Genomic DNA, 113640 nt, shown 5'->3' on the forward strand with positions numbered 1-113640 from the left:
GATCGACAAGACCGTGCCCGCCGGGCTGGACGTGCATCTGGTCTGCGACAACTACGGCACGCACAAGACCGCGGCGATCAAGGCCTGGCTGGCGAAGCATCCGCGGTTCCACATGCACTTCACCCCGACCGGATCCTCGTGGATCAACCAGGTCGAACGCTGGTTCGGGTTCCTGGCCGAGCAGAAGATCAAACGCGGCGCCCACAAGAGCGTGCAAGCACTCGAGAAGGACGTCCGGGCCTGGATCGCCGACTGGAACACCCATCCCCGGCCGTTCCTCTGGACCAAGACCGCCGAAGAGATCCTCGAGTCACTCGCACGCTTTTGCAGGCGAATTTCCGGCGCACGACACTAGTGGCGCGACCCGGAACGTCGGCGAGGTAATCCACGCTCAGCAGGGCACCTCGCGGCGTCTGAACGCGAATTCCCCCGGCAACCTTCCGGGCCACACCACTAGAACGGTTGGGCGTTCGGCTGGAAGACCTGACCGTTCGCGGGGGCGGTGAGGTCGACGAGGTACCTCGTCACCGCCGCGTCGGCGCCGGCCGAGTCACCGAGGATGCAGTGACCGAACGCGTCGACGCTGATCAGGCGCGCGTTGCCGAGTTGCTTGGCCATGCGCTCCGAGAACAGGTACTGCGTCGCCGGGTCGTAGTAGTTGCCCACCACGACGATCGGGTTCCTGGTGTGGCGGTTCCACGGGCCGATCCAGCGGTCCGGGTTGCGGTCCGGCCACGTCGGGCAGGTCAGCAGGTCGGACGCGGCCTGGTAGCGGCCGAACGTCCTCGACTCCTGCTCCCACCTGTCCGCGGTCCGGGCCCAGTGGCGGTTCGAGCGGGAGAACGGCTTGTCGATGCAGTTGACGGCGTAGTAAGAGTCGTCGCTCGTGTACGGCGTCTCCGGCAGCACCCGGACGTCGGCCCTGCCGCCCAGGTTGTTCAGCATCGGAACGTCCACAATGGACTGAACACCCAAGGCGGACGGATTCTGGGCGGCGTGGATCGACTGCAGCCACGCCGTCAGCGCCTTGAACGTGGTCGGGCTGTACAGGTTGCTCGCCGTGCGCCCGACCAAGCCGGTCAGCGTCACCTGGGTGCCGTTGGGCAACGTCGTGGGGCCCTTGCGCAACGACTCGCGGATGTCATCGAACTTCTTGCGCGCGTCACCGGCGAACGCACACCGCTCGACACCGACGGAGTCGCAACGCTTCAGCATCGCGTCCAACGCGATCTCGAAGCCGCGGGCGCGCTCACGGTCGTACTGCGCGCCGTTGGTCAGCCGCAGCTGCGGGTCGACGTTGCCGTCCAGCACCAGGGCACGTGACCGGTGCGGGAAGATGTTCGCGTAGGTCGCGCCGAGCAGCGTGCCGTACGAGAAGCCGACGTACGTGAGCTGCCTGTCCCCCACGGCTTCGCGCATCATGTCGAGGTCGCGTGCGACCGCTTCCGTCGACATGTGGTTGAGCAGCGGACCGGCGTTGATCTTGCAGTAGTCCGTGTAGACCTTGGACTGCCGGAGGGAACTGGCGATCTCGTCCTTGGTGATCGGCAGCGCGTACCAGCCGACGTTGACCGCATCGGCCTCTTCCTGGGTGCGGAAGCAGCGCAGCGGCGCGCTGCGGCCGACACCGCGCGGGTCGAAGCCGATGAGGTCGAACTTCTCGAGGATCTCCGGCGTGAAGAAGCTTCCGCCGTACGCGCTGTAGATCAGCCCGGCGCCACCGGGACCGCCGGGGTTGATGAACAGCGAACCGATCTTCTTCGCCGGGTCGCCGGCGGGGCGCTTCATCATGACGACGCCGGTCGAGTCACCGCGCGGACGCGAGTGGTCGACCGGCACCGTCTGGACCGCACAGCTGACCTTCGTGCGTTCGGCGGCGGGGATCTCGGCGAGCACGTCCGCCGCGCACGGCCCCCACGCGGCGGGTCTGACGGCGGAGGTGGCTTCGGGCTGGGCTGACGCGCTGCCCAGACCGGTGATGACGGTGCCGAGCGCGAGGACACTGACAAGCGCCACGCGCACGGCACGCGTTGATGCAGGAGTCATCGAGCCAGCCCACCACTCACGGTGAGCCGCCAGTACCCGCCTATCGTCGGGTTGTGACCTGGGCTACACCGCTTGGGCTAGCGAGACCGCGAACCGTCCCTCGGCGTCGGTCCACCAGCGGTGCAGCGAGAATCCGGCGTCCTCCAGCTCCTGCCGCACGCCCTCCCTGCGGAACTTGGCCGACACCTCGGTGCGCAGTTCCTCGCCCTCGCGGAACTCGACGACCAGGCCGAGCTCGGCGAGCGTCACGCTCATCGCCCGCTTGGCGCGCAGGCGCATCTCGATCCACTCCTGCTCGGCGTTCCACAACGCCACGTGCTCGAACGCCTCGACGTCGAAGTCTCCGCCCACCTCGCGGTTCAGCACGTTCAGCACGTTGCGGTTGAACTCCGCCGTCACGCCCTGCGCGTCGTCGTACGCGCGCACCAGCGTGGCCGGATCCTTGACGAGGTCCGTGCCGAGCAGCAGCCACTCCCCCGGATCCAGCACGTCGCGGACCGTGCGGAGGAACTTCTCCCGTTCCTCCGGGATGAGGTTGCCGATCGTGCCGCCCAGGAACGCGACCACGCGCGGCGACTCACCGGGCAGCAACGACAGGTGCTGCGTGAAGTCGCCGACCACGCCGTGCACCCGCAGGCCCGGGTAGTCCGCGATGATCGCGTGCGCGGCCTCGGTGAGCGCCGACACCGACACGTCCTGCGGCACGAACTCCTTGAGCGTCCCGTGCTCGCGCAACGCGCTGAGCAGCAGCCGCGTCTTCTCCGACGAGCCGGAACCCAGCTCCACCAGCGAATGCGCGCCCGTCGTCGCCGCGATCTCGCCCGCGCGCTCCGCGAGCACCTCCCGTTCGGCACGGGTCGGGTAGTACTCGGGCAACCTCGTGATGTCCTCGAACAGCGCACTGCCCACGGCGTCGTAGAACCACTTCGGCGAGACCCACTTGGGGTCCGCGGTCAGTCCGGCCCGAACGTCGGCACGTAGCGCGTGTGCGGCGTCCTCCGGCTTGAGATGAACGTCCAGCACCGGCTCGGTCATTAGATGCCCTCCGAGGAGACCCCGTCCGTCCGGGCGGGGAGAGATCGGACCCCTGCGGAGCAGGACCTGGACAGGCCCACCGCCTGGAGCCACACAGCGATTCAGTAGGTTGCGAGCTGTGAATCGGCAAGTGAAGCGGGCGTTCCGGTACCGCTTCTATCCGACCGAGACACAGGCAGAAGAGCTGTCGCGCACGTTCGGGTGTGTCCGCAAGGTCTACAACTTGGCACTGCAGGTCCGAACGGAAGCGTGGACGCAACGCGGAGAACGGGTCGGCTACATGGCCACGTCGGCGCTGCTGACCGCCTGGAAACGCACTGAGGAACTCGCGTTCCTGGGCGACGTATCCGCAGTGCCGCTGCAGCAGGCGTTGCGGCATCTGCAGACCGGGTTCACGAACTTCTTCGCCAAGCGTGCCCGGTATCCGCGGTTCAAGTCGCGGAAGAAGTCGCGTGCCGGCGCTGAGTACACGCGTTCGGCGTTCCGGTGGCGTGACGGCGAGCTGATGCTGGCGAAGATGGCCGAGCCGCTGGACATCCGCTGGTCCCGGCCACTGCCCGAGGGCGTGGCGCCCTCGACGGTGACTGTGTCTCGGGACGCGGCCGGGCGGTGGTTCGTGTCCCTGCTGTGTGAGGATCCCGGCGTGCGGCCGTTGCCCACCACGGATGCGGTGGTGGGGATCGATGTCGGTCTCGATCAGCTGCTGGTCCTGTCGACCGGGGAGAAGATCGGCAACCCCCGGCACGAGCGCCGGGACCGAACCGCGCTCGCGAAGGCACAGCGCGCCTTGTGCCGCAAGCAGAAGGGCAGCAGCAACAGAGACAAGGCCCGCGTCAAGGTCGCCCGTGTCCACGCCCGGATCACTGATCGGCGCGCGGACTTCCTGCACAAGGTCACAACTCGGCTCGTGCGTGATACCCAAACGTTCGTGATCGAGGATTTGGCCGTGTCGAACATGGTCGGCAACCGGCGCCTGGCCCGTGCGATCAGTGATGCGGGATGGCGGCAGTTCCGGCAACTGCTGGAGTACAAAGCGAGCTGGTACGGGCGGGACGTGATCACCGTGGATCGCTGGTTCCCATCGTCCAAGCTGTGTTCGGTCTGTGGCGCACTCGCGGCAGCGATGCCGCTGCACCTGCGCACCTGGACCTGTGGTTGCGGCGCGACCCATGACCGGGACGTGAACGCGGCACGCAACATTCTGGCCGCCGGGCTGGCGGTGACAGTCTGTGGAGCCGGTGTAAGACCTCAACGGAACACTCCGGGCGGGCAGTCGGCGACGAAACAGAAAACCCTGCGGCGCAAGCTGTAGGAATCCCACTCGTTCACGAGGGGGAGGAAGTCAAATCGGTCGAACCTCCACAGTGGATGGTACGGCGGTGACCACGTGCCGGTCGGGGATCTCCCGCCAGCCAGGGTCGTCGTCGAGCGGCTCGGACGCGAGTGTCACGCCCTCACCTTTCTGCAGCACCCACAGGGCGTGTGTCCACGTCGTCCCCACGAGCACTTCTCCGTTGGTCAGCAGGAAGTTAAGGCGCGACTTCGGCGCCGCGTCCACAACCTCCCGCACGAGTTCAACAAGCGTTTGTGCCGGGTTCTTCCCGGTCTCCAGCCGACGTCTGAGGACCGTCCACAACAGCGCGGAGTCGGTCGGCGCGTCCATCGTGAGCAGGTCGGTCACGTCGAGCGTCTTCGCCAGGCCCGCCACGGTGTGCGGCCAGCCGTCGACGCGTCCGTTGTGGCTGAACAACCACGTGCCGTCGGTGAACGGCGCGCAGGCCGCGTCCGCCACGGGCATCCCCGTGGTCGCGGACCGGACCGCCGCCAGGAAGGCCGTCGATTCGGTGCCCGCCAGCTGACGCAGGTTCGGGTCGCTCCACAACGTGCCGGCCCGCCGGTAGCGCACCGGGCCGGGGAACCAGCCGACGCCGTACCCGTCGACGTTGACGGTTCCTCCCGCCCGCATGTCGCCGGGCGCGTAGGACTGGCGCTCCAGCGAGTGCGGTGCCTCGTAGAGCGGACCGCCGATGGGCACGGCGGTGCCCAGGTAAGCCAGGTGGCGGCACATCTGTCTAGGCGTCCCTGGCGCAGCGGAAGCCGGCGAAGATCTGCCGTCTGATCGGGTAGTCCCAGTTGCGGAACGTCGCGCGGATCGCCGACTTGTCGGTGCCGAACGAACCTCCGCGCAGCACCTTGTAGTCCGGGCCGAAGAAGACCTCGGAGTACTCGCGGTACGGGAACACCTCGAAGCCCGGATACGGGCCGAAGTCGCTCGACGTCCACTCCCACACGTCGCCGATCAGCTGGTGCACACCGGCCGGGGACGCCCCCTCCGGATACGCGCCGACCGGGGCCGGGCGCAGGTGGCGCTGGTTGAGGTTCGCGTGCTGCTCGGCCGGTTCCTCGTCGCCCCACGGGTAACGGCGGGTCTTGCCGGCGGCGGTGTCGAACCGGGCCGCCTTCTCCCACTCGGCCTCGGTCGGCAGACGCTTGTGAGCCCACGTCGCGTACGCCTGCGCCTCGTGGAAGCACACGTGCACCACGGGTTCGTCCGGCACGATCGGCTCCGTCACGCCGAACGCCGTGCGCACGAACGAGTTCTCCTCGCGCTGCCAGAACCTCGGCGCCACGAGCTTGGCGCTCGTCCGGTGCTGCCAGCCCTCGTCCGTCCACAGACGACGGTCGTCGTACCCGCCTGCCAGGACGAACTCGGCGTACTCGCCGTTCGTCACCGGTGTCGTGTCGATGAAGAACGAGTCGACGTGCACGGCGTGCGCCGGACGTTCGTTGTCCAGCGCCCACGGTTCGTCCGACGTGCCCATTTCGAACGGTCCGCCCGGAATGAACGCTTCCGTTGCGGGAACCAGGTTTCCACCAGGTGGCAACGGTGCGTGCAGCACCGGTTCACCCGTACGTAACTGGTGCGTCGCCAGCATCGTCTCGTCGTGCTGCTGCTCGTGCTGCACGATCATCCCGAACGCGAAGCCGTTCTCGACGAGCCGGCGCCCCTGCAGCGGCACCTTCTCCAGCACGTCGAACACCTTGCCGCGCACGTCCCCGACGTACTGGCGGGCTTCACGAGGGTTGAGCAACGGCAACTCCGGCCGCACGCTGCGGGAGAACTTGAACGCGTCGTAGTACTCGTCGATGTCGCTGCGCACCGGTTCACGTCCGCCGACGTCGCGAACGAGCCACAGCTCTTCCTGGTTGCCGATGTGCGCCAGGTCCCAGACCAGCGGCGACATCAGCTTCGAATGCTGCCGCACGAGGTCGTGCTCGTCGACGGCGTCGGTCAGGGCGGTGGAACGCGCGCGCGAGCGCAACAGTTCCCCCGCCACCTGCTCGCGGAGGTCGTCTCCATTGATTTGGCGGGTCACAGCTTCCCCTCAAGCTCCCGGCCGATGGCGCCGATCTGGTCGTGGGAGAGTCCGGTGCGGGGCAACGCCTCGATGCCCAGCGCCACAACGTCTTTCGCGGCACGCGCGATGCGTTCGTCCGCCAGTCCGTGCCGCGCGGCGACGAGCCACCGCCCGGCCGCCCGTTCGGTCGCCGCCAGCACACCGTCCACAACGGACGGATCGCTGAACAGCGCGACGAGCAGCGCACTCGGCGCGATCCACCCGCCCGGAGCGGGTGTGTCCAGGTATCTGATCTCCATGTACCCCCGCGGCCGCACCGGCGGGAACATCAACGACAGGTGGTAGTCGAGGTCGTCGCTCGTGGGCGCGCGATCGTGCGCCCCGTCCAGCCACTCGGCGAACGTGAACCTGCGCGCCGGAATCCAGTTGGGACCCGGCCCGCGCACGACGATGACGGGTGTGTCGACGACTCTTCGTGCGTAGGCCTGAGCCGGATCGGCGCACACAGCACTGGGTCTGGTGCGCACGGGATCACAGCCGTAGAGCGTGCGCATGCGCGCGGACGCCCAGTCCTGGTGCATGCCACCGATGCTCGGCGAGTTCGCGAACAGCGCAATCATCACCGGCCCGAGCTGGTGCACGGCGGCCCATCTGTCCTGCAGGTACTTCTGCTCGCCGAAGTCGAGGCACACCTGCAGACCGGCGGTGTTGCACATCATCGAGATGCCGTCGGCGCCGAGCCCGCCGAACGCGTGCTCCATCGCGGCGTACCGCGGCACCTGCAGCAGGCGGGTGGGACGTCGATGCAGGTCAGCGCCCTTGTCGCCAAGCACGAGACCGTGGTCGGCCAGCATGGCGGTGAGGTAGGAGATGTCCTGGGCGACGGTGGAGAAGAGGTCCGGGAGGCTGGTGCAGGGAGGAGTGGAGATCTCGACCTGCCCTCCCGGTTCGACGGTCAGCGGGGTGCCGCTGGGAAGCGGCCTCTGCGGGCTGTCCGGAACGAGAGTGGGTGGTGCGTGTTCGCCGAGAGCGACGGCGAGCCGGTGTTTGTCGAGGACCTGAACAGGGTCTTCGGCGTGGTGGACGGTCCATTCCAGCTCCACGCCGAAAAGCCTCGGAGGCCCGTGTTTGAAACAGACCGAGGCCACATAAGCCTCGGCCTCGGCGCGATCGGCGAACCTCGCCGGCGCCGGTTGATTACGCAACGCAGTCACGCTGCCACACTCCCCGTGATCGTCTGGCCGATTCGACGCTACACGCGGGGTCTGACACTCGCAGCCCTCAAATCCTTACGAAACAAGTGAAATGCCCGTGTGCACGCGTGCATGCAGGGGTTTTTGACACAGTTCCTTGGAGGACCTCCAACTCGTAAGGTAATCAAGCAAACACAGAGGATCACCACGGGGGCCCTGATGACAGACCCGCTCGCACCGGTCAGCGGGCAGTTCGCGCTGGCAGGCTCCACCGGCACGATCGACGCAGGCGCGATGCCCTCACCGGACGGCGTCAGACCCTGGGGACTGCGCCGCGCACACCCGGCTCGCCCGGTACCGGTCTCCGGCGAGCCGACAGCGCTGACGACGTCGAGCGTCGACGGTGAGGACCCGCCCAGCGCCGAAGACTGGATCAACGACTGATGACGGTTCTCGTGCTCGCCGCGGACCGGGATCCCACAGCCGATCGAGTCATCCGCACCCTGCACGAGCGGGATGTGCCGCATGTCCGGTTCGACACAGCGCGATTCCCACTGGAAGCAGCCATCGACGCGGAGTTGCGGCAAGGCCGGTGGACCGGACGGTTGCGGACGAACGGGAAGATCGTCGCGTTGGAGGAGCTGCGATCGATCTGGTACCGCAGCCCCGCCGCGTTCGAGTTCCCCGGCACGCTGTCCGCGACCGAACGCCAGTGGGCGACGACCGAGTCCAAGCTGGGCCTCGGAGGAGTCCTGGCAGCTCTGCCCGTGTGTTGGGTGAACCATCCGGCACGCAACGCGGACGCGGCGTACAAGCCCGTACAGCTGGTCACCGCCGCTCGATGTGGCCTCCAGGTGGCGGACACACTCGTCACGAACGAAGCCGAGGCCGTTCGCCGGTTCGCCTGCGGCGGCGAGGTGGTGACCAAAGCGTTCGGCTCACCTTCCATCCGGGAGGAGGGAGTCCGGAAGGTCACCTTCACCGCGCTCGTGACCGAGAGCGATCTCGCTGACCTGCGTGGAATCGAGGTCAGCGCTCACCAGTTCCAGCGCTGGGTCCCCAAGCTGTGCGACGCGCGGGTGATCGTGGTCGGCGATCGGCTGTTCGCCGCCGCCATCCACGCTCGGACCGAGGAGACCCGCGTCGACTGGCGCAACGACTACAGCGCCCTGCGGTACGAACGGATCGAGCCGCCGGGCCAGGTCACGAACGGTGTGCGCGGATACTGCGCCGCACTCGGCCTCGTTTACGGAGCGTTCGACTTCGTCATCAGACCGGACGGCGCGTGGGTGTTTCTCGAGTGCAACGCGGGCGGCCAGTACGGATGGATCGAGGACGAGATCGAGGCACCGATCAGCGAGGCGATCGCCGACGTTCTGGAGGCCGGATGACGGCCTGGCAGCAGCTGGCCCGCAGGCTCGCGGACGAGGTCGAGGCGGACGGCGCCACCGCCTGGCGGGATGCGCTGGAATCGGTGCCACGGCACGTTTTCGTGCCCAGGTTCTACGTCCAGCAAGCCGATGGGGCGTGGACTGAGACGACGTCGCGGGACGACGGCTGGATGACCGCCGTCTACCGGGACCGGCCGCTGGTCACCGAACTCGCCACGACGCCGGAAGGCCACCGCGTCACCGTCTCGTCGTCGACCAAACCGGGACTCATGGTCCGCATGCTCGAAGCCCTCGACCTGCACGCAGGTCATCGAGTGCTGGAAATCGGCACCGGTACGGGCTACAACGCCGCGCTGCTCGCGCACCGGCTCGGGTCCGAGCACGTGTTCTCAGTCGACATAGGTGCCTTGCTCGTCAACGCCGCCCGTGCACGGCTGACCGGACTGGGACTTGCCCCTACTCTCGCGGCCACGCACGGCGCTGATGGCTGGCCGCAGCATGCTCCGTTCGACCGAATCATCGCGACGTGCTCGCTACCTCAGGTGCCAAGGGCATGGGCAGAACAAGTCAGCGAAGGAGGCCGTGTCCTCGTGGACCTCAAACCGAGCGTCCACGCCGGCAACCTCGTGTCGCTCACACGTCACGCCGATCGCCTCGAAGGAAGGTTCCTGCCTCGATGGGCGGGATTCATGGCGATCCGCGATGAGGACAGCGCACCGGAAACCCTCGTTCCAGCAGTCGACCTCGATGAGGAAACGCGTTCGGCCACACGGCTGGATCCTCTTCCATGGTCGTCCCTCGTGCCGTGGTTCCTCGCTCAGGCAGCTTTGCCGGGCAAGGTGACGTTCGGCTACCGCGGAGACAAGGCGGTCTTCAGCACCAACGACGGCTCGTGGGCCTCGGTCGGATTGAAGCCGGACGACACGGGGGAACGTGAAGTGCGCCAAGGCGGTCCAGTCCGGATCTGGGACGCGTTCGAAGCCGCACAACGAACGTGGGACGAACTCGGCCGGCCGAACTGGGACCGCCTTGGACTGACGGTCACACCCGATGGCCGCCATCGCGTCTGGCTCGACGCTCCGGCGAGCGGCATCGGGTGGGACCTCAGGTGAAGCTATGTCCTGGCATTCGAACGGCCGCGCAGCACCGTGGCCGCGACCGACGCGTTCTTGATCGCCGTCTCGATCTGCGCCATCGACGAACCGGAGGTGATCCCCGGAACCGTCGCGGTGTTCAACGCGTACAACGTGAACGTGTACGGGTTGGTCGAGCCGCCAGGGCAGGGCCCGAAGTACTTCAGGGAGTTGGCACCGGATCCCATCGCCTTCTGCTTCGCCGCGCCCTGGCCCGGCACGGCGAACCCGGACCCCAGGTTCTCCGGCAGCGAACGGGAACCACCCGGAATGTCCCAGATCGCCCAATGGAGCTTGTTGCCGTTGTTCACGCGGTCCGCGAACACGATGGCGTAGGCCTTCGCCCCGGCGGACTCACCCCACGCGAACGACGGCGACGGGTCCTGGCCCGCGACACCGTCACCGGCGCACGTGTGCTTGGCCGGGATCATCGCGTCGTCCGCGAACGCCGGGGACGTCAGCTTGAAAGCACTGCCGCCGCCTTCGTAGACGATGTCGATGTGCAGGACCCGGTCGTTGCCGGCCGAGCCGTCCTTGTCGGTCGTCGTGGTCAGCCAGATGTCGCCCTCCCGGTCCACCTCGACCGTGCGCAGGCGGTTGTAGGTGCCCTGGAAGTAGATCTGCTGGTCGACGAGGTTGCCGTTGGCGTCGATGCGCATGCGGTAGATGCGCTGGCCGACGGTGGTGGCGACGAAGACGTAGTCGTTGATGATCGTCAGGCCGGAGGGTGAGGCCTGCGAGGTCGACCAGGTCTTCTTCGGCGGGACGGTGCCGGCGCAGTCGCCGATCGTGCCCTCGCAGGGCCGCCAGCCGTAGTTGCCGCCCTTGGTGATCAGGTTGACCTCGTCCTGCCGCGAGTTGCCGAACTCCGTGGCCCACAGGCGTCCCCGCGAGTCGAAGTCGAGGCCCTGCACGTTGCGGTGGCCATAGCTCCAGATCGCCTTGCCGGGGAACGGGTTGTCGGACGGGATGGAGCCGTCCGGGTTGACCCGCAGGATCTTGCCCGCGTTGGTGTTCAGGTTCTGCGCGTTGTTCTCGTTCTGCGCGTCACCGGTCGAGATGAACAGGTACCGGCCGTCCGGGCTGAACCTCAGGCGCCCGCCGTTGTGGTAGCGGTTCTTCGGCACGCCGTCGAGCAACGTCGTCCAGCCGGTCAGCCGCGTGCCGTCGAACTGGGCCCTGACCAGGCGGTTTCCGCCGCTGTAGGTGTGGTAGACGTACACGAACCGGTCGGCGGCGAAGTTCGGCGACACCTCGATGCCGAGCGCGCCGCCCTCACCGTTCGTGCCCATGGCGCCGGGCACCTTGCCGACGACGGTCTTGGCGCCGGCCTCGGTCACGCGCAGGACGTTGAACGTCTCGCGCTCGGTCACCAGCGCCGAGCCGTCGGGCAGGAACGCGAGACCCCACGCCACGTCGACGCCGCCGGCGATCTGCTTGACCGTGCCGGGGTTCGGCACACCGGTGCCGCCGCCGGCCGTCGGCTTGACGGAGATCTCGTTCGAGAACGGCGAGAGGTTGCCCGCCGCGTCCTTGGCGCGCACCTTCACCGCGTACGTCTGGCCGGTCACCAGGCCGGCGACGGTCGCCGACGTGGCCGAACCGTCCGCGGTCTGCTTCAGGGCACCGTCGAAGTGGATCTCGTAGCCGGTGACGGCCACGTTGTCGCTCGAAGCGCCCCAGGCGATGGCGACGCTGGTGGAGGTGGCGCCGGTGGAACGCAGGGTGCCCGGAGTGGTGGGCGCCTGGTTGTCCACGGGCGCGGGCTTGGTGCGGCCCGGCACGTTGTTCGACGCCTGCGAGACGTTGCCGGCGCGGTCCTTCGCGAACACGGTCCAGTCGTACTCGACATCGGGACGCAGGCCGGTCGCGGTCGCCTCCAGCACGTTGCCGACGCTCGTGACGAGCTGGCCGTGCTGGTAGATGTCATAGCCGGTGACGCCCACGTTGTCGGTGGCCGCCTCCCACTTCAGCGACACGGAGTTGTGGGTCGAGCTGACGAACTGCAGGTTGCGCGGCGGCGTCGGTGCCTCGTTGTCCGGCGGGCCGACCAGCACGGCGGTCAGTTTGTCCGCGTTCGGGCCGCCGTTCGCGGTCGTCGCGGTCGCCTTGATCCTGTTCGCGCCGGCGTGCAGCGTGACCTTCGCGGTCCGCGTCCGCCACGTCGTCCACGCGCCCGTGCCGGGGAACGAGACGGTCTGCGCGTGGGCGCCGTCCACGGTCACCGAGACCGGGCGGTCGGCCGTCGTCCCGTTGGCGTAGCGGAACGTCAGGTCGTGCTCGCCACCGGACTCGGCGTTGATCGTGTACTCGACCGACGAGCCGATGACGTTGTTGTAGTTGACGAACCCGCGGCCGGAGAAGCCCGCCCAGTTGGACTCGACCACGCCCTGGCTGATCGTCGCGTCCTCCGCCTCCTGCTCCAGCGCGGGAATGGACGCGAGCTCCTCGACCTCCAGGTAGTCGAGGTTGGGGCCACCGGTGGCACCGGTGGACGTGAGCTTGATCTTGTTCGAGCCCGCGTTCAGGTTCACGGTGTTCTCGGCGGACATCCACGTCGTCCACGCGCCGGTACCGGCGAACGCGCGCTCGTCGACGGCGAGGCTGCCGTTGACGCTCACGTCGACCGGCCGGTTGGCCGTGGTTCCGTTGGCGTAGCGGAAGACCAGCTTGGCCTGGCCCGCCTTCGACGCGGTGACGGTGAACTCGACCGAGCTCCCCGCGACGTTGTCGGCGTTCACGAACCCGGCCCCGGAGAACCCGGCGTGGTTCGACTCCACCACGCCCTGCGAGATCGTCGCGTTCTCCGCTTCGTACCGCACCGGTGCCGCGAGGGCCTCCGGTACCGACATCACTGCGACGGCTGTTGTGCAGGCAACACCCATCGCGCCGAACGCGCGAAACGTCCGGCTTCTACTCGGTGCCACTGTTGTGCCTCCCACGAGACGGGTAGGGGGTTCACGACGGAGCGGCGGCGGATTCAGTTTTAGACAGGAAAGTTTCTTGACTGTCGCGCAGATCACACCACCGCGCGAGAGCTGAGTCAACCCCGTCCCGATTGGGCCGGAAAGCGCTTACCTGTCCCGGTTCTCCGCGAGGGCGGCGATGAGATCCGAGACGGACCGGCTGAGCAGCAGGTCGATCATGTGGACACCTGTGGACTCACGCCGCTGCCATCCCAGGCGCTCGGCGAGCGTCGACAGCTTGATGATCTCCTGGGTGTCCATGGCGGCAGAGGATATGGGCAGCGCCTCGCCCGTTCGCGCAGGCCCGGCCGATGATCCACACGAAAGGGATCATGGCGAAAGATCACACCGATGGACCTGTCCAATCCGTACGTACGGATTGGATTTCCCACCCTGTCCCTGCGACCATCTACCGGTGCCCAGGGTCAGCCAGGACCACCTCGACGCCCGCCGCCGTCAGATCCTCGACGGTGCGCGTGCCTGTTTCGCGCGACACGGCTACGAGGGTGCCACGGTACGCCGTCTGGAAGAAGCCACGAGCCTCTCTCGCGGCGCGATCTTCCACCACTTCCGTGACAAGGAGTCGCTCTTCCTCGCACTCGCCGAGGACGACGCGCTCCGGATGGCGGACGTCGTCGCCGAGCAGGGCCTCGTCCAGGTCATGCGCGACCTGCTCGACGAGCCGGAGAAGCGGACCGGGGAGCACGCCGCCGACTGGCTCGGCACGCGCCTCGAGGTCTCCCGCCGGCTCCGCACCGACCCGGATTTCCGGGCGCGGTGGGCCGAACGCAGCGAGCAGCTCACCGCCGCCACCCGCCAGCGCCTCATCCGGCAGCGCGAAGCCGGCAACCTGCGCGACGACGTCGACGTCACGGTGCTGACCAGCTTCCTGGAACTCGTGCTGGAAGGCCTCGTCTCGCACCTCGCGATGGGGCTCCCGGCCGACGACATGGAACCCGTTCTCGATCTCGTGGAAGAAACCGTGCGGCGACACCGCCGCAACTCTTGAGAGTTCTTCACGTAGACCGCACTGTGGACACATGTCCCAGCTGAAGACCACCGCCCAGTTCTTCGCGCTGCGCACGCTCGTCCGCGGCTACGCGCTGATCGGTGACCCGTACGCGGGTGTCATGGCCTCGCCGCCGGACCGCGACCCGTACGCGATGTACGAGAAGGTGCGCGCCAAGGGCGACATGGTGCGCAGCCGCATGGGCGCCTACGTCACGCCGAGCCGCGAGATCTGCGACTCGGTGCTGCGGGACAACAGGTTCGTCACCGCGACCTTCGACGAGGCGTCGATGGTGCCGATCACGTTGGTCAGGAACGGCGAGAAGATCGTCAACCCGGTGCAGGACTCGTTCCTGATGAAGAACCCGCCGGACCACACCCGCCTGCGCAGGCTCGTGCAGCCGTTCTTCACGCCAAGGGCTCTCAAGGACCGCACGGCGTCCATCCAGAAGATCGTGACCGACCACCTCGACCGGCTGGGCGACCGCTTCGACGTCGTCACCGAGTTCGCGTCGCAGGTGCCGATCCAGGTGATCGCCGATCTGCTGGGTGTTCCTGACGACCACAAGGACGTCTTCGCCCGCTGGGGCAGCGCCCTGGCGGAGACGCTCGACGGCGTGTGGTCACACCGGCAACTGAAGGACCTGCACGCCACGATCATCGAGTACAACGACTTCATCGACGTCCTGATCGACGAACGCCGCCGCAACCCCCAGGACGACATCGTCAGCCACCTCGTGACGCAGCACGAGGACCTCAGCCGCGAGGACCTCGTCGCCACCACCGGGTTGCTGCTCTTCGCGGGCTTCGAGACGACGGTCAACCTGATCAGCAACGGCGTGCTGAAGGCGTTCGAGAACCCCCACACCGTGGCGCCGCTGGCCCAGAGCCCCGAGTACGCCGAGGGGTTCGTCGAGGAGGTGCTGCGGCTCGACCCGCCCGTGCAGTACACGATCCGCTGGCCAGGGGAACGCCTCGAGCTGGCCGGGGTGTCGCTGCCGAAGGGCATGCCGGTGATGCTGCTGCTGGCGGCGGCGAACCGCGATCCGAGGGTGTTCGAGGACCCGCTGAAGTTCGACCCGACGCGGTCCAACGCGCGCGAGCACCTCGCGTTCAGCGCGGGCATCCACTACTGCATCGGCGCGGGCCTGAGCCGCATCGAGGGCTCGCTGGCGTTGCACGAACTCTTCAAGCGCTTCCCGAAACTCGCGGCGGACGGCCCGATGACGCGCAGGCGCTCGAAACTCATCCGCGGCGCGTTGCGACTTCCGGTACGGGCCAACGAAAGCAGCCGATCACTGACGGTGAAGTAATGCTGACCTGGGGCTAATTTCGTTGCGGCGAGTGCTCGACTTCACCCGGCTGGAGCAATGTTCGTGCCCCAATGACACATCTGCGTAGTGCATTCTTAGAAGTGAGAGGGAGACCCGCCGCACCGCCGCCGCGACGGGCCTCCCTCTCACCTTGTCGAAAGCCCTATTCGACGCCCGACATCAGCTTCTTGATAGTCGGTGCCGCCACGGCCAGGCCGCCACCGAGAACGACGGCGGCGCCGCCCAGCGTGAGGAAGTAAGCCGACGGGCTCGTCGTGTAGAACTTCACGAGCTGCGCGGCCACACCGGTACCGGCCGAGCTCGCCAGGAACCACAGACCCATCGTCTGCGACGCGAACGCCTTGGGCGCCAGCTTCGTCGTGACCGAGAGACCGACCGGCGAGAGCATGAGCTCACCGGCGGTCATGAACAGGAACATCACCACGAGCCAGAGCGGCGTCACCTTGCCGTCGGCGGCCGAGTTGCTCGCGAAGTACATGAGCACGAACGACAGGCCGACGAGCACCAGCGCACCCGCGAACTTGCGCGGCGTGGACGGCGCGCGGTTCGCGAGCCTCACCCACAGCAGCGCGAACACCGGCGCCAGCACGATGATCATGATCGGGTTGATCGACTGGAACCAGGCGACCGGGAACTGCCAGCCGAACACGTGGTTGTCGACGTTCGAGTCGGCGAACTCCGCGATGACCGACGCGCTCTGCTCGAAGATCAGCCAGAACATCGCCGCCGCGATGAACAGCGGGATGTAGGCGACGACCCGGGGACGCTCGTGCGGCAGCGTCTTCTTGCTGCGCAGCATGACGGTGAAGTAGCCGATCGGCAGCACGATGGACATGATGCTGATCATCAGGATGACACCCTCGACACCGCCGAGGAAGAACGCCAGCACACCCAGCCCGACGATCGCCGCGGCGATGAGGCCGATCAGGCCGTAGATGCGGCCCTTCTCCTGCGCGGGCAACGGGTTCGGCGCCACGGCGGCCGAGCCGCGCAGGTTCCTGCGGCCGTGGTGGTACTGGACCAGGCCGAGCGCCATGCCGACCGCGGCCACGCTGAAGCCCCAGTGGAAGCCGAGGCCGTCCGCGAGCGCGCCGGTGATCAGCGGCGAGATGAAGCCACCGATGTTGATGGCCATGTAGAAGATCGTGAAGCCGGCGTCACGGCGGTTGTCGTGCTGCTCGTAGAGCCCGCCGACGACGGTCGAGATGTTCGGCTTGAGCAGGCCCGTGCCGAGCACGATGAGGACCAGGCCCGTGTAGACGCCCGCGAGGCCGATCGGCAGGGCCAGCGCGATGTGGCCGAACATGATCAGCACGCCGCCGTAGAACACCGACCGCTGCCCGCCCCAGACGCGGTCGGCCAGCCAGCCGCCCGCGACACCGGACATGTAGACCGCTGTGCCGTAGATGGCCACGACGGACAGGGCGAGCGCCTTGTCGACGCCAAGACCTCCCTCGGACACGGCTGTCCACAGGTAGAGGCCGAGGATGGCCTTCATCCCGTAGAACGAGAACCGTTCCCAGAGTTCGGTGAAGAACAGCGTGGACAGGCCTCGGGGGTGCCCGAAGAATCCCTTGTCCTGCGCGGAGATGCTGGCGCTTGGAGCGCTCACGTCATCGTCCTCTCGTGTCAACGATGTCACGGCGGATCTGGTCGAGATTACGCCGAACGCGCGTACGGTTTGAAATCAGGGTTGCGCCCAAGTGGCTTAACTCTCACGCCGGGGTGCGCACTTGGGCGAGATTTGATGCACTGCTGGGATGGACTTGATCCAGGCGCACGGTGTGGCGATGACGGAGTTCGACCGGCGGGTCCGGCAGATCGCCCCGGACCAGTGGTCGCTCGGTACCCCCTGCCGGGAGTGGTCGGTCAGAGACCTCGTCGGCCATCTCGTGTACGAGCAGCTCTGGGCGCCGGAACTGCTGGCCGGCTGCACGGCGGAACAGGTCGGCGACCGGTTCGACCACGACAACCTGGGCGACGACCCGCTCGTGTCCTGGGTCGTGGCGGCCGCGGCGGCGCGCGAGGCGTGGCTCGGGCCGTTCGCGCTGGCGAAACCCGTGACCGTGTCGTCGGGAAAGCTGGCCGCCGACGAGTACTGCTGGCAGATGACCACGGATCTCGCGGTCCACGCCTGGGACCTGGCGCGCTCGATCGGCGCCGACGAACGCATCGATCCCGATCTCGCGTCGACCGTCCTGAAGTACGTCGAGCGGAGCATCGGTGAGTGGAGTGGTTCGCCGATGTTCGACTCGCCCGTTCCGGTGCCGCCGGACGCGGACGACCAGACGCGCCTGATCGGACTTCTGGGACGGAAGCCCTAGATGCTTTCCGAAGCGTCCCGCACCGCATCCCCCTGTGCCTCCTGCGGTGCGGGACGCTCCTCCCCCGGCAGCGATCACCGATCCCCCTCAGACCGCCGATCGCACCGCATTTCTACAGGTAGAACGTTGTCCGGTGTCGGCGCCGGAAAAGCGGACAACGACCTCCGGACAACGGTTTGGTCTCCCTCAGCACATCAGACGACCTTCTGCTCCAGCGTGACGCACCTGATGCCGACGGCGTCGAGGTGCTCGCTGACCCGGACGAACCCGGCGCTCTCGTAGAACCCGATGTTCCCGTCGCTCTCGGCGCCGGTGAACAACCAGACGACCCGCACCTGCGCGGGCGCCCGCTCGCTGATCGCCTCGAGGAGCCTCCGCCCGACCCCGCCGCCCTGCACGTCCGGTGCGACGGCCAGCCGGGCGACCTCCATCCGCTCGCCGTCGACGCGGCTGCGCACCGACCCGACGAGCCGCGCCCCGTCGAACGCGCCGAACGCCGGCGTGCCGTCGCCGAGGTGGCGCCGGATCTCGTCCAGCGTCTCGACGAGCGGCGGCAGGTCCCACGCCCCGTACCGCCGGGCCTCGTCGAGGTACGCGGCGCGCTGGACCGTCATGACCTCACCGGCGTGCCCCCGTGTCAACGGTCCGATGTGGACGTTCACGGCCCGGTGACCCCCGGCGTCCAGCTCTCCGGCAAGCCGCTCTCGGTGAGGATGATCTGGTGGTCGTGGAACCCCTCCGGCGCGTCCGGCTGCCACGGCCACTGCCCCTGCGGTGTCGGCACGATGATCTGCAGCGCCGCGAAGTCCGACCCGTCGTAGAGCAGGTACGCGCTCCCGAAGAACTCGGGGTAGAACCCCTTGTAGACCCGCTCGAACGCGACGGGCACCCCGTCGAAGAAGTCGTCGTAGAGCTTGCCGGGCTGGAACCGCTCGCCACCACTTGCCCGCTGGACGTACATGTTGATCAGGTTCTCGCCCATGCCCTGCGGCAGCCCGATCACCACCGCCTCGGCCACGCCGAACCGGCGCCAGGCGCCCACCGAGAACACGTATCCCGCGCCCTCGGCGTCCGGGTTCACAACGATGTTGGTGTGGCCGAACCGGTCGGCCGCGGAGAGCAGGCGGGCGCGCAGCTCGATGTCTTCGTCGGAAAGCACGGCACCCAGCCTACGGCACCTTCCCGGCGCCTTATGCCTGCTTGGAGCTGTTCCAAGACTCCCACCTTCAGGCATATTTGACCGGAAACGATAGAGCTTTCGCGGCGCTGCCCCTACCGTCCGTCCATGCCCAAGAGATCGTCCAGCGTGGTGGGCCGCGAGTTCGGCAACGGCGTCCGAGCCGCCATCGAGAGCACCGGCCTGACCCAGCGCCAGCTCGCCGAGGCGCTCGGCTGGCAGGAGGCCAAGTTGTCCGACATGCTCGCCGGCAAGGGCGGCGTCAGCGAGTCCGAGGTCCGCGAGCTTCTCGCTTACTGCCGCACGCCGCTAGAGGAACGCGAACGGCTGATCGAGCTGTTCCGCGAGCAGGGGAACGTCTTCCTGCAGGTACCCGACGAAGGCGTGCCGGACCAGGTCCGCACGCTGATCAACCAGGAGAAGGAGGCCATCGAGATCATCGACTGGTCGATGATCCTCGTGCCGGGCCTGCTCCAGATCTACGAGTACATCGAGGCGGTCACAGCCAAAGCCCAGACCGTCTCGGAGGAGAACATCCCGAGGACCGTTGCGGCACGAGCCGCCCGAGCGGAGATTCTCGAATACACCCGGACATTCACGTTCTTCGTGCACGAGCAGGCGTTGTGGCTGCAGGTCGGCGGCGAAGAGGTGTGGCGTGAGCAGCTCGCCCACTTGCTGCGGTTGTCGGTGCGGAAGTACATCAGCATCCGGATCGTCCCGAGATCGGTCGGCATGCACGCAGGTACGTGCGGCGACTTCCGGTTGATGAAGTTCCCCAAGTATCCGCCGGTCGTCTACATCGAGAGCGTCCGCTGCTGCTTGTTCTTCGATGACAAGGAGACCGTCGACACCTACGAGAACATCCTGACGGACCTCGCTGCCGTCGCCCTGGATCAGGAACAATCCAGGGAGGTGATCAACAGCATCTTGGAGGGCCTCCAATGACCAACTGGCTCAAGAGCAGCTACAGCGGCGACGGCAACAACTGCGTCGAGGTCGGCCACGGCGTCGGCATCCGCGACAGCAAGGCGCCCTCGACCCACCTCTCGGTCTCTTCGGACGCCTGGGCGGCGTTTCTGAAGGTCGTTCAGGCGCAGTGACGCGAAAACGCCGGCCACGCTGCTGCGTGACCGGCGTTCGTACCGCTGGTGGTCAGCCGACCTCGGCCATGACCTCGTCCGACACGTCGAAGTTGGCGAAGACGTTCTGCACGTCGTCGCAGTCCTCCAGCGCGTCGATCAGCTTGAAGATCTTCTTGGCGCCCTCGGCCTCCAGCTGCACCGACACCGACGGCATGAAGCTCGACTCGGCCGACTCGTAGTCGATGCCCGCTTCCTGCAGCGCCTTGCGGACCGGGATCAGGTCGCCTGCCTCGGACACGACCTCGAAGGCCTCGCCCAGGTCGTTGACCTCCTCGGCGCCGGCCTCCAGCACCGCCAGCATGACGTCGTCCTCGTTCGTGCCCGCCTTCGGCACGATCACGACGCCCTTGCGGCTGAACATGTACGACACCGAGCCGGGGTCGGCCATCGAACCGCCGTTGCGGGTCATGGCCGTGCGGACCTCGGTGGCGGCGCGGTTGCGGTTGTCCGTGAGGCACTCGATGAGCACCGCGACCCCGTTCGGGCCGTAGCCCTCGTACATGATCGTCTGCCAGTCGGCGCCGCCGGCTTCCTCGCCGCCGCCGCGCTTGCGGGCGCGCTCGATGTTGTCCAGCGGCACCGAGTTCTTGCGGGCCTTCTGGATCGCGTCGAACAGCGTCGGGTTGCCATCGGGATCGCCGCCGCCCGTGCGGGCCGCCACCTCGATGTTCTTGATCAGCCGCGCGAAGAGCTTGCCGCGCTTGGCGTCAATAGCGGCCTTCTTGTGCTTGGTGGTCGCCCACTTGGAGTGGCCGCTCATTTCTCCTCCGTCGAACCGCGAACCATGTCAACGAACAGTCGGTGAACACGCTCGTCACCCGTGAGCTCCGGGTGGAACGCCGTCGCCAGCACGTTGCCCTGCCTGACCGCGACGATCCTACCGGCGGCGTCTCCCGCCTCAGCCGTAACGGGAACCGTAGCGAGAACCTCGACCTCGCCGCTCACCGCCTCCACCCAAGGTGCCCGGATGAACACGGCGTGCACAGTCTCCCCGGCCAGGTCGAGGTCGGTCTCGAACGAGTCGACCTGCCTGCCGAACGCGTTGCGCCGGACCGTGACGGCCAGGCCGCCGAGCTGCTCCTGGTCCTCCCGGCCGTCCAGCACCTTGTCGGCCAGCAGGATCATGCCCGCGCAGGACCCGTAGGCGGGGAACCCGGCCTTGATCTTGGCGCGCAGCGGCTCCAGCAGCTCGAAGTTCACCAGGAGCTTGCTCATGGTCGTCGACTCGCCGCCGGGGATGACGATGCCGTCGAGTTCGTCCAACTCCTCGGCGCGGCGGACGGGGCGCGCGGTGACATCGCACTTCGCGAGCGACACGAGGTGTTCCTGGACGTCGCCCTGGAGGGCTAGCACGCCGATGACGGGTGGGGCAGCAACCATGCTCACCAGCATATTCGAGGTCCACGACCCCGCTGCGCAGCCCTCCGGGCGACGCCAGGTCAGTCGACGGTGACGAGTTCCTTCTCCTGTGCCTCGCGCGACTTCACGAAGCGCCACCCGAGGAACAACACCAGTGCCAGCACCGGAATCGACCAGAACGCGATCTTCTCGGCCGTCCCGGCGAACGCCATCTGCCCGATCACCAACGCGAGGAACGCCAGCGTTCCGTACGAGGTGTAGGGCGCTCCGGGCATCCGATAGGAGGGCCGCTGGATCTCTCCTGCCAAGGCCTTCTTGCGCAACCTCAACTGGCAGATGATCAACGTGGCCCAGGTCGACACGACACCCAGCGACGCGACGGCGATCGCGATGTCGAACGCCTCCTTCGGCACGATGTAGTTGAGCACCACGCCGAAGAGGTAGGCGACACCGGTGAAGAGGATGCCGCCGTAAGGCACGTGCCGGGAGTTCATGCGACCGGTGACCGCGGGCGCCTCGCCCTTCTGCGCCAGCGACCTCAGGATGCGGCCGGTCGAGTAGAGACCCGAGTTGCAGGAGGACAGTGCGGCCGTCAGCACGACGGCGTTCATGATGTCGCCGACCACCGGGATGCCCAGCGCCGAGAACACGGTCACGAACGGCGACTCGGTGCCGGTGAAGTGGTCCCACGGCAACAACATCGTCAGCAGCAGCACCGAACCGACGTAGAAGATCGCGATGCGGTACACCACGCCGTTGATGGCGCGCGGCATGACCTTTTCGGGGTCCTTGGTCTCACCGGCGGCGATACCCACGAGTTCGATGGCCGCGTAGGCGAAGACGACGGCCTGCAACGTCATTAGTGCGATGCCGACGCCTGCCGGGAACAAGCCGCCGTGGCCGAGGGTGTTCGAGACCGAGGCCGTCGTACCGCCGATGTCGGCGTTGCCGATGACCAGGCCGGCACCCACGACCAGGAAGACGACGATCGCGGTCACCTTGATGACGCTGAACCAGAACTCCAGCTCACCGAACAGCTTGACCGACAGCATGTTGATGGCGACGAGCACGACCAGTGCGACCAGCGCGGTGATCCACTGCGGCAGGTCGGGGAACCACTTGTGCATGTAGATCGCGATGGCGGTGATCTCGGCGATGCCTGTCATCGCCCAGTTCAGCCAGTAGAGCCAGCCAGAGGTGAAGCCGGCCCACGGGCCGATGAACTCGCGGGCGTATTCGACGAAGCTGCCGGACACGGGCCTGTGCAGCACAAGCTCGCCCAGCGCGCGCATGACGAAGAACGCCGCGAGGCCGCACACCGCATAAGACAGGATCAGCGACGGCCCCGCTGTGGCGAGGCGTCCGCCCGCACCCAGGAAAAGGCCGACGCCGATCGCGCCACCGATTGCGATCATCTGCACCTGGCGCTTGCTCAGCGCCTTGGTGTAGCCGTCCGCATCAGTTTCCACAGAACTCACGAGGAGGTTCCTTCCGAAACGGAAAAATGCTCGCGTCGGAACCTCCCGCGCCCCGACGCGCTGATTCGGGGAACCCTAGCGAGTGGCGGTCATCACCAAGAAATCACCTGGGGAAGACTTAACGTAAGCGACGTCACAGAGCGCTGCGTTCAGGTCATCCCAAATGTCCTCGACGTGCTCGAGTCCCACTGAAATGCGCAGCAAATTGTCCGGAACGCCAGAAGCACGCAGTTCTTCTCCGGGAACCAGGCGGTGGGTCAAAGCCGAGGGGTGCTCGATAAGTGTGTCGACCGAACCCAATGAGACGGCCGGCGTGATGAGCTTCAGCTTCCGCACCACCTCGACGGGATCGCCGTGCACTCCGAACGCGATCATCGCGCCTGTTCCGCGCATCTGCCGTGACCGGGACGGGTAGCGCACGAACTCCACGGCGTCGTGCTCGGCCAGCCGCGTAGCCAGCACCGCCGCCGAACGGGACGCCGCCTCGACGCGCAACGGCAGGGTGGCCAGCCCGCGGTGCAGCAGGTAGCCGCCCAGGGGGTGCAGGACGGCGCCCGTGATGATCCTGACCTGCCGCAACGCCGCCGCGAGCGACTCGGAGCAGGCCACGACGCCGCCGAGCACGTCACCGTGCCCGCCGAGGTACTTGGTGCCGGAGTGCAGCACGTAGGAGGCGCCGTGCAGCACCGGGTTCTGCAGGATCGGCGTCGCGAAGGTGTTGTCGACCATCACCGGCACGGAGCCGGCCTGGCGCACGACGTGCTCGATGTCGACGAGGTCCAGGTTGGGGTTGGCCGGGGTCTCGACGACCACGAGCCCGGTGTCCGGCCGGATCGCGGAGGACACCAGGCCCGCTTCGACGTACGTCGTCGTGACGCCCAGGAGACCGGACGACAGCAGGTGGTCGGTGCCGCCGTACAACGGCCGCACGGCTACGACGTGCGGTTTCCCCGCCATCACGCAGGCGGCCTGGATCACGGCGGTCACCGCTGCCATGCCGCTGCCGAACGCCACGGACGTCTCGGTGTGCTCGAGAGCCGCGAGCGCCTGCTCGAACCGGGCCACCGTCGGGTTGTGCAGCCGCGCGTAGACGGGCGAGCCGGCCCGCGCGGCGCCGGTGGCCCACTCACCCAGCGCTTCCCCGCCGAGCGCCTGGTCAGGCACGGGGTAGGTGGTGGACAGGTCGATGGGGGGAGCGTGCACGCCGAGCTCCGCGAGGTCGTCGCGGCCGCCGTGCACTGCGATGGTCTCGATGCGCGTCATGGCCCGAATGGTGGAGACTTCCTCGGCACAGTGGGTGCAAGACCGCAGTTGATTCGGTGGAACGGAGAAGAGCCGTGCTGGATTCGATCGACGAGGCCATCGTGCGGGAGCTGCGGAAGGACGCGCGGCTGCAGAACAAGGACCTGGCCGAACGCGTCAACGTGGCGCAGTCCACGGCGGTGGTCCGGCACCGGGCGCTGCGGGAGCGGGGCGTGATCACCGGCTACCACGCCGAGATCGATCCCGGCGCGGTCGGGCAGCACGTCCAGGCGATGCTCGCGGTGAAGATCCGCCCGCACACCAAGGAAATCGTCGACCCGTTCATGGCGTACGTGCTGTCGCTCCCCGAAACGCTCGCGCTCTCACACGTGACGGGTCCAGAAGATTTCCTGGTGCACGTCGCGGTATCGGACGTCGGTCATCTCCAACGACTCGTGCTCGACAAGTTCACGAGCCGCAGAGAGGTGACGGAGGTTCACACGAATCTGCTTTTCTCGCACGTGAGAAAGCACTAGGCCACACCGGCGAACCTCAATCCCGCGGTGGTGACCGCGGCCAACACGATCACCGCGACAAAAGGCAGTTTCCGCCATGCCGCAAGCCCGCCGACGGCGACTCCGGCGGCGAGCGCCCAGCCGCCGAACTGCTTGCCGTTCGTCAATGCCGAGACCGCCACCAGCGCGAGCAGCAGCACCGTCGCGGATGCCGACATCAGTTCGCGCACCCGGTCCGGCAGGGTCACGCGGTCGCGCAACAACGGTCCGGCGAACCGGATGGCGAAGGTGCCGGCGGCCAGGATCAGGACTGCGGTGACAGACACGGCTCCTCCTTCTTCTTAGTAGTGCGAAACGCGAACAGTCCGGCCAACGCGAGCAACACCGGCACACCCGCGGGCAGGAACGGCGTCGTAGCGAGCGCTATCGCCGCACCCACGAGTGCCGCGTTGCGCGTAGCCGCGTCCTTGAGCGCCGGCAGCGTGAGCGCCAGAAGGGCCGCCGGGAACGCCGCGTCCAGCCCGAACGTCATCGGGTCGCCGATCGCCTGCCCCACGAGCGCACCGATGAGCACACCCGTGTTCCAGCTGAAGAACAGCGACACGCCGCACGCCCAGTAGGCCGCACGCGCTCTCGCGGGGTCCTTCTGCGCCATCGCGAACGCCGTGGACTCGTCGATCAGCAGGTGGCTGCCGACGATCCGGGCGAGCGGGCTCCTGCCCAGCACGTCCCCGATCGCCAGCCCGAACGGCAGGTGCCGCGCGTTGAGCACGAGCCCCGCCAGCACCGCCGCGGCAGGGCTGCCACCAGCGGCGACAATGCCCACAGCCATGAACTGCGAGCCGCCCGCGAAGATCACCAGCGACATCAGCACCGGCATCCACCACGGCAGGCCGGAGCCCACCGAGATCGCGCCGAACGAGGCACCCGTCACCGCGGCACCAAGTGCGACCGCGGCCACGTCACGCAGAAGCACACCATCAAGAGTTCGCCAGATCGAACGCACCACCCATTAAGATGAACACCTGGGACTGGTGTTCGTCAAGACGAACGGATGGACTTCTGTGTCGAACGCACCACTCGACCTCATCGCGGCCAACCTCCGCCGGGAGCGCGATCGCACCGGCATGTCGCTCTCCGAGGTCGCCAAGAAGGCCGGCGTGGCGAAGTCGACCCTCTCGCAACTGGAGTCCGGCGCCGGAAACCCCAGCGTGGAGACCCTGTGGGCACTGGGCGTAGCGCTGGGTGTCCCGTTCAGCCAGCTCGTCGAACCCGCCATACCGCGCGTGCAGGTGATCCGCGCGGGCGAGGGCCCGGTCATCCACTCCGAACGCGCGCACTACTCGGCGACACTGCTGGCCGCGTGCCGTCCGGGCACCAAGCACGACATCTACTGGCTGGCCCTCGAACCCGGCGGAGCCCGCGAGTCACTGCCCCACGTGCCGGGCAGCATCGAGCACATGATCGTGGCGACCGGTCGCTGCCTCGCGGGCCTGGCCGACGACCCGGTCGAACTCGGGCCCGGTGACTACATCGTCTATCCCGGCGACGTGCCGCACATCTGCAAGGCGCTGGAGCCGGGCACGACCGCGATGATGGTCATGGAGCACACGGTCTAGTTCAGCTGGCTTCGGAGCGTGCGCAGCCATGGCTCCGTGAGCGCGGGCTCGCCGTCCATGGCGCGCGCGATCATGCGCCGGACCTCCTTGGTGCGGCCGAGTTCGACCAGCCGCACCGCCTCGGCCAGCGCCATCCGCGTGTGTTCGTCCCGTTTGGCCTCGCGCAGGTACTCACGCCACCGGTGCAGCTGATAGGGCCAGGTCAGCTTGATCTGGTCGTTGCCGAGGTAGTCCCAGACCTGCGGGTCGAGCGACACGTTCAGCACGGACGCGGCGGGCAGGCGGCGCGTCCAGTCGGCGTCCTGCTGCCAGCGCCGGACGTTCGGGCTGGTCGCCGTCCGGCTCGTCACGCCGACGAACCTCAGCTTGCGCCGGATCGCGGGCCAGGTCTCGCGTTCCTCGGCGATCCAGTCGTCCAGCAGGCCGAACAACTTGCCGAAGGTCCCGCCCGCCCACACGACGTCGACGAAGGTCACCGGCCGATCGCGCCGGGCCAGCGCCGCGGGTGTGATGCCGATCTCCGCAGCCAGTTCGCGGGCGCGCGGGACGTCGGCGTGGGCGATCTCGCGTGAGCGGTCGAACGACACCGGCAGCCGGTGCAGGACCCGGCTGGTGCCCTCCAGCGCGCCGCCGAGCAGGTCGAACATCGAGTCGAGCGAGCGTCCGACGAACACCAGGTCACCGTTGCCGCTGCGGGCCAGGACCCTGCCCGCGCACTCCGCCAGCTCGGCCAGGTACCACGTGTCGGGTTCGACGACGTCGTCCAGCAACGACCCGAGCTGGTCGGGCGTCACGAGGTCCCAGCGGAACGGCAGGTTCACCCGGCCATGATGACGAGCGGGGATCTGCTACGCCAACGAGTTGCCTCGCGGGTGCGATTCTTCCCACCTAACCGTATAGCAGACAGGGGGCCTTGCCACAAGGCCCCGTGCATCGTTCACACTCATCGCCTCAGCCAGAACACAGGCGCACTGGGGAGCACGTGGGTTACGAAGAAGAACTGCAGTCCGAGCGTGAGTACGTGGCAGATCTCTACGCACGGCTCGATGGGGAACGCGCGCGCGTGAAGGCCGCGTATCTGTCGGCGCTGGGTGGCACCGGCGAGACCGCGATGGACCGTGACAACGAGGTGCGCGCCCGGCACCGCGAGATGAAGCGCCTGAACGTGGCCGACTACGGCCTGTGCTTCGGCCGGTTGGACAGCGTCGACGGCGAGCGTTCCTACATCGGCCGCATCGGGCTGTTCGACGAGGAGAACGAGTTCGAACCGGCGTTGCTCGACTGGCGGGCGCCGGCGGCGCGGCCGTTCTACACCGCCACCGGGGCCACGCCTGAGGGCATGCGCCGGCGCCGTCAGTTCCTCACCCGCCGCCGTGCCGTGACCGGTTTCACCGACGAGGTGTTCGGCAAGCTCGGCGAGGAGCAGGGCGACGTTGCCCTGCTGGAGGCGTTGAACGCGCCGCGCGGCGAGGGCATGCGCGACATCGTCGCGACCATCCAGTCCGAACAGGACGCGATCATCCGGCTCGACCACCCCGGCGTGCTGGTGATCGAGGGTGGCCCCGGCACCGGCAAGACGGTCGTGGCGCTGCACCGCGTCGCGTACCTGATGTACACCCAACGAGAGCGCATGGAACGGCACGGCGTGCTCGTCGTCGGCCCGAACCCCGCGTTCCTCAACCACATCGGCCGTGTGCTGCCGTCGCTGGGCGAGTCGGATGTCGTGTTCTCGACCGCGGGCAGCCTGCTGCCGGGTCTGGTCGCGACCGCCGAGGACACTCCGGACGTCGCGCGGATCAAGGGTTCGCGCGCGATGGTCGACGTGCTGAAGGCGGCCGTCGGGGCCCGGCAGCGCGTTCCCGCCGAGCCGATTCCGATCGGCATGAAGGACGTCGTCGTGCAGGTCGGCGCGGACGTCGCCGAGTGGGCCCGGCAGGAGGCGCGCGACAGCGGCCTGCCGCACAACGAGGCCCGCGCGGTGTTCCGCGAGATCGTCACGTACGTCCTCACCGAGCGGGCAATCGGCCGGATCGGGAAGGGCTGGATGTCCCGGTCGGACAAGCAGGCCTGGGAGGACATGCGGTCCGGCCTCGTCAAGGACCTCGCCGACGACGAGAGCTTCGTCGCGGCGCTGGACTTCCTGTGGCCGATCATGACGCCGTTCGAGCTGCTGGGCGAGCTGTACTCGTCGGCGGAGGCACTCGCGGCGGCGGGCGCGGACCCGTCGCTGCTGCGCGCCGAGGGCGAGCCGTGGACGATCTCGGACGTGCCGTTGCTCGACGAACTGCACGACCTGCTGGGCAAGGACGGCACCGAGCAGGCCGACGACCAGGCCGCGGCGGCGGAACGCCGGGCCGAGGCCCGATACGCGGCCGAGGTGCTCGACAGCATGGTCGGCCGCTTCGACCACATGGACGACGAGGACCACCTCTTCGCCTCGGACATGTTGTTCGCCGAGGACCTGGCCGAGCGCTTCGAGGACCACGACCAGCGCACGCTCGCGGAACGCGCGCTGGCGGACCGCGCCTGGACCTACCGGCACGTGGTGGTGGACGAGGCGCAGGAACTGTCCGAAATGGACTGGCGCGTGCTGATGCGCCGCTGCCCCGGCCGTTCCTTCACGGTGGTGGGCGACCTGGCGCAGCGGCGCGCGGCGGCGGGTGCCACGTCGTGGGGCCAGATGCTCGACCCGTACGTGCCGGGACGCTGGGAGTACCGGTCGCTGACGGTCAACTACCGCACGCCGGCGGAGATCATGGCCGTCGCGGCACAGGTGCTGGCCGAGTTCGCGCCCGACGTGAAGGCGCCCGATTCGGTGCGCGCCAACGGCGTTCAGCCGTGGGCGCGACGGGTGACCGAGGACGAGCTGGCCGGCGCCATCGAGGAGTTCACCAAGCAGGAGGCGGAGTTCGAGGGAACGAGCGTGGTGATCGGGCCGCCCGGCGTGCCCGGCACGGTGCCCGCCGCCGAGACCAAGGGCCTGGAGTACGACTCGGTGCTCGTCGTCGCGCCGGAACGGATCCTGGCCGGCGGGCCGCGCGGTGCCGCGGAGCTGTACGTGGCGCTGACCCGTGCCACGCAACGGCTCGGCGTGCTGCACCACGAGGCGTTGCCGGCCGCTCTGTCCGGTCTGACTGAGACCGTCCGCACGACGAGCTGAAACGACGAAGGCGCACCGCTTCGTGCGGTGCGCCTTCGGAACTCAGGAACTACCAGCCGCGCTCGGAGAGGCGGTGCGGCTCCGGGATCTCGTCGACGTTGATGCCGACCATGGCCTCACCCAGGCCGCGCGAGACCTTGGCGATGACGTCGGGGTCGTCGTGGAAGGTGGTGGCCTTCACGATGGCCTCGGCGCGCTGGACCGGGTTGCCGGACTTGAAGATGCCGGAACCGACGAACACGCCCTCGGCACCGAGCTGCATCATCATCGCGGCGTCGGCCGGGGTCGCGATGCCGCCCGCGGTGAACAGCACGACGGGGAGCTTGCCGTTCTGCGCGATCTCCTTGACCAGCTCGTACGGCGCCTGGAGCTCCTTGGCGGCGACGTAGAGCTCGTCCTCGGGGAGGTTCTGCAGGCGGCGGATCTCCTGGCGGATCCTGCGCATGTGCGTGGTGGCGTTCGAGACGTCACCGGTGCCGGCCTCGCCCTTGGAACGGATCATCGCCGCGCCCTCGGTGATGCGGCGCAGGGCCTCACCCAGGTTCGTCGCGCCACAGACGAAGGGAACGGTGAACGCCCACTTGTCGATGTGGTTGGCGTAGTCGGCCGGGGTCAGCACCTCGGACTCGTCGATGTAGTCGACGCCGAGCGACGCGAGGACCTGGGCCTCGACGAAGTGGCCGATGCGGGCCTTCGCCATGACCGGGATCGAGACGGCGTTGATGATCCCGTCGATCAGGTCGGGGTCGCTCATGCGCGCGACGCCGCCCTGGGAGCGGATGTCGGCGGGCACGCGCTCGAGTGCCATGACGGCTACGGCGCCCGCGTCCTCCGCGATCTTCGCCTGGGTGGCGTCGACCACGTCCATGATGACGCCGCCCTTGAGCATCTCGGCCATGCCGCGCTTGACGCGGGCGGTGCCCGTGACCTGATCAGTGCTCACCGGGGTGACCTTTCACGAGAGGAAGTCTTGGTGAACTCACCGTACGTCCGCTGTGGCCCTCTCGCCCAAGCCACTGGAGCCGCGATCCAGAAGGCCACTTTCCGATCAACCGCAGGTCGTGAGCCCCGTCACTGGGGCACGTCCGTGAAACATGTTCGCGAGCCGGCGGGCATCCGATCGGGCCAGCGGGGTTGTCCCGGGAGGTGAACGGGTGTGAGATCGAACACTACGACTTGACGGAGGTCGCCATGGGAAGCAAGCACTCCGACAACGGCACATCGGCAGGCGCGGTCGCTGTGGACGACCCGGCCAAGGTCCGCAACGTCGTGCTCGTGGGGCCCTCCGGGGCGGGCAAGACGACGCTCACCGAAGCCCTGCTCGCCGCCACCGGTGTCCTGACCCGCGCGGGATCGGTCACCGAGGGCACCACGGTCTGCGACCACGACCCGGCGGCCGTGCGACAACAGCGATCCGTAGGCCTCGCCGTGGCTCCGATCCACCACGGGGACATCAAGATCAATCTGATCGACACCCCCGGATACGTCGACTTCGTGGGTGAGCTCAGGGCAGGACTTCGGGCCGCGGACGCGGCCCTTTTTGTTGTCAACGCTTTCGAAGGCGTCGACGCGGCCACCATCTCGTTGTGGGAGGAGTGCGCTCTCGTCGGCATGCCTCGCGCCGTCGTCATCACACGCACCGACCATCACCGTGCGAACTTCGGTAACGAGGTCATCGAGTGCCAGGCGGCGTTCGGCCCGGGCGTCGTGCCGTTGTACATGCAGGAGGGCGACTCACTCGTCGGGCTGCTGACGTCCGGTGAGAACTACCCGGACGAGCGCGCGGCGTTGATCGAGGGAATCATCGCCGAGAGCGAGGACGAGACCCTCATGGACCGCTACCTGGCGGGCGAGGAGATCGACCAGGACACGCTGATCGCCGATCTGGAGACCGCCGTCACGCGCGGCTCGTTCCACCCCGTGATGCCCGTGTGCGCCGCGACCGGCATGGGCCTGGTGGAGCTGATGGACGGCATCGCGCGCGCCTTCCCGTCACCGCTGGAGCACGAGCTTCCGGCCGTGACGTCGGTGGACGGCATCCCGCAGCCCCGCCTGGCCGCCGACCCGGACGGGCCACTCGTCGCCGAGGTGGTCCGCACCGCGGTGGACTCCTACGTCGGCCGCGTGTCGCTGGTCCGCGTCTTCTCCGGCACCCTGCGCCCCGAACGCCCCGTGCACGTCTCCGGCCACGGCATGGCCGACCGCGGCCACGAGGACCACGACGCCGACGAACGCGTGGCCCACATCTACTCGCCGCTGGGCTCGTCGCTGCGCGAGGTCCCCTACTGCGTCGCCGGCGACCTGTGCGCGTTGACGAAGCTGACCACCGCGGAGACCGGTGACACCGTGTCCGCACCCGAACAGCCGCTGCTCATGGCGCCGTGGAACATGCCGGAACCGTTGCTGCCCATCGCTGTCGTGCCACGCACCCGCAGCGACGAGGACAACCTGGCCCGCAACCTGAACCGCCTCGTCGCGAGCGACCCGACGCTGCGCCTGGACCGCAACGCCGAGACGCACCAGATGGTCCTGTGGTGCATGGGCGAGGCGCACGCCGACGTCGTGCTGGCCCGGCTGCGGGCCGGCGGCGCCGAGATCGACACCGAACCGGTGCGCGTCGCGTTCCGGGAAACCTTTGCCGGGCCTGCGAAAGGCCACGGCCGGCACGTCAAGCAATCTGGAGGTCATGGCCAGTACGCGGTGTGCGACATCGTGGTCGAACCGCTCCCCCGCGGCGCCGGCTTCGAGTTCGTGGACAAGATCGTCGGTGGCTCGGTCCCCCACCAGTTCATCCCCTCCGTCGAGAAGGGTGTGCGCGCACAGCTGGAGCGAGGCCTGCACGACGGCACCCCTGTCGTCGACGTCCGGGTGACTCTCGTCGACGGCAAGGCACACTCCGTCGACTCGTCGGACGCGGCCTTCCAGACCGCCGGTGCGCTGGCGTTGAAGGAGGCCGCGTCCGCTGCCCGGACCCAGTTGCTGGAGCCCATGGACGAGGTCATGATCCGGCTGCCCGACGAACACCTGGGCACCGTGCTGGGCGATCTGTCCGGACGGCGCGGGCGGGTGCTCGGGACCGAGGCGGACGAGGGCGGGCGCACGGTGATCCGCGCCGAGGTGCCGTCGTCCGAACTGCTGCGGTACGCGGTCGAACTGCGGTCGCTGACGTCGGGGACCGGCACGTTCACCCGCCACTTCTCCCGGTACGACCCGCTGCCGGAGGCGTTGGTGGCGCGCGCGGCGAGGTAGCGCAGGGGCGGGCCGCGGCGTGCGGCCCGCCCTGCTCCGCTAGGTGTTCTGCGGGAACCCGAGGTTCACGCCACCGTGCGACGGGTCGAGCCACCGCGACGTGACGACCTTCGAGCGGGTGAAGAAGTGCACGCCGTGCGGCCCGTACGCGTGTGCGTCGCCGAACAGCGATTCCTTCCAGCCACCGAACGAGTAGTAGGCCACCGGCACGGGGATCGGCACGTTCACGCCGACCATGCCGACCTCGATCTCGTTCTGGAACCGCCGGGCCGCGCCACCGTCGTTGGTGAAGATCGCGGTGCCGTTGCCGTACCGGTTGCGGTTCACCATCTCGACGGCGTCCTCGTAGGTGTCGCAGCGGACGACCGAGAGGACCGGGCCGAAGATCTCGTCGGTGTAGATCGTCATGTCCGTGCCGACGTGGTCGAAGAGCGTCGGGCCGAGCCAGAACCCGCCCTCGTCGCCGTCGATCGGGTGGTCGCGGCCGTCGACCGCGAGGACGGCGCCCTGGGAGACGCCGGCGTCCAGATAGGACGTGACCTTGTCCCGGTGCACGCCGGTGACCAGCGGTCCCATCTCGCACGACGCCCCGGAACCGACCTTCACGTCGGCGATCCGGGACTTGATCCTGTCGACCAGCGAGTCACCCACCTCACCCACGGCCACCACGACCGAGATCGCCATGCACCGCTCGCCGGCCGAGCCGAAGCCCGCGGACACCGCGGCGTCCGCGGCCAGGTCGAGGTCGGCGTCGGGCAGGACGACCATGTGGTTCTTGGCACCGCCGAGTGCCTGCACGCGCTTGCCGTGCGCGGTACCGGTCTCGTAGACGTAGCGGGCGATCGGCGTAGAGCCGACGAACGAGATCGCCTTCACCGTCGGGTGTTCGAGCAGTCGGTCGACGGCCACCTTGTCGCCGTGCACGACGTTCAGGACGCCGTCCGGGAGCCCGGCTTCGGCGAACATCTCGGCGATGAAGATCGCCGCCGACGGGTCCTTTTCGGACGGTTTCAGCACCACGGTGTTGCCGCAAGCGATTGCCGTCGGCACGAACCACAGCGGGACCATCGCCGGGAAGTTGAACGGCGAGATCACGCCGACCACGCCGACCGGTTGCTGGATCGAGTAGACGTCGACGCGGGTCGACGCGTTCTCGCTGAACCCGCCCTTGAGCAGGGTCGGGATGCCGCACGCGTACTCGACCGACTCCAGCGCCCGCTGGATCTCGCCGCCCGCGTCGGACACGACCTTGCCGTGCTCCGCCGAGACGATCTTCGCGAGGTCGCCCTTGCGGTCGTTCAGCAGCTCGCGGAACTTGAACATCACCGTCGAGCGCTGTGCCAGGGACACGTTGCGCCACGACGCAAACGCTTCCGCGGCGGCGTTGACGGCAGCGTCCACTTCGGACACTGACGCGTAGGCGACCTGCTGGGCCACCTTGCCGGTCGTCGGGTCGTAGACGTCGCCGAGCCGTTCCGGAACGTCGTCCCAGGGCTTGCCGTTGATGTGGTGTTTGATCACGCCTGTTCCACCGCCTGAGTGAGAATCCCGAGAGCCTCTTCCAACTCGTCCTCGGTCAGGGTCATCGGCGGTGCCAGGCGGATCACGTTGCCGTACAGGCCGCCCTTGCCGACGAGCAACCCGCGCGCCTTCGCCTCGGCCAGCACGGTCGCGGCGGCACCGGCGTTCGGTTCGCCCTCGGGTCCGACGAACTCGACGCCGACCATCAGGCCCTTGCCGCGCACGTCACCGATCACCGGATGCTTCTCGGCCAGTTCGCGCAGGCCGCCGAGCAGCCGTGAGCCGAGCTTGGCCGCGTTGGCCTGCAGGTCGTGGCTCAGCAGGTAGTCGACGGTGGCGAGCGCGCCGGCCGTGGAGATCGGGTTGCCGCCGAACGTCGAGATCGAGTTGGCGTTGATCGTGTCCATCAGGTCGCCGCGCGCGACGACACCGCCGATCGCGAGACCGTTGCCGAGGCCCTTGGCGAACGTCATCGCGTCCGGCACGACGTCGTGCGCCTGGATGCCCCAGAAGTGCTCGCCGGTGCGGCCCCAGCCCGTCTGCACCTCGTCGGAGACGAACAGGATCCCGTACTCGTCCAGCACGTCCTTGAACGCGCGGAACAGGCCGTCGGGCGGGGACGTGAAGCCGCCGACGCCCTGGATCGGCTCGGCGATCATGCACGCGACGTCGCCGGACGTGGTGGTCTCGATGATCTCGCGCAGGTCCTCGACACAGGCCCTGATGTAGTCCTTGTCGTCCATCGCCCTGAACGGCGAGCGGTAGCGGTAACCGCCGTGCACCCAGCTGACCTTGATCGGCGACAGCGCGGACGCCGACCAGCCGCGGTTGCCCGTGATGGCGATCGTGGCGAACGCACGGCCGTGGTAGCTGTTGCGCAGTGCCAGGACCTGCTCGCTGCGGCGCGCCTGGGTGGCGAGCATCAGCGCGGTCTCGTTGGCCTCGGTGCCGGAGTTGGTGAAGAACACCTTCGCGTCCGGGATGCCGCTCAGTTCCGCGATCTTCTCGGCCAGCTCGACCTGCGACCTGATCAGGTAGAGCGTCGAGCTGTGCAGGACGCCGGTGTCGAGCTGCGACCGGATCGCGTCGCTGATCTCCGCGACGTCGTAGCCGATGGCGTTGGTCAGGATGCCGGCGAAGAAGTCCAGGTAGGTCGTGCCCTCGCGGTCGGTCACCCGGCGCCCGGAGGCGCTCGCGATCTCGATGGGCTCGTCGTAGTAGAGGGCCAGCCACTTCGGCATGACCGCGCGGTGTCGTGCCAGCAGCTCCTTGTGGGCCATCTCGTCCTCCAGGGGTCTGACGCCTGCCTCGGAGTCTGCTGGCGCGCCGGGTGCGCCGCCATGCACAACCTGTACCCGGATCGGCTGGTTGGCATTACGTTGTGTCCATGTACCCGACGGTCGCCGAAGTCGTCGCTCTGCCGGTGATCCGGCAGGGAAAGCCGCGTCTGGTGGCCGGAGCGGCCGGCCTCGGCCGTCGCGTGCGGTGGGTGCATGTGGCGGAGATCGCAGACATCGCGCCGTTGCTGCGCGGCGGTGAGCTGGTGCTCACGACCGGCGTGATGCTGCCCGAGTCCGGCCTCGCCCAGTACGTCGAGGAACTGGCCGCCGTCGGGTGCGCGGGCCTCGTCGTCGAGCTGGGGCGGCGGTGGCGCGACGACGTGCCGGGCGCCCTCGTCACCGCAGCCGAACGGCACGGGCTGCCGCTGGTCACGCTCACCGAGGAGACCAAGTACGTGGCCGTGACCGAGGCCGTCGTGGGGCTGATCGTGGACGCCCAGCTGGCCGAGCTGCGCGCCGCGGAGCAGGTGCACGAGACGTTCACGGCGCTGACGGTCGCGGGCGCCGAACCCTCCGAGGTGCTGCGCGAGGTGGCGCGGACGTCCGGGCTGGCGGTCGTGCTGGAGACGCTCGGCCACGACGTGCTCGCCTACGACGCCGCCGGGCACGATCCCGTGATGCTGCTGGACGACTGGGCGGCGCGCTCGCGGGCCGTCACGGTGACCGAGCGGACCGCCTACGACACCGAGTCGGGCTGGCTGATCACGATCGTCGGGGCGCGCGGCGCGGACTGGGGCCGGCTCGTGATGGTCTCGCCCGAGCCGCCACCGCACCGGCACGTCGTGGTCGCCGAACGCGCCGCGTCCGCGTTGGCGGTGCATCGGCTCGTGGCGCGCGACCGGGAGTCGCTGGAACGGCAGACGCACCGCACGTTGCTGGCCCAGCTGCTCGGCCAGGCACCGCAGTCACCGGACCTGGGCGCGCGGACGGCCGCGCTGGGGGTGCCGCTGGAACGGCGGCAGCTGATCGGCGTCGCGGTCCGGCCGGTGTCCGTGCTGCAGGGGCAGACGCTGGCCACCCAGGAGGTCCTGCGTGATCTCGCGGAGGCGACGGCGCTGGCGGCCCGGCGGGTCACGGTCGCGGCGCTGGTCGGCGTCGTGGACGACACCTCGGTGCGCGCGCTGCTGTCGGTGCCGATGACCATTGGCGTGGAAGGGGTGCTGCGCAAGGTCGCCCGCGAGATCCACCGGACGGCGGCGTCCTCCGTGGTCATCGCCGTCGGCACGACCGTGACGTCCACAACGGACGTTCGCCGCTCGCTCGGCGAGGCCGCGCACGTGGCCGGGGCGGCGTTGCGAGCACCGGGATCCCAGCTCTACCACCGGCTCGACGACGTGCGGCTGCGCGGGCTCCTGCACCTGCTGCGCGAGGACGAACGCGTGCGGGCGTTCGCGGACCGCGAGCTCGGACCGTTGCTGGCCCGCGACTCGGCCCAGGGCTCCCGGCTCGTGGAGCTGCTGCGGTGCCTGTGCGAGAACGGCGGCAACAAGTCGGCGGCCGCGGCGGCGGCCCACCTGTCCCGGACGGCGTACTACCAGCAGCTGGGACGGATCGAGCAGGTTCTCGGCGTCTCGCTGGAGGACCCGGAGTCCGTGCTGTCGTTGTACGTCGCCCTGCTGGTACACGAAATGGGCCCGTGAGCGCGCACGGGCCCATTTTCGACGTGTGAACTCAGCCGTTGATCGTCGGGAAGGTACCCGAGAGAACGGTCGTGTTCGGCACGACGTTGTTGGTCGGCAGGTCGGACAGCGACGGCGACGGCAGGTTGCCGAAGCTCGCGGTGCCCGGCAGGTCGCGCGGGTCCGGCAGCCCGGCGACCTCGCCGACCTCGGCCGCGATGGGGTTCGGAACCGAGCGCTCCTGCGCGACGGCGGGGAGAGCGGGAACCGGCAGGTCGGAGGCCACGGGCGCGCCGACGTGCGGCAGCTGGACCGCGCTGGCGGCGTCGAGCGGGTTGGCGAGCTGGGTGGCGCCGGTGACCAGCTTGTCCGCGCCGACCTCGGGAACGCCGGTGTTCAGCTGCGGCAACTCGGTGGCGCTGGCCGAACCCGCGAGCAGCGGAGCGGCGCTGGCGGCGAGCAGAGCGGCGGCACGGAACAGTCCGGAACGAGACACAGTTTTCCTCAATCTGGTTTGGGGACCGATCTTCGTATTCATCGGCGCGTTTGGTTCGCGAATTGACCCGCTCGATCGTGTGTTCAGGGCTTGCACCTCACGCCACGGGAGGGCCCACGGTCTCGATGTGACCCGTTGGAGCACCGGTGACCTGGCCAAAGCGACCGTCCGCACGCTGCACCGCCGCAACGAGATCGGACTGGTCGTCGCCTCCGAGCGCACGCCCTCCGCTCACCTTCGGTACACACCGGACGACGTCCGCCACTTCTATCAGGTGAGATCGCTGCGTCAGCGGCCGCAGGAAGTCCGAACGGGACAGTTCTGATCGGATTTCAGTCCCGGCTGAGGTAGAAGTGGGTCATGCTTTCCGATGACCGACGTCTGCAGGCCGCCAACCCGACCGGCTGGTTCGAGGACCTCTACGCCGAGGCCGAAACCGGCACGGCCTCCGTGCCGTGGGACATCCCGAACCCGCAACCGCACCTCGTCGAGTGGGCTTCCGGAGTCGACGGCACCGGTCAGCGCGCTCTGGTCGTGGGCTGTGGCTACGGCCGCGACTCGGAGTTCCTGGCCTCACTGGGCTTCGAGGTGACCGCGTTCGACATCTCCCCCACCGCCGTGGCCGCGGTCCAGAAGCGCTACCCGTCGAGCCCTGTCTCCTACGTGGTCGCGGACCTGCTGGACCCGCCCGCCGAGTGGCACCGCGCGTTCGACCTCGTCGTGGAGAACATGACGGTCCAGGCACTGCCCGTCGCCCTGCACGCCGAGGCGACCGGGCGGGTCTCGTCGCTGACCGGCTCGACGCTGCTGGTACTGGCGGTGGCGCGGGACGAGGGCCCCGAACCGGACGGTCCGCCGTGGCCGCTCACGCCCGCGGAGATCGAGGCGTTCGCGGGCGACGGTCTGACGCCGCGTTCCGTCAGGCGCGACAACGGCAGGTGGGTGGCGGAGTTCGGGCGGCAACTGGCCATGAACTGACCACCTATGCCGGACGTCCGGCCTTTAGCGTGAATCATGCTCGTTCGTCGGCTGATCGCCCGTCTGCTCGACTGGCTCCTGGTGCTGGTCGTGACCTGGCCGTTGGTCCACGAACCCGTGCTGGTGGTGCTCTGCGCGGCGGTGTACGACGCTCTGCTGCTCCGGCTGAACACCCTCGGCAAAGCCCTCACGGGGCTGCGGGTCGTGGGCCCCGCGTCCGGCCTGGGCCTCAGACGGGTGCTGGCACGCACGCTCGTCACGACCGCGCTACCCGGCGCGGGCGTGGTGCTCGTGCTGACCGGTCTGGGCTGGCGGGAGCCGGCGCTGATGGCGGGCCTCGGCTGGCAGCAGCCGTGGGTCGTCATCGGCGAGCACGCCGGCCCGGGGTCGGCGGGCTGGCTCTCGTCGTTGCTGCTGGTGGGCGGGTTCGTGCTGCTGGTGCTGTCCGTCGTGGAGGCGCTCGACCTCCGCGGCACGCGGACGTGGCACGACCGCAAGGCGGGCACGGCCGTGGTGCGGCTCAAAGTCGCTGCCCGATGAACTTCAACGCGTCCGGCAGCACGCGGCGCCAGTAGCCGATGTCGTGCCCACCGTGCTCGAACCCCCGAGCGGCACCCATCCACGCACCCCACGGCATGGGCTGAACGGGTACAGGTTCGACGGACGGCACCACGCCGGCGGGGCCCGTCCAGCCGAGTAGGACGGCTCGCCGAGATCCCCATGGCCGCCAGTGGAACACAATGTGCGCCGATCATGACAAGCGTGGACACTCTGACACTGCCAGACCTGCGGCGGCGGACCCAGGATTCCGGGATGGAATCCGACCGGGTTGACGTTGTTTCAGCAGCGTAACAGGGGGTTGTCCGTTGGCAGTCGAGTCCTCACCGCCCCAGGTCACACGTGATGGCCGCGTCGAACTGAGCGACGCAGGTCCCATCAAGGACAGCAGGTTCTACAACCCCGAGCTCGCGCCCGTGCCCGTCGAGCAGCGGACATGGACGACGTACAACTTCTTCGCGCTGTGGATGGGCATGGCGCACAACATCCCCAGTTACACGCTCGCGGCGTCGCTGATCGCGATCGGCATGGACTGGGTGCAGGCCTTCGTCACGATCACCCTGGGCAACCTGATCGTGCTGGTCCCCATGCTGCTCAACAGCCACGCGGGCACGAAGTACGGCATCCCGTTCCCCGTGTTCGCCCGCGCCTTCTACGGCATCCGCGGCGCCAACCTGGTGGCGTTGCTGCGCGCGTTCATCGCCTGCGCCTGGTTCGGCATCCAGACCTGGGTGGGCGGCAAGGCGCTGCACGTGATCATCGGCCGGCTGACCGGCGACGGCTGGACCAAGGCGTCGCAGATCGGCGGGCAGCCGTGGACGTTGTGGTTGTGCTTCTTCGGTTTCTGGGTCGTGCAGATGCTGGTGATCTGGCGCGGCATGGAGGCGATCCGGCGGTTCGAGAACTGGACGGCGCCGCTGGTCAGCATCGGGTTCCTGATCCTGCTGGGCTACGTGCTGGTGAAGGCGGGCGGCTTCGGCCCGATCCTCGAGGCGCCCAGCAAGCTCGGCTGGGGACCGGACTTCTGGAAGGTCTTCTTCCCCGCGCTGATGGGCATGATCGCGTTCTGGTCGACGCTGTCGCTGAACATGCCGGACTTCACGCGGTTCGGTGGCAGCCAGAAGAAACAGGCGATCGGGCAGCTCCTCGGCCTGCCGACCACCATGTCGTTCATCGCCATCGTCGCGATCCTGACGACGTCGGGCGCGCAGGCTCTGTACGGCGAGGCGATCTGGGACCCGGCGGACCTCGCATCCCGCTTCGACAACACGTTCCTGGTGGTCATCGCGCTGGTGTCGCTGGTGCTGGCCACGATCTCGGCGAACCTCGCGGCGAACGTCGTCAGCCCGTCGTACGACTTCTCGAACGCCTTCCCGCGCAGAATCACGTTCGCGATCGGCGGCCTGATCACCGGTGTCATCGGCATCGTGATCCAGCCGTGGCGGCTGATCTCCGACCCGAACATCTACATCTTCGCGTGGCTCGGGTTCTACGGCGGGCTGCTGGCGTCGGTGGCCGGTGTGTTCGTCGCCGGGTACTGGGTGATCAAGAAGACGCACCTGGAACTGGCGGACCTCTACCTCGACGGCAGGGGCGCGTACTGGTTCAACGGCGGCTGGAACTGGCGGGCCGTGCTGGCGACGCTCGTGGGCTCGGTGCTCGCGGTCGGCGGCGCCCATGGCGGGCCGTTCCCGGTGGACGGGCTGATCCCGTTCCTCAAGCCGCTCTACGACTACAACTGGGTCGTCGGCTTCGCGGCCGGCTTCCTGGTCTTCCTCGCTCTGAAGGACAACACGGCAAAGGAGACGACCAGGTGAGCAACATCATCCGGGCGGCGCTCGTCCAGCAGAAGTGGACGGGCGACAAGGAGTCGATGATCGCGAACGCGGTCGAGCACATCCGCGCCGCCGCCTCCCAGGGCGCGCAGGTGCTGTGCCTGCAGGAGCTCTTCTACGGGCCGTACTTCTGCCAGGTCCAGGACGCGGACTTCTACTCCTACACCGAGTCGATCCCGGACGGCCCGACGACGGCGCTGATGCAGGAGGTCGCCGCCCAGAACAACATCGTGCTGATCGTGCCGATGTACGAGGTGGAACAGCCGGGCGTCTACTACAACACCGCGGCCGTGATCGACGCGGACGGCACGTACCTCGGCAAGTACCGCAAGAACCACATCCCGCAGGTGAAGGGGTTCTGGGAGAAGTTCTACTTCAAGCCCGGCAACCTCGGCTATCCGGTGTTCGACACGGCGGTCGGCCGGATCGGCGTCTACATCTGCTACGAACGCCACTTCCCCGAGGGCTGGCGTGCTCTCGGTCTCGCGGGCGCGAAGATCGTGTTCAACCCGTCGGCCACCAGCAGGTCGCTCAGCGAGTACCTGTGGAAGCTGGAGCAGCCCGCCGCGGCCGTCGCGAACGAGTACTTCGTCGGCGCGATCAACCGCGTGGGCGTGGAACCATTGGGTGACAACGAGTTCTACGGCCAGACGTACTTCGTCTCGCCGCGCGGCCAGCTCGTCGGCGACGCCGCGTCCGACACCGAGGAAGAGCTCGTGGTACGCGACCTCGACCTGGACCTGCTGACCGAGGTCAGGGACACGTGGGCGTTCTACCGCGACCGCCGTCCCGACACCTATGAGGGCCTGGTGACCCCGTGAGCACTCTGATCCGTAACGGCCTGGTCATCAACGCGACCGGCTCGCACGCCGCCGACGTGCTGATCGACGGCGAGCACATCGCCGCGCTCGTCACGCCCGGTTTCGCTGTTCAAGCCGATGAAGTCATCGACGCGGCAGGGAAGTACGTCATCCCCGGCGGCATCGACGCGCACACGCACATGGAGATGCCGTTCGGCGGCACCCAGTCCGCGGACACCTTCGAGACCGGCACGACCGCGGCGGCCTGGGGCGGCACCACCACGATCGTCGACTTCGCCGTGCAGCCCAAGGGAAGCAGCCTGCTGTCCACTCTGGACAAGTGGCACAGCAAGGCGGACGGCAACTGCGCGGTCGACTACGGCTTCCACATGATCATCTCCGACGTGACCGACGAGTCGCTCAAGGAGATGGACTCGTGCATCGCGGCGGGCGTGAACAGCTTCAAGATGTTCATGGCCTACCCCGGCGTCTTCTACGCGACGGACGGCGAGATCCTGCGCGCCATGCAGAAGGCGCGCGAGACCGGCGCCACGATCATGATGCACGCGGAGAACGGCATCGCGATCGACCAGCTCGTCGCGCAGGCGCTGGCCTCGGGACTGGGCGACCCGGTGCAGCACGGCCTGACCCGGCCGCCGGAGCTGGAGGGCGAGGCCACCTCACGCGCGATCCAGCTCGCGAAGGTGACCGGCTCCCCGCTGTACATCGTGCACCTGTCGGCCTCGCAGGCACTCGACGCCGTGACGGCGGCGCGGGACACGGGCCAGAACGTGTTCGCCGAGACGTGCCCGCAGTATCTGTACCTCTCGCTGGAGGACCTGGCCCGGCCGGGCTTCGAGGGCGCGAAGTACGTGGCGTCGCCCCCGTTGCGGCCCAAGGAGCACCAGTCGTCGCTGTGGCGCGGGCTGCGCACGAACGACCTCTCGGTGGTGAGCACCGACCACTGCCCGTTCTGCTTCAAGGACCAGAAGCAGCTCGGCGTCGGCGACTTCTCCAAGATTCCCAACGGCATGCCCGGCGTCGAACACCGCGTCGACCTGCTGCACCAGGGCGTCGTGAAGGGCGAGATCACCCGCGAACGCTGGGTCGAGATCGTCTCCACGACTCCCGCGCGGATGTTCGGCATGTACCCGCGCAAGGGCGTGATCGCACCGGGAGCCGACGCGGACGTGGTGATCTACGACCCCCAGGCGTCCCAGACGATCTCCGCCGAGACCCACCACATGGCCGTGGACTACTCGGCCTACGAGGGCTTCGAGGTCACCGGCAAGGTCGACACCGTGTTCTCGCGCGGCCGCAAGGTGATCGCGGACGGCGCGTACCACGGTTCGACGGGCCACGGCCGCTTCGTCTCCCGCGACCTCAACCAGTACCTCGTCTGAGAAAGGCGGTCACCCGTGGACTTCGGTGTAGTGCTGCAGACCGACCCGCCGGCGCGGGACGTGGTGGAAGGCCTCCGCGCGGCCGAGGACTGCGGCTTCCGCTACGGCTGGACGTTCGACTCCTGCGTGCTGTGGCAGGAACCGTTCGTCATCTACTCGCAGGTGCTGGCGGCCACCCGCGACCTCGTCATCGGCCCGATGGTCACCAACCCGTCGACCCGCGACTGGTCGGTGACCGCCTCGCTGTTCGCGACACTCAACGACATGTTCGGCAACCGCACGGTCTGCGGCATCGGCCGCGGCGACTCGGCCCGCCGCGTGATCGGCCAGAAGCCCGCGACACTCGCGACACTGGGCGACGCGATGCACGTGATCAAGGAACTGGCGGAGGGCCGCGAGGTCGAGCACCACGGCACGCCGGTGCAGATCCCGTGGGTGCGCAACGGAAAGCTCGAGATGTGGATGGCCGCGTACGGTCCGCGCGCGTTGAAGATGGTCGGCGAGCAGGCCGACGGCTTCATCCTGCAGACCGCCGACCCGGACATCGCCCGCTGGACGATCGGCTCGGTCCGCGAGGCCGCGGCGGCCGCCGGGCGTGACCCGTCGGCGATCACCATGTGCGTGGCGGCACCGGCCTACGTGGGCACGGACCTCCCCCACCAGCGCGACCAGCTGCGGTGGTTCGGCGGCATGGTGGGCAACCACGTCGCGGACCTCGTCGCGCGGTACGGGGACTCGGGCGCCGTGCCCAAGGCCCTGACCGACTACATCAAGGACCGCGAGGGCTACGACTACTCCCACCACGGCAAGGCGGGCAACCGTTCCACCGACTTCGTGCCGGACGCGATCGTGGACCGCTTCTGCCTCGTCGGGCCGGAGTCGGCGCATATCGAGCGGTTGCAGGAACTGAAGGAGATCGGTGTCGACAACTTCGCGCTGTACCTGATGCACGACGAGAAGGACAAGACGCGCGACGCGTACGGATCGGCGGTCATCCCGGCGGTGTAGCTGGATAATGGTCTTGATGCCTGACGACGCCGACCTGCCCACCCAGTCCGTGGAGAACACCGTGCACGGAGACGTGCACGGGATGGTTCTGCAGGTCGGCGCCGTCACCGGCGACTTCCACCACCACCAGCACCCCGGTCCGGCTCGGGCCACCCTGCCGCTGCGGTGCGGCCTGGTGCCTCCGCGCGCGGCCGCGTTCCAGGAACGGTCCGCCGACCTCGACGCTCCGGTGACGGTGCTGTCCGGGCTGCCGGGGGTGGGCAAGAGCCAGTTGGCCGCCTGCCACGCCGAACGGCAGTGGGCCGCCGGTGAGGTCGACCTGCTGGTGTGGATCACGGCGACCTCGCGCGAGGCGATCGTCTGCGGCTACGCCGAGGTGGCCGCGAAACTCCTCGGCGTCGATGATCCGGAGCGGGGCGCGCGCACGTTCCTGGAGTGGCTGGCGGGCACGCACGAACCGTGGCTCGTGGTGCTGGACGACCTGCGGACGCCCGCCGACCTCGACGGGCTGTGGCCGCCGGACGGTGGCCAGGTGGTCGTGACCACGCTGCGCCGGGACGCCGTGCTGCGCGGGCACCAGCGGCGGCTGGTCTCCGTCGAGGCGTTCACCGAGGCCGAGGGAATCGCCTACCTGCGGACGGCGCTGGCCGACCAGCCCGCGTTGCTCGACGACGACGGGCTGGTGCGCGAGCTCGGCGGGCTGCCGGTGGCGCTGGGCCAGGCGGCGGCGAACATGCTGGACAACCACCTGTCGTGCGCGGAGTACCGCGCTCTGCTGCCGGAGCGGCTCGACCCCACTGCGGCGACCTGGTCGCTGGCGGTCGAGCAGGCCGACCGGCTCGCGCGCACCGGGGTGGTGCGGCCGCTGCTCGACGTCGCGAGCGTGCTGGAGCCCAACGGGATTCCGGTGGCGGTCTTCACGACGCGGACGATGCTCGACTTCCTCGGCGTGGACGAGGCCGATGCGCGGGACGGGCTCGGGTGCCTGCACCGGTTGAGTCTGGTCACCTTCAGCGAGGGGTCACGCGAGGTGCGGGTGCATTCGCTCGTGCAGCGCGCCACCCGCGCGGCGTGGTCCGACGAACGGGCCGCCGTGGTGGTCAAAGCCGCCGCGGACGCGCTGGAGCAGGTGTGGCCGGCCGTCGTGACGGATCCGTTGCTGGGCCAGGTGTTGCGGGCCAACGCCCAGGCGCTCGCCGACGCCGGTGGCGTTCACCTGTGGCGTCCCGAAGGTCATTTCCTGCTGTTCCGCGCCGGCAGGAGTCTCGGCGAGGCCGGCTACCACGCGGAGGCCGTCCGCTACTTCGACGACCTGCAGGTCACCGCGACCAGGCAGCTGGGTCCTGATCACCTCGACACCCTGCTCTGCCGCTCCAACGCCGCCGGCTGGCGTGGCAGCGGAGGCGACGCGGCCGCGGCGGCCGAAGGGTACCGGGCCCTGCTCGTCGACGTGACGCGGCTGTTCGGGCCGGACCACGTCGAGACGCTGAGAGTCCGCAACAACCACGCCCACTGGCTCGGTGTCTCGGGCGACAGGGCCGGAGCGGTCACAGCCCTCAGGGACCTGTTCTTCGACCAGATGCGGGTGCTCGGCCCGGATCATCCGAGCACGTTGACCACCCGCCACAACCTCGCGTTCGCGCAGGCGAAAACAGGGAGCCACGACCGCGCGGTGGCGTCGTTCGAGGCGTTGGTGCGGGACCTGGAGCGCATCGTGGGCCCGGATGATCCGAGTGCGCTGGAGGCACGCTCCGGTCTCGCCGCCGTCCTGGCCGACGCAGGCGAAGCAGACGACGCGGCCGACGAGCTGGAAGACCTGCTGGAGGACCAGATCCGGGTGCTGGGCGCGGACCACCCGCGCACGCTGTGGACCCGGTGGAGCCTCGCCCAGTGGCGGGCGCTGACCGGTGATCCGGCCGGCGCGATGGAGGAGTTCGCGGTGCTGCTCGCGGACCAGACCAGGGTGCTCGGCGAGCACCACCCCGACGTCCGCGCGACCCGCGAGACGCTGGAGCACTGGCGCGGCGTCAGCGAACCGGACGAGCCCGGCCGTCCCAGTCCTTCGTGAGCTCGGGCAGCAGTTCGGCCAGCTGCACCGGATACACGGTGTCCTCTGTGGACTCCAGCTCCCCGGCGCTCCACCAGCGGTAGCCGGAGATGCTGGTCTCCTCGACGTCGTTGAAGCCCGAGGTGTCGACGGTCAGGTCGCCCTCGACGGAGGCGTGGAAGAACCACTCCTCGGCGTCGAACGTCTCGCCGTCGAAGCTGAACACCGCACGACGGCGCCAGATCGGGCCGATCAGCTGCTCCGGCGCGAGCTTGAGACCCGTCTCCTCGAACGCCTCGCGCACGGCCGCGTCCCGCAGTTCCTCGCCCTCCTCGACGCCACCGCCGACCGTGAACCAGAAAAGTTCCTGAGGGCGGGCGGGATCGAAGCCCTGGAAGAGCAGCACGCGGCCTTGGGCGTCCGTGAGGACCACGCGCGCGGACGGCCGGGGTGTGAGCAGCACGGCGTCCGACGGGGCGGCCGGCTCGGCGATCTCGAAGTACGACGGTTGCGGCGCCGTGCCGGCCAGGCGCAGCCAGCGGACGACGCGGCGGCGGCGTAGCAACAACGCGTCGCGCACGGCGTCGTTGTGCACGCGGCGGGCGAGCATGACGCGTTCCTCGGCGTCGGACAGTTCGGCGGCCACCGCCGCGGGAAGAGCGGACCGGTCCAGGGCGCCCAGCAGCGCGGAGAGTTCGTTCTCGAAGAGTTCGCGGTCGGCGCGCGAGGCGGCCTCGGCCTTCGACGCGGCGGCGGAGAGTTCAGGGTCCAGCAGCGCGCGGACCACGACGGCGCGGCGGGCCAGGGCGGCGTCGACGGCGGCCCAGGCGGCGTCGGTGCGGACGTGCAGGCGGTCCAGGCGGTTCGCGATCGAGAGGACCCAGGCGGCGAGCAGCAAAGCCAGGACGACGACGACCAGTGCGGTGGTCATGCCTCGCTCACCCGGCGCGGATCGGCGGCGATGGCCGTCTCGTACACGCGCAGCACCTGCGAGGCCACGACGGACCAGTCAAAGGCCTGCACCCGTTGGGAGGCAACGGCGACGTACTCGGCGCGCAGTGCCGAGTCCCGCAGCACCGGGCGCAGCGCGTCGGCCAGCGCCCGCGCGTCGCCCACCGGGAACAGCACGCCCGCCTTGCCGTCCTCCAGCACGCGCCGGAACGCGTCGAGGTCCGAGGCCACGACCGCGGTACCGGCGGACATGGCCTCGGTCAGGATGATGCCGAACGACTCGCCGCCCGTGTTCGGCGCGACGTAGACGTCCACGGAACGCAGCATCCGAGCCTTGTCCTCGTCGCTGACCTGGCCCAGCAGGTCGACCCGGTCGGCGAAGGGGCCGTCGAACGGGTCCTCGCCGCGGCCCACGACGAGCAGGCGCAGGTCCGGGAACTCGTCGGCGATCAGGCCGAACGCCTCCCACAGCACCGGCATGCCCTTGCGCGGTTCGTCGTAGCGGCCGACGAAGCCGAGCGTGCCACCGGGGCGCGGATAACCGTCCAAAGTGGACGCGGAGGCGAAGAAGTCGACGTCGACGCCGTTCGGGATCTCCACCGCGTCACCGCCGAGGTGCTCGACCTGGACGCGGCGGGCCAGCGCCGAGACGGCGATGCGGGCGGTGACCTTCTCCAGGAACGGCTGCAGCACGCCCTGGAACGCCGACAGCATCTTGGAGCGCGGCGTCGAGGTGTGGAAGGTGGCGACGATCGGGCCGTCCGCGACCACCAGCGCCAGGAACGACAGCGACGGCGCGGTGGGCTCGTGCAGGTGCAGGACGTCGAACTGGTGCTCGTCGATCCAGCGGCGGACCCGTGCGTACGAGACGGGACCGAAGCTGAGACGTGCCACGGAACCGTTGTACGGGATGGCGACCGCACGGCCCGCGGACGTGACGAACGACGGCAGCGCCTGCTCGTCGTCGGCGGGCGCGAGGACGTTCACCTCGTGCCCAAGTCCGATCAGGGCGCGCGCGAGGTCGACGACGTGGGCCTGCACTCCCCCGGGCACGTCCAAGGAGTACGGGCAGACGATGCCGACCTTCACCGCGAAAGCCTCCGGGAAAGGGCGGCGCGACGCTTCTCGGGCAGGTCGGCGAGCCAGAGCTGCTGCAGCATGTGCCAGTCGGCCGGGTGCGCGGCGATGTCGGCGGCGAACACGTCCGCGACGGCCTGCGTGGCGGTCTGGACGTTGCTCACCTTGATCGGCGGGTGGATGCGGAAGTGCCAGCCGTCCTCGGTGAACCAGCAGCCGACCGGCAGCAGCGCGGCGCCCGTCGTCGAGGCCAGGTGCGCCGGGCCCGCGGGCATCAGGGTCTGCTCGCCGAAGAACGTCACGGGCACGCCGGACGACGTCAGGTCGCGGTCCGCCAGCAGGCAGACGACCTTGTTGGCGCGCAGGCGTTCGGCCAGCACCGTCGCGGGTGGACGGTCGCCGCCGTTGAGGGGCAGCACCTCGAAGCCCAGCGTCTCGCGGAACTCCACGAACTTGCGGTACAACGATTCGGGCTTGAGCCGCTCGGCCACCGTCGTGAACGTGCCGGAGTGGCCGACGAGCCAGACGCCCGCCATGTCCCAGTTGCCGCTGTGCGGCAGGGCGACGACCGCGCCGGTGCCGTTCGCCAGGGCGGCGTCGAGGTTCTCCACGCCGGACACCTGCGAGTCGCACTTCTCGTAGGCCGCGCGCAGGTCGATCGACGGCAGCCGGAACGCCTCGCACCAGTACCGCGCGTACGACCGCAGCGAGTCGCGCACCAGTTCGTCGAGCTCGTCCTCGCCCGCCCGCGGCACGACCCGGCTCAGGTTGCGGCGCAACTGGTCGATGCTCGGGCCGCCGCGCTTCACCGCGTAGTCGGCACCCGCGCGGAACAACCCGCGCGCCCACGACTCCGGCAACAGGCGGATCAGCCGCCACCCGGCGCTGTACCCGAGGGTCGCGAGGTTCACGCGGCCTCCCGCGCCGACTTCGCGACCGCGAAGATCCGCTGCAGCACCGTCGCGACCGTCATCGCCGCGAGCAGCCACAGCGAGATGGCCATCAGGTGCGGCACCCCCAGCCCCTGCACCCCGGCGCCGATCAGCGCGATGATGAACCGCTCGGCCCGCTCGGCCAGCCCGCCGTCGGCATTCAGCCCGGTCGCGTCGGCACGCGCCTTGACGTACGAGATGACCTGCGAGGCCACCAGGCAGATGAACCCGGCCGCGGCCGTCCACCGGTCGCCCGTGTCGAACGCGTACCAGGTGAGCGCCGCGAACAACGCCCCGTCCGCGATGCGGTCACAGGTGGCGTCGAGCACGGCACCGAACTTCGTGGGCCCCTGCGCGCGGGCCATGGCGCCGTCGATCAGGTCGAGCAGCACGAAGAACGTCACCAGCGCGCAGCCCAGGAACAGCTGCCCGCGGGGAATGAACCACAGAGCACTCGCGACGGCACCGATCGTGCCGGCCACGGTCACGGCGTTGGGCGTGAGGCCACGCGCCAGCAGCCACGCCCCGACCGGATCGGTGACGCGCGAGACGGACGCGCGAGCGAAGATGTTCAGCATGGCAGGTCGCAGCCTAGCTGGACTGCCGAAACACACCCTTCGCGGCCCTTGCCTGGTCGCACGCGGGGGAGCTTTCGTGCGGATCGGGAGGACGAAGGTCCCCGCGTGCGATCAGCGGGCGGGGAGCCTTCGTGCGGTCGGGAGTACGAAAGCTCCGCGCGGGCGAACAGCGGGCGGGAAGCCTTCCTGCGGTCGAGAGTACGAAAGGTCCCCGCATGCGATCGGCGGGCGGGGAGCCTTCGTGCGGTCGAGAGCACGAAAGCTCCGCGCGGGCGAACAGCGGGCGGGGAGCCTTCGTGCCGTCGGGAGTACGAAAGCTCCGCGCGTGCGGCCTACCCGAGCCGCCGGTGGTCCTCGGCGATGCGCTTGAGCAACCCCTGCAACTCCTCCCCTCGCACCGCCAGCCGCTCCAGCCGCCCGAACAACGCGAGGTACTCGCGCACGTCCAGCGGGTCGGTGATGGTGGCGTTGCCGGTCAGCACGCTGACCGTCACGACACGCTCGTCGTAGATGTGGAAACCGTGCAAAGCGACCACGTTCGCGTCCGCCGACCACGGCACGACGGCGAGCCGGACGTTCGGGCGGCGCTGGATCGCGGCCAGGTGTTCCACCTGTTCCGCCATCAGCTCCGCCGAGCCCATCCGCCAGCGCAGCGCGCTTTCGGAGAGCACGAACACGAACTGCTTCGCCAGGTCGTCCATCCGGGATCGGCGGGTGCGCAGGGCGGCCACCGCGGCCTCCTGCTCCGCATGCGGCATCGTCCCCAGCACGATTCGCAGGTAGGGCTCGGACTGCAACAGCGCGGGCACCAGGTTGACCTGGAAGAACCTCGATGTCGCCGCCCGCGCCTCCACGCGGCTGATCGTCTGCTGGTGGCGGTGCGCTCCTCGGTGCAGCACGACGCGGCGGGTTTCCGCCTCCGCGTGCAGCGACCTGGCGAGTTCGACCAGTTCGATGCGCGTCTCTCTCGCGGCGGCCAGTTCCGCCACGAGACGCTCCACATCCGTCACGGACGGGAGCAGCATGCCGTTCTCGATCTTCGACAGCTTGGACTGGCTCATCCCGGTGGCACGGGCGGTGGCCGTGCCGGTCATCTTCGCCTCGGTGCGCAACCGGCGTAGTTCACGCGAAAGCCGCTCTCTCGCTAATCGCGAACGCTCAGGTGCGGTCATGTTCGCACCGTAACCATTCGCACACGGTGAGACGATCGGCCATAGGCGGGGACTTGACTCGCAGTTGACACCTCCAGGTGGGTGATCTCACCTACCTGGAATCGCTTTGTGCTGCTGTTACGTCTCGATCGACTGGAGAAAAACACCCGAAAGGTGCAACCGAAACTCATTCCGTCCCACGTGGAAACACCCTTGATTGTCCAGTGCAGACAACTTGGGTGGTTTTTGTCACTCTTTTGTCCAACAATTAGTACGGCTTTCAATCACGGGCACGCTGACTAAACGCCTCGTTTAGCCCGCAATACCGCGCGAACACCAAGGCCGATGGCACCGAAAATCAGCACGAACCCGATGAGCCCGAGACCCGGAGCGTCGTCGTACTGGGCGTACATGATCGCGCCGACGCCGAGCGCGACGAGCAGGACGCAGCCCATCAGGGGCAGCAACAGTCGAGGCATGGATCGACTATCGCTCGCGATCTATCGAAAGTCAACAGATAGACACTGCGAAACGATCAGTCGACTGCCTTCCAGCCGTCGGCCAGCAGCTGCCGGGTCTCCCCCAGCAGCTGCGGCAGCACCTTGGTGTGCCCGATGACCGGCATGAAGTTCGCGTCCCCACCCCACCGCGGCACCACGTGCTGGTGCAGGTGGGCGGCGATCCCCGCCCCGGCGACGACGCCCTGGTTCATGCCGATGTTGAACCCGTGCGGCGCCGCCACGTGCCGCGCGACCTTCATGGCCCGCTGCGTGAACGCGGCGAGCTCCGCGGTCTCCGTGACCGTCAGCTCCGGGTAGTCCGCCACGTGCCGGTACGGCAGCACCATCAGGTGACCGGGGTTGTACGGGTACAGGTTCAGCAACGCGAAGACCTCGGCCCCGCGCGCGATGATCAGACCGTCGGCGTCGGACAGGTCGACCACGCGGCAGAACGGGCAGCCGGCGGGCTCGTCGCCGTCGGCCTTGCCCGCGCCCTGCACGTACGACAGGCGGTGCGGGGTCCACAGGCGCTGCAACGCGTCGTGGACCCCCACACCGGCCTGCTCGGAGAACTCAGGCGTCACGAGAGCAGTTCCGCCGTGGGCGAGGCGTTCTCGCGACGGCCGACCCACTCGACGATCTGCTCGACCGCCCGCTCCACCGGCACGCCGTTGATCTGCGTGCCGTCGCGGAACCGGAACGACACCGCGTTCGCCTCCACGTCCTTGGCGCCGGCCAGGAGCATGAACGGCACCTTCTGCATGGTGTGGTTGCGGATCTTCTTCTGCATGCGGTCGTCGGACGCGTCCACGTCGACCCGGATGCCGGCCTTCTTCAACACGTCGCGCACCGCGAACAGGTGGTCGGCGTTCTCGGACGTCACCGGGATGCCCATGACCTGCACCGGCGCGAGCCACGCCGGGAACGCGCCCGCGTAGTGCTCGGTCAGCACGCCGAAGAAGCGCTCGACCGAGCCGAACAGCGCGCGGTGGATCATGACCGGGCGCTGGCGGGAGCCGTCCGGGCCGGTGTACTCCAGTTCGAACTTCTCGGGCAGCATGAAGTCGAGCTGGATGGTCGACATCTGCCAGGTGCGGCCGAGCGCGTCCCGCGCCTGCACGGAGATCTTCGGGCCGTAGAACGCGGCGCCACCGGGGTCGGGCACGAGCTCGAGACCGGACTCCTCGGCGACCGAGGCGAGCGTCGTGGTCGCCTCCTCCCAGATGTCGTCCGGGCCGACGAACTTCTCCGGGTTCTTGGTGGAGAGCTCCAGGTAGAAGTCGTTCAGGCCGTAGTCGCGCAGCAGGTCCAGCACGAACGTCAGCAGCGACTTCAGCTCGTCGCGGACCTGGTCGCGCGAGCAGAAGATGTGCGCGTCGTCCTGCGTCATGCCGCGCACCCTGGTCAGGCCGTGCACCACGCCGGACTTCTCGTACCGGTAGACGCCGCCGAACTCGAACATGCGCAGCGGCAGCTCGCGGTAGGACCGGCCACGCGCCTTGAAGATGAGGTCGTGGAACGGGCAGTTCATCGGCTTGAGGTAGTAGTCCTGGCCGGGCTTGCGGACCGTGCCGTCCTCGTTGAACTCGGCGTCGAGGTGCATCGCCGGGTACATGCCGTCCTTGTACCAGTCCAGGTGACCGGAGACCTCGAACAGCTTGCCCTTGGTGATGTGCGGCGAGTAGACGAACTCGTAGCCCTCTTCGGTGTGCCGCTGGCGGGAGTAGTCCTCCATGGCCTTGCGGATGATGCCGCCCTTGGGGTGGAACACCACCAGGCCGGAGCCGATCTCGTCCGGGAACGAGAACAGGTCGAGCTCGACACCGAGCTTGCGGTGGTCGCGGCGCTCGGCCTCGGCCAGGCGCTCCAGGTAGAGGTCCTGGGCCTCCTGCGACTCCCACGCGGTGCCGTAGATGCGCTGCAGCTGCGGGTTGTTCTCGTTGCCGCGCCAGTACGCGGCGGCCACGCGGGTCAGCTTGAACGCCGGGATGTGCTTGGTGGTCGGCACGTGCGGGCCGCGGCACAGGTCGCCCCAGACCTGCTCACCGGAGCGCGGGTCGAGGTTGTCGTAGATCGTCAGCTCGCCGCCGCCGACCTCCATGATCTCGCTGGTGTCGACGTCGCTCTTGATGTCGACGAGTTCCAGCTTGAACGGCTCCTTGGCCAGTTCGGCCTTCGCGGAGTCGATCGACTCGACGACGCGGCGCGAGAACCGCTGCGAGGACTTGATGATCTGCTTCATGCGCTTCTCGAGCGCCTGCAGGTCCTCGGGCGTGAAGGGCTTCTCGACCTGGAAGTCGTAGTAGAAGCCGTCCTTCACGGGCGGGCCGATGCCGAGCTTGGCCTCGGGGAACTGCTGCTGCACGGCCTGTGCCAGCACGTGCGCGGCCGAGTGGCGGACGACGCTGCGGCCGTCCTCGGTGTCCGCGGCCACGGCCTCGACCTCGACGTCGACCTGCGGGGTCCACGACAGGTCGCGCAGGTGGCCCTCGGCGTCGCGCACGACGACGATCGCGTCGGAGCCCTTGCCGGGGAGACCGGCTTCGCGCACGGCCGTGCCCGCCGTCGTCCCAGCCGGAACCACCACGCGCGGCGGGTTCTGGGCGACTGCTGGGCGCGACTCGGACACGGTGACTCCTACGTTCGAGATGGTGGGGTGTTCGGATCAGATGTTATCGGTGCTCAATACGGACATGACGATCGCGTCGTGGAAGACGCCGTCCCAGAGCAGGGCGTCCCTCAGCCGGCCCTCCTCGCGGAAGCCGAGCTTCCGGTAGACGTGGATGGCCCGGTCGTTGAAGTCGTACACCTCCAGATCGACCCGGTGGAGCCCTCGCTCGTGAAACGCGTGGTCGAGAACGTGCTTCAGCGCGAGCGAGCCGTAGCCCTTGCCGAAGCCGTCCCACAACGCGATCCGCACACCCGCCGACCGGTTGTGCGGATTGATCGTGAGAACGACCTCGCCGAGGAACTTCCCGTCCTCGGTAATCGCACGGGTGTAGCGGTTCGGATCGTTCAGCGTCCGCTCGATGTAGGCCTCGTAATCCTCCAGCGTGAACGTCGCGTGAGTACCGGTCAGCCGGTTGACCTCGTCGTCGTTCGGCCGGGACGCGGCCATCTCGGCGGCGAACTCCTTGCGCAGAGGTACGAGTTCCATGCACCGATTGAAGCCGGTGCGCGCAAGCGGATTCCGGCCGCGATACCTACGTACACGCTTCTGAGTGGTTTTTCGGATGCGGTCGAGCGCCCAGGGCGAGCACTCTGTTGTCTCCCGGCCCGCCGAATGGAGCATCGATCATGTCCGACCTGGTCGTCGAATGCCCGGTACGCCTCACCGAGTCCAACCGGGACGAACTGCGCCTGCTCTACGCCGATCTCCGCGACCACTACGCACGCCGCGACGCCCGCAACGGCACGCGCACGACGTTGCACTTCCTGTGGACCGGAGTCCTGGACGACGAGCTCTTCGGCGCGACCTATGCCGACCAGCGGCACGTTTTCGCTGGCTCCAGGCCCGTCATGAACTCAAGGCGCGACTCCGAAGGACTTCAGGAAACGAACAGGTGGCTGTCAGCCCCAGCTCAGCCGAACGGCGCATCGTTGAGGACATGAGCGAGCAGGGACAGACGCCTCCACCGCAGGAGCCGTCCAGCGACGAACCGCAGGCCGCCCAGCCTGCACCGGACCAGGCAACGACCCCGCTGCCGGCCGACGCGCCGGCCACGCCTGGTCAGCAGCCCACCACACCGGCGGCCACAGCAGCGGAAGCACCGACCCCACCTCCAGCGGCCGCCGTGCCCGCGGGTCCAGGCCGGGGACGGCGTTTCGTGCGGCACCGCGCCACGCAGCTGGTCGCCGTGGGCCTGCTGGGGCTCGTCCTCGGCGGCGGCATCGTGGGAGCGGTCGCCGCCAACCGCTTCGACGACCGCGGCGGCCCGGGCCACATGCGGATGTACGAGCGCGGCGAACGTGGGCCCGACCGCGGCAACGACCGGTTCGAGCAGCGCGGCCCGTTCAACGACCGAGGCGACCGCTTCGAGCGGTGACCGACCGAGCGCACGCCCAGCGAACATCCGATCCCCGACGGCGCTGGGCGTGCGCTCCCCAAAACCAGGAACGCGCGTCACGGACGGATTAGTCCCCCTCGTTCAGCCGTGACGTGCGTTCCGCCCACTGCCTAGTGGGCCTGCGGCCCGAGCCGGATCGCCAGCAGCTGACGCCGCAGCACCTTCCCGGTCGCGTTGCGCGGCAACTGCGGCACCACGACGACCTCGCGCGGGACCTTGTGCCGAGCGAGCCGGGTGCGCACGAACTCGCGCAGCTCCCGCACGTCGATGCGCGCCCCGGCGACCGGCACCACGAACGCGCGCAGCCGTTGCCCGTACTCGGGATCCGGCACGCCGAGCACCGCCGCGTCGCGCACCCGGTAGTGCGTCATGAGCAGGTTCTCGACCTCGACCGGGTACACGTTCTCGCCGCCGGAGACGATCATGTCGTCCTCGCGGCCGTCGAAGTAGAGACGGCCGCTGGGGTCGAAGTGCCCGAGGTCGCCGGTCGCGACGAGCCCGTCGATGGACTCCTTCTGCGTGCCGTCCGTGTAGAGGTCGACGGTGAGCGATCCGCGCACGTAGATCTTGCCCGTCACGAACGACCGCGTGATGCGGTTGCCCTCGGCGTCGTAGATGCGCACGACGCAGTTGTGCGGTGGCAGGCCGACGCTGGACGGCGCGGCCGCGAGGTCCTCCGGGGTGGCGATCGTGGCGACCGCGACTTCCGTTGAGCCGTAGAGGTTGTAGAGCACCGGTCCCAGCACGGCCTGGGTGCGTTCGACGAGGTCCGTCGTGATCGGCGCGCCCGAGGAGAACACGACGTTCAGGTGCGAGAGGTCGAACGAGTCGATCACGTGCCGGTCGAGTTCCATGATCCGCTGCAGCATCGTCGGCACCAGGACGAGCGTCGTACAGCGCTGGCCCTGCACCGACCACAGCGTCTTGCGCGGGTCGAAACGGCGGTGCAGCACCGCGCGCGAACCCAGCGACATCGCGAGCGTCAGGTGCGAGTAGCCGACGGAGTGGAAGATCGGCGCGGCGATGAACGTCGACTCGCCCGAGCTCATCGGGATGCGGTCGAGGAAGTCCGACGCGGTCAGCACCGACTTGATCTCGCGGGCCGTGCCCTTGGGCGTGCCGGTCGTGCCGGACGTCAGCTGGATCACGACACCCGGTTCGCGCGGCGGTTCGAGTTCGCCGCGCGGCGCCTTGGCCACGAGCTGGTCCAGTGTCGGCGTGCGACGGTCCAGTCCGTCGCGCGACCACGAGAGCCAGCGCGGAATCGACGGCGGCAGCTGGTGGAACAGCGGCGTGAACTCCTCGTCGTGAATGACGAGCGACGCGCGTTCACGTTCCAGGAGGTCCAGGACGACCGGGGCGGCGAACCCGGTGTTCACCAGCAGCACGCGGACGCCGAGTTTCGCGCACGCCAGCAGCGACTCGACCATGCCGCGGTGGTTGCGGCACATCAGCGCGACGATGTGCGTGTGCTGGATGCCCAGCGAGCGCAGGCCCTGCGCGATCGCGGTCGAACGCCGGTCGAGCTGGCGGTAGGTGACGGATCCCCGTTCGTCGACGACGGCGATGCCGTCCGGGTTCAGCCGGACGGAACGGCGCAGCGCCGTGACGTTCGGCCCCCAGACCTTGACCTCTTTCAACGCCTGCACGGACATCTTGAAGTTCGTGAGACTCACCATGCCCGCGGCGGACAAGACACGGAGTGAGTGCACCCGGCCCATGGCGTCGCGAAACACCTTGCGCAACCCTGGCATCAACAGCTCCTCGCGCTGCAAGTCCCCGAGGTATTCGGACGGTAACTGTCCGCAAGGCTCTCGCCAAGGGTTGTTCGATGCGGAATCTGCATGACAACACGACATTCTACCCTGCAAACGTTTACACGGACAGGAAGCCGCGCAACAACGAAGCCGTGCCGTCGAGGTGTTCGGCCATCGCCTGCCGGGCCGCGCCGGGGTCTCCGTCCAAAATGGAGGCGATGACGCGTTCGTGCTGGGCGTTGGAGTGCGCGAGGTTCGGTTCGAGCAGCGGGATGTGGTCCAGCAGCTCGTTCGCGCGCATCCGCGACTCGGCGACGGCGGCGGTCAGCGCGGCGGACCCGGTGACCTCGGCGATCGCCAGGTGCAGCCGCGAGTCCTTGCGCCGGTATTCCGCGAGCGTCGAGGTGGAAGCCTCTTCCAGCCGGGCGCGCAGCCCCCGTCGTTCGGCGGGGCCCAGGGACCGTCCCGCCGCGGTCTCGGCGGCACCGGTCTCCAGCACCCTGCGCAACGTCAGCACGTCGTGGAGGTCGCCGAAGTCCTTGGCGGGCGCGGACTTCGGCAGCACCTCGTTGACGAACGTGCCGCCGTACCGCCCCCTTCGGGACTCGACGTAATGGTTCTCCTGCAACGACCTGATGGCCTCGCGCACGGTCACCCGGCTCACGCCGAGCCGGGTGGCCAGGTCCCGTTCGGACGGCAGCCGCTCACCCGGCGCGACGACGCCGAGCCGGATGGACTGCATGAGCCGTTCGACGGTCTCCTCGAAGGCGTTGCCCGCCCGCACCGGGCGGAACAACGCCTCCTGCGCGTGTTCGGCCACGGCTAGAGCGGTGTCACGTACGCGCCGGCGATGCCGCCGTCCACGAGGAAGTTCGACGCCGTCATGAAAGACGAGTCGTCGGACGCCAGAAACGCGACGGCGGCGGCGATTTCCTCGGGTTCGGCGAACCGGCCGAGCGGTACGTGCACGAGACGCCGTGCGGCCCGCTCCGGGTCCTTCGCGAACAGCTCCCGCAAGAGTGGGGTGTTGACAGGTCCGGGGGAAAGCGCATTCACCCGGATGCCCTCGCGCGCGAACTGCACGCCGAGCTCACGTGACATCGCGAGCACGCCGCCCTTCGACGCCGTGTACGAGATCTGCGACGTCGCCGCACCCATCGTCGCCACGAACGACGCGGTGTTGATGATCGACCCCTTGCCGCCTGCCTGCATGTGCGGGATGGCGTACTTGCAACACAAATAAACCGACGTGAGGTTCACCTTCTGGACGCGCTCCCACGCCTCGATGCCCGTGGTGAGGATCGAGTCGTCGTCAGGCGGCGAGATACCGGCGTTGTTGAACGCGATGTCCAGCTTGCCGTAAGTGTCCACAGTGGTCTGGAACAGAGCTTTGACCTGTTCCTCGTCGGTCACGTCGACCTGGACGAACAGCCCGCCCGCCTCGTCCGCGGCCGCCTTGCCGCTCGCGGGGTCCAGATCGGCGACGACGACCTTCGCGCCCTCGCTCGCGAACCTGCGCACGGTCGCGAGTCCGATGCCACTGGCGCCACCTGTCACGACGGCCACGCGGCCTTCGAGTCGCTGCACCATCTTTGTGTCTCCTTGGATCAGGTTGCGATGAAGACGTTCTTGACTTCGGTGAAGGCGTCGAGCGCGTCCGGTCCCAGCTCGCGACCGAGCCCGGACTGCTTCACGCCACCGAACGGCGTCCAGTAGCGGACGGACGAATGCGAGTTCACCGACAGGTTTCCGGCCTCGACGGCCCGCGAGACGCGGATCGCGCGACCGACGTCGCTGGTCCAGATCGACCCGGACAGCCCGTACTCGGAGTCGTTCGCGATCCGGATCGCGTCGGCCTCGTCGGTGAACGGCAGCACGACGACGACCGGTCCGAAGATCTCCTCGGTGACCGTCGCGTGGTCCGCGGGTGGCGTCAGGACCGTGGGCGGGAACCAGAATCCGGGCCCGTCCGGCGCCGTACCGCGGAACGCGACGTGGGTGTCGTCCGGGACGTAGGACGCGACCTTGCCGAGGTGCGCCGCGGTGATGAGCGGCCCCATCTCGGTCGCCTCGTCGCCGGGCTCGCCGACCCGCACGCCCTGGACCGCGGGCTCCAGCAGTTCCATGAACCTGTCGTAGACGCTGGCCTGCACCAGGATCCGCGAACGGGCACAGCAGTCCTGCCCCGCGTTGTCGAACACCCCGGACGGCGCCGTGGCAGCGGCCTTCTCCAGGTCGGAGTCCGCGAAGACGATGTTCGCCGACTTGCCGCCCAGCTCCAGCGTCACCCGCTTCACCTGGTTCGCGCAGCCGGCCATGATCTGCTTGCCGACCTCGGTCGAGCCGGTGAAGACGACCTTGCGCACCAACGGATGCGTGACGAACCGGTTGCCGACGACGCTGCCCTTGCCCGGCAGCACCTGGAACACGCCCTCCGGCAGGCCCGCCTCCAGCGCGAGCTCACCGAGCCGGATCGCGGTCAGGGGCGTGACCTCGGCGGGCTTGAGCACGACCGTGTTGCCGGCGGCCAGCGCGGGCGCGAACCCCCAGCCCGCGATGGGCATCGGGAAGTTCCAGGGAACGATCACGCCGACGACGCCGAGCGGTTCGTGGAACGTGACGTCGAGCCCGCCCGCCACCGGGATCTGCTTGCCGAACAACCGTTCCGGCGCGGCCGAGTAGTACTGCAGCACGTCGCGGACGTTGCCGGCCTCCCACCGCGCGTTGCCGATGGTGTGGCCGGAGTTCTCGACCTCCAGCCGTGCCAGTTCCTCGACGTGCGCGTCGACGACCTCCGCGAACTTCCGCAGCAGCCTCGCGCGATCACCGGGGGCAACGTTGCGCCAGCTCTCGAACGCGTTCTGCGCCCGGCCGATCGCCGCGTCCGTGTCACCGAGGGTGGTGTGCGGTACGGACCGCACGATCTTCTCGGTGGCGGGGTTGATGACGTCAAAGGTCACGACGATTTGCTCCTTGCCGCTTCCACGAGGGCTTCGAAAAGCCTCAGGTCCTCGATGTCCTGCTCCGGGTGCGACTGCACCCCGACGACGAACCGCGCGCCTTCCAGCTCAACGGCTTCCACGGTCCCGTCGGGCGCCTTCGCGGTGACGCGCAGCCCGTCCGCCACGCGGTCGAGCGACTGGTGGTGATGGCACTGCACGGTCGTCTCCGGGCCGATGATCGTGTAGAGGTGCGTGTCCCGCAGGACCTCGATCTCGGTGCTCCCGAACACCCCCGGCGCCTCGTTGTGGCCCTCGACGTGCTGGTGCAGCGTGCCGCCCAGCGCCACGTTGAGCACCTGCATGCCCCGGCACACGCCGAGCACCGGCAGGTCGAGCTTCAGCGCGGCGTCGACGAGCGCGAACTCGGCGTCGTCGCGGGCGCGGCTCGGTTCGCCGGTCTTCTCGTGCCTCTCGGCACCGTAGGCGGCGGGGTCGATGTCGGCACCGCCAGCGATCACCAGGCCGTCCAGGAACCCGATCGTCTCGGCGTTCCAGGTGCCGACCGGCGGCAGCATGACGGGGTTGCCCCCGGCCTCGACCACGCAGTCGAGATAACCGCGGTAGAGCACCGCGGCCTCCACGTCCCACAGCCCGAAGCGTGTGCGCTCCAGGTACGTGCTGATGCCGATGAGCGGCTTAGAGGCGCTCAAACCCGCGCACCTTCTCCCAGTCCGTGACCGCCGCCTCGAACGCGGTCAGCTCGACCTTGGCCGCGTTCAGGTAGTGGTCGACGACGTCCTTGCCGAACGCCTCGCGCGCGATCGTGCTGTCCGCCAACAGGTCCGCCGCCTCGCGCAGCGTCGTCGGCACCGTCGGCCGGTCGGACGCGTAGGCGTTGCCGACGAACTCGTCCTCCAGCTCCAGCTCCTGCTCGACGCCGTGCAGCCCGGCCGCGATCAGTGCCGCCACCGCGAGGTACGGGTTCACGTCACCGCCGGGGACCCGGTTCTCGAACCGCAGCCCGTGGCCGTGGCCGACGACCCGCAGCGCGCACGTGCGGTTGTCCCGTCCCCACGCGACGGCGGTCGGCGCGAACGAGCCCTTCACGAAACGCTTGTAGGAGTTGATGTTCGGGGCGAGGAAGTAGGTGAGCTCCCGCAGCCCGGCCAGCTGGCCCGCGAGGAAGTGCTTCATCAGCTGCGACATGCCGTGGCCCTCGGCGAAGACCGGCTCACCGTCCCTGGAGCGCAGGGAGAGGTGGATGTGGCAGGAGTTGCCCTCGCGTTCGTTGTACTTCGCCATGAACGTGAGCGCTTTGCCCTGCTGGGCCGCGATCTCCTTGGAACCGTTCTTGTAGATCGCGTGCTGGTCGCACGTGCGCAGCGCCGTCGTGTACTTGAACGCGATCTCGTGCTGGCCGGGATTGCACTCGCCCTTGGCGGACTCGACGACCATGCCGGCACCTGTCATGCCGTTGCGAATGGCGCGCAGCAACGGTTCCACGCGCGCGGTGCCGAGCAACGAGTAGTCGACGTTGTACTGGTTGGACGGCGTGAGGTCGCGGTAGCCGGCGTTCCAGGCCTGCTCGTAGGAGTCGTCGAAGAGGATGAACTCCAGCTCGGTGCCGACGTAGCAGTCCAGGCCGAGCGCGGCGAGCCGGTCGAGCTGCCTGCGCAGGATCTGCCGCGGCGAGGCGACGACGGGGTCGCCGTTCTCCCAGACGACGTCGCACATGACGAGGGCGGTGCCCTCCTGCCACGGCACGCGGCGGAGCGTCTCGATATCCGGTTTCATCACGAAGTCGCCGTACCCGCGCTCCCAGCTCGACATCTCGAAGCCGCTGACCGGGTTCATCTCGACGTCGACGGCGAGCAGGTAGTTGCAGCCCTCGGCGGAGTGCCCGAGAACCTCGTCGAGGAAGTACCGCGCGGCGCACCGCTTGCCCTGCAGGCGGCCCTGCATGTCGACGATCGCGACCAGGACGGTGTCGATCTCACCGGTGTCCACGGCTTCGCGCAACTCCTCGACGGTCAGCATCCCGCGTTCCTCCAAAGGTATGTCTGCGAGCCATTGGCTGCACCATCTTGACACCACCGGGTGACGAGCGCCACCCTCAACCACTGCTTAAAGGACTATTAGGAGTCCATATGGCCAAGCACGTCGAGTACGAGAAGGTAGGCAGCGACTACCTGGAGCACCGTCAGCTCAAGCGTGGCGCAGCGGGCTGGGTCCTGCTGGCCGGGCTGGGTGTCTCGTACGTGATCTCCGGTGACTTCGCCGGGTGGAACTTCGGCCTCGCCCAGGGTGGCTGGGGCGGGATGCTGGTCGCCACGATCCTGATGGCGACGATGTACACCTGCATGGTGTTCGGTCTCGCCGAACTGGCTTCAGCCCTCCCTGTGGCGGGCGCGGGCTACGGTTTCGCGAGGCGCGCGCTCGGCCCGTTGGGCGGGTACGCCACAGGTATCGCCATTCTCATCGAGTACGCCATCGCTCCCGCGGCGATCTCGGTGTTCATCGGCGACTACGTCAAAGCTCTCGGTCTGCTGGACGCCACCTGGCCCGTGTACCTGGTGTGCTACATCGTGTTCGTCGGCATCCACCTCTACGGCGTCGGCGAGGCGCTGCGGGTGATGTTCGTGATCACCGGTGTCGCGGTCGTGGCCCTGGTCGCGTTCGTGGCGGGCATGATCCCGAAGTTCGACTCCGCGAAGCTGTTCGACATCGGCGACGGCTCGTTCCTGCCGATGGGCGTGACAGGGGCGTGGGGCGCGATCGTGTTCGCGATCTGGTTCTTCCTCGCGGTGGAGGGCGTGCCGCTGGCCGCCGAGGAAGCGCGCGATCCCAAGCGGGACATGCCTCGCGGCATCATCGGCGCGATGGTCGTGCTGCTGGTGTTCGCGGCGGCCATCCTACTGGTCGCACCCGGCGGTGCGGGTTCAGAGGCGCTGAAGGCGTCGGGCAATCCGCTGCCTGAGGCGGTCCGCGCTGCCTATGGTGGCGACACGTTCCTGGCGCAGCTGGTCAACTACGTCGGCCTCGCGGGTCTGGTCGCGTCGTTCTTCTCGATCATCTACGCGTACTCCCGTCAGCTCTTCGCCCTGTCCCGCGCGGGTTACCTGCCGCGCTGGCTGTCGAAGACGGGCAAGCGCAAGACGCCTTATCTGGCCTTGATCGTGCCCGGCACCATCGGGTTCGCACTGGCCACGATCATGAAGTCGGTCGACCCGGTGACGGGTGGCGCGCGGCTCATCAACATCGCGGTGTTCGGTGCGGCCCTGTCCTACGTGCTGATGATGGTGTCGCACATCGTTCTGCGTAAGACGGCTCCGGACCTGCCTCGCCCGTACCGGACCCCTGGCGGTGTGGTGACCACGAGCGTGGCGCTGGTTCTGGCCGTGGCCGCGGTCATCGCGACGTTCTTCGTGGACGAGATCGCTGCCGCTGTGACGGCGGGCATCGTGTTGGTCGCCGTTGCGTACTACTGGTTCTACAGTCGCCATCACCTGGTCGCGAACGCTCCGGAGGAGGAGTTCGCGGCGATCGCGAAGGCGGAGGCCGAACTCGACTGAGCGAGCGGCGGCACGGCTTCGTCGGCCGTGCCGCCGCTCGGCGTCCGCGGTGCCCCTAACGAGGTTCGACATTCCCCTAACGGGTGACCTTCGGCCCCTAAGGAGTTCAGCCGCCCGAAGTACGGGGATCACACCCGATGTCAGGGGGATGTCGATCTCTCTACGGTTCCTGGGACATCCCCCGACCCGCCGTAGGAGCTCCACTCCCATGATGCAGCAGGACATTCAGCCGGCCACCCCGCAGCAGCCCGTTCAGCCCGCCGCGCCCGCGCCCGCCGCGCCGCAGGCGACCGCCCCGGCCACCCCGGTGGCCGTGCCGCAGGAGGCCGAGCCGGCGACGCTGCAGGAGTTCGCCCTGAACCTCCTGAACGACCCGGCGGCCATGTCGGCGTTCGACCTCGACCCCGAGGGCGTCCTCAGCTCCTGCGGTCTGAGCGACATCACCCCCGGTGACGTCCAGGAGATCCTCCCGCTGGTGCTCGACGCCGCCTCGATCGCGGACGTCGACGGCCTCTCGTCCTACAGCGCCCTCACGGGCCTCGCGAACCTCGACGCCGCCAACGGCTTCGCCGGCGACATGTCCGGCCACTGCGACGTGTCGAGCACCCTCGACGGCGTCACCGGCCTGGGCAACGTCACGGACCTCGGCAACGTCACCGACCTGTCCGGTGTCACGGGCCTCGCCGACACCGGCGACGTGCTCGGCGGCGTGACCGGTGTGGCGGACGTCAACGGCGCCCTCGGCACCGTCACCGGCGTGACCGACATCGTCTCCGTCGACGGCGTGCCCGGCGTGCTCGGCGCCGTCACCACCGACGTCACGACCGTCACCGACGTGGTCCACGAGGTCGTCCCGGACGTCGCGCCGGTCAGCGGCGTGCACGACACCGTCCACGGCGTCGTCGACGGCACGGTCGGAAACGCGCTCGGTGCCGACCTCGACCTGCTCGACGGCGTCGGCGGCCTGACCGAAGGCCTCGACCTCGGTCTCTGACCTCGTTTCGAGCAGGTCGTGGCAGGATCGGTCACGTGAGTGACATTCAACGTGTAGGAGTCGTCGGTTCCGGCCTCATGGGCTCCGGAATCGCCGAGGTGAGTGCTCGCGCGGGCCTCGACGTCATCGTCGTCGAGGTCAACGCGAGCGCGGCCGAGGCAGCGCAGGGGCGGATCGCCACCTCGCTCGCCAGGGGCGTCAAGTCCGGCAAGCTCAGCGAGGAGGACCGGGACGGCGCTCTGCGGCGCATCCGGTTCACCACCGACATCGGTGACTTCGCCGACCGGCAGTTCGTGGTCGAGGCGGTCGCCGAGAACGAGCAGATCAAGACCGACGTCTTCACCGCGCTCGACAAGGTCGTGAAGGACGACGACGCGATCTTCGCGTCCAACACGTCGTCCATCCCGATCATGAAGCTCGGCATGGCCACCGGTCGCCCGGAGCAGGTCATCGGCGTGCACTTCTTCAACCCGGTGCCGGTCCTGAAGCTCGTGGAGATCGTGCCGTCGCTGCTGACCGGCGCCACCACGCAGGACCGCGCGGAGCAGTTCGTGCGCGAGACCCTGCACAAGGAGGTCATCCGCTCGCAGGACCGCGCCGGCTTCGTGGTCAACGCGCTGCTGATCCCCTACCTGCTCTCGTCGATCCGCATGCTCGAGTCCGGCTTCGCCTCGGCCGACGACATCGACAACGGCATGGTGCTCGGCTGCGCCCACCCGATGGGCCCGCTGCGCCTCACCGACCTGATCGGCCTCGACACCACGAAGGCCATCGCCGAGTCGATGTACGACGAGTTCAAGGAGCCGCTGTACTCGCCGCCGCCGCTGCTGCTGCGCATGGTGGACGCGGGCCTGCTGGGCAAGAAGTCGGGCCGCGGTTTCCACAACTACGCGAAATGACGCGACGGCCCGCTCCTCGGAGCGGGCCTTCTCACTAGACGGCGGCCAGCCGGTTCATCGAGTGCTGGATCAGCTCGACCAGCACCGACTTCGACGACTCCCGGTCCCGCGCGTCGCACAGCACCACCGGGATCGCCTCGTCCAGGTCGAGCGCGTGCCGCACCTCGTCCACCGTGTAGAGCTGCGACCCGTCGAAGCAGTTCACGGCGACGACGAACGGGATCGCGCGGTGCTCGAAGAAGTCGATCGAGGGGAACGAGGAGTCGAGCCGGCGCGTGTCCACCAGGACCACGGCGCCGATCGCGCCGGTCGCCAGTTCGTCCCACATGAACCAGAACCGGTTCTGGCCGGGCGTGCCGAACAGGTACAGCACCACCTTGGTGTTGATGGTGATGCGACCGAAGTCGAGGGCGACGGTGGTCGTGTCCTTGCCTTCGATGCCGGCGAGGTCGTCGACGTGCACACCGGCCTCGGTGAGCAGTTCCTCGGTCCGGAGCGGCGGGATCTCGGACACCGACGCGACCATCGTGGTCTTGCCGGTGCCGAACCCGCCCGCGATGACGATCTTGACCGCGGTCGGCACGGTCAGCTGGCCATCAGATCCCACGAACACCATCCAGTACGGCCTGCAGGAGATTCCGGTCGGGAATCTTGGGGGACGAGTTCTGCACGAGCACGTCACCACGCTCGATGAGGTCCGACAGCAGGACCTTCACCACGATGAGCGGCACGTCGAGGTAGGCGGCGACCTCGGCGATCGAGAGCGGGCGTGCGCACAGGGCCATGATCTCGCGATGTTCGACCGTCAGCGACGTCTGGTCGGACGTAAACGCGGAAGCTCGGACCTGCGTGACGAGGTGTAGGTCAGGCGCGTTCGGCCGGGTGCGGCCGCGCACCATCGCGTAGGGCCGCACCAGCGGCCCCGCGGCCTCGTCGTACCACCAGTCCTCGCGCGAGGTCATCAGCGCGACTCACGCGCCGAGGGCACTGTCGCGGTCTCCGCGCGCGGAGCCGACGAGAGGTACGTGCCGACGCGCTTCACCAGCATGTTCATCTCGTACGCGATCATGCCCATGTCGGCATCTTCCTCGCCCAGCACGGCCAGGCAAGCCCCGTGACCCGCGGCGGTCACGAAGAGGTACGCGTGTTCCATCTCCACGATGGTCTGCCGGACGGCGCCACCGCCGAAGTGCCGTCCGGTGCCGCGGGCGAGCGACTGGAACGCCGACGCCATCGCGGACAGGTGCTCCGAGTCGTCGCGGGACAGCCCGGCCGAACGGCCGAGCAGGAGTCCGTCCGCCGACAGCACGACCGCGTGGCGGGCGCCGACCACTCGCTGGATCAGGTCCTCCAGCAACCAGTTCAGTTCGCCGTGCTGGCTTGCGTTGTGCTTCATGACGAGGGGGCTCCTTCTGATCTCCAGTCGTCGGTCAGCCGGGCGTCACGGGTACCGCGCTGGAACGCGGCGAAACCGTCACGGGTCCGCTCGGCCGACCTTTCGCCGGTCACCGGCTCGGCGTGCGGCGGCTCCTCCGAGGGCTGCATGAGCTGCGGCGCGAGGTTCTGCCGCTTCTTCCTGCGGGGAAGGGGTGCCTTCCCGTCCTTCCCCGGAGGTGCCGCGGAGGTTGCTTCTTCCACCGATGCTTCTGCGGCGGACACGGCCGCTGGGGCAACTGTGCTCATATCAGGTTCTACGAGCGCCCTCAGCCCCGCGTTCAGTGCCGCGTGCACTTCGGGATTCACCTTCACGGGGAAGCTCGGGTGTTCCTCGACGTGCCCGTGGTACGTGTCGTGGAACGACCGCACCGGCATCTGCGTGGTCTCGGTGATGTCGCCCGCGGCGCTGTGCGGGGCGACGATGTTCGGCGGCAGCACGCACAACGCGACCGTGCCGCCGTTGGGCGAGTCACGCAGCTCCACCTTGATGCCCCGCCGTGCGGCCAGCCGGGCGACGACGAACAGTCCCAGCCTGGACTCGCCGCGGAACGCCATCGTCTCGAAGTCGGGCGGGTTGGAGAGCTTCGCGTTGGCCTGGAGGCGCTCCTCCTGCGTCATGCCGAGGCCGTGGTCCTCGATCTCCACCACGAGGCCGTGCGGCGCGGCGCTGGAGTGGATGACGACCTCGGAGCGCGGTGACGAGAACGCCGTCGCGTTGTCGACGAGCTCGGCGAGCAGGTGGATGGTGTCGGCGACGGCCACGCCCGCCAGCGCGCGGTCGGGCACCGGGTTGACCCTGACGCGGACGTACTGCTCGGTCTCGGCGACGGCGGAGCGGATGACGTCGCTCAGCCGCACGGGCTTGCGCCACTGCCTGCCGGGCTGCTCGCCGGCGAGGATGATCAGGTTCTCCGCGTTGCGGCGGGCTCGGGTCGCCAGGTGGTCGAGCTGGAACAGCTGGTCGAGCTGTTCGGGGTGCTCCTCCTCGCGTTCCAGCCTGTCGAGGATCTTGAGCTGCCGGTGCACGAGCCCCTGGTTGCGGTGCGCGATGTCGAGGAAGACCCGGTTCACGCCCTCGCGCGCCTGCGTCTCCTTCACCGCCGCCGCGACCGCCGTGTACTGGGCGGCGTTGAACGCGTCCGCGACCTGGCCGATCTCGTCGTTGCCGTAGTCCAGCGGCGGCATGTCGCGGTGCACGTCCACCTGCTCGCCGCCGCGCAGCCGGGCCACGATGTGCGGCAGCCGTTCCTGCGCGAGCCGCAGCGTGTCCTCCCGCAGTGACGCCAGCCGCATGACCAGGGCCTTCGACACGAGCCGGTTCGAGATGCGCAACGCCAGCACGATGCCGACGACGACGGCGAGCAACGCGATCAGGCTGCCGATCAGCACCGCGGCGACCCGGCTGTCGGCCTTGTCGAGGCCGAGGTCGGCGGCGTTGCGGGCCTGCGTGACCGCGAGGCCGACGAGGTTGTCGTGCACGGGGCTGGCCACGCCGCGCCACTGCACGTCGGTGACGGTCGCGTCGCCGTTGATGATCCGGCCCTCGAGGTCGAGCAGCGTCCGGTACTCGGTGCTGCCGCGCAACGAGTCGTACTGCGTGCGTGGCTGCTCCAGCGCGAACGGGATCGTGGAGTCGAGGCCCGAGTGGTAGGCGCCGGTCAACCGGGCGAACTCGACCCGTTCGGGCGCGGTGAACGTGCCGTTGAGCAGCCCGCGCGACCCGATCGTGGCACCACGCGAGAGCCAGTCGGCGGCCTGGAAGATCGTGACGGCCTGGACGCCCGCCTGGCTCGCCTCCGAGTCGGGCACGAGCCGCGCCTGCCGGGACAGCAGCGCGACGCCCGAGTCGAGGAGGCCGTTGTAGTAGTCGTAGAGCGCCTGCGGGTTCGCCGACCCCGCGTCGACGCGCGAACGCTGCTGCGGCAGTTCGTCCAGCACGGAGTTGAGCGCGTTGATCCGGTCCACGGTGTCCTGCGGCGCGCTCTCGGAGAGTTCCGCGAACGCGTCCCGCATCTTGCGCACCGCTTCGTCGGTGACGCCGCGCTGGCGCCCCAGCCCACCCCGGTCGACGCCCTCGGCGTTGCTGAGGACCTCCAGGGTCAGCTGGCGTTCCTTCTGCAGGCCGGCGAGCGCCTCGACGGACGGGATCGCCGCGCCCTTCACCCCGGCCGCGACCGACCGCAGGTAAAAACCGTCAAAAAGGGTGTAAGAGGAGAAAACGGCCCACATGACCAGCAGCACCACGCTGGGAACGACCACGACACCGGCCAGCCGCGACCGAATGGTCCGGTAGTCGGTCGGTGTGTAACCGCTCTTCTCGTTCACAGCGCTCTCACGGTCTCCTGTGTCCTGCGCCGCGGGCTACCTGAGTAACTCCTTCGGCTGTAATCAGGTTACGGCGAGAGATCATCGTTACCCAATGACAGCGATCACACGTAGTACGCGGTTGGCAGGCTACCCAGTCGAGTGAGTGAAGCAACACCCGGTACGGGGGTTCTCACGAGGCAAGAACCCCCGTACGGGCTAGTTCTGACGCTCGTTCTGCTACGGCCGCTCGACCGCGACGACGGTGTAGGTCGTCTCGGGCGTCGGAGGCGTGCTGAACCGGGCATTCGGCAGGTAGAGGCGCTTGCCGAACGCGGCGACCGTCGTGGGAACGTCGAACCGCGCGTCCGTGCGTTCCGCCGCCAGCGTCGCGCCATCACGGCTGAGCGTGTAGCGCGCGACTTTGTTCAGCCGGTTTTGCACCACGTACAACTGACGTCCCTCACGCAACAGACCGTCGCCATTGGTAAGTGTTTGACCGTTCAAATTGATCTCGGTCGATTTCCCGCTCCGGGGATCGATCCTGAACAGCTTTCCGGTGTTGCTCTGCACGACGATCAGGCCGCCGCCGAGCCCGGTGACGATGCCGTTGAGGTTGACCGCGCCGGGGGTGACGACGAGGTCGCCGGTCAGCGCGAGCGTGCGGTGCGGTTTCAGGTTCAGCGGCACCTCGTAGAGCACCGCCTTGCGCGAGTCGGTGAACCACGCCGACTTCTCGGTGAGCACGACGTCGTTGACGAACGTGTCCGCGGTCGCGAACTGGAACGTCGCCAGCAACTTGCCGGAGCGCGTGTCGTACACCCGTGCGTCACCACCGACGCCACCGGCGACCCACAGCCGTTTGCGGTCATCGACCTTCATACCGAGCGACGGCGTGCCCGGCCCCTTGGCGAGCACCTTGCCCTTGCCGGTGCGCAGGTCCGCCGCGTAGATCGACCCGTCGGCCCGCGACCCGAAGTAGGCCGTCGTGCCGCTGATCGCGATGCCTTCCGGTTGCCACCCGTTGGGCAGGGAGAACTCCGTGGGAAAGTGCCTGGAACCGTCTGCGGTGGCCGGCGCCGCGGCGATGAGCGTGACACCCAGGACCGCCGCGAGCAGGACACCGAATCTGCGGTACATGCCGCCTCCTTGCCAGAGGGGATATCTCGGATTGAGGTGCTCCCTGATCCTTCCCCCGCTGGGCGGCGAACAGGAGTTTTCTCAGGAACCCGACATCTCTACAGGTCAGCGGCCGTCACTACGCACCCACGATCGCGGGCCAGGACTGCCACTCGACACCAGTCGGCAGAGCACCCCCGGTCTGCATGAACTCGGCACACGCCTGCAGCACCACGTCGACGGGGTAGTGCGCGCTGGCCGGGAACTCACGGTCACTGTTCATGTAGTAGTACAGCACCACTTCAGCCTGATCAGGCACCTGGTTCGGATTCCTGCTGTACACACCGTCAGGATGTTCGCCCCCTGCGTACCGCAGCACGCCGAGGCCGTCGTGCAGTCCCACGTTGAAGATCACCCGGTACGGTGAAGCGGCGTCGAGAACCTCCAACAAGATCGGGTAGTCGGCTGCCCGCGCCTTTTCCAGGAGTGCCTCGAACTCAGCGGAAGTGCGCACCAAAGTCGCTTCTTCGGTGCCCTCTTCGCCCCAGACCTCTAGCTCCACGGCGCCGCTGCCCCTCCTGTGTAGGTCTTCTGCATGATCCGGCCGTCTGGAGTGACTCCGTGAACGGTCAGGCTGCTGCCTTCCGGAAGCACTGCCGGAACCAGCGTGTCACATCCGAATCGCCCCTTGCAGGGCGTGTTGTTCAAGACGACCGTCGCGTGCCGAATGCCATTGCGCGCCATGTGCACCGCAATCTTGATCTCGACATCCACGGCGGTCACAGGCGTGCCAGGCATCCCCATGTCGCGGAGGTGCTGTTTGGCAGCCAGCCCCAACTCGTCATGACCACTGGCCAACTCCCTCGCAGACGTGCCAGGTTCATCAAGGCCCGTGAACCAGCGCCCATGGGTCTTCTGCCCCGATCGGGGCTGCACCGGCGGCGGGAGAGCCCGACGCAACCGGTCAACACGTTCGCGAACACCTGGTTGAGGCAACGGGACTGACGTCGATGGTGAGGGTGGCGCCGCAGGACGAGATGCTTTGGCGCTCCTGCCGAGCTCGAGGCCATGCAGGATCTTCTGAGTTCCGTCGACTGCGGCACCGAGCTGCTGATGAAGATGGGCTATGCCCTCGACAGCCTCGGCGAACTGAGCGTTCGACACCTCGACATCCGCTTGCAGGCTGCCCCCGCCGGCCGACTCCAGGAGGTCCCGCGCATCTCCAGCCAACTCCGCTGCGGTTCGGAGGGCGGCGCCGGCCTCCGCCGCCTTGTCGAGCACCCTGTTGAGACTCTCGCCGATCTCTCTCAGCGAAACCACACCGCAGCACCACCTCCATGCCGTCCCGACATCTCTACAGGTCAGCGGCGGCCTCGGCGATGAGCTCCAGCGACTCCCCGGTGCCCAGCGCGATCTTCTGCAGCCCCGCGAACCGCTGCGCGCACTCCTCGGTCAGCCCCGGCTCCTCGACGTACTCGCCCTTGATGAACGTCTCCAGGTACACCACGTCGTTGTGCTGCCGGTGCGGGAACCCGAGCAACGTGAACGGCGACCCCATCGCCGGATACGCGCCCGCGTCGCGCGGCACGACCTGCACGCTCACCGTCTCGTGCTCGCTGACCTCCATCAGGTGCAGCAGTTGTGCCTTCATCACCCGCGGCCCGCCGATCACGTGCCGCAGCACCGCTTCCGGGAACACGGCCTGCACCGTCAGCGGGTCCCTGTCGTTCAGGCGCGCCGACCACGCCTCCCGCACCAGCGCGAGCCGTGCCGTCCGCACCGGGTCGTCGGACTGCAGGACGGCGTTCGTGTAACCGGGGAGCTGGAACACCGGCGGAACCAGATCCGTCGTGAACGCGCGCAGCGACGTCGCCTCGAAAACCAGGTTCACGAAATCCGCCGCCGGGTCGAAAAGCGGCCCGCTGTACACCGAACGCGTGCGCACCTGTTCCGCGTACTGCGCGCGCAACACCACGGCCTGCCATTCCGGGGTGGGCACCTTGTAGACGTAACCGAGCGCCATGACGTCCACGGGCGCCGACGGCTGCACCGCGTTCTCCATCATGGACAGCTTGGCGCTGCTGAAGCCCACGCGCTGGCCCGCCTCGGTGAGGCTCAGCTCGCGCTCGTCGCGCCACCCGGCCAGCTGCCGCCCGATGGCGCGTTCGAGAGTCGTGGCCCGGAAATCCTTCGGCATGACGCGAAGGATATGACTGATTCGGATTCCCGAAAGGAACGGGTCGGTGTGGATAACCGTTCAGCGCCAACAAAGTTCGTTCAACGGAGCGCATTGCGTTAAACGCCCGTGGACCCTATTTACTATTGATAGCGCTTTGCGCGCGCATGGGCACGCACGAGGTCATGAAACCGAAACCCGTCGTCCCCCACCTCGGTCAGCAACGACTTCTCCACCAGGTCGTCCAGCGCGTCCTCGACGTCGCACTCGGACTCCCCCGCGATCGCCGCAGCCACCGGTACGCCGAACGTGTCCGGCTCCCACGCGCAGAGCCGGTAGAGCCGCGCCTGCCGTTCGGGAAGCTCCACATAGGACCGGTCGAGCAACGGCCCGAGCCGGCCGTCGTCGGTGAGCGACCCGACGGCGATCTCGTGCGCCTGCGGCAGGTTCAGCCTGACCCGGCTGGTCACGAGCACCGTGCCCGACGGGGGCAGCAGCGGCGTCACCTGCTCGGCCGAGTCCGCGTTGTCCAGCAACAGGGTGAACTGCCGGCGCAGCACGAGGCTGCGGAACACGGCACGTTCGTCCTCGGGCTCGGCGCTCAGCCCGAACGCCCGCAGCACACGCCCCAGGTCGTGCGCGGCCAGATCGAGGTACAGCTGATCGCCGGATCCCCTCTCCCGCAACCACTTCAGCGCCAGCGCGGTCTTGCCCGCCCCGCCCGCGCCGTACAACACCGTCACCCCGGCCCTGATGCTCGCGAGCTCCGCGTCCCTGCCGACGAAGTGCCGCGGCGGCGCGGGTGGCCGGAATCGCGGCGGTACGTCGTTCCTGCCCCTGATCACTCCTGTGGCTCTGACAGCCAGCACGTCACTCATCAACCCGTACCTCCCCGACACGTTGAAGCTACGGGCTTTCCCCGTCTTACATCAGACGGCCATCGAGTGATCGCACGTGAGTGCCGCGCCCGTGCTCGACGTCGACGACCGCACCTGCCGGCCGTTGATGATGATCTTGCAGGTGAGCTCGCCGTGCACTCCCTCGAGCCGCACGACGACCCGTCCCTTGCGGTTGCCCATGCGCTCGAACGGCAGATCGGGGTTGCGCAGCGTGCGTTCCTCCTCGCCGGGGAACGTGTACGTGAGCCGATCGGTCGTGCCCGTTCCCTCGACCACCACACGGATGCTGGGCGCTGCCGCACAGCCGGTGATCCCGGCCAGCAGCAGGCCCACGAGTAAGGCGGCGGTCTTCATGCCCCGAACAGTAGGAAGCGGGGGCGTCTCCGAGCATCAGCCTGAAGGCTCAAGCGGTATCAGCCATCAGACTGACAGGCCGAGATCCCTCAGTCGGTCCTCGACCCGAACCAAACTACCCCGCCTGCAACGCCAGGAAGAGGTCCACGCGCGCCTCGAACTCCGCGAGGTCGACGCCGAGCAGTTCCTCCACCCGCCCCATCCGATACCGCAACGTGTTCACGTGGACGTGCAGCTTGCCGGCCGCCGCCGTCCACGAACCGGAGCAGTCCAGGAACACCTTCAACGTGCCCACGAGATCCGACCCGTGCTCGGCGTCGTAGTCCAGAACGGGCCCGAGGAGCCGACGGCGCAACGAGGTGCGCAACTCCTCCGGCACGCCCGCGAGCAGCAGTTGATGCAGCGCGATCTCCTCGCCCGCCACCACACACGTGCGGCCGCCACGGCGCTCTCCCAGCCGGCGCGCGTGCGTGGCTTCCTCCGCCGCGCCGCGCAGGCCCCGGGACGTGACGGGTGAGCTGATGCCGACGAGCACGCGGGACGAGCCGAGGCCCGGTTCCATCACGCGCATCGCCTCGCGGAGGTCGTCGGGCTGGGCGTCACCCGCCACGGCCACCGCGTAGACGGCGTCGCCGACGGGGGTCACGAGCGCCTGGGGCAGCGCCTCCTCCAGCACGGCCGCCGCGAGGTCGGCGCGCTGGTCGGACGTCACCGCGCTGATCACCCGCAGCTGGGCGCGTTCCAGGCCGGCGGCCGCCAGCCGTGACTCCAGGTCGGCCGAGCCGCTCAGCACCGCGGACACGAGGGGTGCGGCGGTGCGGTTCTCGATCTGCCTGCCCTGCGCCTCGCGCAGTCTCTCCAGCGCGACCAGTGACGCGAGCTCGGCGGCGGCCTCCGGTTGCACGGACCCGCCCACGACGAGGATCCAGCTGGTGAGCCGGTTGCCGCCGCGTTCGGAGACCGGCACGAGGGTGACGCCCTTGACCGTCTTCGGAAGGCGGTCGGCCTGCAGGAACTCCTTGACCAGCGTGAGCCGGTCCGGCAGTTCGCCGCCCGCGACGACCCGGCCCGCCGTGGACAGCACCCAGCACGAGGCGCCGAGTTCGTGGCCGCCGGCGATCAGCAGCGCGGGGAGGCCAGAGCCTTCCGCGACGACGTTCAGCAGGCGGCGGTGGCGGGAGAGCCCCACCAGTTCCATCGAGACGCGTTCGGTGATGGTCGCGAACGAGAGGTCGATGGGAACTTCGAGCAGCGGCACGTGGTGGCGGACGCAGGCGTCGACCAGGTCGGCGGGCAGCGCGCGGTTCTCGGTCTCGGACGCGGCGAGACCGGCGACGCGGGCCGCGGCGAGTGAGTGGACGAACGTCTCGGAGTCCTGCGGGCCGTGGTGCCAGAGCAGGCCGGACAGCACGAGCTCCCCTCCGGACAGGTACCGGCTGGGGTCGGGCAGCTCCGTTCCGTACACGCGCGTGACGGTGCGGTCGAGCTGGTCTTCACCGGTGTGCAGGCTCAGGCGCAGTTCCGGCATCTGCAGCAACGTCCGCAGCAGCAACATGACAGGTCACTTTCGTCCATTCGTAGCCAGAATGGGTGACGTTTGTAGGAAAGCACAAATTCACGGTGTGTAGGAGCCTGGCGATTCATGTAACGCGGCCGTAGCTCAAGGACACAGTGGGTCTGTGTACTGGCTCACAACCAGATGGGAGGGCGAGTGACGATCTCCACGCACGTGCTGGACGCGGCGCGCGGCAGGCCGTTCGCCGGCATCGCCGTGTCGCTGCAGCGCCGCGACGGGACAGAGGTAGCGAACGCCGAGACGAACACCGACGGCCGGATCACCGGATGGGGTGAAGGCCTGGAGGCCGGGGTGTACCGGCTGGTGTTCGACACGGCGGAGGCGGCGCCGTTCTTCCCCGAGGTCGTGCTCACCTTCGACTACTCCGATCCGGCGCAGCACTACCACGTGCCGTTGCTGCTGTCGCCGTTCGCCTACTCCACCTACCGAGGTAGCTGACGATGGACTTCCTTCGACCGGAAACGCTCGCGGAGGCGTTGGAGCTGAAGGCCTCCCGGCCGGACGCCGTGCCGATCGCCGGCGGCACGGACGTCATGGTGGAGCTGAACTACGACCACCGCCGTCCCTCCGCCCTGCTCGACCTGACCCGGATTCCCGAGCTCCAGCAGTGGTCCGACGGACTGCGGGTCGGCGCCGGTGTGCCGTACGCGCGGATCATCGACGAGCTCGGCACCGAACTGCCGGGGCTCGCCATGGCCTCCCGGACGGTCGGGTCGCCGCAGATCCGCAACCGCGGCACGGTCGGCGGCAACCTCGGCGCGGCCTCCCCCGCCGGGGACACGCACCCGGTGCTGCTGGCGTCCGGCGCGGTCATCGAGGTGGCCTCCGTGCGCGGCACACGGATGATCCCCGCCGCCGAGTTCTACCTGGGGGTGAAGCGGAACGCGCTGGAGCCCGACGAGCTGATCGTCGCGGTTCACCTGACGCCTGCCAAGGGGCCACAGCAGTTCTCCAAGGTCGGCACGCGCAACGCCATGGTGATCGCGGTGTGCTCGTTCGGCATTTCGCTGTTCCCCGAAGAGAACCGGGTGGGCGCGGCGGTCGGTTCGGCCGCTCCCACACCGCGCCGGGCGCACGAGGCCGAGCAGTTCCTGGCTTCGACGCTGGACTTCAAGAACCCGAGGCCGTTGCTCGACTCGGTGAAGCGCGAGTTCGGTGAGCTGGTCTCGCGGGCGGCGTCACCGATCGACGACGTGCGCGGGTCGGCGGCGTATCGCAAGCACGCCCTCGCGGTGATGGCACGCAGGACGCTCGGCTGGGCGTGGCAGGAACTTCTTGCCAAGACGAATGGAAGCGAGGAGCGGCCATGCGCGTGAACGTGACGGTCAACGGCGAGCAGCGTCAGGCCGACGACGTGTGGGAAGGCGAGTCGCTGCTGTTCGTGCTGCGGGAGCGGCTCGGGCTGCCCGGCTCGAAGAACGCCTGCGAGCAGGGCGAGTGCGGCTCCTGCACGGTGTACCTGGACAGCGTGCCGGTGTGCGCGTGCCTGGTCGCGGCCGGGCAGGTGCAGGACCGGGACGTGCGGACGGTCGAGGGGCTGGCCGACGGGGACACCCTGGACCCGGTGCAGGAGGCGTTCGTCGAGGCGGGCGCGGTGCAGTGCGGGTTCTGCACGCCCGGTCTCGTCGTGGCGGCGCACGACCTGCTCGACCGCGTGCCGAAGCCGTCGGATCCGGAGATCCGCGAGGCGCTGGCCGGGAACCTGTGCCGCTGCACGGGGTACGAGAAGATCCTGGACGCCGTGCGACTGGCGGCGTCACGCCGATGATCGTCCTCGACCGCTGTGCGGTGTCCACTGTGGACGAGTCGGGGACCGAGCACCCGTCCGGGCACGTCGTGATCGACGGCGGGCGGATCCAGTCCGTCGGCTCCGGCCCGGCACCCCGGCCCTCCGAGTCGCACACGTACGTCGACGCGTCGTCGTGCCTGGTGACGCCGGGGCTGATCAACACCCACCACCACCTCTACCAGTGGGCGACGCGCGGTCTCGCGACCGACGCCACGCTGTTCGAGTGGCTGACCGCGCTGTACCCGGTGTGGCGCGGCCTGGACGACACCGTGACGCACGCGGCGGCGTCGGCCGGGCTCGCGCGGCTGGCGTTGACGGGCTGCACGCTGGCCGCCGACCACCACTACGTCTTCCCGTCCGGTGGCGGCGACGTCTTCGACGCGCTGGTGTCGGCGGGACGCAGGATCGGCATCCGCCTCGAAGCGATCCGCGGGTCGATGGACCGCGGTCAGTCGCACGGCGGGCTGCCGCCGGACAACCTGGTCGAGGAAACCGAGGCCGCGCTGATCGCGACCGAGCAGGCGATCGGCGACTACCACTCGACCGCCGACGACGCGCTGGTCCGGGTGGCGGTGGGGCCCTGCTCGCCGTTCTCGGTGTCGCGCGAACTCATGACCGGGGCCGCGTCCCTGGCTCGCCGCCACGGCGTCCGGCTGCACACGCACCTCGCCGAGACGATGGACGAGGAAGAGCAGTGCCTGGCGGAGAACGGGTGCACGCCGACCGAGTACGCCGAGCAACTCGGCTGGCTCGGGCCGGACGTGTGGCTCGCGCACACCGTGCACCTGAACGCCGCCGCGGTGAAGCGGCTCGGGGCGACCTCGACCGGATCCGCGCACTGCCCGACGTCGAACGGGCGGCTGGGCACCGGGATCGCACCGGTACGCGACCTGCTCGACGCCGGCGCGCCGGTCGGCCTCGGGGTCGACGGCGCCGCGTCCAATGAGGACGGTGGCCTCGTCGTCGAGCTGCGGTCGGCCCTGTACCAGGCACGGCAGCGCGGCGGACCGGGTGCGATGGACGCCCGCAGGGCGTTGTGGATGGGCACGATGGGCGGCGCGCAGGTGCTGGGCCGCGCGGACTCGCTGGGTTCGATCGAGCCGGGCAAGGTCGCGGACCTCGCCGTGTGGGATCTGTCCGGAATGGACTACGCGGGGATCGCGGACCCGGTGGCGGCACTGGTGCTGGGCACTCCCCCGCCGTTGAAACTGTTGGTCGTGGGCGGTGAGGTCGTGGTGCGGGACGGGGTTCTGCTCACGGCGTCGACCGACGAGCTGGCGCGGGACCTCTCCGCGGCCAGCCTGAAGCTCCAGGAGGCAGCGCGATGACCCTCACTCCCGCCGAACTCACCTCCGCGGTGTCGGGTGGCATCGGGACGTCGCCGCAGCGCCCGGACGGCAACCTGAAGGTGCGCGGCGAGTTCGCCTACTCGTCCGACCTGTGGCACGAGGACATGATCTGGGGCGCGACACTGCGTTCGCCGCACCCGTACGCGCGCATCACGTCGGTCGACCTGACGGAGGCGTTGAAGGTGCCGGGTGTGTACGCGGTGCTGACGCACTCGGACGTACCCGGCCGCAACCTGTACGGGCTGGAGCACAAGGACCAGCCGGTGCTGGCCGTGGACGTCGTGCGCTACCAGGGCGAACCGGTCGCGCTGGTCGGCGCCGACCACCCGGAGACCGCGCTGCGGGCGATGAAGAAGATCGTCGTGACCTACGACGTGCTCGAACCCGTCGTGGACATGGAGACCGCCGCGGGCGACACCCCGTTGCACCCCGGCGGCAACCTGGTGCGGCACGTGCCGATCCGGCGCGGCTCGCAGGACGTCGAGGCCGACGTCGTGGTGACCGGGCGGTACGAGGTCGGCATGCAGGACCAGGCGTTCCTCGGGCCGGAGTCCGGGCTCGCGGTGCCGGCCACCGACGGCTCGGTGGACCTCTACGTCGCGACGCAGTGGCTGCACGTCGACCGCGACCAGATCGCGGCCGCGCTGGGCCTGCCGCAGGAGCAGGTGCGGCTGACGCTGTCCGGTGTCGGCGGCGCGTTCGGTGGCCGCGAAGACCTGTCGATGCAGGTGCACGCGTGCCTGCTGGCCCTGTACACCGGCAAGCCCGTGAAGATGGTCTACAACCGCGAAGAGTCGTTCTACGGGCACGTGCACCGGCACCCCGCCGTGCTGTACTACGAGCACGGCGCCGACCACACCGGCAAGCTCGTCTACGTCCGTTCTCACATGTATCTCGACGGTGGCGCTTACGCCTCGTCGACGCCCGCTGTCGTGGCCAACGCGGCGACGCTGGGCGTTGGCCCGTACGAGGTCGACAACGTCACGATCGACGCTTACGGCCTCTACACGAACAACCCGCCGTGCGGCGCCATGCGTGGATTCGGTGCTGTGCAGGCAGGTTTCGCCTACGAGTCCCAGATGGACAAGCTGGCGGAGGCGCTCGGCATGTCGCCGGTCGACGTCCGCATCCGGAACGCGATGACCGAGGGTTCGGTGATGCCGACCGGCCAGGTCGTCGACTCGGCCGCGCCCGTCGCGCAACTGCTGAAGCTGGTGCAGGACAAGCCGTTGCCCGCAGGGAGTTTGACGGACATCCGTGAGCTGCCCGGTGGCGTCTCGAACACCACGCACGGCGAGGGCGTCGTCCGTGGCGTCGGCTACGCGGTCGGCATCAAGAACATCTGCTTCTCCGAGGGCTACGACGACTACTCGACCGCACGCGTCCGGGTCTCGATGGTCAACGGCTCGCTGGCCGCGGCGGTGCACACGGCCGCCTGCGAGGTCGGCCAGGGCCTGGTGACGATCATGCAGCAGATCGTGCGGACCGAGCTCGGCATCGAACGCGTGACCGTGCTGCCGATGGACACCACGATCGGCAACGGCGGCTCGACCTCCGCCTCGCGCCAGACGTACGTCACCGGCGGTGCGGTGAAGGCCGCCTGCGCTCTGGTCCGCGATCGGCTGGCCGGCCGCACCGACATCGGCGACGAGGTGATCGACGAGACCACCGAGTGGCGTCACCGCGCGACCGAGGCTCTTGATCCCGTTACCGGGCAAGGCAATGCGCACGTCCAGTACGGCTTCGCCGCCCACCGCGCCGTCGTCGACGTGGACGTCGACCTCGGCCTGGTGCGCGTGGTGTCGCTGGACTGCGCGCAGGACGTGGGCAAGGCGCTCAACCCGCAGGCCGTGCTGGGCCAGATCCAGGGCGGTTCCGCCCAGGGTCTCGGCCTCGCGGTGATGGAGGAGATCCAGACCTCCGGCGGCAAGGTGCGCAACCCGTCGTTCACCGACTACCTCATCCCCACCGTGCTCGACATGCCGCCGATGAGCATCGACGTGCTCGAGCTCGCCGATCCCCATGCCCCGTACGGCATCCGGGGCGTCGGCGAACCGCCCACCATCTCGTCGACCCCGGCGATCGTGGCGGCGATCCGCGCGGCGACCGGCCTGGCGCTCACCCGCGTCCCGGTCCGCCCGGAACACCTCACCGGTACCTGACCTGTGCTTGATCTCCCTGGAGTTGTTTGCCGTGAACGCACATCTGCTCGCCACCATCGACCTGGCCACCCGCAACGTGGCCTCCGGGGGCGGCCCGTTCGGCGCGATGATCGTCCGCGACGGCGAGGTGATCGCCACCGGCGTGAACCAGGTGACGCCGAACCTCGACCCCACCGCCCACGCCGAGGTCGTCGCGATCCGCGCGGCCTGCCAGGCGCTCGGGGACTTCCGCCTGACCGGCTGCACCTTGATTTCCTCGTGCGAGCCGTGCCCGCTGTGCCTGTCCGCCGCGCTGTGGGCGCGGGTGGACAAGGTGATCTACGCCGCCGACCGCCACGACGCGGCGGCGGCCGGTTTCGACGACCGGGAGTTCTACGAGCTGTTCAGCAAGTCCCGCTCTGAATGGGACTTGCCCGTGCACCAGATCTCCACTGGCGAGGACAACGCCCCGTTTACCGCGTGGACATCCCTCGCAACTCGGATCGATTACTAGGGCCACAAGCCTGCCTAGCTGACCGGAGCTTGCATCGCACAAACGCGTTCCAGCGTTGGAACGCGCCCACCGGCATGGGAAAGGCCGTCCATCAATGACCCAGTTACGGAGCCGGGCGTCGACATCGCCGCTCGACCAGTTCTTCCGCATCACCGAACGCGGCAGCTCGTTGGGCCGTGAGGTGCGCGGTGGCATCACGACGTTCGTCGCGATGTCGTACATCGTGCTGCTGAACCCGTTGATCCTCGGTGCGTCCGCGGACATCACCGGCGCCAAGCTCACCATCGCCGAGATCACCACGGCGACGGCGCTCGCCGCCGGCGTGATGACCGTCCTCATGGGACTCGTCGGCAACGCTCCCCTCGCCATCGCCGCCGGTCTCGGCGTCAACGGCGTGGTGGCCTTCCAGATGGCGCCGACCATGACGTGGGCGCAGGCCTTCGGTCTCGTGGTGCTGGAAGGCGTCTGCATCGTGATCATGGCCGCCTCGGGTGTCCGCGAGCGGATCATCAACGCGATCCCGGAGCCGTTGAAGATCGCGATCACCGTGGGCATCGGGCTCTACATCGCGTTGGTGGGACTGGTCTCCGCCGGTTTCGTGACCCGCACGCCGGACGCGGCGCAGTCGACGGTGCCGGTGCGGATGGGCCTCGACGGCCACCTGAGCGGCTGGCCGATCGCGATCTTCTGCCTGGGCCTGCTGCTGATGATCGTGCTGCTGGCGCGCGGCGTGCCCGGTGCCGTGCTGATCAGCATCGTGGTGGCCACCGTCGTCGCCATCGGCGTGAACGCCGCGTTCGACGTCCAGGGCTGGGGTCTCGTGACCCCGTCGCTGCCGTCCTCCGTGGTCAGCTCACCGGACTTCGGCCTGTTCGGCCGGGTGGACCTGTTCGGCGGCTTCGTGTCCGCCGGCGTGATCGCGGCGACGATCTTCCTGTTCACGCTGGTGCTGTCCGGCTTCTTCGACGCCATGGGCACGATCACCTCGGTCTCCGACGAGGCGGGTCTGACCAAGGACGGCAAGGTCGAGGGCATGGGCAAGATCCTCATGGTCGACGGTGCCGGCGCGATCGCCGGTGGCGTCACGGGGTCCGCCCCGAACACCGTGTTCCTGGAGTCGGCCGCGGGCGTTGGCGAAGGCGCCCGGACCGGCCTGGCCTCGGTGGTGACCGGCGGCCTGTTCCTGGTGGCACTGCTCTTCACGCCGCTGGCGACCGTCGTGCCCGCGCAGGCGGCGGCCCCGGCGCTGGTGGTGATCGGCGGCCTGATGATGACCCAGATCCGCCGGATCCCCTGGCAGGACACGGACTTCACGATCCCCGTGTTCCTGACCGTGTCCATCATCCCGTTCACCTACTCGATCACCAACGGCATCGGCGCGGGCCTCGTGTCCTACGTCGTGCTGCGCATCTGCAAGGGCCGCTGGCCGGGCTGGCTGATGACCGGCCTCGCCCTGATGTTCGCCGTGTACTTCGGCGTGGATCTGATCAGCGGCAAGTGACGCGGCGTCCCGGCCGGGCGGCCACCCGGCCGGGACCCTGAAAGGAGTGTGCGATGCGTGACCTGGCGTCGACCCTGCTGTCGTGGGACCGGTTCGCGGTCGCGTCGGTGGTGGCCGTGCGGGGCAGTGCGCCGCGCCCGGTCGGCGCCGCGATGGCCGTCGGGCCATCCGGCGAGGTGATCGGCAGCGTGTCCGGCGGCTGCGTGGAGGCCGAGGTCTACGACCTGGCGTGCCAGGTCCTGGGTTCAGGTGTGCCCGCACTCGCGTCGTTCGGCTACTCCGACGACACGGCGTTCGCGGTCGGCCTCACCTGCGGCGGCTCACTGGACGTGCTGGTGCAGCGCGACTCCCCCGCGTTGCGCGCGGCGCTCTCGGCTTCCGTTGCCGGGCATCCGCTTTCCGTGCGCTTCGAGGCGGAGGGCAGAGTGTTCACCGAGTCGTGGCTGCCGCCGCCCCGCCTGCTGGTGTTCGGCGCCATCGACCACGCCGCCGCCGTGGCCGAGATCGGACGCTTCCTCGGCTATCACGTGACCGTGTGCGACGCACGGCCCGTGTTCGCCACTCCTTCCCGTTTCCCCGCAGCGCACTCGGTGGTCGTCGACTGGCCACACCGCTACCTCGCCTCCACCCATACCGACTCGTCCACCGCCGTCGTGGTGCTGACGCACGACCCGAAGTTCGACATCCCCGTGCTCGTGGAGGCCCTGTCCCGGCCGCTGGCGTTCGTCGGCGCCCTGGGCTCCCGCCGCACCCACGCCGAACGGCTCGCGCGCCTGCGCTCGGAGGGTGTTCCGGAGGCGTCGCTGGCGCGCCTGCGTTCTCCCGTCGGCCTCGACCTGGGCGGCCGCAGCCCGGCGGAGACCGCGGTGTCGATCGCGGCCGAACTCGTCGCACTCAAGCACGGCGGCACCGGCCTTCCACTGACCGCGCTGTCCACCCCCATCCACCGAACCCTGGAGAGTCATGGCACTGATCTTCCTCAACGGCGGCGGCATGCGGGGCGGTCCGCTGCACGCACAGCTCCAGGGCACGCCGATGGTGTGCCGGGCGCGCAGTGCGCCCAAGTACCGGTACTTCTCGGTGCGGGGGAAGTTCCCCGCGATGCACGAGTCGGGCTCGGCCTCGGTGGCCGGTGAGCTCTACGACCTGCCGCTGAAGGTCCTGCGCGACCACCTGGTGCCCGCCGAACCGGCGGAGCTGGAGATCGGCGTCATCGAACTGGAGGACGGCAGCGCCGCGCTGGCGACCGTGCTGCGCGACGCGATGGTCGACCCGTTGCTCCGATCGGGTGACATCCGGGACATCTCGTATCTCGGGGACTGGCGGGAGTTCCTTCATCGCGAGGGGTGAGGGAGTGGCATCGGGGGGTGCCACTGGCAAGGGGGAGTTGCCGCAGGCGGCGGGACCAACCGAAGTGGTCCCGCCGCATGGTCCTCGCCTTGCTCGGCGAACGGCGATCGGTGGATGCCGGCGGTTCAGCTGATGGGCTTGTCCAGCCCGTACACCACCTGGTCGAGCAACGTCCGGATGACGGCCTCGTTGTGCTCGGTGCGACCCGGCGTGATCATCCGCGACGTCGCCTCGACCATCGCGTGCACGAGCATCGCCCGCAACGGCGCGCGTTCCACCCCGGCCGTCCGGAAGACGCCGACCAGCGGCGCCAGCAGCCGTTCGTGCTCGGCCCGGATCTGCTCGCGCGACGAGTCCGGCAACGTGTGCGCGGACAACGCCACCACCGCCCCGTGGCTGCCGTCGGTGATGATCGCGAGCTCGGTGCGCAGGTACGCCTCGATCTTCGCCGGCACGGAGGACGCGCTGTTGACCGCGTCCTCCAGCTTGTCCGCCCACTCCGGCAGCGCGTCGGACACGATCGCGGCGACCAGCTCCTCCCGCGACCGGAAGTACTCGTAGAGGCTCGGCCGCGACAGCCCGACACGTCTGGCGAGCGACGCGAGCGTCAGCGCCTCCGCCCCCTCGGTCGCCACGATGTCCCGCCCGGCGTCCAGCAGGGCACGCAACCGGTTCGCGCGGTGTTCCGCCACGGTGTCTGCGCTGATCCTCGGCACATCGGGATCGTATCGCGCTTGATTTCCCGACGGGGAGTTGGAATAGTTCCCGACAGAGCGTCGGGATCAGGAGGCCAGCATGTTCATCGCGACCAACCGGATGTTCGTGAACGCGGACATGTCCGAGGAGTTCGAGCGGTACTTCCGCGGCAACATGCGCACCCACCTGCCCGGAGTCCCCGGCCTGCTGCGCAGCACGCTGCTCAAGCCGACCCAGGACGACCAGCCGTACGTCTCGGTGAACGAGTTCGAGTCCGAGGAGGCCTTCCGCGCCTGGGTCGCCTCCGACGCGTTCCGCGAGGCGCACAAGGGCCACCGCACGATCGCACGCCTGGTCACGGGCAACGAGCCGGAGCGGTTCACGCACGCCGAGGACATGGTGCTGCCTCGGCAGCGCACCGAATAGGCGATACTTCCCCGCGTGGGGGACGTCCGCTTCCTTGTACTCGGCCCGCTCGCGGTCGAGGTGAGCGGGCAGCCGATCGTGCTGCCCGCAGGCCGCGGCCGGGACCTGCTGGCGCTCCTCGTGGCCCGCGCGAACGAGGTCGTTCCCCTCCACGAACTCGGCGACACCCAGGCTCTGCGCACCGCGATCAGCAGACTCCGGCGAGCGCTGGGCGGCACGGACTTCATCCGCACCTACGAGACCGGCTACCTCGCGCACGTCACCGACTCGGATCTGCTCGACTTCCGCGCGCTGCGCGACCAGGGCAGGCACGCCGAGGCGCTCACGTTGTGGCGCGGCGACCCGTTCGAGGGCATCAACGCGGTCCGCGAATTCGCCGGGGAACTGACCCGCGAACGCAAGGCCGTCGAGGCGCTCGTGCCGGTGCCGCGCCAGGTCCCCGCGCCGCTCGCCCAGTTCGCCGGCCGTGATCGCGAACTCGCCGCGCTGGCCCGCTCCGGCCCGGTCACCCTGCTCAGCGGCGTGGGCGGCGCCGGCAAGACCACCCTCGCGCTGCAGTGGGCGAACCAGGCACACTTCCCCGCCGGGCAGCTGCACGTGAACCTGCGCGGCTTCGACCCGACCGCGCCGGTACGTCCCGAGGAGATCATCCGCAGCTTCCTCGGCGCACTCGGCGTGCCGCCGGACAGCATGCCGCCGAGCACCGACGAGCAGGCACGGCTCTACCGGACGTTGTTGCGCGGCAAGCACATGCTGCTCCTGCTCGACAACGCCCGCGACGCCGGCCAGGTCCGCCCGCTGCTGCCGGACGACCCCGCCTGCCGCGTGGTGATCACCAGCCGCGACCGGATGGACGACCTCGACGGCATCACGAGAGTGCGGATCGACGTGCTGAGCCAGGCCGAGGCGCGACAGGTGCTGACCCAGCGGCTCGGCGCCCGTGCCACCGCCGAGCCCCGGGCCCTGTCGAGGCTCGCCGCACGGTGCGGCGGGCTGCCGCTCGCACTCGCGATCGTGGCCGCCCGCGCCGACCCGCAGCACTCGCTGACCGCGCTCGCCGACGACTTCGCGGACGACGACGTGCTCGACTTCCTCGACACCGGCGAGGAGACGACCAGCGTCCGTTCGGTGTTCGACTGGTCCTACCAACGACTTTCCGGTTCCGCGCAACGGCTCTTCCGGTTGCTGGGTGTCCATCCCGGACCGGACGTGTCCGCGGCGGCCGCCAGGAGCCTCGCGGGCACCACGCCCGCGCTGCCGGAACTCGTCGCCGCCAACCTCGTCACCGAGACCGGCGACGGTCGCTTCGTGCTGCACGACCTGGTCCGCGCGCACGCCCGCGACCTGGTCGACGACCTCGAAGGCCGCGACGCCCTGCGGCGCCTGCTCGACCACTACCTGCACAGCGCCGCCGTGGCGGCCGTCGAGCTGCACCGGTTCATCACCGAGGTCGACATCGGCCTGCCCGCCAAGGGAGTCGTACCCGAGCTCGTGCACGGCCACCACGAGGCGCGACGGTGGTTCGAGACCGAGATCGACGTGGCGGCGACGCTGAGCGAAGTCGCCATGGCTACAGGGTTCGACCGGCACGCCTGGCAGCTCGTCTGGAGCATTCGCAACTTCATGGACATCGCCGGCCACTGGCACCACTCGGTCGCGTTGATGTACGACGCGCTGAAGGCAACGCACCGGCTGGGCGACGAGCGGGCCGCCGCACTGCTGCACCAGTTGCTCGCACACACCGAACACCGGCTCGGTGACATGGCGGCCGCCGAGTCGCATCTCGCCGAAGCGTTGCGGTTGAACGAACGCACCGGGAACCTCGACGGCCAGATCCGCGTGCACCGCAACTACGCGTTCTACCTGGAGGCAGAAGGCGACCTGGTCAGCGCACTGCACTACGCGCGGCGTGCCGTCGAGCTGAGCGAACGGGCGGGCGACGTCTCCGGTCTCGCCGGCTCGATGAACCAGGTCGGCTGGTACGTCGGCCTGCTCGGTGACCGCGCGAAGGCCCTCGAACACTGCCGCGCCGCGCTCACCCTGCTGCGCGAGTGCGGCGACCGGCTCGGCGAGGCGAGCACACTCGACAGCATCGCCTACAACCTGCACCACATCGGCGACTTCCCCGGCGCGATCGAGCACTACCGGGAGTCACTGGCGGTCTTCACCACGATCGGCGAGCAGTTCGAGATCGCCACCACCCTGGTGAACCTCGGCGACACCCACGCCGCCACCGGCCAGGAGACCGAGGCGCGGCACGCGTGGGAGCAGGCGCTCGAGATCTACGAGCGCCTGGGCCACGCCGACGCCGCCAAGGCCCGCGGCCGTCTCACAGCTCTGTCAGCAGCTTCTTCATCCGGTTGATCTCGTCGTCCTGCGTGGCCACGACGTCGTCGGCCATCTCCTCGACCTGGATGTTGGTGCCGGCGCCGCGCACGTCCGTAGCCATCTTGATCGCACCCTCGTGGTGCTTGATCATCAGCTCCAGGAACATCCGGTCGAAGTCCTTGCCGCGCGCCGCGCCGAGGGCGTTCAGCTGGTCCTGCGTGGCCATGCCCGGCATCGACGAGTGGTCCCCGTGCGTGCCGATCGCGTTGAACGTGCGCTGCCACTGCTTCATGGCGCCGATCTCCGGTTCCTGGCTGAACCGGATGCGGTCGGCGAGGCCCTTCACCGTCTCGTTCTGCGCGCGGTCGGGAGCGAACCTCGTCATGGCGAGCGCCTGCTCGTGGTGGACGATCATCATCGCCACGTACTCGCGGTCGGCGTCGTTCGGCGGCGGCGGGATCACGCTGCTCACGTCCGAAGGCGCGACAGTCGGCGCCGACCCGCCAGGCGTGTCGGGCGCGATGACCGGAGCTGCATCCGGCTCCGATGTACAGCCTGCCAGCAGGGCGAATGCCGCCACGATGACCAGAACCCCAGAGCGCATGCGTCGCACAATACCGTTCACTGAGCGTGAGCCGTCGCCTCGCGGCGCGGCGTTGACCAGGTAGGTCTTCCCGTGGCAGTACCCGCTGCACCGCAGGGCGGTGACTCACATGGGTTTCCAGCGGGCTCGTTTAACGTCACGGTGCAACTCACCGAAGACGAGCTCTCAACAAGAGCAGCCAGGTTGCGCGCGGCGTTGAGATCCCGGTCAACGATCAACCCGCACGCCTGACAGTGGTAGGTCCGCTCGGCGAGACGCAGTTTGGCTTTCACCACGCCACAGCCCGAACACATCTTGGAACTGGGAAACCATCGATCTGCGACATGGAGACGCGTCCCGGCCCAGGCGGTCTTGTACTCGAGCTGACGCCGCAGTTCAGCCAGACCGATCCCGGCGACGTGGCGCGCGAGCCTGCGGTTGCGCAGCATTCCTGCCACGTTGAGGTCCTCGATCACCACAGTGCCGTGTGCACGAACCAAGTGGGTCGTGAGTTTGTGCAGACCGTCGCGACGTGCGTTCGCAACTCGTGCGTGCAGCCGCGCGATCCGGGCCTGCGCCTTGCTCCACCGTACAGACGGACTCCGGCCGATCCGTCTGTCCGGCCCCGTTCGGCGCGAAGCTCGCCGTTGCAATCGACGTAGCGTTCGCTGGGCGGCCTCGAGCCGCCTCGGGTTGGGCACCATCTCACCCGTGGACAGCACCGCGAGCATGTTGATTCCCAGGTCGACGCCCACGACCGAGTCCGCCGACGTGGCCTGGGCGCGCTGGATCTCGACGGAGAACGACACGAACCACCGACCCGCGCGCAACGAGACGGTGGCAGACCGGATGCGGGCACTGCCTCGCTCGACGTGCCGAGCCAGTTTCCGGGTCGACTCGTGGGTGCGCACCGTGCCGATCCGCGGCACCTTCACGTGTCGGCGGTCGTAGTCAACGAGTCCGAACGCACCGGTGGTGAACCTGCACGACGACGAAGTGTGCTTACCCTTGAATCGCGGAAACCCGAGTTGGCGGCCCTTGCGCCGACCGTCGCGCGAAGCAGTCCAGTTACGCAGCGCCGTGGCGAGGTTGGCCAGTCCCGAGGAATAGGCCTCCTTGGAGTTCTCACTCCACCAAGGCGCCACTTCCTCCTTGGCCAGGTTCCAGTCCTTCCTCAGCCCGTAGGCAGACCAGTTCACCGGAGGTGTGAGTTCGGGGCCCTCCAGATCATAGGAGCGTTCGGCAGCACGTTGATCGAGATTCGCCTTCACTCGCGCCAGCCCCCAGTTGAAGGCGAACCTCTGCGCGCCACAGTGCGAGCGCAACATCGCGACCTGTGCAGACGTGGGTTCGAGGGCGTACCGATACGCCTGCAGGACCACACTCATCAGACGATGCTATCGAACAGGTGATCGACGAGGTTTGTCCGGCTCTTCGACTGTGGACAAGTGTGCAGAACCCTCCGAAAGACGCTGGCCCTTAGCAAGGCGAAGGGGTCATACTCCCCCACACCAACCCGTACTGAGGGGGTAAAGCTGTGACTTCACGCGCAACGGCCCGGCGGCGCAGAGCGCCGTTGGCGGTGCTGGGGGCGCTCGCGCTGACGCTGTCGACGTTGACCGCGCCCGCGTACGCCGAGCCCGACCTGCCGGCGGACGGCAAGGGACTGAGCGAGGCTCAGCTCGAGTCGCAGGCGGAGGGCGTCAACGGCATTCCGGGCGTCGACGAGATCAGCCGCAGCCGCAACATGGTCCCGGTCGCCCACCTGGACAAGCAGGCTCCGCTCAACTCGACGCAGACCGACATCGCGTTCCAGGACAACTACGCGTTCGTCGGCAACTACGACGGCTTCGTCATCTACGACATCCGCAACCCGAAGAAGCCGACGATCAAGAGCCAGGTCCTGTGTCCCGGCTCGCAGAACGACATCTCGGTGTACGGGAACCTGCTGTTCCTGTCGACCGACTCGTCGCGCAGTGACAACTCCTGCAGCAGCGTGTCCCAGTCCGCGACGATCAAGGAGTCGTGGGAGGGCATCAAGGTCTTCGACATCAGCGACAAGAGCGCGCCGCGCTACGTCGCCGCCGTCGAGACCGCCTGTGGTTCGCACACCCACACGATGGTGCCGAGCAAGAACAAGAAGGACGTGTACCTCTACGTCTCTTCCTACTCGCCCAACGCCGCGTTCCCGGACTGCCAGCCGCCGCACGACAAGATCTCCATCGTCAAGGTGCCGGTGCGCAACCCGGCCGCGGCCTCGCTGCTGAAGGCCCCGGTCCTCTTCCCGGACGGCGGCAACAAGGGCAGGCCCGGCAACATCGAGACCGGCTACACCTCGGCCACCTCGGGTTGCCACGACATCACCGTCTACCCGCAGATGGACCTCGCGGCCGGCGCCTGCATGGGTGACGGCGTCCTCTGGGACATCTCCGACCGCGAGAACCTGGTCGAGATCAACCGGGTGCAGGACGACAAGAACTTCGCGTTCTGGCACTCCGCGACCTTCAACAACAGGGGCACCAAGGTCGTCTTCACCGACGAGCTCGGTGGCGGCGGCGCGGCGACCTGCAACGAGAAGATCGGCCCGACGCGGGGTGCCAACGGCATCTACGACATCGTGGGCAAGGGCAAGGACCGCAAGCTGGTCTTCAAGTCCTACTACAAGATCCCGCGCATGCAGGGCGACACGGAGAACTGCGTCGCGCACAACGGTTCGCTGATCCCGGTGCCCGGCAAGGACATCATGGTGCAGTCCTGGTACCAGGGCGGCATCTCGGTGTGGGACTTCACGAACTCGGCCAAGCCGCGTGAGATCGGCTTCTTCGAGCGCGGCCCGATGCCGAACGGCTTGGGCGGCGGCACGTGGTCGACCTACTGGTACAACGGCTACATCTACTCCTCGGAGATGGGCCGCGGCTTCGACGTCATCGACATGCGCGACCCGCGCACGTTCGTGGCGAAGCTGTTCCGCACGGACGAGCTGAACGTGCAGACCCAGGGGAACTTCTACCGCGGGTAGTAGCTCCCTCTCAGATCAGCGCGGCTGCCGGCGTTCGGCAGCCGCGCTGACTGCTGTCAGGACCAAGGTCACCGCGACGCCGCCGAAGACCGCCCAGATCGGGGAGCCGACGTCCATCGCCCACGCGGCGACGACGGCCGTGAGCCCGTAGCCCGCGCCCGTCACGGCGTACATCATCGAGAACCCGGCCGCGTGCGCGCCGACGGGAAGCCGTTCGCGCAACGCCAGGCTGCGCGTCACCAGCACGCCGGACTGGAACAGCCCGGCGGCGAGCAACGCGCCCGCGATGCCCGGCAGGTTCGGGAACAACGCCAGCGCGCCGACGCACGTCGCCGTGACGACGAGCAGCACCAAACCCTGTGCGCGCAACGATCCCGGCCACGGCCGCAGCCCGTACAGCACCGCGCCCAGCGCGCTGCACGCCGCGAAACCCATGAGCAGCGGCCCGATCCAGCCGATCCCGATCCCCCGGTACTCCAGCAACGCCGGCAGCACCAGCTCCGCGACCGCCAGCTGCGCCAGCGCCGCCGCGCTCACGAGGTAGATCGGCCAGGCCGACGCCACCACGCGAGGTTTCGCCGTGCCGGACCGCGACGTCACGTGCCCGCGCGGCAGGATGAACACCAGCCACGCCGCCACGACGACCAGCGACACGGACACGACGACGGGCGCCCGGTGGTCGACGCTCAGCGCCAGCACCGTCACCAGCGCGGGCGCCACCGCCCACACCACCTGCGTGATCATGGCGTCGAAGCCCATCGCCTTGGGCACCAACGCGTCCGGCACCAGCCCGAGGAGCATCGCGCGCAACCCGCCGGGCGTGGTCGACGGCCCGGCACCCGCGACGAACGCCGCGATCGCCAGCACCGTCACGTTCAGCGTCAGCGCCAGCGTCGTGAACGCCCCGGCGCCGACGAGCAGCCCGACCGACAGCTGCCCGCGCATCCGCGAGGGGTCGAGGAACAGCCCGAGCAACGCGGCGCCGAGGATCTCGCCCAGCACGTAGACGGCGACCAGCGACGCGGCCAGCACGTACCCGCCGGGCAGTCCCCTGGTCAGGAACACCATCATCAGCGGCGTCATCGACATCGGCAGCTTCGCGGCGACCGTCACCACGGCACACGCCAGCACGTCCCGGTTCGCGAGGTCGCGGTACCCGGCAGCGGAGATCGTCATCTACTCGCCCAGCTCCTGGAACAACGTCAGCTGCAGCCCGGCCGGCGCCGCCAGGCGGGCGTTCAGCGAGTTCCACGGCGTGCGAGTCGGTTCCGCGATCACCTCGGCCCCGGCGGCCTGCAGCGCACGGGTGGTCACGGCGGAGTCCTCCACCTCGAAGGCCACCCGCACGTGCCCCGCGACGCGCCGGCCGACCTCGACCTCGTCGATGAACGCCGCGTGCGGCGGGTCGGTGATCTCCAGCGTCGCCCGCCCGGCTTCGAGGATCGTGACCCTGCCGCCGTCGGACGTGAACGCCGCCCGTTGCTCAAGCCCCAGCACGTCTCGGTAGAAACGCAGGGCCTCGTCGTAGTCGTCAGCGGTGACGACCAAGCGGAGTTCACGGACACCGGTCATGGCGACGATCATCGCACCACCGGTGTCAGAACGAGGCGAACCCGCCGAACTCCCCGCCCTGACAGACCCTAGACCTCGACGCGCTGAGCCTGCCCGAGCGCGAGCCGCGTCAGGACCGCCAGGACCAGCGAGATCCCGGCGGTCACGTGGATCGGCGCCGGTCCGAACGTCGCCGCCAGCACCGCCACCGACCCGATCGGCAGCAGGTACTTGCGCACCCCCGCCTGCCCCGGACAATCCTGCACGTACCAGACGCACAGGAAGAACACGGCCAGCGGCACCGTCGTGAACGCGGCGACCGTCGTGCCCGGCGCGTGCGAGACGTGCAGGTCGTAGTCGACCGAAGCCGCGAGTCCGGCGCCGAGTGCCGCGATCGAGCCGAGGACGAACAGGTGCGCGTACCCCCACAGGAACGCCTTCTTCAGGTTGTGCAGGTGGGCCGGCGCCTCGAAGTAGATCCACCACACCGAGAACACGATGACGAGCGAGGCGGCGGCGAGCGAGATGAGGTTGACGCCGCTGTCGAAGCCCTTCTGGAACGCGAGCGTGGCCGCCAGGATCGACTCGCCGAGCACGATCAGCGTGAACAGGCCGTGCCGTTCCGCGATGTGGTGCGGGTGCCACGTCGTCGCGCCCGACTTCTCGGCCCAGGCCGGCACCAGCAACTCGGCGAGCATGCCGAGCACCCACAGCCCGAGCGCGAGGCTCGGCGGTACGAAGAGCCACAGCACCCACAGCACCTGCATGACCGCGATGCCGCCCGCGTACCGGTGCGCGCACGCCTTGTGCGACGGGTTGTCGCGCGCGGCACGCAGCCAGTGCGTGACCATCGCGAGCCTGATGACCACGTAACCGCCGACGACGATCCGGTAGTCCTGGTGCTCGAAGACGGCCGGGATGCCCGCCGCGATCACCAGGACACCGGCGATCTGCACCATCGTGATGATCCGGTACAGCGTGTCGTCGTTGTCGAACGCGCTGGAGAACCAGGTGAAGTTCAGCCACGGCAGCCACAGCGCGAAGAACGCCATGCAGAACGCCAGCAGGCCGGCGCCCGCGTGGTTCTCGGTCACGGCGTGGTGCAACGAGGCGGCGGCCTGGGCGACCGCCACCACGAAGCTCAGGTCGAACAGCAGCTCCAACGGCGTCGCGACCCGGTGGGTCTCCGCCGTGTCGCGCGCGAGGAGCTTCTTGATCATCCCGCCACCACCATGATCCTTGATTCGCTCAGGTCGAGTGCGACCCGCGTGCCCGGCTGGTACGCGGCGGCGGTGTTGGAGGGCTGGTCGATGCGCAGCACCTGCTCCCCGACCCTGACCGAGATCCGCGTGACCGGCCCGAGGAACGACTGGGTCAGCACGTCGCCCACGATCTTGCCGTTGGTGTCGCCGTCGTGCGCGGAAACGCCGATGTCCTCCGGACGCACGATGACACGAACGTCGCTGCCGGACGGCTGGTCGTGCGACACGGCGACGGTCACGCCGTTCACCACGACGGTCTGGCCCTCGGCCTTGGCCTGCACCGAGTTCGTGACGCCGACGAACTGCGCCACGAAAGCCGTCTTCGGTTCGCGGTAGACGACGGACGGCGTGTCGAGCTGCTCCAGCCGGCCGTGCGACATCACGCCGACCCGGTCGGAGACGGCGAGCGCCTCCTCCTGGTCGTGCGTGACGAACAGCGTCGTCATGCCGAGCTCCGTCTGGATGCGACGAATCTCGTCCCGCAGGTTCACGCGGACCTTGGCGTCCAGCGCGGACAGCGGCTCGTCCAGCAGCAGCACGCGCGGCTGGATCGCGAGAGCGCGCGCCAGTGCGACGCGCTGCTGCTGACCACCCGACATCTGGTGCGGGTACCGGCCACCGAGATGGGTGAGACCGACCAGTTCGAGCAGTTCGCCGGCCTTCTTGGCGTCGGCCTTGCGCATCTTGAGGCCGAACGCGACGTTCTGCGCCGCGGTCATGTTCGGGAAGAGGCTGTAGGCCTGGAAGACCATGCCCATGTCCCGCTTGTTGGCCGGCACCTTCGTGATGTCCTTGCCGCCCACGGTGACCGTGCCCGAGTCGGACGTCTCGAAGCCCGCGACGATGCGCAGCGCCGTCGTCTTGCCGCAGCCCGACGGGCCCAGCAACGACACCAGCTCGCCCTCCGCCAGCTCCAGATCAAGACCGTCCAGCGCGACGTTGCCGCCGAAGGACTTGCGCAGTCCCTTGAGTTGCAGGTGGCTCATGGTCTCAGTTACTCCCCTGCAGAATTTCTTCTTCGGCAACGGTCTGACGGCGTCGTTGGCCGACGTAGGAAAGTGCGAACAGAAGGACGAACGCGAAGATCAGGCACAGCAGCGACACCGCGATGGACACACCCGCGTTGCGCTTGCCCAGCAGGTTGACCTGCACCTGCAGCGTGTCGAAGTTGAGCAGCGACGCGATGGTGAACTCGCCGAGCACCAGGGCCACCGACAGCAGCGCAGCACCGATCAGTGCGACGCGGATGTTCGGTACAACGACCTTCCACAGCACCGTGAACCACGACGCGCCGAGGCTGCGCGCGGCTTCGGCCAGCGTCTTCAGGTCGATGGCGGCGAGTCCGGCGTCGATCGCGCGGTAGGCGAACGGCAGCACCAGGATGGTGTACGCGAACGTCAGCGTCAGCGCTGAGTCGCCGAAGAAGTAGTTCACCCACGCGTAGAGCGGCGCCATGCCGACCACGAGCACGATGGCGGGAATCGCCAGCGGCAGCAGGCACAGGAACTCCACGAGCCGCTGCAACTGCGGAAGCCGCAACCGGATCCACGCCATCGTCGGCACGAGCAGCACCAGCATCAGCACCGCGGAGGTGACCGACAGCAGCAGCGAGTTGACGAGAGCTTCCATCAACCCTTCGTCGTCGACGATGGACGTCCACGACTCGAGGCTGCGCGTGTCGTTCTTGCCACGCGTGGAGAACTCCGCCATCGCGATCAACGGCAGGATGAAGTAGACGCCGAGGACCAGCAGGATGATCGTGCGCAGGACGCGCTGTTTCACTAGCGAACCCACTTGGCCACCCTCTTCTGCAGCAGCACGTTCACGCCCATCGCGATGCTGACCACGATCACCATGCCGAGGCCGAGCGCCTTGCCGAGGTTCTCCTGGCCGAGCACGACCTCGCCGGTGAGGAACCCGCGGATCTGCAGCGGCACGATCGGGCTGCCCTGCGAGACGAGCGCGGCGGCCGTGGCGTAGGCGCTGAAAGCGTTGGCGAACAACAGGAGCAGCGCGCCGAGGAACGGCGGCGTCAGGATGGGGCCGCCGACGTGGCGCCAGTACGTCCAGCTCGTGCCGCCGAGGCTCGCGTTGGCCTCGCGCCACTGCGGGCGCAGGCCGTCGAGCGCGGGCAGGAACACGATCACCATCAGCGGGATCTGGAAGAACGTGTAGACGAGCGTCAGGCCGGGCAGTTCGAACAGCCACGCGCTGCCGGCGAAGAGGTCGATGCCAACGTTGTCACGCAGGAACTTCGTGACAAGACCCTCGAAGCCGACCGTCGCGAGGAACGCGAACGCCAGCGGCACCCCACCGAACTGGGCGAGCACACCGCTGCCCGCGATGACGGTCCGGCGCAGCATCCCGTCGGGGTTGCCGACCGCGATCGCCCACGTGAGCAACGCGCCGAAGATCGCGCCGATGACCGCCGTGAGCGCGGAGAGTTCGATGCTGCGCACGAAGGCATCGAAGACGACGCCCGTGAACAGGCTCGTGAGGTTGTCGAGCGTGAACGCGCCGTTCGAGTCCTGGAAGGCACCGAACAGCACGAGCACCGTGGGGTAGACGAGAAAGGTGCCGACGAACGCCAGGAACGGCACCGCGACGAGCCAGGCGGCCACAGATGGCCGACCGGCGGCCCTACCCCTGGAGGGGGTGGGACCGCCGGGCTTTGCCGCCGCTACCGGAGCGACTGAGGTCATCCGATGGCCTGGGCCCAGGTCGCGGTCAGGACGGCCTTGGCCTTGTCGGCCTGGGCCTGCGTCTGGAACACCTGCTTGCCGTCGGTCTTGGGCAGCTTGTCCTTCGCGGCCTTGTCCGCCTTGTCGCCCATCTTGTCCAGGCGCACCGGGCGGGACATGCCCTTCAGGTAGAGGTTCTGGCCCTCGTCGGAGTAGAGGAACTCCTGCCACAGGCGGGCGGCCGCGGGGTGCGGCGCGTCCTTGCTGATGGCCTGGTTGTAGTAGCCGCCGATCTGGGCCTCGGCCGGGACGACGACCTTCCAGTCGAGCTTGCCCTTGAGCTTGTCGGTCTGGGCGGCGTTCGTGTAGTCCCAGTCGATGACGACGGGCGTCTGACCGGACTCGATCGTCGCGGGCGACGGGTCGACCGGCTGGAAGTTGCCGGCCTGCTTGAGCTGCTTGAAGAACTCGACACCGGGAGCGATGTCGTCGGCGCTGCCGCCGTTGCCCAGCGCCGCCATGACGACACCGGAGAACGCGGCACCGGCCTGCGTCGGGTCACCGTTGAGCGCGACCTTGCCCTTGTACTCGGGCTTGAGCAGGTCCTTCACGCTCGTCGGCGCCGGCACCTTCGCGGCGTCGTAGCCGATCGACATGAAGCCGCCGTAGTCGCCGTAGTACGCGCCGTCCGCGTCCTTGAGCTCCGCGGCGATGTCGTCCCACGTGCTGACCTTGTACGGGGCGAACATGTCCTTGTTGGCCAGCGCCACGTTCAGGCCGAGGTCGAACACGTCGGGCGCGCGGTCGTTGCCCTTGAGCTGCTTGGCGGCGTTGATCTCTTCCTGGCTCGAGGCGTCCGGCTGCGCGGAGTCGACCTTGATGCCGTACTTGGCCTCGAAGGCCTTGATGATCTCGCCGTAGTTCGCCCAGTCCGGGGGCAGCGCGATGACGTTGAGCTTGCCCTCCTTCTTGGCGGCCTCGACCAGCTTGTCCATGCCACCGAGCTCACTCGCCGACTTCGCGGTTCCGGCGGCACCAGCCGGCGTCTCCTTGGCGGGCGGGGCGCCACAGGCGGCCACCGCCAGCACCAGCGCACCGATGCCGATCAACTTCGTCGTGACGTTCCCTCGCTTCAGCACCAGCGGAGGATTGGCTCGGGATGCTTTCGTTGTCAAGCCAGCCGCGCCGGTTGAGACCTTCTCGACTCCAACCGTGAATTCTCGGCGGCCTACGGGTTGCCGATGAATGCTTTCCGTGCCTCGTCCAGGTGTTGTGTGGTCGAAAACGCGGGTTGCTGTTCGTATAGGGGCATGTTCACCGACGAGGAGATCGCCTACCTGCGCGAACAGCCCCTGGCCCGCCTCGCGACCGTCAACGAGGACGGCCAGCCCGACGTGGTGCCGCTGGCGTTCGAGTACGACGGCACGCACATCTGGGTCGGCGGCGCGGGTGACCAGGTCAGGAGCACCCGCAAGTTCCGCAACATCACCGCCGGCCGCCGCCGGGTCTCGCTCGTGGTCGACGACCTGGTCTCGTTCACCCCGTTCGTCGCGAGGGCCATCCGGATCTACGGCATCGCCGACGACCCGGCCGAACGCACCGGCGTCGTCGGCCCCGGCGTCTACAGCCGGATCACGCCGACCCGCGTCTGGGCGTGGAACATGGCGGGCGAACCGGTGGGCGAGACCTGGTACGAGCCCCGCCGGTCATGAGGCCCTGCGGTCATGAGGCCCTGCGCGCCGAGCACACCGCCGCGCTGCCCCACCGGGCGCCGTAGAGCAGTCCGGGCAGCAGCCGCCGGAACCGCAGGTGGATCTCCCCCGCCCGGTCCACCGTCTGCTGCGACCCGGCCGGCTCGGCGTCGGACCGCTGCACCAGCACGCCGTCGAATGCCCGCACGAGCCGCTTGCGGTCGTGTTCGAACCGCACGCGCAGGTCGAACACCTCGCACGGCCGTTCGGGCACGTGCAGCACGCACGGGTGCATGGCGTCGCGGTGCGACATCCGGTAGCGGATCGCGAAGTCGTGGGTCTCGCCGCGCACCAGCGGTTCGGCCGGGACCAGCGTGAAGCCGGGACGGCCGCCGTCGCCGCGCTCCCGCAGCGTGCCGCCGTAGAGCAGGTGCACGTCCACGTCGCGCCGGCGGACCGGGAAGACCGAGGTGAGGTCCAGCGAGTCGACGCCGTCCTGGTCGACGACGACCTGGTAGCGCTCCAGCACCTCCGGCTGCCCCTGGTCCAGCGCCACGGCGACGCTGAGCTCCGCGGTGTGCCAGCCGCCGCCCGTGCGCGGGGAGGTCGTGGCGGCGAGTTCGGCCAGCTGCTCCACGGCCTCGTCCACGCGGCGGCGCACGGTGCGGGAGTCGCGGTCGATCCGCGCGGCCACCCAGGTGACGCGTTCCTGGTAGAGCGGCTGCCGGACGTCGGCGATCAGGCCGAACGCCGCGCGCGCGGCGAGTTGCAGGTCCTCCGGGAGTTGCTCGACCAGCTCGGTCAGCCGGGTGACGAGTTTCTGCTTCGCGGCGACCGAGCCGTCCGCGCTGGTGATCCCGCAGGCGGTGGCCAGCGACGGGCCGATCTTGTCCGCGATCCGTCCGGCGTGCACGCCTCGTCCTTTACGGAGGGTCTTCAGCTCACGAACCAGGTTCTTCAACATCTCCGCTCTCCTCCCCTTGCTCGCTCACGTGCGGCGGAGTCAGGTTGCGGCGGGCGTGTGGACGAGAAGTGGACACGCCGTGGATCGGTCAGACGTGCTCCGGCCGCAGGACGGTCCGTGCCACCGACGAGGCCAGCGCGATGCCCAGGCGCACACCGTCGCAGCCGAGGAAGACCCGCGAGCTGCCGATGCGGCCGAGCGCCCGCTGGTCGACCGCTCCGAGTCCGAACGCGACCATCTCCGGGCACAGCGTGGTGGCGGTGAGCCTCGCGAGCGCCGCGGGCCACGCCGGATCGGTCGCCCTGCCGTCGGAGACGAAGAACAGCAGCGGTCTTCGCACCCGGATCCGCTGCGTCTTGAGGCGGTGCACGTCGCGTTCGATGATCGTGCGCACGAGGGTGAATGCGGAACCGAAGTCAGAACCCGACTCCTCGCGCGGCGTGATCTCCTCGGCCGGGTCGAGCGCGGGCAGCAACGGCCGCACGACCAGCGGGCTTTCCGCGAAGACGACCACGCAGAGCCGGATCTGGGCCGTGGCGTGCCGATCCGCGTGCACCACCCCGCGGAACTCGCGCATCCCGGCGTTGACCTCACCGATGTGGTCGCTCATCGAGAACGACACGTCGCACACGAGATAGCACGGCAACACATCGAGAACCATCCGACTTCCCCCTCAGCGCGATGCCTGGTGCGGACACCGTTACCGGATCGCGTTGATCAAACGTGGACAAAAAGCTGATTCGCTGACACGCCAACGGGCCTTTGCGCGACATTCCACCCAGATGGCAGCTCGTGCACCGGGAGGACCACGTGGAATTTCGTATGCTGGGTCCGTTGGAATGTTGGCACGGCAGCACTTCCGTGCCCCTGGGAGACCAGCAACAACGCTTCATCCTCGTCGTTCTGCTCCTGCACGCGAACAAGCCCGTGTCACCCGAACGGCTCACCGAGATCGTGTGGCCCGAGCAGCCGGAACGCCGGACGCTGGTGCGCGGGTACATCAACAAGCTGCGCAAGACGTTCGAGCACACCGACGCGGAAATCGACACGACACCGACCGGATACGTGCTGCGCGTCGACGAGGACCAGATCGACACCGTGCGGTTCGACCGGCTGCGAGCGTCCGCCGCGCAAGCCGTGCGGGACAACGACAAGCGCCTGGCCATCGATCTGCTGCGCGCGGCTGTGGCGTTGTGGCGGGGCAGGTTCCTGGAGGACATCGACATCGACAGGGTCGGCGGCCCCGAGGTGATCCCGCCCGACGAGAGCCACCTCGACGCGCTCGGTGACCTGGCCGAGTGGGAACTCCTCGTCGGCGACCACCGGTCGGCCCGCGACCGGATGCGCCGTGCCGTCCGCAGCGCGCCGGACAACCAGAAGTACGCCGAACTGCTGATGCGCGCGCTGATCGCGGGTGGCGACCGCGTCGGGGCGATCCGCGCCTTCGCGGCCGCGGCCGACGCGCTGGGCGAGCTCGGGATCGAGCCGGGAACGGTGCTGCGCAACCTCGCGGAACGCGCCCGCCGGGGCGAACCCGTCAGCTCGCTGCCGTCGCGTCCCGGCGGGTTCACCGGCCGATCCGGCGAGCTGGACAAGATCGAGGCGGCCGCGGCGGGCTCGGACGAACGACGCGCGGTGTGGATCAGCGGCGCGCTCGGCGTCGGCAAGACCGGCCTGGCCGTCGAGGCGGCCCACCGGCTGCGTCCCCGGTTCCCGGACGGCCAGCTCCTGTTGCGGCTCAACGGGTTCACCCCGAACGTGGCACCGATGTCCGTGTCGGACGCGCTGAGCCAGCTGCTCACCGAACTGGGCGTGCCGGCCGAGCAGATCCCGGACACGGTGGGCCGCAAGGCATCGCTCTACCAGACCCAGCTCTACGGCACGAAAACGCTGGTGGTGCTGGACAACGCGGCGTCACCCGAGCAGATCCGGCCGCTGCTGCCCGAAGCGCGCGACTGCTTCGCCATCGTCACGAGCCGCAGAATGGGCGAGCCGGACATCAGCGAACACGTGCGGCTGGCCCCGATGCCCGCGGACGACGCCTCCGCGCTGTTCCGGAGGCTGACCGACCCGTTCCGGGTGCGCGGCAGGGCGGCGGACATCGCGGGCCTGGTGAAGCGCTGCGGGTACCTGCCGGTGTCGATCACGGTCGCGGCGGCGTTGCTGCGCAGGCACGACCGGTGGTCGCTCGACCACCTGCTCGGCCTGATGGACGAGGAGGGGCCGCTGCGGGAAGACGCCGCGGTGCTGGCGTCCTACCGGCAACTCGACGACCGGCAGCAGGAGCTCTTCCGGCTTTTCGGGCACCTCCCTGGACCGGACGTCGACCTCGTCGGCGCCGCGGCCCTCGCAGGCCTCGACATCGCTGTCACCCGCAAGCTGCTCGACGACCTGCATGAGGTCTGCCTGCTGGAGGAGGTCGCGCCGAACCGGTACCAGATGCTCGACCCGATCAAGGAGTTCGCCGCCCTCGAACCTCCACCCGCGGGCGCCCTGGTGCGCCTGCTCGACTTCTACCTCGTGTCGCTGAGCAGCGCGGTGAGCGCGGCCTACCCGTTCGACCACACCGTCCAGCCGCCGGTGGACCGCATGAGCCCGCTCGGGCTGCGGTTCACCCGCGAGGACAAGGCGCTGGCGTGGATCACCTCCGAGCGCGACAACCTGATGGCCGCCATCAGGTGCTCGGGCCCGGACCACGCGTGGCGGCTGGCCGCCCTGATCTGGCGGCACTTCAACACGGCGAACCGGTTCGAGGACTGGATCGAGGCCGTCGACTCCGTTCGCGCGGAGGACGACCACGGCCAGGCGCACGTGCTGCTGCGCCTCTCCACCGCTCACGACCGGCTCGGCAGGCACAGCGAGGCGTTCGAGTTCGCTGAACAGGCGCTGAAGAGGTGGTCCCGGCTCGGCGACGTGGCGGGCGAGGCGGCGACGCTGTGCGCGCTCGCCCTGTCCGCGATGCAACTCGGCGCCCACGACGAGGCGGTGCGGTGCTTCGAAGCCGCGCTGGCGAAGTACGAGCGGTGCGGGGACCTCCGGGGCCGCGCCCACGCGCTCAGCATGCTGGGCTACCTCAACGAACAGCACGGCAGGTACGACATCGCGTTGCGGCAGCACGACGACGCCGTGGGGATCCTGCGGGAGATCGGCCACCTGCAGGGACTGGCACACGCGTTGAACAACCGCGGCGCGAACCGGCAACACCTCGGGATGCTGGAGGAGGCCATTCCCGACCACCTGGAGGCGCACGAGATCGCGGTCGAGCTCGGCGACGACTGCGTGGCCGCCTACGCGTTGACCAACATCGCCGACGCCCACCGGCTCGCCGGCCGGCTGGGCGAAGCACTGCACCATCACGAACTGGCCTCCGCCGCCGCGGCGGGACTGGCGGACGCCGACCTGCGCGCGAGGCTCTTCCACGACCGGGCCGCCACGGCGCGCGACGGCGGCGATCTGGCCGGCGCGTTGCGCCTCTACCAGGCGTTGCTGGACGTGGCCACCGGCACGGGCAACCGCACGCACCAGTCGCACGGCGAAATCGGTGTGGCGCGGACGATGCACGCGCTGGGCAGGCATTCCGGCGCGGTGGCGCACTGGAACGCGGCCGAGGCGGTGTTCGCCGAGCTCGACCAGCCCGAGGCGCAGGAGGTGCGGGCCGAGCGTGCGGCGATGACCTGTGCGTGCGGTCAGCGGTGAGACAGGAGCCGTTTCAGGTCGGGGTAGACCTCTCGCACCGCGGCGTGGTTGTGCCACCTGCCCAGGGTTCTGGCCAGTTGCCGCAGATCCGTCCGGACGGTCGCCGAGTCGACGTGCGCCGCGTCGTCGATCGTGGCGGCGAGCGTCCGGCAGCTCTGGTCGACGTCACCGGACAACGCCTGGGCGAGCGCCTTTCGTGTGCCGAAGCGGGCCCTGGTGCGGCGCGACGTGACGGGCACGAGCGCGAGCTGCCGGTCCAGCACGACGGCGGCCTCGGCGTTGAGCCCGAGGTCGCTCAACGCCCATCCCCTGGCCAGTTCCAGCGGATCGGGCGCGCTGGGGCCGAGCGCCGGATAAGGGCTGTCCGGCTGCGCGGAGTCCATCAGCCGCACGGCACGGTCGAACGCGCTTTCGGTGGCGTAGCGGTCTCCGGCGAGTGCGTGCCCCTGTGCCTCGCGTCGTGCGGCCAGCGCGAGGACTCGTGAGCCCGCGTTGCCGATCCACTGCGCCTGCTGGGCGAGGTTGACCGTGCTCCGGGCGTCCTGCCGGTAGAACGCGATGCCCGCCTCCCGCACGAACGAGTAGCTCGCGATGTCCGGATCCCCGGCCGCGCGCGACAGTTCGGAGGCCTGCCTGGTCCACCACAGCGCCGCCTGCTCGTCACCGGCCTCCTGGCTCATCCAGCCCGTGTACTCGGAGAGACGTGCGGCGAGCCTCAGCAACCCGGTGCCGATCGACCCGGTGTTCTCCCGTGCCATCCCGTGCACCGTGTGCTGCAACGCTTTCAGCGGCTCGATGAGCACCATCGGGCTGGTGCGCAGCCCCAGTGCCCGCAGGTTCTCGAACGAGGTGCGCATCCCCGCGACCACCTGTGCGTCCGGGGCCGGCCGGAGCCCGCTGCCGGCGAGCGCGCCGACACCGAGCATCGTGCCCGCCACCAGCACCTGACGGCGGGCGAGCGCCGGGGTGCCGTGCAGCGCGGCCTCGATCAGCCGCCCACCCACGCCGAGCACACCGTCACACAGGCGGGCCACCGTCGGCGTCGGCGGTTTCAGGTCGTTCTCGATCTTGCTCAGATAGCCCTTGCTGTAATGAATCAACTTCGCCAGCTGTCCCATCGACAGCCCCGCGGCGATGCGGTGTTCACGCAGCAACTCACCAAAAGTTCCGGCCACGATTTCCTCCCGCTCCGGCGTCAGCCGAGTACATCACCAGAATCTGCCCGGCGCAATCGCCCTGGCCATGACAAAAAATGGCCAGGGCGCATTTGCTGCTATGTCATCCGTGCCACGGGTTGCCGCCGCCGTCCTGGGTTTCCGTGGTGGTGGTCGTGGTGGTGGGAGGCGGCGGCGGGTTGTCGTCCGCGTTCGCCGTGCCGCCACCGGAAACGACGGCGGCGACGGCGAGCGCGGTCACCAGGGTGGCGGCACCGGCGACGAAAGTGGACACGATTTTGGACATGACGAATCCTCCGAAGGAAATCGCAATTGATTTCGGGATTTCGCCCGCCGTTCTGCGGGCTACTTCGAGGATTCATCTTCGGAATTCGCGATAACAGGTGTTTCCCGTTGCCCACCGAGGTGGTCAACACGTCCACTCCTCATCCACTTCTGGTCAACACGCGACCTGGATGCTGCGCGCACCCGGCCGACGTGCGGCCATCACCCGAGGAGGTTGGAGTGACCGAATCCGCGACCTACGACATCGCCGTGTCGTTCGCCGAAGAGCAGCGCGCCGTGGTCGGCGAGGTGGTCGAGGCGTGCCGGCAACGCGGCCTGACCGTGCTGGAGGACAACGACCTGCCCGAGGCCCGCGTGCGCTTCTTCGTGCCGTTCGTGTCCAGTGTGGACGAACTGGCGGTGAACGGTGACGAGCACGTGCTGCCGGTGCTGACAGGTGACGCCCCCGCGCCGTCGTCGTTCCTGCGCACGGACGACGGACTGGTGGACGCGCTCGTCAGCCGGGTGGAGGCGGCCGAGACCGCTGGCAGGGAACGGGTGTCCGTCGCCGAGATGGCGACCACGGCCGAGACCGAACAGCCCGCCACCACCAGCCCTCTGCGTTCCCTGGCCGAACAGTTCGCTGCCGGCGCCAAGCGCGATCTCACCGGCACCCTGCACCTCGGCGACACCACGATCGCCGTCCGCGTCGAACGTGCGGGCGACACCGTGTACGCGGTGGAGGTCCGCGACGACACCGTGAACTTCGTCGTCCTGGGCGGCACCACCGAGCTGCTCTCGACGCTGCACCAGCGGATCGAGGACATGCTGGCCTCGTGACGCGAAAAGGGCGGTGCCCCCGTGGGGGACACCGCCCTTTCTCACTGCCTGCCGGCTCGCTCGACCACTTCCTCGAGCCGCAACGGGCTCGGCGGGTGATGACTCAGACACAACGGCGCCCGCATCCGCCTGAACCCGAACGTGTCGCCCGTGACGTAGAACTGCCCCCGCTCCAGCCGGGAGATGTCCGCGATCGAACTCCCCTTGGCCCGCGCCATGTCCGTGGCCGCGGCGATCTGCGCCGGACTGTTCAACCGCCCGAAGAACTGCGTGGTCGCGTTACCGGTGACCTGGTTGTGCACACCCTTCGGCGCCTGGGTGGCAAGCAACAACCCCAGCCCGTACTTACGGGCCTGCGACGCCAGCAGGATCGTCGTCTGCGTGCTGGCCGTCGCCTGACCGGACGGCGCGATCGTCTGCGCCTCGTCCATGACCATCAGCCCGCCGAGCGGCCGGTCGGCCGCGGGGTTCCGCTTGATCCAGGCGAACACCTCCAGCTGCAACTGGCTGATGAACCCCTGCCGCTGCTCGTCGGACGGCAACCCGACGAAGCTGATCACGGAGATCCGCGCCTTCTTGCCCAGAGCCGGCTCGAGCAGCACACCGGGATCCGTGGGCTCCCCCTGCCCGGCCAGCAGAGGATCGTTGACCATCGCGGCCCGCAACGTCTCCGCGAGATCAGCCGCCGTGGCCGCCGCGGAGTGCAACTTGCTGACACCCTCCGGCAACTCCGCCAGCAGGTCCACGAACCCGTTCAGATCCCGCCTGTCGTCACGCGCGTAGTACCGCAAGGCCTCCTTGAGCACAGCCCGCCCCCGAACAGCGAACTTCGTCCCGTTCGCAATCCGCGCATGAGGCAACAGCCGGGCCACAGCAGCCTCGACCGCCGCCCCGAACTCGTCCTCGTCCCCGCGCACCAGTGCGAAATCGGGCAGGGGATGAAAACTCAACGGCCGCCCACCGGACCGTCCGGGCGTCCACACGACGACCTCGGTACCGGCGAGGTACGCGGCGGCCCGAGCCTCGTCCCCTGCCCGCCACTCCCCCGGCACCTCCGGCCAGGCATCGCCCAGCCGCGCCAGGTCGTTGTTGGGGTCCAGCACGATCGCCGAAACCCCTTGCAGCGCACACTCTTCGACGATCCGGCGCAACAGCACCGTCTTGCCGCTACCGGACCCGGCGAACACGATCGCGTGCTTGCGCAACGACTCCAGCTCGATCCGGATCTCCCCGTCCATCCCGAGCACGATCGCGCCCTCGCCCTGCTCCTGCGGTGCTCGCTGCGACTGGGACTTCGTCACCTCGGACCGCGGCGGAGGACGTGTCTCCTGGTGCCCGCTCCTCGCGGCGGTCCGCCCCGGAGCAGGCATGATCTGCCGCAGGAACGTGGTGCTGCTGGCGGGTTTGCGTGCGGCCAGCCACGCGAACAGCTGATAGCTCTGCGTCGACCACATCTCCTTGAGCGCACCGAAGGTCCGCAGGTCGTCGTCGGAGACGTCGATGCTCCTGCCGCCGGCGCGTTCGAACTCCGCGACCTCACCCCGGGTCTTGGCGCCGGTCCACCCCTTGGAGCCGTTGCGGATCAGGATCAGGTGGCGGCCCCGGACGTTCGCCGCCGCGGCACGGGCGTCCCTCAACCTGCGCAGCACGCGGTTGCCGTGGCTGCTGGCGATGAGCCGGAACACCCAGCGCTCCTCGACGTCCTTCTCCTCGTCCACGGTGTGGCGCAGCCCCGCGTGCAGGCTGTTGTCGTCGGCCTGAGGTTCCGGATGCCAGGTGAGGTCGTCGTTGCCGATCTCGGTGACCCACGACTTCAGACCGGCCAGCAGCAACGCCGGCATGACCTCGTCCTCGTTGTGCGGCTTGACGTCCGAGGCCGCCAGGCTGGCCAGCGCGCGCAGTCTCTCGAACTCGGCGTCGAGCTCGGCCAGGTCGTCGGGCTCCTGCTCTGGGGGCGTGACGGAAGTCTGATCGGGCTTCTGGGCCGTCTTCTGGGCCGGCTGCTGCTGAGGAGGCTGTTCGTCGAACGAGCGCAGTTCCCTGATGTCGCCGTGGAAACAGCTTTCCGCGTGCGCGTGGATGCGCTTGAGCAGCTCTCGTGGAGTCATCGGCTGCCAGGAGCCGAACGCCTCGGGAGCCACTGGCCACGTCGGGTGCGGTGGCGTGATTCCCTTGCGCTGGTAGATGGTGCCCAGCCACTTCTCCACGAGCACGCGGGCGATCCCGGCATCCGTGATGGCGACGAGGATCGGGGTCGTCGTGAAGCGGTCGCCCACGGTGTCGCTCGCGATCGACCCGAGCCTCACCCAGGTGTTGGGCAGGCACGCCACGACCGTCAGCGTTCGCCTCGTGGTCTCACGGAGCTGCATCAGCCCGTCGGAGATGAGTGCGATCTCCTGAGCCAGCTCGCTGTTGGTCGTCTCCTCGTCGAAGGCTTCCTGGCTCTTGTTGACGAGCGTGTCCAGCTGGTCGACGGCGACCACGCACGGACCCGTCATGGCGAGGATCCGGGAGATGTCCCGCACGAGCGTCTGCGGGCGCTTCGGCTTGACCGGCAGGCCCCAGTGACGACGTTCGTCCTGCGACTCGTCCAGTCCTTCCAGGTAGGCACGACCGACGTCCGCATGCTCGGAGGCGTACAACACGAGCGCTTTGACCGTGTCGCCGCATTCGACCGCGATCCGGCCGTCCACCTGGCGCAAGCCGTTGAGCAACGCGCGGAGGTCGTCCGGAATCAGCGGAGCCTCGCCGAGGACCGCCCGAGTGATCTCCTCCGAGGCGTTCGCCTGTCGGCACAACTGCTTCAGCAACACCGTCAGCTGGAACTCGCCATCGTCGTTCGTCCTGAGCAGCTCGCTGCGCATCGCGTCGGCGACGTCGTCCCAGAACATCTGACCGGACGTGAGCTCGATCAGGAAGAAGTACCCGCCTTCCCGCTGCACCATGCGGCGCACCGAGCCGAGCAGGTGGGTCTTCCCGATACCCTTGCGTCCCTGCAACGCGAGCCCGATGGGGCTGGGACCGTTGCTGGCCTTGGCATCCGCGATACCGGTCCTGATGCGGTGCTCCGCCCTCGGGTGCAGACCGTCGACGTGGGACGGCGGGGTCTGCCAGACGTCGTCGGGCGTCTCGGCGGAGTTGAAGCGCAGTGCCGCCAGCGCTTCCCGCAGCTGGGCGGTCATGACGACTCCTCGATCGCGATGAGGTGCAGGTCCTCACCACCGATCCGAACCGCCGAGGCACGGTCTTCCGCGGTGAGCATCTTGGTGTTCGAGTCCGGTGCCAGGTGGACGGTCCCTGTCTTCATCATCTCCAGCAGCACGTCGTCCACCTCGTTCTTGCCGGCGCCGTTCAACCGGGGACGGACCCGGGCCAGGCGGATCCAGTCCTCCGGCGCGGTGGCCAGATCGGCGTAGGCAGCGCGGATCAACGACTCCAGGTCGCCCGAACGAACCGCCTCGGAGAGCAGGCCACGCCGGTGGAGGAACCCGATGACACGGCGGAGCATCTCGGCGTGTGCCCGCGCCAACGGGCCCGACGGCGACGGCGGCTCGCCGCCCACGAGGTCGTTCATGCACCACTCGACACCTTTGTCGGTGATCTCGTGCACCAGCCTGCGGCCCTCTTTCGAGGTCGCCATCAACTCGTCGTCGTTCAGTGGACCGCGCTCCTTGGGCGGCAGCTTGATCTTGAACCGGTCGGCCATCTCCTTGTGCTCGATGGCGCGGTCTTCCAGCATCAGCTGCATCAGTGCCGCCCGTGCTTGAGGGCCGTACGTCTCCGGCATCACGCCGCCTTTCAGTTCGTCAACGCGTTGATTCGTCGATCGATCCGGGTGAGCAGGTCACCCACCTCGGCACGTAGTCGCGCCGGCACCTCGATCCCGGCCCCGTCGCGGTGGGACTTGCTGAGCAGCAGAAGGTCGGCCGATCGGTCGCGCAGCAGGTCCATGTCCCCGTCGTCGAGCGCTGAGGTCATGCCGAGCACCGTCTCGTCGATGAGTGCGAACCTGCCCGCGTACGGCAGCAGTTCGGGCAGCTCCCGCAGAGCCGCCTCCGCACCGCGCAGCGCTTCGAGGTCCGGTTCGGTCTCGGGGGCCGGCGTCGCTCGGATGAGGTCGTGCAGCTCCCGTGCCACCCGGACAGGACGCGAGGCCGGGTCGAACTCGAGGTGCCTCAGGTTGCGCAGGAAGCCGGGCAGCCGCTCGCGGTCCGTGCCGCGGGTCAGCAGGCAGAACATCTGCCGCTGGGCACCGTCGGGGCGGAGCGTGCGCCGCACGAACCGTTCCGCCTCGGTCAGCTGCCACCGGCTCAGCTCGCCGTCGACCACGAGGCAGAGATGCTCGGCGGGGTCACCGGTCTGGTCGAGGAACTCGGGATCGCCCGACACCGACCTGTCCGCCGTCAGCCCCAGCAGCCGCAGCTCGGTGATCAGTTCCGTTCCCGTGCGCCACAGCGTCCGCGGGCTGGACACGAGGAGGTCCCAGTCGAACTGGCGCCGCCGCGAGCGAGCGCCCGCGACATAGGCGTCACGGTTGTCGGCCAGCAGGTCGGTCCGATCGAACTGGTGCGCTATGACCGCGGCGACGGTCTCGAGCGCGAAGGAGATCTGGTCCGGTGACGGAGGACGCTCGTCCATCACGGGGAGCAGTTCGCCGAAGCTCCAGTAGGAGATGTACGGAACCGTCAGGTGCCGCACCATCTGTTCCGGGGTGACGCCCTTGACCAGCCAGTTACCGAACAAGGGGGCGACGACCCCGACGCATTTCTGCTGCCACTCCTCTGCCCGCTGGTACTCCATCCGGTTGTCGAGCCGGGACAGCACCGGCATCACCTGGTGGCGCGGCCGGTCGTAGGGCAGCCGGTCCCTCGCCATGTCCGCGAGGTGGGCGATGTCCACCACCTCGTTGAGGTTCTGCTCGTTGGCGGTGAACACCACCACCAGCCGGTCCGGCAGCTGCGCGGTGCAGATGCCGGCGATGTCGGAGACACCGGTCCGGCTGTCGATCAGCACGAAGTCGTACTTGGCGGTCCACTCGTCGCGGCGGTCTTCCAGGAACGCGGCGAACCCCTGCTCGTAGAGGTCCGACCAGTCGATCTGCTGCATCCGGTACGTGTAGGAGGCGTCGAGCTTGTTGCCCACGACCTTGCCGGCGGCCATCAGGTCGAGCACGCCGCCCTCGACGTCGACCCGCACCGTGTGCGGTTCGGGCGCTTCGACCTTTCTGATGAAGTCGTATGCGAGATCGACCACGCCGCTGTCGGGCATCTGGGAAAGGTGCGGGCGGAAGTAGAGATGAAGACCCGGTGCCTCCAGGTCCCAATCGATGGCGAGCACCCGGTAACCCCAGCGTGCGAGCAACACCGCCGTGTTGGCCAAGGTGAAGCTGCGCCCGACGCCGCCTTTGTAGGAGTAGAACGTGATCACGGTTCCGGACATGGCTTGAACCTCGGTAAGGGCGGTCGCGGAGTGACGATCGGGTCAGGACGCTCGACGATCGGCCAGTCGGGTCGCCAGTCGGGAACCTGGTCCGCCAGTTCGACCAGATCGCGCGCCAGCTGCTTCACCTCTTTGTGGAACTGGAAGTAATGGACGGTCTGCTGGTAGACCGGATCGGGATGCGCGTATTCCTTGAAGTCGTGCCATTTGCGCATCCGTTCCTCCATCGGGAAGTTCTCCGAATCCGAGTAGAGGATCGGGTAGATCAGGCCCTGGGGGATCTGGGTGCTCGCGAAGCCGAGCATGTTCTCCCGCGCCCGCATGCTGTAGAGCTCCGCCATGCACCAGCCGGACGTGAAGTAGTGCGGCGTCATGACCTGGATCATGATCTTGCTGCGCCGCAGCGAGGTCTCCAGGTTGTGCGACCACTCCACCGCCTTCGGCATGAACCGGTCCATGTAGACCCTGGGCGTGGGCGCGCACTCGTCGGCGAGACACTCGACGAGTTTGTTGTAGAAGTGGTTCAGCAGCCATTTCTGCACACTGCCCTGGCGGCTGTAGCTGATGAAGAAATCGAACTGATAGCCGGACACAGCGACCAACAGTAGATGCGACTATGCCGCAATAAAAGACAAAAAAGTGGGCATTTTCAGCCCTTCTGACCAATAATTGGACAAAAAGTGGGCGGACGCGGCGTTGCCGTGAACAGCAGGAAGCCCTCGATCATGTTCGATCGAGGGCTCCTGTGATGAGTGGACGATACAGGGATTGAACCTGTGACCCCTACCGTGTCAAGGTAGTGCTCTCCCGCTGAGCTAATCGTCCGAGCGGATGACGAGACTCGAACTCGCGACCCTCACCTTGGCAAGGTGATGCGCTACCAACTGCGCTACATCCGCGTGCGCCCCGGTTTCCCGTGGTGCGAGAGGAACTTTATCCGACGGTCCCCCGAAGCTCCAAATCGGCTGATCTTCAGGGTGACAGGCCCGCCGGCAGGCCGTGAACGACAGTGGGGCCAGGTGCGCTGTGCACCTGGCCCCACTGTCTATCCAGAATGGACGATACAGGGATTGAACCTGTGACCCCTACCGTGTCAAGGTAGTGCTCTCCCGCTGAGCTAATCGTCCGAGGCGGAGACGGGAATCGAACCCGTGTACAGGGCTTTGCAGGCCCTTGCCTAAGCCACTCGGCCACTCCGCCAGGAGCATGACCCCACGGCAAGACACCGTGGAACCACAGAGCGGATGACGAGACTCGAACTCGCGACCCTCACCTTGGCAAGGTGATGCGCTACCAACTGCGCTACATCCGCGTACACCACTGACTTCATGATGTTGAAACGAAGCTTATACGAGGGGTTCAAGCGAGTTTCACCGGGGTGCCCGCTTCGCCATCGCGGACCCCCTACCTCGGGTTATTCAGCTCAGGTCGTTCGAGATGAGGTGCGTGAGCGCCTCGTCGACGTTGACCCAGAGGTGCTCGTTGCCCGGCACGACGACGTCATAGGTCCGATCGAGGAAGTCGGCGAGTTCCTGGGCGGACGCCTCGAACATGGCGTGCCCGGAAGGCGAGCTCAGCTCGATCACGACGACCTCGGGGTCATCGGCGGCGGGGCGGATCCGGACGTCACCGTCGCCGGCGTCGGCGATGAGTCCGTCTGCGAGCAGGTCGCGGGCGTACACCCACTCGACCCAACCGGCGCGGCCGGTCCGGAACGCGGCGACGACCGCGTACGGGTCCTTCGTGTCGTATCGAAGCTCCACCTGAACCGGGACCGCAGGGGTCCTCGGTGCCAGCAGGTCGAAGACCGCTGTCGAGCGGAGCGTCACGTGATCGTTGCGCATCGTCGTTACCCTCTTCTCCCTTCCCGGTCAATGAAACGACCGAGCACCTTAGTTGTGACGTGCATGTGGCGAGGAACGCTCGCGAATCGGGTGCAGATCACCCCATCGGGTCAGTCTGACTCCGTAACGCGACCGTTTGCACGCGCTCCGTGGCCTCCTCGCTCGTCAGCCGGCGTTCAGCGACCCCTATCTTGCTGGGTCTAACCTGAACCCGGTACCGGCTGTTGCGCGAATGTTGGACGTGAGGACATCTCTGGTGGCTGACTCGCCCGGCCCAACCGTTGCGTCGAGCGACGGCCGGCCGACCGATTTCGAGCTCGTGCAAAGACTCGCACAGGGCGATCGGTCGGCGTTCGGTGAGCTGTACGACAGGTACGGCACACCAGCATATTCGCTGGCCAGGCGCATCTGCGTGGACCCGGAACTGGCCGAGGACGTCGTCCAGGAAGCCTTCCTCGCGCTCTGGCGGCACCCCGCCAGGTTCGACCCCGCCCGCGGCAGTTTCGGCACCTGGTTGATGACTTTGGTGCACCACCGCGCGGTGGACGCCGTACGTAAAGAGAACACCCAGCGTCGTCGGACTGTTCCCCTCACCGACGACATCTCCCCTCCTGCCGAAGGCTCCGACCACGCAGCGTTGGTCAGCGTGGTGAGCGCCGAGGTCAGAGCGGCCCTGCACACACTGCCGGAAGAACAGCGCCAAGTAATAGCGCTCGCCTATCTCGGCGGCTACACGCAGTGCGAGGTGGCAAAGCTGACAGGCGTCCCGCTGGGGACTGTGAAATCGCGCACGTTCGCGGCGATCAGACGTCTGAGAGGCACGTTGGGGAACTTGTGGGCCGGCGAGACCGGCGAGACGACAGGAGTTCACCGGTGAACGGCGACCTGTGCGCTCACGAGGAGCTCGCCGTCGGCTG

General features: G+C 68.6%; 110 protein-coding genes, 5 tRNA genes and 1 pseudogene (1 of these 116 only partly in view). 45 read left to right on the forward strand and 71 right to left on the reverse strand.

The window, feature by feature from the left end:
* The coding region (locus tag BLR21_RS34155; protein WP_176929833.1) for a transposase at positions 1 to 355 on the forward strand (355 nt) is incomplete at its 5' end.
* Between the two features lie 98 nt (positions 356 to 453).
* On the opposite strand, the gene BLR21_RS34160 is transcribed toward BLR21_RS34155, so the two are convergent.
* A complete protein-coding gene (locus BLR21_RS34160) occupies positions 454 to 2046 on the reverse strand; it encodes an alpha/beta fold hydrolase (RefSeq protein ID WP_090012828.1) in 1593 nt (530 codons plus the stop codon).
* Between the two features lie 63 nt (positions 2047 to 2109).
* Positions 2110 to 3081, reverse strand: coding sequence for an L-histidine N(alpha)-methyltransferase (gene egtD, locus BLR21_RS34165; RefSeq protein WP_090012833.1), 972 nt, complete (start codon positions 3079 to 3081; stop codon positions 2110 to 2112).
* Positions 3082 to 3199: 118 nt separating this feature from the next.
* Between egtD and BLR21_RS34170 the strand changes: the two genes are divergently transcribed.
* A complete protein-coding gene (locus BLR21_RS34170) occupies positions 3200 to 4393 on the forward strand; it encodes an RNA-guided endonuclease InsQ/TnpB family protein (protein ID WP_090012835.1) in 1194 nt (397 codons plus the stop codon).
* Positions 4394 to 4423: 30 nt separating this feature from the next.
* On the opposite strand, the gene egtC is transcribed toward BLR21_RS34170, so the two are convergent.
* The 3 genes from egtC to BLR21_RS34185 are packed head-to-tail and all read right to left on the reverse strand — an operon-like array spanning position 4424 to position 7654.
* Positions 4424 to 5149 carry an ergothioneine biosynthesis protein EgtC gene (egtC, locus tag BLR21_RS34175; protein WP_090012838.1) on the reverse strand — a complete coding sequence of 242 codons (726 nt, stop codon included), beginning with the start codon at positions 5147 to 5149 and terminating at the stop codon, positions 4424 to 4426.
* Between the two features lie 4 nt (positions 5150 to 5153).
* Positions 5154 to 6458 carry an ergothioneine biosynthesis protein EgtB gene (egtB, locus tag BLR21_RS34180; protein ID WP_090012841.1) on the reverse strand — a complete coding sequence of 435 codons (1305 nt, stop codon included), beginning with the start codon at positions 6456 to 6458 and terminating at the stop codon, positions 5154 to 5156.
* The gene (locus BLR21_RS34185; RefSeq protein ID WP_090012845.1) at positions 6455 to 7654 is read right to left on the reverse strand and encodes a glutamate-cysteine ligase family protein; all 1200 of its coding nucleotides are present in this window, start codon (positions 7652 to 7654) and stop codon (positions 6455 to 6457) included. The genes egtB and BLR21_RS34185 overlap by 4 nt, the downstream gene beginning before the upstream one ends.
* Before the next feature lie 198 nt (positions 7655 to 7852).
* Here BLR21_RS34185 and BLR21_RS34190 point away from each other — a divergent pair, with 198 nt between their 5' ends.
* From BLR21_RS34190 to BLR21_RS34200, 3 genes are read left to right on the forward strand one after another with little or no spacing between them, the layout of a single operon-like run.
* Positions 7853 to 8077 carry a hypothetical protein gene (locus BLR21_RS34190; RefSeq protein ID WP_090012847.1) on the forward strand — a complete coding sequence of 75 codons (225 nt, stop codon included), beginning with the start codon at positions 7853 to 7855 and terminating at the stop codon, positions 8075 to 8077.
* On the forward strand, positions 8077 to 9024 hold the full coding sequence (gene tgmB, locus BLR21_RS34195; protein ID WP_090012849.1) for an ATP-grasp ribosomal peptide maturase: 948 nt from the start codon (positions 8077 to 8079) through the stop codon (positions 9022 to 9024). Before BLR21_RS34190 ends, tgmB begins: the two co-directional genes overlap by 1 nt.
* Complete coding sequence (locus BLR21_RS34200) at positions 9021 to 10136, forward strand: methyltransferase domain-containing protein (RefSeq protein ID WP_090012852.1); 1116 nt, start codon at positions 9021 to 9023, stop codon at positions 10134 to 10136. The genes tgmB and BLR21_RS34200 overlap by 4 nt, the downstream gene beginning before the upstream one ends.
* A gap of 2 nt (positions 10137 to 10138) precedes the next feature.
* On the opposite strand, the gene BLR21_RS34205 is transcribed toward BLR21_RS34200, so the two are convergent.
* Together BLR21_RS34205 and BLR21_RS42880 are read right to left on the reverse strand one after the other, a co-directional pair.
* Positions 10139 to 13009, reverse strand: a complete 2871-nt coding sequence (locus BLR21_RS34205) for a PQQ-dependent sugar dehydrogenase (protein WP_256335118.1) — start codon at positions 13007 to 13009, stop codon at positions 10139 to 10141.
* Between the two features lie 222 nt (positions 13010 to 13231).
* Complete coding sequence (locus BLR21_RS42880) at positions 13232 to 13384, reverse strand: hypothetical protein (RefSeq protein WP_157512953.1); 153 nt, start codon at positions 13382 to 13384, stop codon at positions 13232 to 13234.
* A 154-nt stretch (positions 13385 to 13538) separates the two neighbouring features.
* On the opposite strand from BLR21_RS42880, the gene BLR21_RS34210 reads away from it, so the two are divergent.
* Both BLR21_RS34210 and BLR21_RS34215 read left to right on the forward strand, forming a co-directional pair.
* Entirely contained in the window at positions 13539 to 14132 is a 594-nt protein-coding gene (locus BLR21_RS34210; protein WP_030478076.1) for a TetR/AcrR family transcriptional regulator, read from the forward strand.
* 31 nt (positions 14133 to 14163) lie between these two features.
* Positions 14164 to 15444, forward strand: a complete 1281-nt coding sequence (locus tag BLR21_RS34215) for a cytochrome P450 (RefSeq protein ID WP_090012856.1) — start codon at positions 14164 to 14166, stop codon at positions 15442 to 15444.
* 163 nt (positions 15445 to 15607) lie between these two features.
* Here BLR21_RS34215 and BLR21_RS34220 read toward each other — a convergent pair whose 3' ends face one another.
* Positions 15608 to 17077: a peptide MFS transporter gene (locus tag BLR21_RS34220; RefSeq protein ID WP_090012859.1), complete on the reverse strand. Its 1470-nt coding sequence runs from the start codon at positions 17075 to 17077 to the stop codon at positions 15608 to 15610.
* A gap of 148 nt (positions 17078 to 17225) precedes the next feature.
* Here BLR21_RS34220 and BLR21_RS34225 point away from each other — a divergent pair, with 148 nt between their 5' ends.
* A complete protein-coding gene (locus tag BLR21_RS34225; RefSeq protein ID WP_090012861.1) occupies positions 17226 to 17789 on the forward strand; it encodes a TIGR03086 family metal-binding protein in 564 nt (187 codons plus the stop codon).
* 194 nt (positions 17790 to 17983) lie between these two features.
* Here BLR21_RS34225 and BLR21_RS34230 read toward each other — a convergent pair whose 3' ends face one another.
* Positions 17984 to 18403 carry a GNAT family N-acetyltransferase gene (locus BLR21_RS34230; protein ID WP_090013063.1) on the reverse strand — a complete coding sequence of 140 codons (420 nt, stop codon included), beginning with the start codon at positions 18401 to 18403 and terminating at the stop codon, positions 17984 to 17986.
* A gap of 44 nt (positions 18404 to 18447) precedes the next feature.
* The gene (locus BLR21_RS34235) at positions 18448 to 18948 is read right to left on the reverse strand and encodes a DUF4262 domain-containing protein (RefSeq protein ID WP_245816686.1); all 501 of its coding nucleotides are present in this window, start codon (positions 18946 to 18948) and stop codon (positions 18448 to 18450) included.
* Between the two features lie 126 nt (positions 18949 to 19074).
* On the opposite strand from BLR21_RS34235, the gene BLR21_RS34240 reads away from it, so the two are divergent.
* Positions 19075 to 19911 (forward strand): helix-turn-helix domain-containing protein, encoded by an 837-nt coding sequence (locus BLR21_RS34240; protein WP_090012867.1) that lies wholly within the window; start codon positions 19075 to 19077, stop codon positions 19909 to 19911.
* Positions 19908 to 20066 carry a DUF397 domain-containing protein gene (locus BLR21_RS34245; protein ID WP_090012869.1) on the forward strand — a complete coding sequence of 53 codons (159 nt, stop codon included), beginning with the start codon at positions 19908 to 19910 and terminating at the stop codon, positions 20064 to 20066. The genes BLR21_RS34240 and BLR21_RS34245 overlap by 4 nt, the downstream gene beginning before the upstream one ends.
* Positions 20067 to 20118: 52 nt before the next feature.
* Here the strand turns inward: BLR21_RS34245 and BLR21_RS34250 are convergent, their stop codons facing one another.
* The 4 genes from BLR21_RS34250 to BLR21_RS34265 all read right to left on the reverse strand — a co-directional run bounded on the left by BLR21_RS34250 (position 20119) and on the right by BLR21_RS34265 (position 24208).
* The gene (locus BLR21_RS34250; RefSeq protein ID WP_090012872.1) at positions 20119 to 20868 is read right to left on the reverse strand and encodes a YebC/PmpR family DNA-binding transcriptional regulator; all 750 of its coding nucleotides are present in this window, start codon (positions 20866 to 20868) and stop codon (positions 20119 to 20121) included.
* The gene (gene pdxT, locus BLR21_RS34255) at positions 20865 to 21488 is read right to left on the reverse strand and encodes a pyridoxal 5'-phosphate synthase glutaminase subunit PdxT (protein ID WP_090013065.1); all 624 of its coding nucleotides are present in this window, start codon (positions 21486 to 21488) and stop codon (positions 20865 to 20867) included. The genes BLR21_RS34250 and pdxT overlap by 4 nt, the downstream gene beginning before the upstream one ends.
* A 59-nt stretch (positions 21489 to 21547) precedes the next feature.
* Complete coding sequence (locus BLR21_RS34260; protein WP_256335130.1) at positions 21548 to 22882, reverse strand: amino acid permease; 1335 nt, start codon at positions 22880 to 22882, stop codon at positions 21548 to 21550.
* Between the two features lie 138 nt (positions 22883 to 23020).
* Positions 23021 to 24208: a trans-sulfuration enzyme family protein gene (locus tag BLR21_RS34265; RefSeq protein WP_090012877.1), complete on the reverse strand. Its 1188-nt coding sequence runs from the start codon at positions 24206 to 24208 to the stop codon at positions 23021 to 23023.
* 74 nt (positions 24209 to 24282) lie between these two features.
* Between BLR21_RS34265 and BLR21_RS34270 the strand changes: the two genes are divergently transcribed.
* Positions 24283 to 24723, forward strand: coding sequence for an Lrp/AsnC family transcriptional regulator (locus BLR21_RS34270; protein ID WP_030478062.1), 441 nt, complete (start codon positions 24283 to 24285; stop codon positions 24721 to 24723).
* Here the strand turns inward: BLR21_RS34270 and BLR21_RS34275 are convergent.
* Both BLR21_RS34275 and BLR21_RS34280 read right to left on the reverse strand, forming a co-directional pair.
* Complete coding sequence (locus tag BLR21_RS34275) at positions 24720 to 25028, reverse strand: AzlD domain-containing protein (protein ID WP_090012879.1); 309 nt, start codon at positions 25026 to 25028, stop codon at positions 24720 to 24722. The genes BLR21_RS34270 and BLR21_RS34275 overlap by 4 nt on opposite strands.
* Positions 25007 to 25708, reverse strand: coding sequence for an AzlC family ABC transporter permease (locus BLR21_RS34280; RefSeq protein ID WP_090013068.1), 702 nt, complete (start codon positions 25706 to 25708; stop codon positions 25007 to 25009). Before BLR21_RS34280 ends, BLR21_RS34275 begins: the two co-directional genes overlap by 22 nt.
* 58 nt (positions 25709 to 25766) lie before the next feature.
* Between BLR21_RS34280 and BLR21_RS34285 the strand changes: the two genes are divergently transcribed.
* Positions 25767 to 26321 carry a helix-turn-helix domain-containing protein gene (locus BLR21_RS34285; RefSeq protein WP_256335119.1) on the forward strand — a complete coding sequence of 185 codons (555 nt, stop codon included), beginning with the start codon at positions 25767 to 25769 and terminating at the stop codon, positions 26319 to 26321.
* Here BLR21_RS34285 and BLR21_RS43315 read toward each other — a convergent pair.
* Positions 26318 to 27142 carry a hypothetical protein gene (locus BLR21_RS43315; protein WP_218131054.1) on the reverse strand — a complete coding sequence of 275 codons (825 nt, stop codon included), beginning with the start codon at positions 27140 to 27142 and terminating at the stop codon, positions 26318 to 26320. The two genes, BLR21_RS34285 and BLR21_RS43315, sit on opposite strands and share 4 nt — an antisense overlap.
* 161 nt (positions 27143 to 27303) lie before the next feature.
* On the opposite strand from BLR21_RS43315, the gene helR reads away from it, so the two are divergent.
* Positions 27304 to 29481 (forward strand): RNA polymerase recycling motor ATPase HelR, encoded by a 2178-nt coding sequence (gene helR, locus BLR21_RS34295; protein ID WP_256335120.1) that lies wholly within the window; start codon positions 27304 to 27306, stop codon positions 29479 to 29481.
* Positions 29482 to 29530: 49 nt separating this feature from the next.
* Here helR and pdxS read toward each other — a convergent pair whose 3' ends face one another.
* Positions 29531 to 30424: a pyridoxal 5'-phosphate synthase lyase subunit PdxS gene (gene pdxS / locus BLR21_RS34300; RefSeq protein WP_090012884.1), complete on the reverse strand. Its 894-nt coding sequence runs from the start codon at positions 30422 to 30424 to the stop codon at positions 29531 to 29533.
* Between the two features lie 248 nt (positions 30425 to 30672).
* Here pdxS and BLR21_RS34305 point away from each other — a divergent pair, with 248 nt between their 5' ends.
* Positions 30673 to 32730, forward strand: a complete 2058-nt coding sequence (locus BLR21_RS34305) for an elongation factor G-like protein EF-G2 (protein ID WP_090013076.1) — start codon at positions 30673 to 30675, stop codon at positions 32728 to 32730.
* Positions 32731 to 32769: 39 nt separating this feature from the next.
* Here BLR21_RS34305 and BLR21_RS34310 read toward each other — a convergent pair whose 3' ends face one another.
* On the reverse strand, positions 32770 to 34251 hold the full coding sequence (locus BLR21_RS34310) for a CoA-acylating methylmalonate-semialdehyde dehydrogenase (protein WP_090012886.1): 1482 nt from the start codon (positions 34249 to 34251) through the stop codon (positions 32770 to 32772).
* The gene (locus BLR21_RS34315; RefSeq protein ID WP_090012889.1) at positions 34248 to 35531 is read right to left on the reverse strand and encodes an aspartate aminotransferase family protein; all 1284 of its coding nucleotides are present in this window, start codon (positions 35529 to 35531) and stop codon (positions 34248 to 34250) included. Before BLR21_RS34315 ends, BLR21_RS34310 begins: the two co-directional genes overlap by 4 nt.
* Before the next feature lie 107 nt (positions 35532 to 35638).
* Here BLR21_RS34315 and BLR21_RS34320 point away from each other — a divergent pair, with 107 nt between their 5' ends.
* Complete coding sequence (locus BLR21_RS34320; protein ID WP_090012891.1) at positions 35639 to 37231, forward strand: PucR family transcriptional regulator; 1593 nt, start codon at positions 35639 to 35641, stop codon at positions 37229 to 37231.
* Positions 37232 to 37262: 31 nt separating this feature from the next.
* Here the strand turns inward: BLR21_RS34320 and BLR21_RS34325 are convergent, their stop codons facing one another.
* Positions 37263 to 37706, reverse strand: coding sequence for a hypothetical protein (locus BLR21_RS34325; RefSeq protein WP_090012895.1), 444 nt, complete (start codon positions 37704 to 37706; stop codon positions 37263 to 37265).
* Between the two features lie 127 nt (positions 37707 to 37833).
* Here BLR21_RS34325 and BLR21_RS34330 point away from each other — a divergent pair, with 127 nt between their 5' ends.
* The 8 genes from BLR21_RS34330 to BLR21_RS34365 all read left to right on the forward strand — a co-directional run bounded on the left by BLR21_RS34330 (position 37834) and on the right by BLR21_RS34365 (position 46356).
* Positions 37834 to 38031, forward strand: a complete 198-nt coding sequence (locus tag BLR21_RS34330) for a MerR family transcriptional regulator (RefSeq protein WP_090012898.1) — start codon at positions 37834 to 37836, stop codon at positions 38029 to 38031.
* 35 nt (positions 38032 to 38066) lie between these two features.
* Positions 38067 to 38684: a class I SAM-dependent methyltransferase gene (locus BLR21_RS34335; protein ID WP_090012900.1), complete on the forward strand. Its 618-nt coding sequence runs from the start codon at positions 38067 to 38069 to the stop codon at positions 38682 to 38684.
* Between the two features lie 36 nt (positions 38685 to 38720).
* Complete coding sequence (locus tag BLR21_RS34340; RefSeq protein ID WP_090012902.1) at positions 38721 to 39224, forward strand: RDD family protein; 504 nt, start codon at positions 38721 to 38723, stop codon at positions 39222 to 39224.
* 326 nt (positions 39225 to 39550) lie between these two features.
* Positions 39551 to 41059: an NCS1 family nucleobase:cation symporter-1 gene (locus tag BLR21_RS34345; RefSeq protein WP_090012904.1), complete on the forward strand. Its 1509-nt coding sequence runs from the start codon at positions 39551 to 39553 to the stop codon at positions 41057 to 41059.
* Positions 41056 to 41898, forward strand: coding sequence for a nitrilase-related carbon-nitrogen hydrolase (locus tag BLR21_RS34350; RefSeq protein ID WP_090012906.1), 843 nt, complete (start codon positions 41056 to 41058; stop codon positions 41896 to 41898). Before BLR21_RS34345 ends, BLR21_RS34350 begins: the two co-directional genes overlap by 4 nt.
* The gene (gene hydA / locus BLR21_RS34355; protein WP_090012909.1) at positions 41895 to 43280 is read left to right on the forward strand and encodes a dihydropyrimidinase; all 1386 of its coding nucleotides are present in this window, start codon (positions 41895 to 41897) and stop codon (positions 43278 to 43280) included. Before BLR21_RS34350 ends, hydA begins: the two co-directional genes overlap by 4 nt.
* 15 nt (positions 43281 to 43295) lie before the next feature.
* A complete protein-coding gene (locus BLR21_RS34360) occupies positions 43296 to 44288 on the forward strand; it encodes a TIGR03842 family LLM class F420-dependent oxidoreductase (RefSeq protein WP_090012912.1) in 993 nt (330 codons plus the stop codon).
* A gap of 16 nt (positions 44289 to 44304) precedes the next feature.
* The gene (locus tag BLR21_RS34365; RefSeq protein ID WP_143028016.1) at positions 44305 to 46356 is read left to right on the forward strand and encodes a tetratricopeptide repeat protein; all 2052 of its coding nucleotides are present in this window, start codon (positions 44305 to 44307) and stop codon (positions 46354 to 46356) included.
* Here the strand turns inward: BLR21_RS34365 and BLR21_RS34370 are convergent.
* The 9 genes from BLR21_RS34370 to BLR21_RS34410 form a co-directional block, all read right to left on the reverse strand.
* The gene (locus tag BLR21_RS34370; RefSeq protein WP_090012916.1) at positions 46316 to 47266 is read right to left on the reverse strand and encodes an NUDIX hydrolase; all 951 of its coding nucleotides are present in this window, start codon (positions 47264 to 47266) and stop codon (positions 46316 to 46318) included. The genes BLR21_RS34365 and BLR21_RS34370 overlap by 41 nt on opposite strands.
* A complete protein-coding gene (locus BLR21_RS34375; protein ID WP_090012919.1) occupies positions 47263 to 48375 on the reverse strand; it encodes a glycosyltransferase family 4 protein in 1113 nt (370 codons plus the stop codon). Before BLR21_RS34375 ends, BLR21_RS34370 begins: the two co-directional genes overlap by 4 nt.
* Positions 48372 to 49274, reverse strand: coding sequence for a phosphatidylinositol mannoside acyltransferase (locus BLR21_RS34380; protein ID WP_090012922.1), 903 nt, complete (start codon positions 49272 to 49274; stop codon positions 48372 to 48374). The genes BLR21_RS34375 and BLR21_RS34380 overlap by 4 nt, the downstream gene beginning before the upstream one ends.
* On the reverse strand, positions 49271 to 49873 hold the full coding sequence (pgsA, locus tag BLR21_RS34385) for a phosphatidylinositol phosphate synthase (protein WP_090012925.1): 603 nt from the start codon (positions 49871 to 49873) through the stop codon (positions 49271 to 49273). The genes BLR21_RS34380 and pgsA overlap by 4 nt, the downstream gene beginning before the upstream one ends.
* Positions 49874 to 50205: 332 nt before the next feature.
* A complete protein-coding gene (locus BLR21_RS34390) occupies positions 50206 to 51045 on the reverse strand; it encodes a helix-turn-helix domain-containing protein (RefSeq protein WP_090012927.1) in 840 nt (279 codons plus the stop codon).
* 278 nt (positions 51046 to 51323) lie between these two features.
* A complete protein-coding gene (locus BLR21_RS34395; protein WP_090012930.1) occupies positions 51324 to 51503 on the reverse strand; it encodes a hypothetical protein in 180 nt (59 codons plus the stop codon).
* A gap of 56 nt (positions 51504 to 51559) precedes the next feature.
* Positions 51560 to 52108, reverse strand: coding sequence for an HIT family protein (locus BLR21_RS34400; RefSeq protein ID WP_090012933.1), 549 nt, complete (start codon positions 52106 to 52108; stop codon positions 51560 to 51562).
* Complete coding sequence (gene thrS / locus BLR21_RS34405) at positions 52105 to 54111, reverse strand: threonine--tRNA ligase (RefSeq protein WP_090013079.1); 2007 nt, start codon at positions 54109 to 54111, stop codon at positions 52105 to 52107. Before thrS ends, BLR21_RS34400 begins: the two co-directional genes overlap by 4 nt.
* 78 nt (positions 54112 to 54189) lie before the next feature.
* Entirely contained in the window at positions 54190 to 54681 is a 492-nt protein-coding gene (locus tag BLR21_RS34410; protein ID WP_090012935.1) for a GNAT family N-acetyltransferase, read from the reverse strand.
* A 140-nt stretch (positions 54682 to 54821) separates the two neighbouring features.
* Here BLR21_RS34410 and BLR21_RS34415 point away from each other — a divergent pair, with 140 nt between their 5' ends.
* Positions 54822 to 55136, forward strand: coding sequence for a hypothetical protein (locus BLR21_RS34415; protein WP_090012937.1), 315 nt, complete (start codon positions 54822 to 54824; stop codon positions 55134 to 55136).
* Complete coding sequence (locus tag BLR21_RS34420) at positions 55133 to 55570, forward strand: hypothetical protein (protein ID WP_090012940.1); 438 nt, start codon at positions 55133 to 55135, stop codon at positions 55568 to 55570. Before BLR21_RS34415 ends, BLR21_RS34420 begins: the two co-directional genes overlap by 4 nt.
* 131 nt (positions 55571 to 55701) lie before the next feature.
* Here the strand turns inward: BLR21_RS34420 and BLR21_RS34425 are convergent, their stop codons facing one another.
* From BLR21_RS34425 to BLR21_RS34450, 6 genes are all read right to left on the reverse strand, one after another.
* Positions 55702 to 57345, reverse strand: a complete 1644-nt coding sequence (locus BLR21_RS34425; protein WP_090013081.1) for an AMP-binding protein — start codon at positions 57343 to 57345, stop codon at positions 55702 to 55704.
* Between the two features lie 121 nt (positions 57346 to 57466).
* Positions 57467 to 58168, reverse strand: a complete 702-nt coding sequence (locus BLR21_RS34430) for a FadR/GntR family transcriptional regulator (protein ID WP_276526503.1) — start codon at positions 58166 to 58168, stop codon at positions 57467 to 57469.
* A gap of 2 nt (positions 58169 to 58170) precedes the next feature.
* Positions 58171 to 58938, reverse strand: coding sequence for a 3-oxoacyl-ACP reductase (locus tag BLR21_RS34435; RefSeq protein WP_090012942.1), 768 nt, complete (start codon positions 58936 to 58938; stop codon positions 58171 to 58173).
* Between the two features lie 17 nt (positions 58939 to 58955).
* Positions 58956 to 60314 carry an aldehyde dehydrogenase family protein gene (locus BLR21_RS34440; RefSeq protein ID WP_090012946.1) on the reverse strand — a complete coding sequence of 453 codons (1359 nt, stop codon included), beginning with the start codon at positions 60312 to 60314 and terminating at the stop codon, positions 58956 to 58958.
* The gene (locus BLR21_RS34445) at positions 60305 to 61000 is read right to left on the reverse strand and encodes a gamma-glutamyl-gamma-aminobutyrate hydrolase family protein (protein ID WP_218131055.1); all 696 of its coding nucleotides are present in this window, start codon (positions 60998 to 61000) and stop codon (positions 60305 to 60307) included. The genes BLR21_RS34440 and BLR21_RS34445 overlap by 10 nt, the downstream gene beginning before the upstream one ends.
* Entirely contained in the window at positions 60987 to 62327 is a 1341-nt protein-coding gene (locus BLR21_RS34450) for a glutamine synthetase family protein (protein ID WP_090012949.1), read from the reverse strand. Before BLR21_RS34450 ends, BLR21_RS34445 begins: the two co-directional genes overlap by 14 nt.
* Positions 62328 to 62437: 110 nt before the next feature.
* Here BLR21_RS34450 and eat point away from each other — a divergent pair, with 110 nt between their 5' ends.
* The 3 genes from eat (at position 62438) to BLR21_RS34465 (ending at position 65755) form a co-directional block, all read left to right on the forward strand.
* Positions 62438 to 63862 (forward strand): ethanolamine permease, encoded by a 1425-nt coding sequence (eat, locus tag BLR21_RS34455; protein ID WP_090012951.1) that lies wholly within the window; start codon positions 62438 to 62440, stop codon positions 63860 to 63862.
* Between the two features lie 208 nt (positions 63863 to 64070).
* A complete protein-coding gene (locus BLR21_RS34460; RefSeq protein ID WP_090012953.1) occupies positions 64071 to 64856 on the forward strand; it encodes an IniB N-terminal domain-containing protein in 786 nt (261 codons plus the stop codon).
* Between the two features lie 35 nt (positions 64857 to 64891).
* On the forward strand, positions 64892 to 65755 hold the full coding sequence (locus BLR21_RS34465) for a 3-hydroxybutyryl-CoA dehydrogenase (RefSeq protein ID WP_090012955.1): 864 nt from the start codon (positions 64892 to 64894) through the stop codon (positions 65753 to 65755).
* Positions 65756 to 65789: 34 nt separating this feature from the next.
* Here BLR21_RS34465 and BLR21_RS34470 read toward each other — a convergent pair whose 3' ends face one another.
* The 11 genes from BLR21_RS34470 to BLR21_RS34520 all read right to left on the reverse strand — a co-directional run bounded on the left by BLR21_RS34470 (position 65790) and on the right by BLR21_RS34520 (position 75599).
* Positions 65790 to 66371 (reverse strand): GTP-binding protein, encoded by a 582-nt coding sequence (locus tag BLR21_RS34470; protein WP_090012958.1) that lies wholly within the window; start codon positions 66369 to 66371, stop codon positions 65790 to 65792.
* Positions 66352 to 66717: a DUF742 domain-containing protein gene (locus tag BLR21_RS34475; RefSeq protein WP_090012960.1), complete on the reverse strand. Its 366-nt coding sequence runs from the start codon at positions 66715 to 66717 to the stop codon at positions 66352 to 66354. The genes BLR21_RS34470 and BLR21_RS34475 overlap by 20 nt, the downstream gene beginning before the upstream one ends.
* Positions 66717 to 67151 carry a roadblock/LC7 domain-containing protein gene (locus BLR21_RS34480; protein WP_030478020.1) on the reverse strand — a complete coding sequence of 145 codons (435 nt, stop codon included), beginning with the start codon at positions 67149 to 67151 and terminating at the stop codon, positions 66717 to 66719. The genes BLR21_RS34475 and BLR21_RS34480 overlap by 1 nt, the downstream gene beginning before the upstream one ends.
* Complete coding sequence (locus BLR21_RS34485) at positions 67148 to 69517, reverse strand: sensor histidine kinase (protein WP_338061083.1); 2370 nt, start codon at positions 69515 to 69517, stop codon at positions 67148 to 67150. Before BLR21_RS34485 ends, BLR21_RS34480 begins: the two co-directional genes overlap by 4 nt.
* Positions 69518 to 69736: 219 nt before the next feature.
* Positions 69737 to 70636 carry a superoxide dismutase gene (locus BLR21_RS34490; protein WP_090012963.1) on the reverse strand — a complete coding sequence of 300 codons (900 nt, stop codon included), beginning with the start codon at positions 70634 to 70636 and terminating at the stop codon, positions 69737 to 69739.
* Positions 70637 to 70754: 118 nt separating this feature from the next.
* Positions 70755 to 71177, reverse strand: coding sequence for an Imm1 family immunity protein (locus tag BLR21_RS34495; protein WP_090012965.1), 423 nt, complete (start codon positions 71175 to 71177; stop codon positions 70755 to 70757).
* Positions 71168 to 71935, reverse strand: a complete 768-nt coding sequence (locus BLR21_RS34500; protein WP_090012968.1) for a DddA-like double-stranded DNA deaminase toxin — start codon at positions 71933 to 71935, stop codon at positions 71168 to 71170. The genes BLR21_RS34495 and BLR21_RS34500 overlap by 10 nt, the downstream gene beginning before the upstream one ends.
* Before the next feature lie 34 nt (positions 71936 to 71969).
* Positions 71970 to 72812 carry a helix-turn-helix domain-containing protein gene (locus BLR21_RS34505; protein ID WP_090012970.1) on the reverse strand — a complete coding sequence of 281 codons (843 nt, stop codon included), beginning with the start codon at positions 72810 to 72812 and terminating at the stop codon, positions 71970 to 71972.
* A 122-nt stretch (positions 72813 to 72934) separates the two neighbouring features.
* Positions 72935 to 73669, reverse strand: a complete 735-nt coding sequence (locus BLR21_RS34510; protein WP_143028017.1) for a hypothetical protein — start codon at positions 73667 to 73669, stop codon at positions 72935 to 72937.
* A gap of 51 nt (positions 73670 to 73720) precedes the next feature.
* Positions 73721 to 74044 carry a hypothetical protein gene (locus BLR21_RS34515; protein ID WP_090012975.1) on the reverse strand — a complete coding sequence of 108 codons (324 nt, stop codon included), beginning with the start codon at positions 74042 to 74044 and terminating at the stop codon, positions 73721 to 73723.
* Positions 74045 to 74159: 115 nt separating this feature from the next.
* Entirely contained in the window at positions 74160 to 75599 is a 1440-nt protein-coding gene (locus tag BLR21_RS34520; RefSeq protein WP_090012978.1) for a PucR family transcriptional regulator, read from the reverse strand.
* Positions 75600 to 75743: 144 nt separating this feature from the next.
* Here BLR21_RS34520 and uraH point away from each other — a divergent pair, with 144 nt between their 5' ends.
* From uraH to BLR21_RS34565, 9 genes and pseudogenes are all read left to right on the forward strand, one after another.
* Positions 75744 to 76058, forward strand: a complete 315-nt coding sequence (gene uraH, locus BLR21_RS34525) for a hydroxyisourate hydrolase (protein ID WP_036015170.1) — start codon at positions 75744 to 75746, stop codon at positions 76056 to 76058.
* A 2-nt stretch (positions 76059 to 76060) separates the two neighbouring features.
* Positions 76061 to 76936, forward strand: coding sequence for an FAD binding domain-containing protein (locus BLR21_RS34530; protein WP_090012980.1), 876 nt, complete (start codon positions 76061 to 76063; stop codon positions 76934 to 76936).
* Positions 76927 to 77388: a (2Fe-2S)-binding protein gene (locus BLR21_RS34535; RefSeq protein WP_030478010.1), complete on the forward strand. Its 462-nt coding sequence runs from the start codon at positions 76927 to 76929 to the stop codon at positions 77386 to 77388. Before BLR21_RS34530 ends, BLR21_RS34535 begins: the two co-directional genes overlap by 10 nt.
* On the forward strand, positions 77385 to 78737 hold the full coding sequence (locus BLR21_RS34540; protein WP_090012983.1) for an 8-oxoguanine deaminase: 1353 nt from the start codon (positions 77385 to 77387) through the stop codon (positions 78735 to 78737). The genes BLR21_RS34535 and BLR21_RS34540 overlap by 4 nt, the downstream gene beginning before the upstream one ends.
* The gene (locus tag BLR21_RS34545) at positions 78734 to 80920 is read left to right on the forward strand and encodes a molybdopterin cofactor-binding domain-containing protein (RefSeq protein WP_090012985.1); all 2187 of its coding nucleotides are present in this window, start codon (positions 78734 to 78736) and stop codon (positions 80918 to 80920) included. The genes BLR21_RS34540 and BLR21_RS34545 overlap by 4 nt, the downstream gene beginning before the upstream one ends.
* 10 nt (positions 80921 to 80930) lie before the next feature.
* Positions 80931 to 81413 (forward strand): nucleoside deaminase, encoded by a 483-nt coding sequence (locus tag BLR21_RS34550; protein ID WP_276526504.1) that lies wholly within the window; start codon positions 80931 to 80933, stop codon positions 81411 to 81413.
* A gap of 94 nt (positions 81414 to 81507) precedes the next feature.
* The gene (locus BLR21_RS34555; protein ID WP_090012987.1) at positions 81508 to 82914 is read left to right on the forward strand and encodes an NCS2 family permease; all 1407 of its coding nucleotides are present in this window, start codon (positions 81508 to 81510) and stop codon (positions 82912 to 82914) included.
* 53 nt (positions 82915 to 82967) lie between these two features.
* Entirely contained in the window at positions 82968 to 84050 is a 1083-nt protein-coding gene (locus tag BLR21_RS34560; RefSeq protein ID WP_090012990.1) for an XdhC family protein, read from the forward strand.
* Positions 83947 to 84264: pseudogene (locus BLR21_RS34565) on the forward strand (allophanate hydrolase-related protein); the annotation flags it as partial. The gene BLR21_RS34560 and the pseudogene BLR21_RS34565, both read left to right, overlap by 104 nt.
* 125 nt (positions 84265 to 84389) lie before the next feature.
* Here the strand turns inward: BLR21_RS34565 and BLR21_RS34570 are convergent.
* On the reverse strand, positions 84390 to 84980 hold the full coding sequence (locus BLR21_RS34570) for a TetR/AcrR family transcriptional regulator (RefSeq protein ID WP_051770204.1): 591 nt from the start codon (positions 84978 to 84980) through the stop codon (positions 84390 to 84392).
* A gap of 79 nt (positions 84981 to 85059) precedes the next feature.
* Between BLR21_RS34570 and BLR21_RS34575 the strand changes: the two genes are divergently transcribed.
* Together BLR21_RS34575 and BLR21_RS34580 are read left to right on the forward strand one after the other, a co-directional pair.
* Complete coding sequence (locus BLR21_RS34575) at positions 85060 to 85386, forward strand: antibiotic biosynthesis monooxygenase family protein (protein WP_030477998.1); 327 nt, start codon at positions 85060 to 85062, stop codon at positions 85384 to 85386.
* A 15-nt stretch (positions 85387 to 85401) separates the two neighbouring features.
* Positions 85402 to 87750 carry an ATP-binding protein gene (locus BLR21_RS34580; protein WP_090012995.1) on the forward strand — a complete coding sequence of 783 codons (2349 nt, stop codon included), beginning with the start codon at positions 85402 to 85404 and terminating at the stop codon, positions 87748 to 87750.
* On the opposite strand, the gene BLR21_RS34585 is transcribed toward BLR21_RS34580, so the two are convergent.
* Positions 87716 to 88318 (reverse strand): DUF305 domain-containing protein, encoded by a 603-nt coding sequence (locus BLR21_RS34585; protein WP_090012998.1) that lies wholly within the window; start codon positions 88316 to 88318, stop codon positions 87716 to 87718. The genes BLR21_RS34580 and BLR21_RS34585 overlap by 35 nt on opposite strands.
* A 17-nt stretch (positions 88319 to 88335) precedes the next feature.
* Positions 88336 to 89685, reverse strand: a complete 1350-nt coding sequence (tnpB, locus tag BLR21_RS34590; protein WP_090013001.1) for an IS607 family element RNA-guided endonuclease TnpB — start codon at positions 89683 to 89685, stop codon at positions 88336 to 88338.
* 149 nt (positions 89686 to 89834) lie between these two features.
* Here tnpB and BLR21_RS34595 point away from each other — a divergent pair, with 149 nt between their 5' ends.
* The gene (locus BLR21_RS34595; protein ID WP_420843929.1) at positions 89835 to 91316 is read left to right on the forward strand and encodes an LVIVD repeat-containing protein; all 1482 of its coding nucleotides are present in this window, start codon (positions 89835 to 89837) and stop codon (positions 91314 to 91316) included.
* Between the two features lie 15 nt (positions 91317 to 91331).
* Here BLR21_RS34595 and BLR21_RS34600 read toward each other — a convergent pair whose 3' ends face one another.
* From BLR21_RS34600 to BLR21_RS34630, 7 genes are all read right to left on the reverse strand, one after another.
* Complete coding sequence (locus BLR21_RS34600; RefSeq protein WP_090013003.1) at positions 91332 to 92492, reverse strand: MFS transporter; 1161 nt, start codon at positions 92490 to 92492, stop codon at positions 91332 to 91334.
* Positions 92493 to 92888, reverse strand: coding sequence for a VOC family protein (locus BLR21_RS34605; protein ID WP_090013098.1), 396 nt, complete (start codon positions 92886 to 92888; stop codon positions 92493 to 92495).
* A gap of 68 nt (positions 92889 to 92956) precedes the next feature.
* The gene (locus BLR21_RS34610; protein WP_090013006.1) at positions 92957 to 94087 is read right to left on the reverse strand and encodes a low temperature requirement protein A; all 1131 of its coding nucleotides are present in this window, start codon (positions 94085 to 94087) and stop codon (positions 92957 to 92959) included.
* Positions 94084 to 95115 (reverse strand): ABC transporter ATP-binding protein, encoded by a 1032-nt coding sequence (locus tag BLR21_RS34615; RefSeq protein WP_090013009.1) that lies wholly within the window; start codon positions 95113 to 95115, stop codon positions 94084 to 94086. Before BLR21_RS34615 ends, BLR21_RS34610 begins: the two co-directional genes overlap by 4 nt.
* Before the next feature lie 4 nt (positions 95116 to 95119).
* Positions 95120 to 95923, reverse strand: coding sequence for an ABC transporter permease (locus BLR21_RS34620; RefSeq protein WP_256335121.1), 804 nt, complete (start codon positions 95921 to 95923; stop codon positions 95120 to 95122).
* Positions 95911 to 96750 (reverse strand): ABC transporter permease, encoded by an 840-nt coding sequence (locus BLR21_RS34625; protein ID WP_256335122.1) that lies wholly within the window; start codon positions 96748 to 96750, stop codon positions 95911 to 95913. The genes BLR21_RS34620 and BLR21_RS34625 overlap by 13 nt, the downstream gene beginning before the upstream one ends.
* Before the next feature lie 77 nt (positions 96751 to 96827).
* Positions 96828 to 97949, reverse strand: a complete 1122-nt coding sequence (locus BLR21_RS34630) for an ABC transporter substrate-binding protein (RefSeq protein ID WP_256335123.1) — start codon at positions 97947 to 97949, stop codon at positions 96828 to 96830.
* 171 nt (positions 97950 to 98120) lie between these two features.
* On the opposite strand from BLR21_RS34630, the gene BLR21_RS34635 reads away from it, so the two are divergent.
* Positions 98121 to 98522, forward strand: coding sequence for a PPOX class F420-dependent oxidoreductase (locus BLR21_RS34635; RefSeq protein ID WP_090013015.1), 402 nt, complete (start codon positions 98121 to 98123; stop codon positions 98520 to 98522).
* 10 nt (positions 98523 to 98532) lie between these two features.
* On the opposite strand, the gene BLR21_RS34640 is transcribed toward BLR21_RS34635, so the two are convergent.
* Positions 98533 to 99465 carry a hypothetical protein gene (locus tag BLR21_RS34640; protein ID WP_090013018.1) on the reverse strand — a complete coding sequence of 311 codons (933 nt, stop codon included), beginning with the start codon at positions 99463 to 99465 and terminating at the stop codon, positions 98533 to 98535.
* An 88-nt stretch (positions 99466 to 99553) separates the two neighbouring features.
* A complete protein-coding gene (locus BLR21_RS34645; RefSeq protein WP_090013020.1) occupies positions 99554 to 100126 on the reverse strand; it encodes a vWA domain-containing protein in 573 nt (190 codons plus the stop codon).
* Between the two features lie 200 nt (positions 100127 to 100326).
* Here BLR21_RS34645 and BLR21_RS34650 point away from each other — a divergent pair, with 200 nt between their 5' ends.
* The gene (locus BLR21_RS34650; protein ID WP_256335124.1) at positions 100327 to 103161 is read left to right on the forward strand and encodes an AfsR/SARP family transcriptional regulator; all 2835 of its coding nucleotides are present in this window, start codon (positions 100327 to 100329) and stop codon (positions 103159 to 103161) included.
* Here BLR21_RS34650 and BLR21_RS34655 read toward each other — a convergent pair.
* A complete protein-coding gene (locus BLR21_RS34655; protein ID WP_090013025.1) occupies positions 103152 to 104336 on the reverse strand; it encodes a helix-turn-helix domain-containing protein in 1185 nt (394 codons plus the stop codon). The genes BLR21_RS34650 and BLR21_RS34655 overlap by 10 nt on opposite strands.
* 103 nt (positions 104337 to 104439) lie before the next feature.
* The gene (locus BLR21_RS34660) at positions 104440 to 104622 is read right to left on the reverse strand and encodes a hypothetical protein (RefSeq protein WP_090013027.1); all 183 of its coding nucleotides are present in this window, start codon (positions 104620 to 104622) and stop codon (positions 104440 to 104442) included.
* A gap of 218 nt (positions 104623 to 104840) precedes the next feature.
* Between BLR21_RS34660 and BLR21_RS34665 the strand changes: the two genes are divergently transcribed.
* Positions 104841 to 105440 carry a hypothetical protein gene (locus BLR21_RS34665; RefSeq protein WP_090013030.1) on the forward strand — a complete coding sequence of 200 codons (600 nt, stop codon included), beginning with the start codon at positions 104841 to 104843 and terminating at the stop codon, positions 105438 to 105440.
* Between the two features lie 41 nt (positions 105441 to 105481).
* Here BLR21_RS34665 and BLR21_RS34670 read toward each other — a convergent pair whose 3' ends face one another.
* From BLR21_RS34670 to BLR21_RS34715, 10 genes are all read right to left on the reverse strand, one after another.
* The gene (locus BLR21_RS34670; protein WP_090013032.1) at positions 105482 to 108622 is read right to left on the reverse strand and encodes an ATP-binding protein; all 3141 of its coding nucleotides are present in this window, start codon (positions 108620 to 108622) and stop codon (positions 105482 to 105484) included.
* Complete coding sequence (locus BLR21_RS34675; RefSeq protein ID WP_090013106.1) at positions 108619 to 109227, reverse strand: hypothetical protein; 609 nt, start codon at positions 109225 to 109227, stop codon at positions 108619 to 108621. Before BLR21_RS34675 ends, BLR21_RS34670 begins: the two co-directional genes overlap by 4 nt.
* A gap of 11 nt (positions 109228 to 109238) precedes the next feature.
* Complete coding sequence (locus tag BLR21_RS34680; protein ID WP_090013034.1) at positions 109239 to 110879, reverse strand: KGGVGR-motif variant AAA ATPase; 1641 nt, start codon at positions 110877 to 110879, stop codon at positions 109239 to 109241.
* Complete coding sequence (locus tag BLR21_RS34685; RefSeq protein ID WP_090013037.1) at positions 110864 to 111472, reverse strand: TIR domain-containing protein; 609 nt, start codon at positions 111470 to 111472, stop codon at positions 110864 to 110866. The genes BLR21_RS34680 and BLR21_RS34685 overlap by 16 nt, the downstream gene beginning before the upstream one ends.
* A 160-nt stretch (positions 111473 to 111632) precedes the next feature.
* Positions 111633 to 111704, reverse strand: a tRNA-Val gene (locus BLR21_RS34690).
* A 1-nt stretch (position 111705) separates the two neighbouring features.
* A tRNA-Gly gene (locus tag BLR21_RS34695) sits at positions 111706 to 111778 on the reverse strand.
* 156 nt (positions 111779 to 111934) lie between these two features.
* Positions 111935 to 112006: transfer RNA gene (locus tag BLR21_RS34700), tRNA-Val, on the reverse strand.
* A gap of 1 nt (position 112007) precedes the next feature.
* Positions 112008 to 112079, reverse strand: a tRNA-Cys gene (locus tag BLR21_RS34705).
* A gap of 39 nt (positions 112080 to 112118) precedes the next feature.
* Positions 112119 to 112191 (reverse strand) — tRNA-Gly (locus tag BLR21_RS34710).
* A gap of 106 nt (positions 112192 to 112297) precedes the next feature.
* Positions 112298 to 112723, reverse strand: coding sequence for an SsgA family sporulation/cell division regulator (locus tag BLR21_RS34715; protein WP_030477975.1), 426 nt, complete (start codon positions 112721 to 112723; stop codon positions 112298 to 112300).
* 256 nt (positions 112724 to 112979) lie between these two features.
* Between BLR21_RS34715 and BLR21_RS34720 the strand changes: the two genes are divergently transcribed.
* Together BLR21_RS34720 and BLR21_RS34725 are read left to right on the forward strand one after the other, a co-directional pair.
* Complete coding sequence (locus BLR21_RS34720) at positions 112980 to 113600, forward strand: RNA polymerase sigma factor (RefSeq protein WP_308203479.1); 621 nt, start codon at positions 112980 to 112982, stop codon at positions 113598 to 113600.
* A protein-coding gene (locus BLR21_RS34725; protein ID WP_090013042.1) for an anti-sigma factor crosses the window boundary here: on the forward strand, positions 113597 to 113640 show its beginning. The gene runs 742 nt beyond the window's last position; 44 of the gene's 786 nt are visible here — the first part of the coding sequence; it begins with the start codon at positions 113597 to 113599; its stop codon lies beyond the right edge, outside the window. Before BLR21_RS34720 ends, BLR21_RS34725 begins: the two co-directional genes overlap by 4 nt.

Origin of the sequence: Lentzea albidocapillata subsp. violacea, assembly GCF_900100275.1 — a bacterium.
In the GTDB taxonomy this organism is placed as follows: Bacteria; Actinomycetota; Actinomycetes; order Mycobacteriales; family Pseudonocardiaceae; genus Lentzea; species Lentzea violacea.

Coding starts and splice junctions, on each gene's coding strand:
- BLR21_RS34160 (WP_090012828.1), bottom strand. CDS start 2,046: ATGACTCCTGCATCAACGCGTGCCGTGCGCGTGGCGCTTGTCAGTGTC.
- egtD (WP_090012833.1), bottom strand. CDS start 3,081: ATGACCGAGCCGGTGCTGGACGTTCATCTCAAGCCGGAGGACGCCGCA.
- egtC (WP_090012838.1), bottom strand. CDS start 5,149: ATGTGCCGCCACCTGGCTTACCTGGGCACCGCCGTGCCCATCGGCGGT.
- BLR21_RS34190 (WP_090012847.1), top strand. CDS start 7,853: ATGACAGACCCGCTCGCACCGGTCAGCGGGCAGTTCGCGCTGGCAGGC.
- tgmB (WP_090012849.1), top strand. CDS start 8,077: ATGACGGTTCTCGTGCTCGCCGCGGACCGGGATCCCACAGCCGATCGA.
- BLR21_RS34200 (WP_090012852.1), top strand. CDS start 9,021: ATGACGGCCTGGCAGCAGCTGGCCCGCAGGCTCGCGGACGAGGTCGAG.
- BLR21_RS34205 (WP_256335118.1), bottom strand. CDS start 13,009: ATGTCGGTACCGGAGGCCCTCGCGGCACCGGTGCGGTACGAAGCGGAG.
- BLR21_RS42880 (WP_157512953.1), bottom strand. CDS start 13,384: ATGGACACCCAGGAGATCATCAAGCTGTCGACGCTCGCCGAGCGCCTG.
- BLR21_RS34215 (WP_090012856.1), top strand. CDS start 14,164: ATGTCCCAGCTGAAGACCACCGCCCAGTTCTTCGCGCTGCGCACGCTC.
- BLR21_RS34225 (WP_090012861.1), top strand. CDS start 17,226: ATGGACTTGATCCAGGCGCACGGTGTGGCGATGACGGAGTTCGACCGG.
- BLR21_RS34230 (WP_090013063.1), bottom strand. CDS start 18,403: ATGACGGTCCAGCGCGCCGCGTACCTCGACGAGGCCCGGCGGTACGGG.
- BLR21_RS34240 (WP_090012867.1), top strand. CDS start 19,075: ATGCCCAAGAGATCGTCCAGCGTGGTGGGCCGCGAGTTCGGCAACGGC.
- BLR21_RS34245 (WP_090012869.1), top strand. CDS start 19,908: ATGACCAACTGGCTCAAGAGCAGCTACAGCGGCGACGGCAACAACTGC.
- BLR21_RS34250 (WP_090012872.1), bottom strand. CDS start 20,868: ATGAGCGGCCACTCCAAGTGGGCGACCACCAAGCACAAGAAGGCCGCT.
- pdxT (WP_090013065.1), bottom strand. CDS start 21,488: ATGGTTGCTGCCCCACCCGTCATCGGCGTGCTAGCCCTCCAGGGCGAC.
- BLR21_RS34260 (WP_256335130.1), bottom strand. CDS start 22,882: ATGATCGCAATCGGTGGCGCGATCGGCGTCGGCCTTTTCCTGGGTGCG.
- BLR21_RS34265 (WP_090012877.1), bottom strand. CDS start 24,208: ATGACGCGCATCGAGACCATCGCAGTGCACGGCGGCCGCGACGACCTC.
- BLR21_RS34305 (WP_090013076.1), top strand. CDS start 30,673: ATGGGAAGCAAGCACTCCGACAACGGCACATCGGCAGGCGCGGTCGCT.
- BLR21_RS34315 (WP_090012889.1), bottom strand. CDS start 35,531: ATGGCCCACAAGGAGCTGCTGGCACGACACCGCGCGGTCATGCCGAAG.
- BLR21_RS34320 (WP_090012891.1), top strand. CDS start 35,639: ATGTACCCGACGGTCGCCGAAGTCGTCGCTCTGCCGGTGATCCGGCAG.
- BLR21_RS34335 (WP_090012900.1), top strand. CDS start 38,067: ATGCTTTCCGATGACCGACGTCTGCAGGCCGCCAACCCGACCGGCTGG.
- BLR21_RS34340 (WP_090012902.1), top strand. CDS start 38,721: ATGCTCGTTCGTCGGCTGATCGCCCGTCTGCTCGACTGGCTCCTGGTG.
- BLR21_RS34365 (WP_143028016.1), top strand. CDS start 44,305: ATGCCTGACGACGCCGACCTGCCCACCCAGTCCGTGGAGAACACCGTG.
- BLR21_RS34370 (WP_090012916.1), bottom strand. CDS start 47,266: ATGACCACCGCACTGGTCGTCGTCGTCCTGGCTTTGCTGCTCGCCGCC.
- pgsA (WP_090012925.1), bottom strand. CDS start 49,873: ATGCTGAACATCTTCGCTCGCGCGTCCGTCTCGCGCGTCACCGATCCG.
- BLR21_RS34390 (WP_090012927.1), bottom strand. CDS start 51,045: ATGACCGCACCTGAGCGTTCGCGATTAGCGAGAGAGCGGCTTTCGCGT.
- BLR21_RS34395 (WP_090012930.1), bottom strand. CDS start 51,503: ATGCCTCGACTGTTGCTGCCCCTGATGGGCTGCGTCCTGCTCGTCGCG.
- BLR21_RS34410 (WP_090012935.1), bottom strand. CDS start 54,681: ATGGAACTCGTACCTCTGCGCAAGGAGTTCGCCGCCGAGATGGCCGCG.
- BLR21_RS34415 (WP_090012937.1), top strand. CDS start 54,822: ATGTCCGACCTGGTCGTCGAATGCCCGGTACGCCTCACCGAGTCCAAC.
- BLR21_RS34420 (WP_090012940.1), top strand. CDS start 55,133: ATGAGCGAGCAGGGACAGACGCCTCCACCGCAGGAGCCGTCCAGCGAC.
- BLR21_RS34425 (WP_090013081.1), bottom strand. CDS start 57,345: ATGCCAGGGTTGCGCAAGGTGTTTCGCGACGCCATGGGCCGGGTGCAC.
- BLR21_RS34435 (WP_090012942.1), bottom strand. CDS start 58,938: ATGGTGCAGCGACTCGAAGGCCGCGTGGCCGTCGTGACAGGTGGCGCC.
- BLR21_RS34450 (WP_090012949.1), bottom strand. CDS start 62,327: ATGCTGACCGTCGAGGAGTTGCGCGAAGCCGTGGACACCGGTGAGATC.
- eat (WP_090012951.1), top strand. CDS start 62,438: ATGGCCAAGCACGTCGAGTACGAGAAGGTAGGCAGCGACTACCTGGAG.
- BLR21_RS34460 (WP_090012953.1), top strand. CDS start 64,071: ATGATGCAGCAGGACATTCAGCCGGCCACCCCGCAGCAGCCCGTTCAG.
- BLR21_RS34470 (WP_090012958.1), bottom strand. CDS start 66,371: ATGGTGTTCGTGGGATCTGATGGCCAGCTGACCGTGCCGACCGCGGTC.
- BLR21_RS34475 (WP_090012960.1), bottom strand. CDS start 66,717: ATGACCTCGCGCGAGGACTGGTGGTACGACGAGGCCGCGGGGCCGCTG.
- BLR21_RS34480 (WP_030478020.1), bottom strand. CDS start 67,151: ATGAAGCACAACGCAAGCCAGCACGGCGAACTGAACTGGTTGCTGGAG.
- BLR21_RS34490 (WP_090012963.1), bottom strand. CDS start 70,636: ATGTACCGCAGATTCGGTGTCCTGCTCGCGGCGGTCCTGGGTGTCACG.
- BLR21_RS34505 (WP_090012970.1), bottom strand. CDS start 72,812: ATGCCGAAGGATTTCCGGGCCACGACTCTCGAACGCGCCATCGGGCGG.
- BLR21_RS34510 (WP_143028017.1), bottom strand. CDS start 73,669: ATGAGTGACGTGCTGGCTGTCAGAGCCACAGGAGTGATCAGGGGCAGG.
- BLR21_RS34515 (WP_090012975.1), bottom strand. CDS start 74,044: ATGAAGACCGCCGCCTTACTCGTGGGCCTGCTGCTGGCCGGGATCACC.
- BLR21_RS34520 (WP_090012978.1), bottom strand. CDS start 75,599: ATGTTGCTGCTGCGGACGTTGCTGCAGATGCCGGAACTGCGCCTGAGC.
- uraH (WP_036015170.1), top strand. CDS start 75,744: ATGGGAGGGCGAGTGACGATCTCCACGCACGTGCTGGACGCGGCGCGC.
- BLR21_RS34530 (WP_090012980.1), top strand. CDS start 76,061: ATGGACTTCCTTCGACCGGAAACGCTCGCGGAGGCGTTGGAGCTGAAG.
- BLR21_RS34535 (WP_030478010.1), top strand. CDS start 76,927: ATGCGCGTGAACGTGACGGTCAACGGCGAGCAGCGTCAGGCCGACGAC.
- BLR21_RS34540 (WP_090012983.1), top strand. CDS start 77,385: ATGATCGTCCTCGACCGCTGTGCGGTGTCCACTGTGGACGAGTCGGGG.
- BLR21_RS34545 (WP_090012985.1), top strand. CDS start 78,734: ATGACCCTCACTCCCGCCGAACTCACCTCCGCGGTGTCGGGTGGCATC.
- BLR21_RS34555 (WP_090012987.1), top strand. CDS start 81,508: ATGACCCAGTTACGGAGCCGGGCGTCGACATCGCCGCTCGACCAGTTC.
- BLR21_RS34560 (WP_090012990.1), top strand. CDS start 82,968: ATGCGTGACCTGGCGTCGACCCTGCTGTCGTGGGACCGGTTCGCGGTC.
- BLR21_RS34575 (WP_030477998.1), top strand. CDS start 85,060: ATGTTCATCGCGACCAACCGGATGTTCGTGAACGCGGACATGTCCGAG.
- BLR21_RS34585 (WP_090012998.1), bottom strand. CDS start 88,318: ATGCGCTCTGGGGTTCTGGTCATCGTGGCGGCATTCGCCCTGCTGGCA.
- tnpB (WP_090013001.1), bottom strand. CDS start 89,685: ATGAGTGTGGTCCTGCAGGCGTATCGGTACGCCCTCGAACCCACGTCT.
- BLR21_RS34600 (WP_090013003.1), bottom strand. CDS start 92,492: ATGACGATCTCCGCTGCCGGGTACCGCGACCTCGCGAACCGGGACGTG.
- BLR21_RS34605 (WP_090013098.1), bottom strand. CDS start 92,888: ATGACCGGTGTCCGTGAACTCCGCTTGGTCGTCACCGCTGACGACTAC.
- BLR21_RS34610 (WP_090013006.1), bottom strand. CDS start 94,087: ATGATCAAGAAGCTCCTCGCGCGCGACACGGCGGAGACCCACCGGGTC.
- BLR21_RS34615 (WP_090013009.1), bottom strand. CDS start 95,115: ATGAGCCACCTGCAACTCAAGGGACTGCGCAAGTCCTTCGGCGGCAAC.
- BLR21_RS34635 (WP_090013015.1), top strand. CDS start 98,121: ATGTTCACCGACGAGGAGATCGCCTACCTGCGCGAACAGCCCCTGGCC.
- BLR21_RS34640 (WP_090013018.1), bottom strand. CDS start 99,465: ATGTTGAAGAACCTGGTTCGTGAGCTGAAGACCCTCCGTAAAGGACGA.
- BLR21_RS34645 (WP_090013020.1), bottom strand. CDS start 100,126: ATGGTTCTCGATGTGTTGCCGTGCTATCTCGTGTGCGACGTGTCGTTC.
- BLR21_RS34660 (WP_090013027.1), bottom strand. CDS start 104,622: ATGTCCAAAATCGTGTCCACTTTCGTCGCCGGTGCCGCCACCCTGGTG.
- BLR21_RS34670 (WP_090013032.1), bottom strand. CDS start 108,622: ATGACCGCCCAGCTGCGGGAAGCGCTGGCGGCACTGCGCTTCAACTCC.
- BLR21_RS34675 (WP_090013106.1), bottom strand. CDS start 109,227: ATGCCGGAGACGTACGGCCCTCAAGCACGGGCGGCACTGATGCAGCTG.
- BLR21_RS34680 (WP_090013034.1), bottom strand. CDS start 110,879: ATGTCCGGAACCGTGATCACGTTCTACTCCTACAAAGGCGGCGTCGGG.
- BLR21_RS34715 (WP_030477975.1), bottom strand. CDS start 112,723: ATGCGCAACGATCACGTGACGCTCCGCTCGACAGCGGTCTTCGACCTG.